The sequence below is a fragment of the Croceibacter sp. genome, assembly GCF_002716225.1.
Lineage (GTDB): Bacteria > Bacteroidota > Bacteroidia > Flavobacteriales > Flavobacteriaceae > Croceibacter > Croceibacter atlanticus.
The window spans coordinates 1-115,343 of the sequence record NZ_PAZX01000005.1; the positions used below are offsets into that span (position 1 = coordinate 1).

Genomic DNA, 115,343 nt, shown 5'->3' on the forward strand with positions numbered 1-115,343 from the left:
TTTTTTGTTTTAGTTTATTTACACTGTCTGTGTTAGCTCAAACTAAAGCTAGTGGTGAGGTTTTTGACTCTAACGGAGAACCTGTCCCTTTTGCTAATGTAATTTTAGAAGGTTCAACTGTTGGTACAATTACCAATGAGGAAGGCCGCTTTTATGTAGAGTCTGATAATAATTACGACGCATTAACAGTTAGTTTTGTGGGGTTTGAAACTCAGCGATTTGTTCTTGAAAAACGCAGTAATTACAACTTGAAAATAACACTTAAAGAAGAAGAAAACTCTTTGAGTGAAGTTATTATTTATCAAGGTAAAACTTCTAAAAAGAATAATCCTGCAATAGATATTCTCAAGAAAATTTGGGAAAACAGAAGAGAAAATGGTGTAAAGAAATTTAAACAATACCAATACGATAAGTACGAAAAGCTAGAATTTGATTTAAACACTATAGATAGTACACTTATTGAGAGCCGTATTTTTAATGGTATGGAGTTTATTTTTGAAGAAACAGACACCAATAGCATTACTGGAAAAACTTACCTACCTATTTTTATAAACGAAGAGTCCTCTAAAATTTTTGGAGATAATACCCTTAATGAAGAGAAAAAAGATCTTTTAGGAAATAAAAACTCAGGATTTAGTAACAACCAAAACCTAATTGCTTTTATAAAAGATCTTTATGCAGATTATGATGTTTATGATAATTATATAAAATTTTTCGATAAAAGTTTTACGAGTCCATTATCAAAAACAGGAGTTAATGTATATAATTATGTGCTTTCAGATAGCGCATATATAGATAACAAATGGTGTTATAATATTGTATATTATCCTAGACGTAAAAATGAATTAACCTTTAAAGGTGATTTTTGGGTAAATGATTCTACTTGGGCGATTAAGGATATTAATTTAAGAGTATCAAAAAGTGCTAATATAAACTGGGTAAAAGAGGTTTATATTGAGCAAGAGTTTGATGTTTTAAATGATTCAACATTCCTTATTACAAGAGACTACTTTATGTCAGACTTTTCTTTTAGAAAGAAAGAAGAGGCTAGAGGTATTTATGGTAAACGAACAACCTTATATGATAATTATAAGTTCGATATAAAGAAACCAAAAGACTTTTATGATAATGAGGTAGACCCTTTTAATGAAGCTATTTACAATAGGGATGATGCCTTTTGGCATAACAAGCGTCAAGAAGCACTTAATAAAGATGAAAAGGGTGTATATAAAATGTTAGATACCTTAAAAACTGTAAAAGCATTTAAAAGACTTTATGATATAGGAACTATACTAGCAACAGGATATATAGATTATGATGGTTGGGATTATGGTCCTGTATTTTCAACATTTGGATATAACACTGTTGAAGGCTTACGGGTACGTTTTGGCGGTAGAACTTATGGAACACTTAATGACCTTTGGCGTTTTCAAGGTTACGGTGCTTATGGCTTTAAGGACAACCAATTTAAATATGGTGTTTCTGGAAAAGTACTTTTAGATAGAAAATCTAGGCTTATCCTATCTGCTGGTAATAGGCGAGATATAGAGCAATTAGGTGCTAGCTTGACCAACAGTACAGATGTGCTAGGGAGAAGTTTGGCATCATCATCTTTAATTACAGTTGGTAGTAATGATAGGTTAAGTTCTATTAATCTTACCAATGTTGCCATAGAGTTTGAACCAAAAAAGAATTTTAGCTTCAGGACAGATTTTACATATAAAACTTTAAAATCTGCATCACCTACGTTTAGTTTGGATTACTTTATAGATGAAGCAAGAACACAGATAGCCTCAGAATTACAACAAGCAGAGATTTCTACAAAGCTATCTTATACGCCAGGAAGAAAAACTACAGGTTACGGAGTGGAGCGCACGCTTATTAATGAAGGTGAATATGCTAATGTATTTTTGAACTATACTTTAGGTGTAAAAAATTTAATTGATAGTGACTTTGATTACCAAAAAGTACAATTATATTATAGACAACCATGGAAAATAGGTGGTTTAGGAAGAATGACCACGACATTAGAAGCAGGAAAAACATACGGAGAAGTACCATTAGCTCTTTTAAGTGTTGTGCCAGGTAACCAAACCTTATTTTCAATTTTTAATTCCTTTCCGCTATTAAACTTTTATGAGTTTGTAACAGATACATATACATCATTTCATTTAGAACATAATTTTAATGGAAGGTTCTTTTCTAGAATTCCATTGATTAGAGATTTAAACTTGAGAGAGATTGTAGGAGTCAGAGGTGTATACGGAACACTATCTGATGAAAATAGAGCATTAGATGCTTCAGGTATATTTTTACAAGCACCAGACCTAGAACCTTACTATGAATACAGTTTCGGAGTAGGCAATATTTTTAGAATATTTAGGTTAGATTTTCATTTTAGAGGGAACTATTTTGATAATACAGATGCCAGAAGTTTTGGTGTTACAGGAGCCTTTGGGTTTAGTTTTTAAAATTTTATTTACAAAAAAATATATAATAAATTAGTATGTATTTTCAAGTTTAAGTAACATTAAGCAATGCTGGTAGGTTCTTTAAAGTGAGGTTTAACTGAGGTTTAAAAATACAGATATAATCTCTTAGTATAAAAAAAAAGCCAGCTATTTAGCTGGCTTTCATTAGTATTGAGCTTGGTAAATTAATTACTCTACAATTAATCGTTTAGTAGTAGTCTTACCATTATCAGTTTTAATTTGCACTAAGTAAGCACCTGTTGCTAAGTTAGAAACATTAACCGTATTGTTAGCTTGAGATAGTGTTGTTTTTAAAACAGATCTTCCTAACATATCAAATAATTTCACATCTAAATTTTTAGAATTAGAGAAACTAAAGTTTACAGTTGTATTAGAAGGATTAGGGTACATGATGATATCATTAGTTAATGTTACATCATTTGTTGTCAACACTTCGTCAATGCCACAATATTCAATAGCCCAATAATCAAGTGTACCATCATCCCCAATAAATGAATCTGAAATAGTTAATGTCCAGGTTCCTTGAGTACTTTCATTATTAAAAGCAGAAAGGGCATCTTGTGGTCTTACAGTACCATTTACTGTTGGTGTTCCAGAACATGAATTTACATTACCAGCATCATCAAATGTTGCTAAAATATCATCTTCTTCTCCACAAGCACCACTAATTAATACTACTGTTGTACCTGAAGGGCTTTCGAGTTCTAAAGTAAGGTCTGAAACATATGTGTGCTTTAAATCTATTAAAACATTAATATCAGAGATAGGTAAATCATCATCTATTGTTATAGAACTTGTTACTGAAACTATTGAGCTTGTTAGTGTTGCAGATGTATTTTCTTCACTATTACATGTTGAAACACCAGTTGTAAATTGATTTGAGTTTGTAAACTCAGCTTCACCGCAATCATTAAATGGTTTTACTCTCCAATAATAGTTAGTTGATTCATTTAAGACTATAGAAGAATTGTACATTGTTGTTTCAACTGTAGCTGTTTCAATAATATTTGTAAAAGTTTCGTTTGTAGAAACTTCAATAGTATAAGATTCTGAAGCACCTGTTGAATCTTCAGACCACATATATTGTGGAGAAGTACTTTGGTTCTCGCTGTTATTTGCAGGAGCACTTAAGCTTGGTGTGTCAAAGTTTGTACCTATAAGTGAAATTGTAGCATCTTGAGTTTTAGATAAGCTACCAGAATCACCTTGATATGTAATTACATAATCTCCAGAAGAAGCATTCTCAAAACCACTTATTGTCATTGTTACAGTTTCTGTAGTCGTACTAGAAGTCTCTGGTGAAAATGTAGCAGAAGCTCCTGTAGGTAATCCTGTTGCAGAGTATGTTACAGTTTCTGTAAACGATGATGAAGGTGTGTAAGTAAATGTAAGAGTTTCTGAACCAGCATTAGAACAAGCGTCTTTTTCTACCTCATTTGCAGTTAAAAAGAATGTAGCTTCAACAGATTCCTCAATAGTTATAGCACTATCATTAACATCTAAAAACACATTATCTGCTGCCTTTACCATAAGTCTTCCAGTAGTAGTTAAAGTTGGCGGCACAGTAATGTCTTCATCACCATCATTTAGGGTGTTTAAAGCTAAAACAACAGTATCAGAAAAATCACCTGCTGCAGAAAACAGGATGTTTACAATTTGACAATTTACTGATGTGCCATCTGTTCCTGCAACATTCCATGAGATGGTTTCTGTTTCTCCTTGTATCCAAGTTGTTGCATTGTTTTGAGAAGAAACTTCAAAAGGACCAGCTAAAATATCAGTAGATAAGGTCATCAAATCATCTGCCGTTTGCCCTGCATACATGACATTATCTCTTACAGTTAATGCAAATTCAAAATCTCTTTGGTTGCTAGGGATTACTTCCCAAGTAGGAGTAAGGTTGTTGTCTAAAATATCACTTAATTGAGGAAAAAACCTAAAAGGTTCTACAGTACCTCTTCTAGATCTAAACATAGGTCCAGCTGTAGCTAAAGCTATAGGAAGTAATGGTGATTGCATGTCTTCATTGTCATTTTGTTCCCAAGTGTAAGTTAATATATCATCTGAATCTGGATCTTCACCAACACCGGTAAGTTGAAATGCAGTGTTAATAGGAATTGTATAATCTGCGCCAGCATCTGCTGTTGGTGCATTGTTAATTGTAGATGTTTCTATTATATCAGGACAAAATGAGCTTACCCCAGATTGTATATTAGCACTTATATCTCTTATGTTTACGTAGTTAAAATAATCATCAGATTGATCTTGAACATTTTGACCAAGGCAAATCCCAGCATACCCCATTATTGTAGAGCCACTTCCTGGTTCTACTTCAGTATTATTACCAGATTTTAAACACGTTAGTGTTCCATTGTNGGTGTGGTATCCTCCAATTTGGTGTCCCATTTCATGTGCTACGTAATCAATATAAAAAGGATCGCCTGTTGGGTTTGGAAGACCTGTATAACCACTACCTTTATTTCCTGAATTACAAACACACCCTATACATCCAGCATTACCACCACCAGAAGTATTAAAATTATGACCTATATCATAATTCTCGTCACCAATTACCATATCTATTACCTCTTGAGTTTTGTCATTATACTCACCATCCCATGGATCTGTCTCNGGATCTAAATAAATGATTAGGTCTGTATTTGGTATCAACTCAAATGTAATTCCCATTTCTTTTTCATAAACACTATTTACTCGGCTCATAGCAACCACCATTTCGGATAGTACATTAGCTTTCTGTGTAGCTTCATCACCAGTGCCTGCAAAAAGTTGAGCATATTCTCCAGTACAAGATAATGCTAGCTCAAACACTCTAATTTTAGTGTCGTTTGTAGCTCTTAACGTGTTAGAAGGGAAAGAACCTCTATCTACTTCTACAAAAGAATTGTCTGTCTCACAAGAAAATTCTCCTACAGACAAGTTTACCAAATGGTCTCTTTTATAAACCATATAGACAGACTTGTCTTTTGTATAAGGGTCAATGTAAACTGTAGATTGTCCAGGTCTTGAAATACTAGCATGTAAACCGCTATTAGTAACACTAAAACGCATATAGTTACCAGGATTGTCTAAAGACTGAGCAACATAACTTCTTATGTTTGGATATTTAGCTTGTAGCTCTGGATGTAATGTTTGAGTATCTAAAACTCCAAATCTTTCAAAATTTCCTCCAGTTGTAGGAACACTAATAATATGATTAGATTTTCCGAAAAACTCACCTCGTTTAGGCGCGTTATATAATTTGCTTTTTAAGTTTTCAATATCTAAATTGAAAAGCTCAAAAGTTGTTGGCATATGATCATTTCTAAAGCCAACTTCTTGTTGTGTAATTTGTCTAGTCGATCTAGACCAATCGTTCCCGTTTTGAGCGTGCAATCCTGACAAGAATAAGCAGGCTAACACAGAGAAAAGTAAGGTAGTTTTCAAGTTCATAATACTATTGATTTTTTAATAACTATCAATGATATTAATTATCTGATTAACATAATAATAATTTAATATTATTTAATATAATACAACTAAACTTACTGATGAAAGGTAAAATACTTCGTTGAGAGATTGATTTTTTGAGGAATCAAATTTTAAAGACGAGCTTCATTCTTTCCATACTCATTCTTATAAATTTTCACAATTAACAAGAAAAGAGAGATTAATAATGGTCCAAAAATTAAACCAATAAATCCGAAAAGTGGTACACCTACAACTACTCCAAATAATGTAATTAATGGGTGTACATTAGAAAGCTTTTGTAACATATATAAACGTATAAAATTATCTGTAGCACCCACGACTACCATACCGTAAATAAATATAGCTATAGCTTGCCAATGCATACCTTGTGCATAAAGTAAAATTGTGACAGGTATGATACCAATTGCTGTACCAATAAAAGGAATCATAGATCCTATGGTAGTTATAACAAACCAAAAGAAAGGATCTGGTACACCAAATATTAAAAACCCAATAAGAGCTATAATACCTTGGCAAATTGCAACTAATGGAATACCAATTGCATTTGCTCTTACCAAATCACTACTTTCCTTACCAATAAGAATTAAATTATCGTGACCAATTGGTATATATTCATCTAAAGCTTCTCTTAGTTGGCTACGGTTGGTAAGCATATAATACAACATAAAATATAATATACCTATTGCAATAAAAGCATCAAAAGTACCGCCAGCTAAATTCTTTAGATTATCTCCAACCCAACTTGCTATTTTTCCAGTATCTATTTGTGAGCTTAGGTCATAACCAACGCTTAACTCCCATTTGTCAACTTGTGTTTTTACAGCTTCAATAACACGTTCAGAATTATCTACAGCTTTACCAATCTTTGAGGTTAGCATAATGATAATTANACTAATTGGGACTAAGATCCCTACAAATGAACCAAGCATTAATAAACCGCTTGCTAGGTTTTCGTTCCAACCTTTACGTAATAAGATTACCATCCATTTTCTTAATAGGACATAAAAGGTAATAGCACCTAAAACGCCACCTAGATAAGGTATAATCTCTCTAAAAATTAAGATGAGTAAGAAGAGAATGACAATAATAACAAATAGTTGTCTTACAAGTGTTGGAGAAAGTTTTTTCATGGGTTGTTAGGATGCAAAAAGTTGAGACATATCTTTAAAGGCTTTAAATTCTAATGCATTGCCACAAGGATCATAAAAAAACATAGTCGCCTGTTCACCAGTTTTTCCTTCAAACCTAATATAGGGCTCAATTACAAAATCAATATGTTTACTCTTTAGGTCTTTTGAAAATTTTTGAAATACAGCCCAATGTAACACAACGCCAAAATGGGGTATAGGTACATCCTTACCATCAACAGGATTAGTATTGCTTGATTCAGATTTAGATTGTTCTTTATAATGAATAACTAATTGGTGCCCAAAGAAATTAAAATCTACCCAATGGTCTGAGCTTCTTCCTTCCTGGCAACCTAAAACGTCTCTATAAAACTCACGCGCTTTCTGAAGGTTGTGTACTGGTATTGCTAAGTGAAAAGGGTTAATTTTAGACATTTAATACTGTTTGGTTAGTTATTTCTTAATGCTTTAATAAGTTCTTTTTTAGACATGTTTGATCGACCATCTATACCTACTTTTTTGGCTTGCTTGTATAATTCGTCTTTTGTCCTATCCTCATAAGTATCTGCTTTACCACCTTTTTTACCAGAATCTGGTGTATTGGCAATTCGTGCAGATTTTTCTTTACTATAGCCTTTGTCTCTTAGTGCTTCATATTGCTCCTCATTCTTAACACNAGGTATATCNTTCTTCTTTGCCATTTTNATTTTAAAGATAAGTGCTTCAAAATAAAAAATATTTAAAAATAACTTAAAACCAATATGTCTTTAGCAATTAAGCACCTTAGTCATTTTCTGGAGCGGTTTTCTCTGAGTCTTCTAATAAATCTTGCAGCTCTTTAAATTCTTGATCTGTAAAATCTCTATANTCTCCAACTGGAATATCTAGAGTTACATTCATAATTCTAATACGTTTAAGGGTTAGTACCTCGTAACCCAAATACTCACACATACGTCTAATTTGTCTGTTAAGACCTTGAGTCAACACAATTTTAAACATATAATCAGTAATTTTTTCTACTTCGCATTCACGTGTTACAGTATCTAAAATAGGAATTCCAGATTTCATTCTATTTACAAAATCNTCAGAAATAACACGATCTACAGTAACAATGTATTCTTTTTCGTGGTGGTTTCTTGCTCTTAATATTTTGTTTACAATATCTCCATCATTGGTTAAGAAAATAAGACCTTCACTAGGTTTGTCTAATCGTCCTATTGGGAATATACGGCTAGGATAATTAATGTAATCTATAATATTATCTTTNTCTACGTGTGTATCTGTGGTACAAACAATACCAACGGGTTTATTAAAAACTAANTACACAGGTTTTTCTTCTTCTTGTCCAACAAGCTTTCCATTAACGCGTACTTTATCTTTTGCAGGATCTATCTTTTGGCCCATTTCTGGACGTTGGCCATTTACGGTAACATAGCCTGCTTCAATAAGCTTATCTGCTTTTCTGCGAGAGCAAAAGCCAATTGTTGTAAAGTATTTATTAATTCTAATTGGTTCCATNAAATGTTTAGTAATTAGTCTTCTNNTGTAAGTGTAAATTGTTGTCCTGCTTGGGTAAAGGTAAACTCCTTGTAANTNCCTTCTTCNANTTTATCAAACATAATTTTAATACCTGCNCCAGAAAACTCGAATTGNGTTTNTGATNNTGCNGTTAAAGGAAAAGCACCTTGNCCTNTTGCTTGGGCTTTAAGTGAATTACCGTCTGAAGATATAGTAATTTTAAGAGGAAAACTCGGTGAGCTAAATGTTCCTTCATANTGTGATAATANTTCTGAAGAGATATTGAATTCTGAAAAATCTGGCAACTCAACGTCTTTATTGTAAGCTATATTTAACACTGTAACTAAAACATCATTTAAATTAAGTGCTAAGCCATTAGATAAAATTGAAACTGCAATTTTAGAAGTAGGGAAATAATATAGCTCAGATTTAAAACCGTCTATAGAGCCGCCATGGCCAAAACCAGAATCTTCATAAAAAGGAACTTTAAATAAACCGTGACCAAAATGATCTATAGTAGTTTTCATTTGATCTAATGATGTACTTGTAATAAGTTTCTCTGNAGTTAAAAGTGAGTTTATAAAAANAGTTAAGTCTGAAACTGTAGAAACTATTGCNCCAGCACCGCTAGGAATACTTAAATGAGAATCNTCTAATTTACTCCAAGATGAAACATATTGAAATGATGAGGCTTCATTATTTNCTATTTCTATTNCCTTACCATAATACGTNTTTTTTAAACCNAAAGGTTCTGCNATCCTAGACTGTAAACTTTTTGCATAGTCTTGGCCTTCAATTTCTTCAATTATATAACTTAAAAGTACATAGTTGGTGTTGCTATATTCAGACTTATCGTTTGGATAAAAAGCAGGTTCTAAATTATAAATTAACTCTAATAAATCTTCGTGAGAAGTTTCATTATACATNANATANGGAAANGCAGGACTNGTNGTNAAATTNTAAATNCCACTTCTNTGATTTANNAGNTCTTTTATNGTNATNTCTTCNGAATNTTNAATTTNAGGAAAATANGNAGANAGNTTNGTGTCTANTGATAATTTNCCNGCTTCNATAAGNTGANAAATNATAGTNGCNGTAAANGTTTTACTNATAGAGCCAATCCTAAANTTNGTNTCTANATTATTTTTAANNCTATCTNTTACAGAAGCATANCCNATGGCATTACTGTAAAGAGTNTTCNCNATNTTTTGNNACNTTNACAGCACCCATAAANTTGTTNTGNTTATCTAATAANTTNAAATAGGCATCTGCTNTTGCANTNTTAAANTTNTCTTGNGCNNANAAAGANATNNTTATNCANATAAANAGNNTANAGCTAATTAAGANTTTCATGATGNTTNNNTTAANAACGTGNTANTGCNATAANNNTTACAANTGCCACTTTNTGATTATNGNTTTGGCNACAGTTTCNTCTTNTATGCCTAATATAACATTTTGCCCAGAAGNATCATAATTGTTATACCANGTTAAAAGCATNNNTATNCTTGCNGGATAACNNTCTTNCCATTCTTTANATGNTTCNANATCTAANATNCGATCTGTAGCTNTTNNNAGGAACNGCAATAATNTTATCATCTTCTTCGCCTTCATCTACAATTCTTANNACAGCNATNGGNATAACNCTTAANANNGTNCCNGTTNNCTTAGTNTCTGANANNACNATAATGTCTAGAGGATCACCNTCACCACCTTTNGNNNTNTCNCTTAATGTGCNAGGTATNAAACCATAATTACCNANGTATGGTAAAAANTTAATNANCCTNTCTTTNCCNTNAATTTGNTCTACNTTAAACTCNAGNNNTTNTTTATTGTANTCAATTTTTTTNGTNGTACCTGCAGGAATTTCNATAACTGCANTTATNNANCCTTNTGAAGTATAGGTNTCAANNTTGCTGAGGTCTTNNTTTTTACANCCAAAAAACNACANGTAGCTANNCAAANGCANGNNANTTTNAATANTNTNNTANAGNTNNNTGGCATAAAATATAAGTTTAGCTATTNACNGGTCTTTTNTGNTTCCAGCGTTTATGNGTCCATAANTAATNCTCTGGTTTTTCTCGTATTTGGTCTTCTANANAATTNAANTANGCNTCTGTNATTTTATAATTCTCAACNNTTNNNGGTTCTGTNGTNATNGTTTTAAANGTAGCTTCATAATGNCCNCNTTTNACNTTTTCNATATGNANNTATGNAACAGNNANNTCTAAGCGTTTGGCNAAAACNTCAGANCCNACAAATACAGGTGTATTTATNCCCATAAATTCTCTCCAATAATCTGTTTTNCCNCCTTTNGGNGCTTGGTCTGCAATCATNCCATAACTNGCTAANNNNCCTTTAGCCTTNTTNCGCATCATNGTTTTAGGTGTNTCTAANGTNGTNATNATGGTAGAGTCATANCTNCTTCTTATNTCNTTAACTAGNTTATCAAAATACGGNTTCTTNATTTTNTTNTAAATNCCNTANGTCTTGTANTTAAAGTTGTAAAANGCTGCAGAAAGTATCCANTCNTAACTNGCATAGTGNGCACACATNATNATANTTCCTTTNTTNANGTTTTCTAACTCTCTTANGGCTTCANGNTTGGTNTANACAAAACGCTTTTTTAATTCTTTNTCTGAGATNGAAAGNGTTTTAATCATCTCTAAAAACATATCGCACATATGTTTNTAAAACCCTTTTCTAATNTTAGCTATTTCAGAATTNGTCTTNTNAGGAAAAACNCNTTTAAGNTTNGAGTCTACAACANNTCGTCTGTATCTTATNATGTAATACACAATAAAATAACAACAGTCTGAAACTCTATAAAANAACCAAAACGGAAGTTTGGANAACCCNAAAAGTAANGGGTAAATAAGTATAAAGGCTAGTCTTTGCATGTTAAAGATTTCGGCAAAAATAATGTATTTTTGAGTCTTAAATTACATATTTATGGGCGATATAGCCATAGTTACTATTATTATCATTGCAGCAAATGCATTAGTGTCTTATAAAGGCTTTAATGATTTTGANTTTTTCGAATCATACAAATTTAATATTGGTGCTATTAAGAGAGGCGAGAAGGTAAGAATGATTACTTCTGGGTTTTTGCACGCCAACGTGCCGCATCTTATTTTTAATATGATAACGTTATATTTTTTTGCCAATGTTGTAATTAATAGGNTAGGGACTTTTTCNTTTGTAATCATTTACCTCGTAAGTCTTGCTTTAGGTAGCTTATTGTCATACTATTTTCATAAGGATGAATACCATTATAGTGCTGTTGGCGCAAGTGGTGCAGTGTCTGGTGTAATTTATGCTTCTATATTATTATATCCAGAGATGAGCCTGTATTTCTTCTTTATTCCAATTCCTATTCCAGCTTATATTTTTGGTATTGGGTATTTACTATATTCTATTTATGGAATGAAAAAACAAGTAGGGAATATTGGTCATGATGCTCACTTTGGCGGCGCAGTAGGTGGTTATATCATGACATTAGCATTTGCGCCATGGGTTTTAAGCCAAAACTTATTAATGGTTGTGTTGCTAGCATTACCTATAGTTGTGCTTTACCTACTTCATCGNACAGGTAAAATATAGATTNTTTTATTTAAGTGCAGTTTAGTTGAGACTCTTGTAAGCTATAAATTGGTTCAGGTTTTTAACTTTGGTATCTTTATTGTAATTAACCAAAGAAAACAAAAACTATGAAACAGCTAACAGTATTATTAGCCTTAATTTTTACCACAACTATGATGACAGCACAACAAAATCCACAACCTACAATTTCTGTAAAAGGAGAAGGTGTAATTAATGTTGTACCAGATCACGTCATAGTAAAGGTTAGGGTAGAAGAAGAAGGAACATCTGCAGTTGATGTTAAAACNAAAACAGATGCNTCTGTAGATAATGTCATTAAATTTTTGAGAAAGCTNAAGATTGAAGATAAGAACATACAAACCAACTTTGTACGTTTAGATAAAAGCTACAACTACAACACCAAAGAATATAAGTATTCTTCAAACCAATCTATTAGTATAAAGATTGAAGACTTAGAGCAATACGATGCAACAATGAGTGGCTTATTGCAGTCTGGTATTAATAGAATAGATGGAATTGAATTTGGNGCAAAGAACTTAGAAAGCTTGCAGGTAGAAGCTCGTAAAAAAGCAATGCTTAATGCAAAAGATAAAGCAGAGCAGTATGCTAGTACATTAAACCAAACAATTGGTAAGGCAATAAGTATTTCTGAACAGGGAACAGCTAATCCTATAGTTCCTAAAGTAAGAATGATGGCTATGGAGTCTGACTTTGCNGGAAGTGAACCTCAAGAAACTTTAGCTAAAGGAGAAATTGCAATTAAGATTGATGTTAATGTAGTTTTTGCACTTAACTAATATTTAAATTGTCGCAAATAAAAACGCCTAAGTTTAAAACTTAGGCGTTTTTTTATTTTGATAACTATCAATCGTAAGTGNTTAATTTAAAAGCTCTGCCATTTTATCTTCAAGGTCTTTGCCTCTTAAATTTTTTGCGATAATTACGCCNTTTTCATCTAATATAAATGTAGCTGGAATAGATCTTACACCGTATTGTTGTGCTATTGGTTCTTGCCAAAACTGTAAGTTAGAAACATGTTGCCAAGTAAGGTTNTCATCTTCAATAGCTTTTAACCAACGCTCTTTTTGAGTGCTTTTATCTAAAGAGATTCCAACAATATTTAAACCTTTATTGTGATATTTTTCATACACTCTTACAACATTAGGATTTTCAATTCTACAAGGTTTACACCAAGATGCCCAGAAATCTAATATNGTAACTTTGCCCAACGCATCTTTTAAAGAAAGCGTTTCTCCATTTGGAGTAGGACCAGAAAAATCTGGAGCTTTTGCACCTATATCTGTAGCGCTACGAGCAGATAACATTTTAGACAAATTCTTACCAAGGCTAGAGGTTTTAACTTCATCAGAAAGCTCATCGAACATCTCCTTAGCTTCAATACTCGAAATAGTTTTAAGGTTAGTTAAATCTGTAAGTGCCAAAACAGCAACTAAAGATGTTTTGTGTTCTTTAGCTACGTTTATTTTATAAAGCTTGTCATTTTCTATAATCTCTTCACGTTCCATTTTAATAGAAGAGATTGTAGCAGTATCTCCTTGAGACATAGCTTCTCTTGCTTTTTGAGTGCCTTCAGAAATACGTTTATTAGTCTCTGTTAAATGATTTAGGTAATCTTTGAAGACTTTATTTTGAGCACCACCTTTAATTACAGATTGGCGTAAACTGTCTTTATAAACAGTCATACTTATAGCTTCGTTTTCTGCTATAAATGGTAAGTTTANGCTAATACCTTCAATATTTAAGAAAGCAAGGTATTGTCTNTCTGTGTCTTGAGGGTCTAATTTAAATTTACCTTCAGCAATTACTGCAGAGTCAATTTTTGTAGTAGCATTATTTTCTTCTAAGTGGCTTATGTAAACTTTTTTGCCATTAAACGACTCATCTATAGTACCATTAACGGCATAGCCTGTATCTTTTTTACAGCTAAAGCATAATGCTATGGTTGCAATAAGTAGTATCTTTTTCATTTTGTGTAATTTTGNAAACAAAAATAAGGAGAAGACATCTATTTACAGAAGATTTACGTAAATCTTTATTTTTAAATGAATGTAGTTATAAACATTTGGTGTAATGCCAAGGGAATTAGAATATGAAACAGCAACTAGAAGAGTTTCCATTAGATATTAAGGTGAGCTTTCACAAAGTTATAGAGCAATACAAGTCTGAGATTGGCTCTGTAACNAGCAGTATTGCTAAAGCTAATATGGAGAATATACTTAAGTATGCCTCTTCATTCCCTAAGCTTACAGAAGGTATTAATGACTTAGAAGAGCTTACAAAACACCAAGCTGCTATTAAAATCCTATTGGATGATCTTTTTCCGTCTATCTTAACAGATAATGAGATTAAGGCTGCATCAATCCCATTTCACGATATTATCTTTAATGCTTCAAAACGTTTTAAAAGTATAATTAATAACGCAGGAGAAGACTTTCAGTTAGATGCAAGGAACTTTGATGAGAACTTATATTACATCTATGCCTGTATCATAATTATAAAGCAGTATTACAAATATCCTATTGATTTTTCTAGACCGCTTTATTATGATATACCCGATGAAGATGGATTAATGAGGCATTATCGCATCGCGATGAATGCAGATTTTATAGATATTGAACCAACAGATCGCTCTATAGATATTTCTAAAGATGATATAGAACTTCTTATTCAGAACTATAATGATATAGATCTTTGGAAATCTAAATTNCCTCCNAANAGCTGGATTTTAAAAGGCTTTACAATTGTAAACCTTACNGATGTNACTATAGATGATGAAATTTCTAATCTAAAAACTACACTTCTAAGTCGTGAAAATAATTCAGACGAAGAGATGCAACGTTTTCAAAGTATCTTTAGATCTATTTTCGGACTAAGAGATTTAAGAGCNGGATTTACAGCTTTTAATAAAACAGATGAAACCNTATCNTATTTAGAAGGCAAGTCTGCAAGAAGTTATATANTAGATTCAAAGAGTAATCAAGATTGTGGTACTGTACTTTGTGAGAGTTCATATAAAAACTTAGTAGAAGATAAGTCTTACTTTACAATTGTAGATGTAGATAAATATGCAGANGCAACCGATCATAANNTACTNTCTAAAAACCTTCTAAAAAACAATATAAAGAGCTGTATTTTGGCTCCTATTGCTAAAAATGGNGANCTNTTAGGNATATTAGAANTAGTGTCTGATAANCCATATGAGCTAAATAGCATTAATGCAATTAAGTTAGAAGACATCTTACCATATATTGTTACTGCGGTAGAGCGTAACAAAAGAGATTATGAAAANAGAATAAAAGCTGTTATACAAAANGAATGCACATCTATACATCCTAGCGTNCATTGGGTTTTTGAACAAGAAGCAAAACGATTTATTGAAGATTTAGATGATGATGGTATTGCATCTTTTAGAGATATAGCTTTTGAAGATGTGTATCCATTATACGGCCAAATTGATATNGTNGGATCTTCTGATGCTCGAAATGATGGCATTCAACGCGATTTAGATGAACAACTNAATGCAGTATTAGATATTTTAGAACTTGCGTGTTCTGAAGAAGAGCTGCCTATTTATGAGCAATTAAAATATAAGATTATAGAGGTTAAAGATGAATTGTCAGATTCTTTAAATGCCTCTACAGAGCAAAATATTTCTAATATGTTTAAGCACGAAATAAAACCNTTGTTTAANCATCTTTCTAAACGCTCTAAGTCCTGTAAAGCTGCAATTTTANAATATAGAACATCAATTAATCCAGATACAGGTTTATTTTATCATCATCGTAAGGATTATGATCTTACTGTGGAGCGTATAAATAAGAACTTAGCAAGATATATAGATAATAAGCAGTTAGATGCTCAAAAAATTTANCCTCATTATTTTGAACGCTATAAAACAGATGGTGTAGATCATAATATTTATATAGGAAACTCAATGACTCAAAAGAATAAGCCTTTTGATGAGCTTTACCTATCTAATCTNAGATTGTGGCAGCTAAGCACTATGTGTGAGATGGAAAACAGATTTTACCGTATACAGGAAAGTATGCCGTTACAGTTAGATGCTGCATCATTAATATTGGTATTCAGCAGTACGCTTTCCATACGATATAGGATGGATGAGAAGAAATTTGATATAGATGGTGCTTATAATGCACGCTATGAGATTATCAAAAAACGTATAGATAAAGCCTTTGTGAAAAACACAGAAGAGCGTGTAACTCAAAAAGGTAAAATAGCAATAGTATACACTCAAGATGCAGANCAAAGAGAATACCTAAGCTATATTAAATTTTTACAGCGTAAAAANTACCTTGGAGATCAAGTTGAAATCCTAGAATTAGAAGANGTNCAAGGTGTTGTTGGTTTAAAAGCTATACGAGTAAATGTTCTCTATACATCTTCAGATGATGAGTCTGACAATAAGAGCACAATAACCTATGAGGAGTTAATGCAACAGCTAGATTAACTAGATTAATACAGTCTATATAGACCAGAATGCAATAACAAAACTTATCACAGAAACAATAATACCTGTCATAAATATAGTATAGGTTAGTCTTAAAAGCCTATACTTTCTATTAAGAACAACACCCAATAAATACAAATCTTTTGTAAGAGACTCATAAACGTAATTTTTATCGTTTATAATCTCATTCATTGCCCATTGGTATTGGTCGTANGCCATTTTGTGAAANTTTCCAAAGAATAAAATGTTCACCTCTCGTTTCTTCACTTGTTCTTTTGTNAACTCTCCACTAGTGACATTNGGNCTTGTNGACATAATAGATAGTATGATTGAAGCTACACTAAATAAAACTAAAATAAGTGTAGGGATCATAAGNTGTCTGTTAGTAACAGAATCTAATTTTGGAATTATGTTAGCAAGTGCTAAAGATATAATTATAGCATTTACAGAAAGTAATATGTTGGCTTTAGTNTCTGCAATATCACTTAGTTTTATATGGTTTCTTAGCGTTACTCTGTAAAGTGTTTGTATGCTTCGTTCAGGGCTTTCATTTTTGTATTTTGCCTTAAGCTGTGCTTTAGTTTCTTCTTTCCTTATTTTTTTAGCCTTCTTCTTTTTAGACTCTAATAAGTCTAGAAGGTTTTGGTCTTTTTGCTCCTTCCAGTTTTTAAGCGCATAATCTGTATGAAACTTATGCTGCTCTGTAAACATTTTTATGTTTTCATTAATCCACTCTGTAGGCGTGTAATTGGCAATACCTTGTAATTGTAGTTCTTGTCTTAAAAACTCGCTGGTTTCTTCAAAATAATCTTTAGCAAAGTGAGAAGCATCTGCATCCTTTAAAATAGACTCTAAATTATCTGAAGTTTCAAAGTCGAATTTAGTAGCTAAAATGAGTTTTTTAACTTTTTCAATAAGTTCACTGTCTGCATTATTTTCTTTTAAAAATTCTTCTGCAAACCTAGCGCTCTCTTCTTCATGACCATCTACTTTAACCACATAACCAGTATCATGCAGCCAAGCTGAAAGTAAAAGAGCTTCTTTGTCTTTAACATGAATTTCAGAGTGTTCAATAATTTCTTTTGTACTTTTAACGACTCTTAAAGTATGATTGTAGTTGTGATACAAAAAGGTATTAGGAAGTTTTTCCTTAAATAATTTAAGGACAAATTCATCGGCTTTTTGAACAAGTTCAGATGGTTTTTCAGCGACTTCAGACATAATTATAAGATAATTTATTGCCTGCAAATTACAAAAAAAAAAGAACGATAAAATTTATATGAAATACAATAAACTTCTCTGCCTAGCACTAGTGTTTACAATACTTTTAGGTTGTGCGCCATTTCAAACTACTTATAAAGAAGACGAGAAAACAAGCAATTGGGATTATCCTACACAAAAAGAAAAGGATAAATCCTTTTTTCTTATTGGAGATGCNGGTTATAGCCAGCCAGGCGGAACCTCTTTAGGCTTATTGGCATTTAAAACCTTTNTAGACTCTGTAAAATCTAAAGATAATTATGCAGTATTCTTAGGAGATAATATTTATCCTGCAGGAATGCCTCCTAAAGGAGANAAACTAAGATCNCAATCAGAATACAGGTTAGATGCCCAATTAGATGCTGTTGAAAATTTTGATGGTAAAGTTATTTTCCTTCCAGGAAATCACGATTGGTATAATGAAGGATTAGAAGGATTAGAGCGTCAAGAAAAATACTTTGAAGAACGCCTAAAAGACAAAAAAGTATTTCACCCTACAGATGGTTGTGCTTTTGAAAGTTTTGAGATAGGAGATAACATACAGCTGCTAGTTTTAGATTCTCAATGGTATTTAGAAGATTGGGATAAGCATCCTACAATTAATGATAAGTGTCCTCAACTTAAATCTAGAGAAGCTGTGCTTTTAGAAATNGAAGGTGAGCTTAAAAAGAATAACGACAAAACTATAATCTTTGCCTTACACCATCCATTATATACNAATGGTGTTCACGGTGGCCAATATGCACCAGTAAAGCANTTGTATCCTAGCCAGAAAAAAATACCGTTACCAATATTGGGTTCTTTAGCTATGCAAATAAGAACTAGTGGTGGTGTGTCTAAACAAGATAGACAAAATGATAAGTATAAAGGATTGGTAAAGCGTTTAGCTACGCTTGCTCAAGATAACGANCGCGTNATTTTCGCATCTGGTCACGAACATAGTTTACAGTATATTATTAATGAAAATATTAAGCAAATAGTTTCAGGGTCTGGATCAAAGGCTTCTTATGCAGTATTAAGTAACGACGGATTGTTTTCTCATCCAGGACAAGGNTTTGTTGTTCTAGATGTTTTTAAGGACGGTTCTTCTTGGGCTAGTTTTTATGGCAGTGAAAAAGGTAAACCAGTATTACTGTATCAGAAAGAAGTTCATGAAGCTCCTAAAGATTTTGACGTATCAACACTGCCAGACACATTTAACCCAGTAACAAAAGCCTCTGTTTATAGGAGTGAAGATACAGATAGGTCTGACACGTATGAAAGTATNTGGGGAGATCGTTACAGAGATGTTTATGGCGCNAACATAGATGTGCAAACTGTAAATTTAGATACACTTTATGGTGGGATGACTGTTGATAGAAAAGGTGGTGGTCACCAAACACGTTCTTTACGTTTAAAAACTAAAGACGGAAGAGATTTTAATATGCGTGCNCTTAGGAAGAGTGCGGTACAGTTTTTACAAACCACGGCATTTAAAAACAGCTATATAGAAGAAGACTTTAAGAATACAATTGCAGAAGATATTTTATATGATTTTTATACGGCTGCACATCCNTATGGGTTTATGGCAATACCAACATTGTCTGATGCAATAGGACTTTATCATACAAATCCAAAATTGTTTTATGTGCCTAAGCAAAAAGCTCTCGGTAAATACAATAATGAATATGGAGATGAAATCTATATGATTGTTGAACGTCCTGAAGAGAATCACGCCGATGTAGAAAGTTTTGGAAAGCCTAACGATATAGAGAGTACAGCAGATGTTTACGAACGTTTGCGTAGAGATGAAAAATATAAGATAGANGAGCCTGCTTACATTAAGGCAAGAATTTTTGATATGCTAGTTGGAGATTGGGACAGGCACCAAGACCAATGGCGTTGGAGTGAGTTTGAAAAAGAAGATGGTACACATGTGTTCCAACCTATTCCTAGAGATAGAGATCAAGTATTTTCAAATTTTGATGGCGCATTCTTTTCAACATTAAGAGGCTTAATAGGCTTTACAAATCAATTTGCTGAGTACGGAGAAAATGTAGATAATGTAAAGTGGTTTAACTCTGCGGCTGTAGGTTTAGACCGTTCTTTAATTCAAAATAAAGGAAAAGAAGAGTGGCTTGCACAAGCAAGATATATTAAAGAAAATATTACAGATGAGGTTATTGAAGAGGCTTTTTCTAAAATGCCTNTAGAAGCACAAGAGCTTACTAANGAAAGTCTTGTTNAAAAGATGAAGGGCAGAAGAGATAACATTGTAAATATTACAGAACGTTATTACAACTATGTATCTCAATTAGCTATCATTACTGCTACAGATAAAGATGACTATATAGATATTACACGTTTAGAAGATGGTAAAACTCGTGTTAAGATTACCCGTAACAAAGATGGTGAGAGAGCAGATGTTGTAAGTGATAAAACATACAGCAAAGACGAAACAAAAGAATTGTGGATTTATGGTTTAGATGATGATGATGTCTTTACGGTTACCGGAGATGGAAACAGACCAATTTTTACCAGAATAATTGGAGGTCAGAATAATGACATTTATGATATTCAAGAAGGTAAACGTATTAAAGTTTATGATTATAAGTCTAAGCCTAATACAGTAAAAGAAAAAGGTGGCGCTAATTTTAGCTTCTCAGATAATTACGAAGTAAACAACTATAACAAGGATAAGAAGATTGTAAGACAAAATGTACTGTTACCAGGATTCGGGTTTAATCCAGATGATGGGTTTAGGTTAGGCTTACAAAATATTTATACCATAAACTCTTTTAGAAGAAATCCATTCACGCAACAGCATACTATATCTGGAGGCTTTTATTTTGCAACAAGTGGTTTTGATGTAAAGTATACTGGTGAGTTTGCAAATGTGTTAGGAAACTTCAACCTTTTTGTTGGAGGAGAGTTTACTAGTGAGAATTTCTCTGAAAACTTCTTTGGCTTCGGAAACGAAACTGTAAATAATGACGATGATCTTTCAATGGATTATAACCGTGTGAAAATTGGTAAATTAATTGGTAAAGTTGGAGCCATAAAAAGAGGAGATTTTGGTAGTACATTAAAATATACTGCCTCAATTGAAGGTATTGAAATTGAAGATACTGCAAACAGATTTGTAACAGACCAGTTTATACCTGCAGGTGCTAGTTTTTATGATAGAGAGTTTTTCTTAGGAGCAGAAGCAATGTTTCGTTATGAGAGTTATGACAACACATTAAACCCAACAAGAGGTATGAAGTTTGAATTGTCNGGAGGTGGTAAGTATAGCTTAGAAGATGAAAATGCCTATGCATATATAAAACCTTACCTAGGCTTTTTTAATGCGCTTACAAACAATCGTAAATTAGTATTGAAGACAAAAGCACAAGGACANGTAAACTTAGGTGATGAGTTTGAGTTTTATCAAGCAGCACATTCTGGAGGAAACACTGGAAACAGAGCGTATAGAACACAGCGTTTTTCTGGTGAATCTGCACTTACTTTTGGTGGAGATTTACGTTATAGCTTTGACCAATTTAAAACTAGCTTCTTGCCATTTCAAATTGGGNTNTTTACTGGTATAGATACTGGTAGAGTATGGTTTGATGGTGAGGATAGTGACAAGTGGCACTCAAGTTATGGTGGTGGTTTCTGGGTAAATAGCGCAGATGCCATTAACGGTACATTTAACCTNTTTACAGGAGAAGATGGACTAAGATTTTCGTTTGGNTTNGGATTTAAATTTTAAGCTACTCTAAAGTGAATTCATAAAGATTACCGCCAGTTTTTTTACGGCGTTCATCTGTTATATAAAGGGTGTTATCTTCTTTAAAGGTAACACCTTCTTTTTGGCTTGTATGTTCTAAATCTATTGTTTTAATTNTNCCATTAAAGAAATCGTCGCCTTTAAAANCTGTGATCACAAATANTTTATTNTAAGTTAACAGCACAAGTGTTTTATTATCCTTGCTAATAGTAGCACTAGTTATAAAACAATCTTCTGGATCATTACANGTAGAATAAGATGCAATGAGNTTAGCTTTAAAATCTCCTTTTTTAGCTGGCACTTTATATACTTTAGTAACGCCATTAAAATCTTTAGATCGGTTTTTCGTGAAGATGTAAAAGTAGTCACCAAGCTTAATAAAGGCTTCAGCATCAAAATTACGTTCAGTTTTCTTAGGAGGAAATTCCTTCTGGTCTTCAAAATAAAACTCTGTTTGTTGGGCTTCAAGATGTGTATCTTCTGCAGTACTTATTCCGGACACTGTGTATATTGATAGAGTTTTACGATCGTTCTTATTGTTTCCAAAGTTTCCAATATATAAAGCACCAGAAGCATCTGTAGCTAAATCTTCCCAATCTATATTTTCAGCATTATCTAAAACTATTTCTCGCTCTATACTACCGTTAGTATTATAACCAAATAGCACATTAGTATTTCCAGAATCGTTAATCATCCAGATGAGGTTACTGCCTTCAATAACAGATACGCCACTAACCTCGATCATCAAGTCTGAAAGATGATGTAGCTTTTTGAGTTTGCCATACTCTTGAGCGTAGGTTTGTTGTGAAAGTATTGCGATAAATAATATATAAAGCAGTCTCATAATTTAAGGTATAAAAAAACCGAAGTATGTAAAANACTTCGGTTTGTAATTAAGTCTAAAACNGTTACTCTTTGTTTGAAATAGTTAATGTTTCAGATCTAAATTTATTTTTTCCAAAGTCCAAAGTTCTAATTGGGAAAGGAATGTTAATATCGTTAGCATCATAAAGCCTTTTAATTTCTAGGATGGCTTTGTTTTGCGCAACAAGNTTGTCNCTNTTCTTAGTAACATCTACCCAGAATCTNAAGACANAGTTAATTGAGCTGTCTCCAAATTCTTGATAAAAGAATTCTACTTCTTCACCAGGTTTTTGAGGGAACACTTTTTCAATTAATTCAATAGTCATATCTCTTACACTATCTAAATCACTTTCATAACCAACACCACAATTTACAAAGACACGAGATCTTGGTGTTTGTGANAAGTTCTTAAAAGGTTCATCGATAATTTTTGAGTTAGGAATCATAACTAAATTATTGTCTGATCCTTTAACTATTATACTTCGTAAGTTAATATCTACAACAGATCCNGCAAAGCCATTAGTCTCAACCCAATCTCCTAATTGTATATTTGGTAAAAAACTAAGGATGACACCCGAAAAGGTATTGTTTAATGTGCCTTGTAAGGCTAAACCAATTGCTAAACCTACAACACCAGCACCAGCTAAAACAGAAGTAAGCACTTTATCTAAGTTTAATAAGCCTAGCGCAAAGAAAAACCCAANAAGAATTACNAGAGCTTTTATAACACGNACGGTCATAGAGCGTATAGAGTCTTGTTTTACGCGCTTTAANATTACTTTATTAAAAAGCTTACCAATATACTTNCTGGCAATTATAAATAAAATAAAAACTACTATAGCTAATACAATATTTGGTAGGTTGGTTATAAAAGAATCTAACCAACGCCCAAGTTTTCCTAAGATTAACTCTCCGGCATTGTTCCAGCTAAAAGGTTCATTATTAACTATGGCCTCTTCGGCAGTTTTGGTGGTGTCGTCTTGTAGAAATATCATAATTATGCTGTTGGGTGTGTGTCGTTAGTTTTCATTCGCCAAGCATCTAACATCCAACTTGTCTTNTCTAACTCACCTATGTAAGCACCTAGTAAATCTATGGTACCNTCATCACCATTGTCGTCTGCAACATTTACAGTTTTACGCATTTGCTTAATAATCTTACCGTGGTCATCAAGTAAAATATCTATCATTTTGGTATCAGACAATTTACTTTCAGATTCCTTTAAATTACTATGCTTTAAATAGTCGGAATAGTTACTTACTGGTTGATACCTAAGCGTTAAGATNCGCTCAGCAATTTCGTCAACTTTCATTTTAGCATCATCATACATCACTTCAAACTTTTCGTGAAGATNAAAGAAATTTTTTCCAACAATATTCCAGTGAAAATTTCTNAGTTTTTGATAGTATAAATGATAATCGGCTAACAGAATGTTAAGCTCGTTAACTGTATTCTGTGTTTTCTCTTTATCAAGATTGAGATAGTTCATAGTTTTTATTTATTGTTCTGTATTGTTTCTATTCAAAAATACAATGATAAATAGGGAATAGCAACTATTGAATTTGGTTTAATATAACTTTAACGTCTAAGGAATTATCTTCTAATTTAAACAAAAAAATAATACAAATGGCTTTTGTTCTTAGCTATACACTGCTACTGCCATTTGAAATTATATATTTGTACTCTTAATTTTTTTAAGAATCAATTTTTAAGATTATTTACATATTTCTATGAAATCTATTTCTCATATCTGTTGTATTGGTGCTGGNTATGTTGGAGGACCAACAATGTCTGTTATTGCACAAAAATGTCCACATATAACAGTAACTGTTGTTGATATTAATGAAAAGCGTATTGCTGCTTGGAATGATNAAAATTTTGATAATCTTCCTATATATGAGCCAGGCTTAGCAGATGTTGTNAAAGAGGCTAGAGGTAGAAATTTATTTTTTACTACAGAAGTNGATGCTGCTATTGATAAAGCAGATATGATTTTTATTTCTGTAAATACACCTACCAAAACTTATGGTAAGGGTAAAGGTATGGCTGCAGATTTAAAGTATATTGAACTTTGTGCAAGGCAAATTGCAAGAGTTTCTACTACAGATAAAATANTTGTTGAAAAATCTACACTACCAGTAAGAACNGCTGAAACNCTTACTAGTATTTTGCATAATACCGGTAATGGTGTTCACTTCGAAATATTATCTAACCCAGAGTTTTTAGCAGAAGGTACTGCCGTACAAGATTTATTAAATCCAGATAGAATTTTAATTGGTGGTGATACTACTCCAGAAGGTCAAGAAGCAAAAGATGCATTAACTAGCGTCTACGCCAATTGGATAGATAGAGATCGTATTTTACAGACCAACGTTTGGTCTTCAGAACTTTCTAAACTAACTGCAAATGCCTTTTTAGCACAGCGTGTATCTTCCATAAATTCAATTAGTGAGTTGTGTGAAGAAACAGGAGCAGATGTTAATGAGGTNGCNAGAGCTATTGGTACAGATAGTAGAGTAGGTTCTAAATTNCTAAAAGCATCAGTTGGTTTTGGAGGTTCTTGTTTTCAGAAAGACATCTTAAACCTTGTTTATATTGCAAAATCTTATGGTTTAGATAAGGTTGCAGATTATTGGGAACAGGTAATTATTATGAACGACCATCAAAAAAAGCGTTTTGCAGAGAAGATGATTGNTTCTATGTATAATACTGTTGCAGGNAAAAAAATTGTNCTTTTTGGTTGGGCTTTTAAAAAGGATACTAATGATACAAGGGAATCTGCTGCAATATATGTAACAGATTATCTTTTAGATGAGCAGGCAGAAATAATTGTTTATGATCCTAAAGTTAAAGAAGAACAAATTTACGCAGATCTAGATTATCTTAACACAAGATCTGAAGAAGAAAATAGAAGACTAGTTACTGTTGTTAGTTCTCCAGAAGAAGCTACAAAAGATGCGCACGCNGTAGCTGTATTAACAGAATGGGATGAGTTTACAACTTACAACTGGGAAACTATTTACAACAATATGCTTAAACCAGCTTTCTTATTTGATGGGCGTAAAATATTAGACTCTTCTGCAATGAAAGAAATAGGGTTTAAACATTTTGCGATAGGCGAATAGTTTTAAAATTCACTTAAATTTTTTCNCAGACCAAGACTACTTTATCAGATTGGTTTTGCGTTGTGAAAAATAAATAGGTTGTNCCACCATCTTTAATTTGAAGCGCAGATTTTAGCTGCGATACTGTAAGCGGAAAATTACGCGTTGTAATATTAGCTTTTGTGTTTTTAAAAACTCGCTTCAATGATTTNTTGTGAAANGGAAGAGTTTCAAGAATTTTAAATCGCCTTCCNGAGAAANCTATCAATCGTTNAGANGTGTATAAGTGGCTNTTTTGATGAAGTTTAAAAAGGGCGTATTGTTCACTTATGGTGTTAAATAACCCAGATTTCATAAGTGCAGAATTTGGTTCATAAAGATAGCTCAAGGCTTTACTGTAATTAACTCGCGCTAATGACTCATAGGTTAGCTTGGCCTTAAATTCTTCTTTATAATCAGCTTTAAAATTTACTGTTATAATCTCTGTAGGTGAGCTGTGTTCTTGATCTATAATCCAGAGTAACTCTTTTACATCATTGTTAANAGCTACAATATGTATTTCTGAGACAAACTTAAGCTCTCTTAATCCTGCAGTTATATCTAAAAGTGGTGAGGTTTTTAAAAGAATACGCTTCCCTTTTTCNAGTAATACATCTANATGTTTAGGGATGTTTGGTTCGCAATCACTTAGTTTAAATACTTTACCNCCAGTATCGTCACGCCTAGAAGGGTCACTGTAAATCCAATCAAATTTAGTTGATTCNTGTTTAAGAATACTTATGCCATCACCTACTTTANATGTTATATTATGAGCTCCTAAAACGTTACTGTTATGAGCGGCTAATGCACTTAGGCTTTCATTGAGTTCACAATGTGTTACAGTATCAAAAACTTTCGAGAAATAATAATCATCTATTCCCAAACCTCCAGTAATATCAATNATGGTTTTTCCGGAAATTAAAGATGCTTTATAACGTGCCGTTTTAGAAGACGAGGTTTGCTCTATGTTAACTTTTGGAGGAAATAAAATGCCTTCTGTATTATACCATAAAGGAAGCTTGTCTTTGCTTTTTAATAAACCTGTATGCTGCTGTGCCAGTTCTTGAGCCGTTATGTTTTTAAATGGNCTACCCTTTAAAACAATATTTGCTGCAGATAAAGAGGCGTTGTCTTTTAAATAATTAACAACTTCAGCATTTAATAAGGCTAAATTTATATAAGACAATACTAAAGGTTTCTGGTAAGGTTTCTAACAATTTTATACTCACCCAAAGATTCTTTTGCAATTACTTTTAAGGCTGTATAAGCTGGTACAGCTACTACCATTCCTAGTACTCCAAACACCAAACCTGCTATAAGTATAACTAAGAATATTTCAAGAGGATGTGAGCGTACACTCTTACCAAAAATTAATGGCTGAAATATAAAGTTATCTAGTATTTGACACGCAATATACAACGACCCAACTTTAATTAATTTAGGTAGAATTATAGCTGAAAAATTAGATCCTAAATTGCTTGAGATAACAAACATCATCATTAAAACTCCAGCAATAGTTGGTCCTAAATACGGGATTAAATTAAGGAAAGCACAGATAAATGCAATTGCAATAGCGTTATCTATACCAAAGGACATAAGTATAATGGCATATAATAGAAACAATATCGTTATTTGAAACGTTAATCCTACAAAGTATCTAGAAAGTAATATCTTAATAGTATGAAACACGCGTTTAAAACGATCTTCATCTCCTCTGTTAGAAAATGCCAAAACACTGTTTAATAGTAGTTTGCTGTCCTTTAATAAGAAGAAGGAAATAAAAATAATTGAGAACAACCCAATTAATCCTGAGCCTAAACTACCAAAGACATTATTTAAAAACTTAGGGACAGATGTGATTTCAAAATTCTTGACAAAATCAGACTGTTTAAAGCCTTCAACAATGTTTATTTGATTTACCCCTAAGAACTCATTAATTTGTCGGTTTAAGTCATTTAAATCTGTTCTAAACGCATCTATGTCTATTTGGCTAAGATTTTGGCTCTGCTCCACAATTATGGGAACAAATAACAAGATAAGACCAATAAATATGCTGAGGAATATGACGAGTACAATGATAACTGCCACAAGGTTTGGCAATTTTAATTTGTGCCTCATAAATAAGACTGCTGGTCTTCCTATTAATGAAAGGACAGCGGCAATACCTATATAAATAATAACCGATTGTATTTCCCACAAAAAGAAAAGTAGTATTAAGATACCAAGAATAATACCTAAGGCCTTTAATATCCCGTAAGAAATAGTTTTGTAAGTCATTGCGTACAAAGATATTTTAAAATTAAAGCTTTGGTGTTAAGGTTTTGGTAATTTGAAATAATGCAATACCAGTTGCCTGCGCAACATTCATACTACTGTTTTTACCAAACATGGTTATATGTGTAGCAAAATCACAATGCTTAAGAAGTTGCTCAGAAACACCTTTACGTTCAGAACCTATAATTAAAATAAGTTTGCTTTCTGATGATAATGGTATAGCATCGATAGGTTTGCTGGAGTCTGTTATTTCTAGAGCTATTGTTGTATATCCATCAGATTTTAGAGAGGTTATATAGCTACTAATGTCATCAATACGTTCAGAAGGCACAGTTGTATTGGTAGTTCTAGCGGTTCGTTTAAAGCGGGAACTATTCATGTCAATATCACAGCGATATTGTACAATTTTGGTTATTCCAAAAGCATCTGCTAGCCTAAAAATACTTCCAAGATTTGCAGGACTTGTAAGTTGATCTAAAACAAGAACAATAGGAAATTGTGTGTTCGGAAATTCGGTTTGGTGATGTGTAAGTTGGCTCAATGTTCAAAAGCGTATTTAATAATATTGGCGCCCATTTGTAATGCTTTAAGCCTAACAGACTCTGGGTCGTTATGTATTTCAGGATTTTCCCAACCATCGCCAAGGTCACTTTCAAACGTAAATAAAAGTACCAATCTGTCTTCGTGATATATTCCAAACGCTTGCGGCCTTAAGCCATCATGTTCGTGAATTTTTGGCAAGCCATTAGGAAATGGATATGCTATTGAAAAAATAGGATGATTTGCTGGTAACTCTTGCAACTCCTTATTTGGAAATACCTTTACCAACTCTTTACGTATAAACTCGTTCATACCGTAATTATCGTCTATATGCAGGAAGCCTCCACTTATAAGATAGTTTCTTAAGTTGTCTGCATCTTCTTCAGAAAAGTAAACATTACCATGTCCTGTCATATGAAGGAAAGGGTATTGAAAAATATCAATACTGCCAGTATCTACCACATTGGGTTTTTCGGAGATAGATGTGTTTATCTGTGCATTGCAAAACGCAATGAGATTAGGCAATCCTGTTGGGTTTCCGTACCAATCTCCACCGCCACCATATTTTAGGGTAGCAATGTCTTGTGCATTACAAAACCCAAGTGTGAGTAGGGCAATAAGTGTAAGTTTTAGGCATTTCATCGTCTAAAAGTAACAAAGAAATTAGTTATGAAAAAGATATTGTTCACAATACTTTTGGCAATAGGTATTGTTCTCGCATTTCAGTTTACAACTACAGAAGTTTCAGAAGAAAATCCGACGTCCAACACGCGTACAGACCAAGTTATATTATTGGAGCTATTTACATCTCAGGGCTGTTCGAGCTGTCCTTCAGCAGATAGGTTATTAGATAAAACTTTAGCAAATCATAAGAATGTAATAGGGTTGTCTTATCACGTAGATTATTGGAATTATATAGGTTGGAAAGATCCGTTTAGTTCTAAAGTTTACTCTAACTACCAACGTGCCTATGGAAGCAAGTTTAAGTCTTCTTCAATTTACACGCCTCAATTGGTTGTTAATGGTAGTTCACATTTTACAGGAAGTGATGCTTTAAAATTAAATAGAAAACTTAATGAGGAAAGTAATTATGTTTCAAATGCCATCACATTTAAATCTGTTGAAAGCGTAAATGGCAGTATTAATTTGTCATTAGAAACTGAGGCTCTAGCAGAATTATTAACGGTTGTGTTAGTAATTAAAGAACGTGAAACTAAAATACCAAGAGGAGAAAACCGTGATAGAACGCTATTAAACACAAATATCGTGGTGGCAAGAGAAGTAATCTCTAATTCTAAAAATGCTTCAGTAGCCTTAAAGATCCCTGAAATTGTTACTGAAGAAGATGAGGTGATGTTAATTGCTTTTTCTCAAGATAAAGACCTGCGTGTTAATGCAGCTTCACAATACGAGCTTTAATCGGTAAACTTTAGGTTGGCTATGGTTGTTGCAACAATTCCTGCAGTCTCTGTGCGTAACCTTGTGTTTCCTAAAGTTACGGGCAACCAATTATAATCTAACGCTTGCTGTATTTCTTCTAAAGAAAAATCGCCTTCTGGACCTATAAGAATTGTAAGACGGTTTGAAGTAATTTCATTTTGCATTGGCAATCGTTTCTTATCGTCTTCGCAGTGTGCTACAAACTTTTGGCCTTCAAAATTCTGGCCAATGACTTCTGAAAATGGAGTAAGTGCATTTAATTTTGGTAGGTGAAACTGTAAAGATTGCTTCATTGCACTTTGTAAGACACGCTCAAATCTATCAGTCTTAATAGTCTTTCGTTCGCTATGGTCACAAAGAATTGGCGTTATTTCTGAAATGCCTATTTCGGTAGCTTTCTCTAAGAACCATTCCATACGATCGTTCATTTTAGTAGGCGCTATTAAAACGTGTAAATACAGTTGTTGTGGTTCCTGATATTTTTTCTCTGTAATTACACCAACACATTTATTATGGTTATCACTAATGATTTCTACAGTAAACAACCATCCTTTGCCATTGGTTACATGTAGAGTATCTCCAGCTTTTTTGCGCAGAACTTTTACAATGTGTTTACTTTCATCTCTTTCAAAATGAACGTTTATGCTTTTGTTATCTATATGTTCTTGATAAAATAGCTGCATTATATGGCTAATCTCGCTTTTGCAACCACTGTAATGTCTGCAAAATCTTGTTTTAAATATTTATGATATCCAGTAATGGCTATCATTCCGGCATTATCTGTGGTATATTCAAACTTCGGAACATACGTTGTCCAACCTAACGTATGTTCTGCTTGCTTTAGGGCATCTCTAATGCCAGAATTTGCAGAAACACCACCACCAATTGCAACTTGTGTAATACCAGTGTCTTTAACAGCTTTTTTAAGCTTAGCCATTAATATGCTAATGATGGTAAATTGTATAGAGGCACAAATATCTGCTAGGTTCTCTTCAATAAAATTTGGGTTTTCTTTTACCTTCTTTTGTATAAAATAGAGAATGGCAGTTTTTAGGCCACTAAAGCTAAAGTCTAATCCACCAACTTTGGGTTTCGAAAAAGGGAATGCTTTAGGATTGCCCTGTTTTGCAAGTTTGTCTATTTCTGGACCTGCAGGATATTTTAAACCAAGAAGTTTTCCACTTTTATCAAAAGCTTCGCCTACAGCATCATCAAGTGTTTGGCCTATAACATCCATATCAAAATAATCATTAACCTTTACAATTTGAGTATGACCTCCACTTATGGTCATGGCCAAAAAAGGAAATGTTGGTAAGGTATAGCCATCTTCTTCTATAAAATGCGCTAAAATATGACCTTGCATATGGTTAACATCTAATAGCGGAATATTTAATCCCATTGCTAAAGACTTTGCGAATGAGACACCTACCAAAAGTGACCCCATTAAACCAGGACCTTTGGTAAACGCAATACCGTGCAAATCTTCTTTTGTTATTCCTGCTTGTTCTAAAGCTTGATGAACAACAGGAACAATATGTTGTTGGTGTGCTCTAGAAGCAAGTTCTGGTACAACACCACCATATTTAATATGTATTTGCTGTGTGGCTACAACGTTGCTTAAAATCTCTCCGTTGCAAATCACAGCTGCTGCAGTATCGTCACAAGACGACTCAATGCCAAGAATGTATATTTTTTGTGAACTCATTAAAGAATTAGGGCATAAAAATTGTATAATTTTGAGCAAAGTTACAATATAAGCTCGCCTATTAAAAAGTTTTGGAACATACTAAAGAAAACCATAGTAGCCATCTTGCTGCTTTTTATCATTTTGGTGGTTTTATTTTCCATTCCTTGGGTACAAACTACTGTGGCTAAAAAGCTGGCAAACAGTATTAATGATACGTATAACACCAATATACAAATAGATAAAGTAAGCATTACATATTTTGGTGATGTTAAATTAGAAAAAGCGTTTGTCGAGGATCATCATCAAGATACTTTAATTTATGTGAATGAATTAAAAACATCGATTCTAAGCTTATCGGGNCTTTTNGACAATCATTCTACGTTAGGAAATTCATCAATAGATAGTTTAACCTTTAGAATGAAACGTTATAAGGGTGAAGAGTTAGATAATTTTGCAGTGTTTCTTCAAAAATTTGAACCAGAACAACCTAAACCAAGTTCAGATTTTTACCTTTCTGTAAGCCATATAGATGTAACAAACAGTAAATACAGCTTTGAGGATGAAAATATTTCAGATCCTAGAGCCTTATTTTTAAATGATGTNGATATAAATGCAGATAATCTTGTTGTAAATAATAAGAACGTAAGTGTTAGTATTAACACATTGGACTTTCTAGAAGAACGAGGCTTAACTATTAAAAACCTTAATGGAGACTTTACATATTCTCCGACCCAAATGGGTTTTGAAGAACTGAGAATTGTTACAGAAGACTCAGATATAAAAGGCACACTTTATTTTAACTATACTATTGAAGATCTTTCAGACTTTGTAAATAAAGTTAAATGGGATTTCACCTTGGAGGAAAGCGTCATAAATACAAACGATCTAAAGCCATTTTATAATGAGTTTGGAAATAACGTTCAGTTTGTAATGGCTTCCAATATGCAAGGAACCCTAAATGACTTCGAGCTTACAAATCTTGAGTTACAAGGAATGAACCGTAGNGAGATTTACGGTGATATAAGAATAAGAGATGCTGTAACCAATCCTGAAGATTTAATTATTAATGGTACGTTAAGCAACCTTTCAACAAATTACTATGACCTTGTNTCTCTATTGCCAAATATTCTAANACCTAATTTACCAGAGAGTNTAAAAGAACTAGGAAACGTAAGGCTAACAGGTACGGCAAGAGTAACACCAACAACAGTAACAACTAAAGCAGATTTATTTTCTCAACTAGGAACAGCTAAAGTTGATATTGACCTTGCCAGGCTTAACGATTCTGAAAATGCCACTTATAAAGGAAACTTAAACTTTAAAGATTTTAATGTAGGGCGTTTGGCAAAGACCACTAATTTAGGAACAACCACATTTAATCTAGATGTAGATGGTAAAGGCTTTACTACAGAAAGTTTAAATACCAATGTAAAGGGAACCATTACAAAGCTAAAGTTTAATAATTACACCTATAAAAATATAAAGGTTTTAGGAACGTTAAGAAACCCTGTTTTTAATGGAAACTTACTTATTGATGATCCTAATCTTCAAATGGAGTTTAATGGTTTGGCAGATGTTTCAAAAGATATAAATATTTATGATTTTGAAGCTTCTGTAAGAAATGCAGANCTTAATGCACTAAACTTTGTACGCAGAGACAGTATTTCCAATTTTCAGGGTGATGTCTTTATGAGGATGAAGGGTACAACCATTAACGACGCCTTTGGAACCATCTCACTATCTAATGCTACCTACGAAAATCAGAATGATATTTATGCATTCGAAGATTTAAGNATTCAATCCAGTTTTGATAATGGTGTAAGAACAATAGANATNAACTCTCCAGATGTTATAAACGGAAAAGTGGTAGGAGTTTTTGCTGTTGAAGAGGTGCCAGCTTTGTTTGAAAATGCGGTAGGTAGTTTGTATACCAACTATAAGCCAAATACCATAACGACTAATCAATTCTTNGAATTCGATTTTGATATTTACAACAAAATTGTTGAGGTNTTTTATCCTGAAATAAATTTTGGNCCAGAAACCTTTATTCGTGGTNGAGTNGAGAGTGATGAAAGTGAATTTAAGCTCACCTTNAGGTCTCCTTTAATTGAAGCATTTGGTAACCGAGTAGAAAAAGTAAACATTCAAGTAGATAATAAAAACCCGTTATTTAATACCTATGTCGAAGCAGATAGCATAAGCACAGACTATTACAATGTATCAGAATTCAATTTAATTAATGTAACCTTAAAGGACACGTTATTTATACGCTCCGAAATTGTTGGCGGTAAATCTAATGATGATGCATTTAACCTAAANTTATACCATACCATAAATGAAAATGGAAACTCTGTTNTGGGTATTCAAAAATCTGATGTTAAGTTTAAAGAGAANGTTTGGTATTTAAATGCCCAAGAAAATAAATCGAATAAAATAATCTTTGAGAATAACTTTAAAGANCTCAAAATAGANTCTTTAGTATTAAGTCATCAAAGTGAAGAAATAAGGCTTGCAGGACAAATGCGAGANAGTACCTATAAAGATTTCAATATTGCGTTTAAAGATGTAGATCTAGGTAAAATCACACCAGATATAGACAGCTTAGCACTAGCCGGAAATGTAAATGGTACCTTAAACTTTAAAGAAGAAGATGGCGCGTATTATCCAAAATCAGAATTAACAATTGATGCACTTTCTATTAATAAAGGAAAGCTAGGCGATTTATCCATAGATATTGATGGTAACGAAGATTTNTCNCAATATGCTATAAATGCCTTGTTGCGGGATGATGGTTTCGATTCCTTTTCTGCAGTGGGAACTATAGATGTTGTAGGAGAAGAACCTACCATAAATATGGATGTAGAGATGAAACAGCTAGACATCTCTGTATTCAGCCCATTAGGAGGTATTGTTATTAGTGATTTAAGAGGTATAGCAGATGGAAGGGCAAAAGTTACGGGTAATTATAAAAATCCAGATATAGACGGTAAAATTATATTAGATAAAGGTGGCTTGCTTGTGCCATATCTAAATACAGATTTCGATTTTAAAGAGAAAGCAATAATTACGCTTACCAAACAGCAATTTAAATTTAATCAAGTAAAAATTGAAGATACTGAGTATAAAACTCAAGGACAATTAAATGGTATTATCTCTCATAAAAGTTTTAGTGANTGGTATTTAGANTTGGGTATACGAGGTAACCANTTGTTGGTCTTAAATACAGATTATCAGGAAGATGCATTATACTATGGTACAGCATTTATAGATGGTGAAGCTACCATCGTAGGGCCAACAGATGAGTTGGTGATAGATGTTATTGCAGAAACAGAACCTGGTACAATATTTAAAATACCATTAAGTGATACAGAAAGTATAGGAGACAACTCATTTATTCACTTTTTAAGTCCAGAAGAAAAAGAAGCACGCTTAGCAGGAGAAGAAGTTATTTTTGAAGAGGTAAAAGGACTCTCTATAAACTTTGATTTAGATATAGATAAAGATGCTGAAGTTGAAATTGTTGTAGACCAAGTTAGTGGTAGCACATTAAAAGGAAAAGGTGCAGGAACACTACTCATTGAAATAGACACCAATGGTAAGTTTAATATGTGGGGAGATTTTGTTGCCTATGAAGGNGTTTATAATTTTAAATATGGCGGATTNGTACAAAAGCAATTCGAGGTGGTTTCAGGAGGAAGTATAAACTGGGATGGTAGNCCTANTAGAGCTCAGTTAGATGTGCAAGCAGTGTATAAAGTACAGGCAAACCCTTCAATAATTCTCGAAAATCCTTCTATAAACAGAAAGATTCCGGTTGAGGTGGTTATTTCGCTTAATGGAGAAATTGTTCANCCAGACATTAGTTTTGATATTAATTATCCAAACGTTAGCTCAGTTGTAAGATCAGAGTTAGATTATTTAATAGATGATAGAGCAAGTAGAGANNTGCAAGCCTTGTCTNTAGTAACGCAAGGAACTTTTTATAGTGAATTTGCATTAGGTAATAATATTGTATCAGGAACACTGGCAGAGCGTGCTTCTAGTTTGGTGAATGATGCTTTTTCAGATGAAAATGGTAAATTTCAAGTAGGCTTAAATTACACCACTGGAGATCGTACACCAGACCAAGAAACTGCAGACAGGTTTGGACTTACNATNACAACACAAATTTCTAATAGAGTATTAATAAATGGTCAGGTTGGGGTNCCAATTGGNGGTGTTAGTGAAAGTGTGGTGGTAGGTGATGTGGAAATAGAATTTCTGTTAAATGAAGAAGGGACCTTAAGAGCAAGCATCTTTAATAGAGAAAATAATATTCAATACATTGGTGAAGAATTAGGGTACACNCAAGGTGCAGGCTTATCTTATAATGTCGATTTNAATACATTTAAAGAATTGATTGATAAAATAACAAATAGACAGGTTAGGATAGATGCAGACATACAGACAGAAAAGCAACCTGAAACCTTAGCGCCAGATTATATTAAGTTTCCTGGAGGCGATGGTGGTAATTAAACCACTTTTTTCCAGAAAGTCCATATGATCCAACCGCAAAGAATAACAACTGCTAAACTTATGCAGGCGTAAATNAAATCACCATANATAAAGAANCCTGTNGTAAACAAAAGGTTATAAACGCCAATTATACTNGCAAAAAAAGCAACGATCTTATAACCGAAGTTATGAAATTTTGAGTCGCCTTTAAATACAGTGTCTTCATAATGTGCTATAGTNTTTGCGTTACTAGGTTTGGTTAGTAAAGAAACTGCAACCCACGCAATAGTAGTTACAACTACTCCAAAAACAAGTTGCCAATGCGAGGCAAGTTCAACAATTGGGGTTTCTAATTTTCCATTAATAAAAAAGAATACAGCTATAAGAAATGAAACTGCCATAGCGGTTATTTCACTAAATGGATTAATACGATACCAAAACCATCTCATAATAAAAAGTAAACCTGTGCCGGCACCTATCTGTAATAAGAGGTTAAAGGCGTCTCTTGCTTCTTCTAAAATTAAAGCAAGGAAGCCTGCTAACACCATCATAATTACTGTAGAAATACGTCCTACAAGCACTTGTTCTTTCCCAGATGCTTTTGGTTTTACAAAGCGTGCATAAAAATCATTAACAACGTAAGAACTTCCCCAATTTAAATGCGTAGAAATTGTACTCATAAAAGCAGCTATTAAAGAAGTAATGACCAATCCTAATAATCCTGCAGGTAAATACGTAAGCATCGCAGGATAAGATAAATCGTCTTTTACATAAGAGCTGCTAAGATTTGGAAATGCCGCCTGTAAACTTTCTAGATTGGGAAAAACAATTAAAGATGCTAATCCAATTATAATCCAAGGCCAAGGTCTAAGGGCATAATGCGCAATATTAAAAAATAACGTTGCACCAGTAGCATGCTTTTCATCTTTTGCGGCAAGCATACGTTGGGCAATATAACCACCGCCACCTGGTTCTGCACCTGGATACCAAACACTCCACCATTGTACAGCAAGTGGTATAATTAGTAGTGGAATAACAATGTCGAGATTCGTGAAATCTGGGAACAGGGATGTCTTGGTAGAAACAACAGGATGAGATAATAAAGCATCTAAGCCACCAATTTCTGGCATATTAACGATATAAACAGTAGCCCAAATACTACCTACCATAGCAATAATAAATTGTATGAAATCGGTAAGTAATACACCTCGCAATCCGCCTAGCATGGAATATAATACTGTGATGATAGATGCGACAATTAACGTTTCGCTTTCAGAAAAGCCAAACATGACATGACCTATTTTTATGGCAGCAAGACAAACATTGGCCATAATAACAATATTGAAAAATACACCGAGATAAATAGCTCTAAACCCACGTAAAAAAGCAGCAGACTTTCCCGAGTATCTAAGTTCGTAAAACTCGAGATCTGTTGTTATACCACTTCGGCGCCACAATCGTGCATAAAAGAAAACGGTGAGCATACCTGTTAATAGGAAACTCCACCATATCCAGTTACCATAAACTCCATCTTGCCTAATAACTCCAGCTACAAAGTTTGGTGTGTCTGCAGCAAAGGTTGTAGCTACCATAGATACCCCTAATAGCCACCAAGGCATATTACGCCCAGATAGAAAGAAACTCTTGGCATCTTTTCCACTTTGCCTAGCAACGGCAATACCAATGGTTAAACTAATTATAAAGAAGCCGATGATTAATGCCCAGTCAATTGCAGATAGAATCATAAAAATATATACTTTTCAAAAGCTAAAGTAGTTATTTTTTTAAGCTGAGGCACAACAGGAAGAATTAAAGACTCATATACATTAAAATTTAAGAACTTTGTAAAATGAATAGTAATCTTGAAGCAAATTTTGTAGTGGCAGTTAAAGCTTCTGTTTTGGCTGGTAAGGAAATTATGAAAGTGTATCAGCAGGAGTTTGAAGTTTCTAAAAAGTCTGATAATTCCCCAATTACAGAGGCTGATAATAAAGCTAATGATTGTATTAATAAACTTTTAAAGCAAACTGAAATACCAATTATTTCAGAAGAGAACGAAGATATTTCATTTGAGATTAGAAAACATTGGACAAAGTGCTGGATTGTTGATCCTTTAGACGGTACAAAAGAATTTGTAAATAGAAATGGAGAATTTACGGTAAACATTGCTTTAGTAAATAGAGGCGTGCCTACCTTCGGTGTCATATATTGGCCAGTTAAACAACTATTATACGTTGGTGATGTAAGTCAAAATCTTGCATTTAGATTACAGTTAACAAACCATCAATTTTCTAATAGATTATTAAAAGATGTAAGGGAATTGTCACCGAAGAGAGGCCATAAATCGTTAAAGGTGTTGGTAAGTAGGTCGCATGCAAGCAATGAAACAAAAAAATATATAGACAACTTGCAAAAGACAGGGCAACCTATCGAATTAAAATCTATTGGGAGTTCTCTTAAATTTTGTCAAATCGCCGAGGGAAACGCACATCTTTATCCTAGATTTGCACCAACCATGGAATGGGATACTGCTGCAGGACATGCTGTTTGCAACGCTGTAAATATCAAAGTAATGCAAGTAAATTCAACAAATGAATTAGAGTATAATAAAGAGAATCTTTATAATCCTAATTTTATTGTAACATCTAAACAATAGTATTTTGAGTAAAAAACAAATTTTAATTACAGGAGGCGCAGGCTTTATAGGGTCTCACGTTGTTAGGAGGTTTGTTAAAAATTACCCTAACTACCACATTTATAATCTTGATGCCTTAACCTACGCGGGCAACCTCGAAAACATCAAAGATATAGAAGAGTCCTCTAATTATACCTTTGTGAAAGGTGATATAACAGATGAGCCTTTTATTAATTCGCTATTTGAGAAACATCAATTTGATGGTGTTATACATCTTGCTGCAGAGTCACACGTAGACCGATCTATAACAGACCCATTAGCATTTGTGAAAACCAATGTTATAGGGACAATGACGCTCTTGAACGCTGCTAAAACAATCTGGAAAGATGATTTTGAAGGAAAATGTTTTTATCATGTAAGTACAGATGAGGTGTATGGTGCATTAGGAGATACTGGATTATTTACAGAAGACACAGCCTATGATCCTAACTCACCATATTCAGCATCAAAAGCTAGTTCAGATCATTTTGTAAGAGCATACGGAGAGACCTATGGCTTGCCTTATGTCATTTCAAATTGCTCAAATAATTATGGGTCGTATCATTTTCCAGAAAAGTTAATCCCATTATTTATCAATAATATTATTCAGGAAAAGCCTTTGCCTGTTTATGGCGATGGTAATTATACAAGAGATTGGTTGTTTGTTGAAGATCATGCAGTTGCAATTGATTTGGTATTCCATAAAGGTAAGAACCATGAGACGTATAATATTGGAGGTTTTAACGAATGGAAAAATATTGACCTTGTAAGATTACTATGCCAACAGATGGATGAAAAATTAGGGCGTGATAAAGGAACTTCAGAAAAGCTTATCACTTTTGTGAAAGATAGACCAGGTCACGATTTAAGATATGCCATTGATGCTTCGAAAATCAACGAAGAATTAGGTTGGGAGCCAAGTGTAACATTTGAGCAAGGCTTAGCCAAAACAATAGATTGGTATTTAGATAATGAAAAATGGCTTAAAAATGTAACGTCAGGTAATTACCAAAACTATTATAAAGAACAATACGGATAATTTTAGTGTATGATAATTAATAAAACGCCACTTAAAGACTGTTACAGTATCGAGCCGAGAGTATTTCATGATGAACGAGGTTATTTTTATGAGCAATTTAATGAGCAGATATTTCAAGCCGAAACTAAATTGAATGTAAAGTTTGTTCAGGATAATGTATCTGAATCAAAATTTGGAGTAATTAGAGGGTTGCATTATCAACAAGGAATACATTCGCAAGCTAAATTAGTGACTGTTTTGGAAGGCGAAGTTTTAGATGTGGCTATAGACTTAAGAAAAAACTCGCCAAGCTTTGGCAAGCAGTTCTCTATGATTTTATCTTCAGAAAATAAAAAACAATTATTTGTGCCAAAAGGCTTCGCTCATGGCTTTTCTGTATTAAGTAAAACAGCACGTTTTTTTTATAAATGTGATGAATATTATAATAAAGAGAGTGAAACAGGGATTAAATATAATGACGAAACTTTAAATATAGATTGGCAACTAAAGGATGGTGAAATTATAGTTAATGATAAAGATAAACACTTGCCTGGTTTCAAAAGCGCAATTTATTTTTAATGAAGTCTTCCAAAGCAAATACAATTTTAGTAACAGGAGCTAATGGTCAATTAGGAACCTGTATTAAAGCAATATCTAATAACTATCCCTTATATAACTTTGTATTTGCAGACAGTTCCAGTTTAGATATTACAAACAGAAATCAAGTATTGCAGTATATGTCAAATTCACAATTTGAATATATCATAAATTGCGCAGCTTACACTGCAGTTGATCTGGCCGAAGATCACAAAGAAAAAGCCTTTGAGATTAATGTTAAAGGTGTGGAGAACCTTACTATTGCCTGTAAGCGTTATTCCTGTACACTATTTCATGTGTCGACAGATTTCGTGTTTGATGGAAAAAAAAATGCACCATACCTAGAGGGAGATAATACGCACCCTTTAAATTATTATGGAGCGTCAAAATTAAACGGCGAACAAGTTATTCAACAAGCATTAAGTAAATATGTTATAATTAGGACGTCTTGGTTATTCTCAGAATTTGGAAATAATTTTGTGAAAACAATGGTGAGATTAGGGCAAGAAAAAAAAGAATTAAGCATTGTGGCAGATCAATACGGATCACCGACCTATGCAATAGATTTAGCGCATATTCTGCTTAAGTTTATAGCATCATCTTCAACAAGGTATGGACTGTATCATTTTTCAAACCATGGAGCAACCACGTGGTATAATTTTGCAGCAGAAATCTTTAAGTTACAAAATCAAGATATACGCTTACATAAAACAACATCTAAGCAATTTGCAAGCAGAGCAATACGTCCCAAATACAGTGTTCTGGAAACTAAAAAGGTTAAGGAAACATTAAATGTTGAAATTAGGAATTGGCAAAGTGCTTTAAAAGAGATGATTAGCAAACTTTAAGAAAGCGCTAAAACTAGTAATTGAATGCCTAAATATAGTTTTAAGTCACATAACTATCTTATTTTTGCAATCAATTAAAAATTTAGAAGTTAAGCCCCAACATCTAAATTAATAACCACCAAGTTACCTGCTATATGGCAAAAACAAAACACTTAATAGTCTTCGGAACACGTCCTGAAGCTATTAAAATGGCACCTTTAGTAAAAGAATTTCTTAAGAATAATTTACATTTTGAGACTAAAGTTTGTGTGACAGCACAACATAGAGAAATGCTGGATCAGGTTTTAGATTTTTTTGAAATCACACCAGATTTCGATTTAGACTTAATGAAACCCAATCAAAACTTATATAATCTTACAGCTGAAATTATTGTGCAGCTAAAAGAGGTTCTAGAGGAGTTTAAGCCCGATTATGTGTATGTACACGGAGACACAAGTACAACTATGGCCACAAGTATTGCAGCATTTTATTCTGGTGCAAAAGTCTGTCATGTAGAAGCAGGCTTAAGAACGCATAACAAATGGTCTCCGTTTCCAGAAGAGATTAACAGACAAGTAACGGGCAGAATTGCAGATATTCATTTTGCACCAACTGAAACGTCTAAGGCAAATTTACTGTTAGAAAATATAAATAAGGAGTCTGTAGTAATAACAGGAAACACCGTTATTGATGCCCTAATGGAAAGTGTGGAGAAAGTAACAGAAAAGCCTTCAAAAACAATTCAAGACTTAGAAAAAACCTTAGGAAAGAAAGATATTATTTTAGTGACTGGACATAGACGTGAAAATCATGGCGATGGTTTTGAGAAGATTTGTAAGGCATTAAAAACGATAGCGATTCAAAAGCCAGAGCTACTAATTGTATATCCGGTACATTTAAATCCTAAAGTAAAAGAGCCAGTAAACAGAATATTAGGTGAAATAAGTAATATTATGTTAATAGACCCGTTGGCATATCAAGACTTTATTTGGATGATGAATCGCTCAAAATTAATTATTACAGATAGCGGCGGCGTACAAGAGGAAGCGCCAAGTTTAGGAAAGCCAGTTTTAGTTATGCGGGATACAACAGAACGTCCTGAAGCAGTCGATGCTGGTACCGTGATCTTAGTAGGTACAAATACCGAGCTAATTGTATCAGAAACCTTAGATTTGCTAAATAATACAGAACGTTTTAAGCATATGAGTACACTACATAATCCTTATGGAGATGGCAAGGCTTGTGAGCGTATAGTAAACCATATTCAATCTTTAGAATCATGAAACCAGAAGTCGTAATGATTGGGTTAGGCTATATAGGTCTACCTACAGCAGCACTTATAGCATCTAATAAAGTTAATGTATTTGGGGTAGATATTAACCCAAATGTAGTAGAGACAATCAATAGAGGAGAGATTCATATTGTAGAACCAGAATTAGATAGTGCAGTGGCTAGTGCTGTAAAAAATGGGTTTTTAAAAGCAGGTCTTAAAGCACAGGAAGCCAATACTTATTTAATTGTAGTGCCTACTCCATTTAAAGACAAGAATGAGCCAGATATCTCTTTTGTCGAGGCTGCTACAAAAGGTATTTTACCATTGTTAAAGGAGAATGACTTATATATAATAGAATCAACATCGCCAGTAGGGACTACGGAAAAAATGATGGATTATATATATGCAGAACGTCCGGAACTTGAAGGGAAACTGCACATCGCATATTGTCCTGAACGTGTGTTGCCTGGAAATGTCATGCATGAGTTGGTACATAATGATCGCGTCATTGGAGGTGTAAATATAGAAAGTACAGAGCGTGCTTTGGCATTTTATAAAAACTATGTAAAAGGTGAACTTCACGCGACAAATGCACGTACCGCAGAAATGTGCAAATTAGTAGAAAATTCGTCTAGAGATGTGCAAATCGCTTTTGCTAATGAATTGTCTTTAATATGTCACAAAGCAGGCATAAACGTTTGGGAATTAATTAAACTGGCAAATAAACATCCTAGGGTAAATATTTTACAACCAGGAAGTGGAGTAGGAGGGCACTGTATTGCAGTAGATCCTTATTTTATTGTTGCAGATTTTCCAATGGAATCTCAAATTATAGGTAAAGCTCGAGAAATAAATAACTACAAATCATTTTGGTGTGCAGAGCAAGTAAAAAATGCTAAACTGCAATTTCAATTGGACCATGGTAAAAAGCCTAAAATTGCGTTAATGGGCTTGGCGTTTAAGCCAAATATAGATGACTTAAGAGAGTCTCCAGCTAAATATATTGCTCAAAAAGTATTACAAGATGCCCAAGATGAAGAATACTACATTGTGGAGCCAAACATTCAAGAGCACAAAGTATTTAAATTAACAGAGTATAATACAGCAGTAGAGAATGCAGATATAATTGTGTTTTTAGTAGCCCATAATCAATTTAAAAATTTAGGAAGCTTACACAATAAGGTAGTTTTAGATTTTTGTGGAGTTCTTGAAAAATAACATATAATGAAATTAACGAACCAACAAAAAGAAAAACTTAAGGGAGCAAAAATCCTTATAACTGGCGGTGCTGGTTTTATAGGATCAAATTTATGCGAATTCTTTTTGAAACAAAATGCTATAGTGACGTGTTTAGATAATTTTGCGACAGGGCATAAACACAATATAGCACATCTAATGTCTCATGAAAACTTCACATTAATAGAAGGTGATATTAGAGATGTAGAAACATGTCAAAACGCTGCGAAAGGTCAAGATTATATTCTACACCAAGCAGCTTTAGGCTCAGTACCAAGATCTATAAATGATCCGATTACGTCTAACGATGTGAATGTTGGTGGATTCTTAAATATGTTGATTGCTGCAAGAGATCAAAAGGTGAAACGTTTTACATATGCAGCAAGTTCATCAACGTATGGTGATTCTGTATCATTACCTAAAATAGAAGAAGAAATAGGGCAGCCATTATCACCATATGCCATTACAAAATATGTAAATGAGTTATATGCAGCTAATTTTAAAATAACCTATGATTTAGATACTATTGGTTTACGTTATTTTAATGTGTTTGGCAGGAAACAAGATCCAAAGGGTGCATATGCAGCAGTGATTCCTAAGTTTGTCATTCAATTTATGAATCATGAAAGCCCAACCATTAACGGAGACGGTACATTTTCTAGAGATTTTACATATATAGATAATGTCATTCAAATGAATATGTTAACCATTACAACAGATAAAGAAGACGCATTAAATAAGGTGTACAATACGGCTGTAGGAGACAGAACAACCATTAAAGATGTAGCAACACTTCTAAGATCACAATTATCAAATTTTGACACTAAAATAAAAGAAGTAGAAATATTAAATGGGCCAATTAGAAAAGGTGATGTACCACATTCATTGGCCTCTATAGATAAAGCAAAAAGATTATTAGACTACAAACCAACTCACGAATTTAATGAAGGATTGAAGGAAGCTGTAGACTGGTATTGGAATAATTTAAATAAATAATCATGGCAAAAATAAAAATTGCTATCATAGGCTTAGGGTACGTAGGATTACCATTAGCAAGATTATTTGGAACGAAATATCCAGTGATTGGGTTCGATATAAATCAAAATCGTGTAGCAAAACTAAATGAGGGTCATGATGATACACTTGAGGTTGAAGATGATATTTTACAGGAAGTACTTGTTCAAGATGTGGGTACATTAAATAATAAAGGAAAAGGACTTTTGTGTTCTTCTAATGTTAATTATATTGAGGATTGTAATGTGTTTATTGTAACAGTACCAACACCTGTAGATAAAAACAACAGACCAATCTTAATACCTTTATTTAAGGCTAGTGAGACCATAGGTAAGGTGTTAAAGAAACACGATATCGTTATTTATGAATCTACAGTATATCCTGGCGCCACAGAAGAAGAATGCGTGCCAGTGTTAGAACGTACTAGCAATCTTAAATTTAACGAAGACTTCTTTGTAGGATATTCACCAGAGAGAATTAATCCAGGTGATAAAGAGCACACAGTCGAAAAAATATTAAAAGTAACGTCAGGTTCAACACCCGAGATAGGAAAAAAAGTAGATGCACTCTATGCTGAAGTGATTACTGCGGGAACGCACCTAGCACCTTCAATTAAAGTAGCGGAAGCTGCTAAAGTGATTGAAAACTCACAACGTGATATTAATATTGCATTTGTAAATGAGCTGGCTAAGATTTTTAATATGATGGATATTAACACCCATGATGTTCTTGAAGCAGCAGGTACAAAATGGAATTTCTTACCTTTCAAACCAGGCTTAGTAGGAGGACATTGTATAGGGGTAGATCCGTATTATCTGGCACAAAAAGCACAAGAACTAGGCTATCATCCAGAGATTATATTAGCAGGCCGTCGTATGAACGACAGTATGGGGCAGTATGTGGCAAGTGAAGTGGTGAAGTTGATGCTAAAACATGATTTAAAAATAAAGAATGCTAAAATTTTAGTGTTAGGAATTACGTTTAAAGAAAATTGCCCTGATGTAAGAAACACAAAAGTGGTTGATGTGGTTAAACATTTAAAAGACTATGGAACTAACGTAACTATTTACGATCCTTGGGCAAATCCAGAAGAAGTACAACACGAATATAATATAAAATGTCATGCTGAACTCGATTCAGCATCTCATAAAGCCTACGATGCGATCGTACTCACAGTTGCACATAATCAATTTATAGATTTAAATTTAGATGATTATAAATCAAATAACGCTGTTGTATACGATGTTAAAGGTATTTTAGGTGGAAAATCAGATAATAAACTATAATATGAAAGGTATAATACTAGCAGGTGGTTCAGGCACACGGTTACATCCATTAACTATAGCGGTAAGTAAACAATTATTGCCAATTTACGACAAGCCAATGATCTATTACCCGCTATCTGTTTTGATGTTAGCTGGTATAAAAGAAGTTTTAATTATTTCTACACCTCATGATTTACCTAATTTTAAAAAATTATTAGGAGATGGTAGTAATTTTGGAATTACATTAGAATATGCTGAACAACCTTCACCAGATGGCTTAGCACAGGCTTTTATTATAGGTGAGGAATTTGTAGGTCAAGACGATGTTTGCTTAGTTTTAGGAGATAATATTTTTTACGGAGCAGGATTACAAAAAATATTATTTGATGCAGTTAAAACTGTTAAGAATGAGCAAAAGGCTGTTGTGTTTGGAAATTATGTAAACGACCCAGAAAGGTATGGCGTAGCAGAATTTGATGAAGAAAAAAATGTGGTTAGTATAGAGGAAAAACCAAAACAACCTAAATCTAATTATGCAGTTGTAGGTTTATATTTCTACCCCAATTCTGTTATAAATATTGCTAAAGAAGTAAAACCATCTGATAGGGGAGAATTAGAAATCACCTCAGTGAATCAAGCTTTTTTAATGCAAAAAGATCTTAAAATGCAAATACTTAGTCGTGGTTTCGCTTGGCTAGATACAGGTACTCATGAAGCATTAACAGAAGCTACAGAATTTGTAAAGGCTGTTGAGAAAAGAACAGGCCTCAAGATAGCTTGTTTAGAAGAAATTGCATTAACGTATAAATGGATAACTCCAAAAAGTATTAAAGAAAGGGTAGAAAACTTAAAAGGAGAATACTACTCTTACTTGAAAAAAATATGTCTTTAAGATTAAAAACAGCTTCGGGTATTGGTTGGACCTCTATACAACAATTAAGTATTGCTATTATTAGATTTATTATACAAATTATACTAGCACGAATAATAGCACCAGAGCAATTCGGTTTTATTGGAATGATAGTCATTTTTTACGCAATTGGAATGACGTTAATAGATTCAGGATTAGCACAATCTTTACTAAGAACCGTAGATCCTGATGATGATGACTACTCATCTGTTTTTTACATGAATATAGGCACGGCAACTACAATATACATAGCCTTATATTTTTTGGCACCTTACATTTCGTTCTTCTATGATGAACCTATTTTGAAACTTTTAATTAGAATTTATAGCTTTATAATCATACTTAATGCGCTTTACATTGTTCAAGTAACTCGACTTTCAAAGGCACTAGACTTCAGAAGTCAAACCTTAATTGAAGTTCCGTCTATTATAATCTCTGGTTTGGTAGGAATAATTATGGGGTATTTGGGTTATGGTGTTTGGGCATTAGTTTGGATGCAAATTATTCAAAGTACATTAACTTGTATTCAATATTGGATAAGAGGCAATTGGTACCCGTTATTTAGGTTTAGAAAGGAAAAGTGGAAAGTGCATTTTAATTTTGGTTATAAACTTTTGTTGTCGGGTCTATTGGATAGTACTTATAATAATGTTTATACATTAATCATAGGAAAGTTGTATGCACCTGCACAAGTTGGCTATTACACTAGAGCGATAACTTTACGCAATACACCTTTAATAATTATTACTAGCTCTATTAATAAGGTTTTGTATCCAGTACTTTCTGAGATTAGGAATGAACCTAAAAGATTACTTTTAGTCTATAGAAAAATATTAAAAACAATTTTATTAGTTATGTCATTCACTATGGGTATAGGTATAGTTTTTGCTAAACCTTTAATAGTTTTATTATTGACAGATAAATGGATCGCTGCTGTACCTTATTTTCAATTACTCTGTATTGGAGGTATCATCTTTCCATTACACGTATATTATCTAAATTCTTTAAAGGTTACTGGACGAAGTGACTTATTTTTAAAAGCAGAGATCACCAAAAAAATACTAGGAGTTGTTATATTAATTTTTACTGTACCTTATGGCATAATAGCAATTATAATTGGACAAGTCTTATCAAGTTTTCTAAGCTTATTCGTAAATCAATTTTTCGCTAGAAAAGTTTTGGATTACCCTTTCTGGATTCAAAATAAAGATGCGTTTCGAATTATATTACCTTCATTCACTATAATTGCATCTATTTACTTTTTAATAAATTATCTTGATGATTTTACTAGTTTTTTTGTTATAGTGTTCTTGTTTATTATTTATTCATTTCTCTTTTTAACACTTCATTGGACTATTAATAAAGAGAGTTTTGATGAGATATTTTACCTAATAAAAAAAATAAAGACTAAAAAATGATAAACGTAACGAAAACATTTTTTCCTCCATTAGAACAATATGAAAAACAGCTCAGAAGAATTTGGAAAAATGAGTGGATGACTAATCGTGGGGAACTAGCTCTTGAATTAGAAAGTAAAATTAAGATGGATTCTGATATTGAAAACATGACTTTGATGACTAATGGAACATTGCCATTACAAATAGCATTAAAGGTTTTGGGGAATCAAGGAGAAATAATAACAACACCTTTTAGTTATATCGCAACTACATCGGCCATAGTTTGGGAAAATTGCACACCTGTTTTTGTAGACATTCATGCAGATTATCTAACAATAGATGAGACTAAGATAGAAGCTGCAATTACGAATAAAACTACTGCCATACTTGCAACTCATGTTTTTGGAAATCCTTGTCATGTGGAAGCCATTGATGATATTGCCAAAAAACATAATTTAAAAGTGATTTATGATGCAGCACATTGTTTTGGGGTAAAGTATAAAGGAAAATCAATTTTTCAATATGGAGATGTTAGTACATGTAGTTTTCATGCCACAAAATTATTTCATACAGGAGAAGGTGGTGCCATATTTTGTAAGGATAATGATTTAATGCATAAATTGTTTTATAGTCATAATTTTGGGCATAATGGTCCCTCAAAATTTCACGGACTCGGAATTAATGCGAAAATTTCTGAGCTCCAAGCGGCAATGGGCTTGGCTGTTTTTCCATATATGGATGAGATAATCAATTCTCGAAAGCTAATAGTTGAGAATTATAATAATTATTTGGACTTTAATAAAGTTGTCCCATTGAAAATTCGTGAAGGAACAAATTGGAACTTTAGTTATTATCCAATAATTTTCGAATCAGAAAAAAAACTGCTAAAGATTCAACACTTACTAAATAAGAACAATATCTTTCCAAGAAGATATTTTAATCCTTCTCTTAACACTCTTAGGTATTTAGATGATTGTAGCATGCCTATTTCTGAAGAAATAAGTTCTCGTATTCTTTGCCTACCACTTTACAAGGGTCTGGAATTAAAAAGTGTAAATCAAATTTCAAAACTAATTATAGAGAATGTTTAAAAAAATTTTAATTATTACCGACAATCTTGACATTTCTAAGAAATTAAAGAAAATTATTAGAGCTAAAAACATAGAAGATTTATTCTATTATTCCGTAAGCCCTTTTTCAAAAAAAAATGAATTTTCAAATGCTCTAGATTGTACTGTTAGTTCTTTTGACATGAGAATGGAAGGTGATGTTTTGGAAATAATTAATAGTTATGATTTGGTTTTATCCATTCATTGTAAGCAGATTTTTCCCGAAAAACTTTTAAAATCAGTCCGTTGCATAAACATACATCCAGGTTACAATCCAATTAACCGAGGCTGGTATCCACAGGTATTTTCAATTATTCAGAATTTACCGGTTGGTGCAACTATTCATGAAATTGATACCGAGATTGATCATGGAAATATAATAGCTAGAGAGTTTGTTGAAAAAAAGAACACAGATACTTCTTTAACACTCTACCTGAGGATTGTAGAAAAGGAACTTCAATTGTTTGACAAAAATATCATAGACATTATAAATGACAACTATAAAACCAGTGTACCTGAGTGCGAAGGAAATCTTTTTTTGAAAAAAGATTTCAATAAGCTAAAGGAAATAGATTTAAATGAAAAGTCTACCGCTTGGACGTTAATTAATAAATTAAGAGCACTTACTCACGGGAATTATAATAACGCCTATTTTATAAATCCTGAAACGGGCAAGAAGATATATGTATCAATCAGTTTGAAAGAAGTTTGATTCAAAACCAAATTATAGTAAAAGGATTTTTGAAATACGTTCTTAATTAATATTTAATCATGAAAAACATCACTGTAAGTGTTATAATGACCACATATAAACATGAAGATTACATAGAAAGTGCCATAAATGGAATTCTAATGCAAGTTTGTAATTTTAATTTTGAGCTGATTATTGCTGATGACCACTCTCCAGATGCTACACAAGAAATAGTACAAAAAATAATAAAAAAACACCCGAAGGGATATCTCATAAAATACCAGAGACATAAAAAAAATAAAGGCTTAATATCCAACTTTAAATGGTGTCTTGAACAAAGTAATGCAAAATACATAGCACTTTGCGAAGGTGATGATTATTGGATTAGTAGTGATAAGCTTCAGAAACAAATTAATGTTTTAGACAAAAATCCTGATATTAATATTTGCTCGCATCCTTCATTATGCTTATATGGGACAACAATAAAAAATATAGGTTATGGTTTTCACGGTAAGAGAAGTAGAATAATTAGAGCTGATAAGGTAATTAAGAATTATGCTAGTACGGCTCCATTTCAATCCATAGTTTTTAGGAGAGGACAGATAGATGAATTCTCAAGTCTAACTGACGGTCTTTTAGGAGTACATTCAACTGTACAAATATTTTATGCAATTCCTAACGGTTTATATTATTTGTCTGAAATTATGTCTGTTTATAGAGTTGAATCATCAAGCTCTATTTCTAAGGAGTTATTTAAAAGTGATGATAAATATCTTGCAAGACAATTTCAAAACTGGTGTGGTTTAGATAAATTGAACAGAGCCAGCAATTTTAAATTTGACAAAGAATTTAAATGTAGTAAAAAATATAGAGCTTTAGATATTTTACAAACAGGTAAATTGAAACCTTATGAAATTTATAAAATCATTGTGAAATTAAATTTATATTTCCTGCCTTTCAGACTCTTTAAAAGCTTAGTTATAAATACAATACTAAAATTAAAACGGAAAATAGTCTAGATACAATAAAATTAAAGAACGAGGTGACAAATTGACAGAAGGCGGAAAAATATTGATGGTTTATATTTAAAACCTTACCTGTTATTTAACCAGAAGATTAATTAATTAATCTTATTTTTTTTAATCATCGTTAAAACCCAAAGAAAATAGTTATGAGTATTCAGCAAAGAATAAAGAAAAAAATTAGGGAAGTAAAACAAAATTTATTTGAGAATGTAAAGTATACCTTTTTTAATAATATAATTTTAGTAGGTGGTTATTCACATTCAATTAATTTTGGAGATGCTCTTAATGTGTTTTTAGTTGAGAGTTTGTCCAAGAAAAAAGTAATACACTCAAAATATATACGCAGTAATTATAAAGAATTACCTAGATATCAAGTTATAGGTAGTGTGCTTCAATGGTCAAGAGACAATGATGTGGTTTGGGGCTCAGGTTTAATTAAAAAATCTTCTTTAGTACCTGCTCATAAATTAGACATAAGGGCAGTAAGAGGTCCAAATACACTATCAATACTGGAACATAATCAAATCGTATCGAAAGAAGCAGACATAGCTTTTGGTGACCCTGCATTGCTTCTACCTATGCTATATGATAATAAGATTGATAAAAAATACAAAATAGGTATTATACCGCATTATGTTGATAATATGAATCCTTGGCTGAATAAAGTGGCTTCAGAGGAACTTAAAGTTATTGATATTGAATGCGGCACTAAATGGAAATCTTTTGTTAATGATGTATTGTCATGTGATATGATTTTGAGCACTTCCCTACATGGTCTTGTCATTGCTGATGCTTATCGCATTCCTTCTCTTTGGATTGGTTTAAGTGATAAATTAGAAGGCGGCAATTTTAAATTTGATGATTACTATATGAGTATTGGAGAGAAAAATATTAACCGTATTGTTATTAATTTAGAAACAAAAGTTAAAGACCTTATACCTTTGGTAACCTTAAAAAAACAATTTAATGGACAAGAACAATTAATAGTTAGTTGTCCATTCATAGACGAATCTGTAAAAAGTGAGCTTCTAAGTAAAATAGGCAAATAAGAGATGATTAAAACTTACTAAATATTATTTTTATGAAAATTGTCATGTTTCTCCAGAGGCTTCATATGGGAGGCGTTGAAAAATATATTATGGATTTGTGTGAACATGCAGATTCTGATAATCATGATATTACAATCGTTGTTCTTACAAAAGTATATAGTAAAAGTAAAAGAGAACAGTTAGAAAGGAAAGGGATATCTGTTTTTGAATTAGGTGCAAAAAATGGAAGAGATTTAAAAATTATATTTAAGTTTAGATCTTTTATTAAAAAGTTTAAACCAGACATAATACATTTTAATACTTTACCATTGCTAGGTTTTGTTCCTCTATGTTTTGGGTCATTTAAAACTGTATATACTATTCACCAAATGACAGATTTACAAATCTTTGAAAAAATTTACAAGCCTTTTTTGACTGGGGTAATTGCAGTTTCTAGTACCGTACTTAGTGTGTTTAAAGATGATAAACAATATTTTAAAAATAGCAAGTGGACTCAAATTAATAATGGTATTAATTTAGAAATAAGAAGTGTCTCAAAATTTGACAATGATGTAGTGTCGCTTATTATGGTTGGTAGAATTACAAAAGATAAGCAAGTTATTGAAGCAATTGAAATAATACATCATTTAAAAACTTTCTCTAATAAGTGTTATAAGTTATCTATAGTAGGGAAAGCTGAAAAGGAAGATCATTACATAAATGAAATAAAAGAAAAAATAATTGAATTAGGATTAACAGATAGTGTGATTTTTGAGGGTTGGCAAAATGATGTAGCACCCTTCTTTGAGAAAAGCCAAGGTGTATTAATATTGTCGGAGAGAGAATCTTTATGCTATAGTGGCCTGGAAGCACTTGCTAATGGAGTTCCTATTTTTAGTTATAAGGTAGATGGCGGCTTGCATGATTATCATAAAGACGGCATAACAGGAATTGTTGATTCTTCCTGTAACCCTTTAAACTTAGCAAAGAGAATACATGAAGTTTTTAGTTCCCAAATTAAATGGAAAAAATATACTGAAAATTTTGATGATGTACTTAAGGACTATAACGTTGAAACAATGGCAAAAAAAACCTTTAGTTTTTATAAGAGCCTTTGTGCAAATTAGAATAAATAAAATGAAGAACATCTTAATAATTACAAATATACCAGCACCATATAGGCAAAAGATGTTTAATAGCATGTCAAATATCTTTACTCTATTGGGGCTATCGCTTAAAGTATTATATATGGCTAAAAAAGAGCCAAATAGAAAATGGAAAATTAAGCAGGAAACTTATCAATATCATTATAAATTTTATTGGGGTTTGCACCCAATAATTGGAAACATGTTTGCTCATTTTAATCCAGGATTGCTGTTACGTCTAATATTCAAGCGTGATTATCAGGCAGTAATACTAGGAGGTATGGCCAGTCCTACTCATTGGCTTGTACCATTCTTTGTGAAACGTAATGCAAAGAAATTTATGTGGGTAGAATCAAATTTGACCTCAGTGAAACGAACAAAAGGCCTATCTTATAGGCTTAAGAATTTATTGCTTTCAAAACAAGATGGTTTTGTAATTACAGGAAACCCTCAAAAAGAATATATAAGATATTTTCTTCCTGAGATTGGAGAAAGATTTTTTTTTATACTACCTAATATTATCGACGAATCCCTATTCTATCATGGAATCCGTAAAATTAGAAAAGATAAACATCAAATCTTAGAAGAAGCAGGAGTTAGTGAGGATTGTCAAATGTGGATACTGCCAGGTCAATTCATAGAAAAGAAAGGTATTTTAGAGTTTTTAGATCTACTTAGCATCTCTGACATATCAAATGTGAAATTATTCTTATTAGGTGATGGAATCTTAAGACCACAAATTTCAAAAAGAATACAAAATTTTAATATACCAGTTGAGATCATAGGTTTTGTACAACAAGAGGTAATGCTTAGATATTATGCAGCTGCCGATTTATTCATTTTACCTAGTTTAAGTGATCCTTCACCTCTTTCACCGATTGAGGCAATAGCATCAGGATTGCCTATATTAGTTTCTAGCAAAATAGGTAATTGTGATGATGTTTTGGATGAAGGGCAAAATGGCTGGAGCTATGATCCTATCACTGAAAAAGATAAAGGTGCAAAAATTTTAAAAAAGTTAGCGGAATCTACGGTCAATCAACGTAATATTATGGGTGTATATTCTTCAAATATTTACAAAGAAAGATTCGATACAGACAAACTTATAACTGACTTTTCAGAGAAGCTTAAGAAATTCGTGTAGATTATGAGGTTTTTGTTAGTTATTTTATGCTGCATTGTTACAATAAATTTTAACAATTATATTAACCTAGGTGAATTTTATTTTTACTTACTAATCGCTATTGTTTCTTTAGATATATTTTTGATAAAGACCATAAAACTAATTCACGTTTGGAATGGAGCATTTCTTTTCATTATCGTATCAGAAGTCTTTTCATACTATCCTTTTTTTGGCTTAAATCAATTGGAAGCATTAAAGTATTTGATAATTGCTAATAATATAATATACCTTGGCTACATTTCAAAAAGGACACCGTCCTTTTCTACGAGGCATAGTGTGAAAATATACGACCATAGATCTAGTAAGTTGGCTGATTTTATGTTAATTGGATTAGTTGCATTTTATGTTTTTTTCAAATTTAAAGGTGCTGTTGCATCATTCACATTAGGAAGAGATATAGCTTTTGGTTCAGGCGGCAGTTTTTTTTTAAGTTCAGTTCTAAGTTCTTTAGGATTAGTATTACCTGCTATTATTGCCTATTATTATTTATATGTAAAAAATAAAAGTTTAGTCTATCCTCTATTGATTTCTGCTCCAATTATCATAATCTTATTTCTAGCTGGAAATAGATTTCCTTTATTATTTTCTGCTCTTGGTTTAGTCTTAGTTATACAAGGTAAAATATTGGGTCAATCATCATTTAAGAAAATGTCAATTTTAATAATATCTTTTATTTTACTTTTTTCAGCTTCATTATTAATGCGCTCAATAAGATCTTCTTCTTCTAAAAGCAATGAGATTGTTTTGCTTTCCAAAACTCACAATGTATCTCTGCCAGAGAGAGTAAGTAATTTTATGAGTCCAGAAGGTGTAATAGATATGACAGGTCTTTTAATTGAACATTTCAAGACACGGCAACATCAATTGGGTAAATCAAGTAGTTTTTTATTATATTTTTGGGTACCCAGACAACTGTGGCCAGACAAACCCCAAATGTTGGGATTTTGGTTTATTAGAGAATATACAGCTAATCTAAGTGCTGGTCATAGTTCCGCACTTGGATTTACTGGAGATTTATATGTTGATTTTGGTAAGTACTCTCTCTTGTTTGTTTTTCTTTTAGGTAGAGTTTTGAAAATTGGAGAGGCAATACAATCTATGTTGTTTAAAACTAAGGGCTATAATATTATAATTGGAGCCATGATTTTTCCGTATGTATTCTTTTTTGTGAGATCACCGGTAACGGCAACAATGAATTTTATTGGGATATTATTTTTTTGCTTTATTTTGAAAAAAATAATTTTTTCCAATTCAAAAGTGATAACCTCTAATCAGAAATAACTAATAAATTGAAAATATTCATTGACGCAACCAACATAAAAGCAGGAGGAGGATTAACACACTTAAAAAACCTTGTTGAAAATCATAAAGAAGATACCATTTCTTTGGTTGGAGGTGATTGGTTAGCTCAAATAGAACCTCAGCCCAATCTTAAAAAACTAATTTTTGCTTCAAACTTTAAGTCAATATTAAAGCAAGAAATATTTAAGCGTTTTAAATTAGAGTCTGTACTAAAAGAAAGCGACATTGCGTTTATTCCTGGAGGCACGTTTTCCTCAAAAAAAACACCGTACGTAAGCATGTCTCAAAATATGCTTGTATTTGAAGATGAAGAGCGAAATAGATTTCCAAAGTCGTTGACTTGGATGAGATATAAAGTTTTGGAAAGGCTACAGGTAAGATCCTTTAAAAACTCAAAAGGTATAATTTACATATCAAATTATGCTAAAGATTATATTGAAAATAAATACCCAAGCCTTAAAGAAAAACCATCAACAGTTATTTATCATGGTATTTCTACTGATTTTAGGCAAAAACCTAAAATTCAAAAACCTATAAATACCTATTCAAAAGAAAACCCATTTATCATAACCTATATTTCTATAGTTAATTTTTATAAGCACCAATGGAATATAATTGAAGCGGTAAAAACCTTAGTAGAACAAGGATATCCAATCAAATTAGAACTTATTGGACCAATGTATGAGCCAGTTAGGCAAAATCTTGAAGAGTCCTTAATTGGTACTGACAATTTTGTAGAGTATAAGGGTAAAGTACCTTATGAAGAAATTTCAAATTCATATAAATCTGCAGATTTATTTGTATTTGCTTCGACTTGTGAGAATATGCCAAATATTTTGGTTGAAGCTATGTCTGCCGGCTTACCTATTTTATGCTCAAATTATGGGCCAATGCCTGAAGTGCTAAAAGATGCAGGTGAGTATATGAATCCGCTTAATGTTGACGATATTTGCAAAAATTTAAAGTTACTATTGGATTCTACTGAAATACGACAAAAGATTTCTGAAAAAGCTTATATATATTCACAAGATTTTTCTTGGAACACAACAGCAAATCAAACTTTTAACTTTATTAAGAGCTTAGCATAATGAAACAAATCATCCAATCCTTTAAAACAGGAGAAACTATATTAGAAGATGTACCTGCACCATTGGTAAAACGTGGGCAGGTGCTTATAAAAACAACTAAAAGTTTAGTGTCTCTTGGTACAGAGCGTATGTTAGTTGAGTTTGGGAAATCTAATTTAATTTCTAAAGCTAGACAGCAGCCCGATAAGGTTAAGATGGTTTTAGATAAAATTAAAACTGATGGCTTATTGCCAACTTTAGAGACAGTTTTTAACAAATTAGGAGAGCCTTTGCCGTTAGGTTACTGTAATGTAGGTCAAGTAATTGCAGTTGGAGATGATGTTGCAGAGTTTCAAGTAGGAGATAGAGTAGCATCTAATGGTCAGCACGCTGAGTTTGTCTCTATACCTAAAAATTTAGTAGCAAAAATTCCAGATTCAATTACAGATGAAGAAGCTGCTTTTACTGTTATAGGAAGTATTGGTTTACAGGGAATACGCTTAGTAGAACCAACACTAGGTGAAACTATAGTTGTAACAGGATTAGGCTTAATTGGTTTAATGACGGCTCAGTTATTAAAAGCAAATGGTTGTAATGTTATTGGGATAGATTTTGACCAATCTAAACTAGATATAGCTGAAACATTTGGAATTCAAACGATAAATCCTGCTTCTGGAGATGATCCAGTTAAAACGGTAAATGAACTTACTAATGGAATTGGAGCAGATGGCGTTATTATTACGGCATCTACAAAAAGTAATGATGTGATTTCCCAAGCTGCGCAAATGTCAAGAAAGCGTGGTCGTATAGTTTTAGTAGGAGTTATAGGATTAGATATTAGCAGAGCAGACTTCTATGAAAAAGAATTAACATTTAAGGTATCTTGTTCTTACGGTCCAGGAAGATATGACGACACCTACGAGCAACAAGGCCAAGATTATCCATTACCTTTTGTGAGATGGACAGAAAAACGAAATTTTGAAGCGATACTCAATGCAATTTCAACACAGGCTATAGATGTAAAATCTCTAATTACCGAAATTGTAGATTTAGAAAATTATAAAGAAATTTATGGTGAAATTGGCAACTCTAAAGCCATTGCATCTATCTTGAACTATAAAGGTTCAGAGTATTCAAATACAGTTTCAATTACAAAGCCTGAAAGCAAAACAAATACTTCAGCAAATAAAGGTATAGCAATTATAGGTGCAGGTAATTTTACTAAAATGACAATGTTGCCTGCCTTTAAAGGACTAAATGCTCAATTAGAAACTATAATAAGTTCAGGTGGTGTATCAGGAACGGCATTAGCAAAAAAGTTCTCTATTTCTAAAAGTTCCACAAATTATGATGATGTTTTACAAGACAAATCAATAAATTCTGTTGTAATAACCACAAGGCACAACTTGCATGCACCAATGGTTATTAAAGGATTAAAAGCAGGTAAAAATGTTTTTGTTGAAAAGCCTTTGGCATTAAATAACGAAGAACTTGAAAACATAGTAGATGCATACAAATCATCTAATAATACACTAACAGTTGGTTTTAACAGGCGTTTTTCTCCATTTGCAACTAAGATGAAAGTTGTATTAGGTCAATCTGAAACCCCTATAAATGTCATAGCAACTATGAATGCTGGTATGATACCTTCAAATGTATGGGTACACGATTTAGCCGTTGGTGGCGGTCGTATTATAGGCGAAGCTTGTCATTTTATAGATCTAATAACGTATTTAACAGGAAGTAAAGTTATGTCTGTTTGTATGAATGCAATGGGTACAGATCCAGAAGCGTCTACAGATAACGCAACCTTATTACTTAAATATGAAAATGGTTCAACAGGTGTAATTAACTATTTTGCAAATGGTAGCAAATCTTACGCTAAAGAACGTGTAGAGGTTTATTCTCAAGAAAGAACACTTGTTTTAGATAATTGGAGAGTTTTAAAAGGGTATGGATTTAAAGGCTTTAAGAAAATGAAATCTAAAATGGATAAAGGCCATAAAGCTCAATTCTCATTATTAACAGACCAAATTAATAATGGAGGCAAAGCTATAATCCCGTTTGAAGAATTAATAAATACCACCAAAGCATCTTTTGCAGCAATTGAAAGTTTAAAAAATAACAGTTGGATAAATGTGGAGTAAAATCAAAAAAGGTCGTTTAGCCTTAGATTTTATTCAAAATATGGGTTGGCGTTATATAGCGTTTAGGATTAAGTATTTAATTGAAATAAAATCAGGACGATTAAAAGCTAAATTTCCTACACAGCCTACTTTTAAGACATTTATATTATTAACAGAATGGCGTAATAATACGCCTCAATTTTTCTTTCAAGGAAAAAATATTAAGGGGTTAACACCCGAGCCTACTCAAATTCTAAAAGATAATTTTGAAAAAATTAAATCTGGAAAGGTTCAATTTTTTAGCCACACGTGGTTAGATCTAGGCGCAGATTTTAATTGGATAACAAATCCAGAAACTAATTTTAAATATGATATAGCTAAGCATTGGTCCGAGATTGAAAGCTTATCTAAAGAATCTGGAGATATAAAATATGTTTGGGAAAAAGCGAGATTTAGTTATGTATACCATGTTATTCGATATGATTTTCATTACCAAGATGACCAAGCTGAGTTTGTGCTTTCAGAAATTGAAGACTTCATTACTAAAAATCCATTAAACCAAGGCCCAAACTATGTTTGTAGCCAAGAGATTAGTTTAAGAGTTTTAAATTGGACGTTTGCACTGTACTATTACAAAGATTCTGAAGCCTTAACAGAAGAGCGTTTTAAAACAATACTCAACAGTATATACTGGCAATTACATCATGTATATAACAATATAAACTTCTCAAGGATAGCGGTTCGTAATAATCATGCGATTACAGAAACATTAATGCTTTACCTCTCTAATTTAATGTTTCCTTTTATGGAAGACACAAAATTATGGAGTGAAAAAGGAAAATCTTGGTTTGAAGAAGAAGTAGATTATCAAATTTATGATGATGGTACATTCTTACAATTTTCAATGAACTACCATCGTGTTGTGGTACAATTATTAACTTGGGGAATACGTCTTTCAGAATTACATAACAATACATTTAAGCCTGTTGTATATGAGAAAGCTCAAAAGTCATTAAATTTTTTAGAAGCGTGTATGGATCCAGTTTCGGGACAACTGCCTAACTACGGATCTAATGATGGAGCTTTATTTTTCCCTTTAACAAATGATGATTATAGAGTTTATAAATCTCAATTAGATGATCTTAGAGCTGTATTGCAACACACAACAGCTTACAACACATTAAGTAGATTCTGGTACGGTGTAACAGATATTAAACCTGTAGCTTCACAATGGAACGAGCTAGAGAGTTTTAAGGAAAGTGGTTATTATATTATTCAAGAAGATACTACAAAAACCTTTATAAGGTGTGGTAGTTATAAAGACAGACCATTTCAGTCTGATAATCTTCATATAGATATTTGGCATAATGGTATTAATTATTTGTGGGATTCAGGAAGCTATAAATATAATACAGATACGCAAACTCTAAATTATTATGTAGGGATACAATCTCACAATACAGTGTCTATTTCAGAAGAAAACCAGATGCTTAAACAAGGTCGATTTATTTGGAACTTTTGGGTAAATAGAGCAGAAGCAACAGTGTCAAAAGATCAAAATTCAAAACAGTTTAAAGGTAGTATTAATGCGTTTAGGCAGTTAGGTGGTATAAAGCATACGCGTACTGTTGAAAAGTTAAATGATAAGCTTATTTGGAATGTGTTAGACAGCTTTGATGATAATGCCAAGGGAAGACAAAAACAAGCGTTTTGGCAAATAAACCCCGAAGTATATGATAAAGTTGAAGTGTCTGCAAAAGATGCGAATAATAATAAGCTAAACGCTATTGTAGATGATGTTTTTGTCTCAAATTATTATGGTCAGAAAATAGCATCTAAAAGAATTACCTTTACAACATCTACACAAGAGATAACTACAGTTATAAATCTTAGAAATTAAAAGTTTGAAAATACTTCTATTACATCAATATTTCTTAGAAAAAAACGAAGGCGGCGGCTCACGTTTTAATGAAATGACAAAGGTTTGGAGTGATCAGAATCATAAAATAACGGTACTGTCTGGTATGGTTAATTATAATACAGGACTTAAGCCGGAACGTTATAAGGGTAAGTATTTTTATGAAGATAAAAATTTTTACAATAATGTAGATGTTATTAGAAGTCATGTATCTGAAGCCTATAACGTTAATTTCTTAGGGAGACTTTGGGGATACTTTTCTTTTGTTTTCTCTGCAACCTATGCTGGCTTGTTTAAAGTAAAAGGTAAACACGATGTGATTTTAGTAACCTCACCACCATTATTTGTTGGGATAACAGCGTTTATCTTATCAAGGTTTAAACGTATTCCGTTTGTGTTTGAAGTAAGAGATTTATGGCCAGAATCAGCTATTGATACAGGTGTGCTACAAAACAAGTTAATTATTAAGCTTGCGTATTGGTTTGAAAATTTTATTTATAAGAAAGCGAGTTTAATTAACGTATTAACACCTGCGTTTCGTGATAAGTTAATAGAAAAAGGCGTACCGAAGGAGAAAATTTGTTTTATACCAAATGCAGCAGATTTTTCTTTAGCAGAAGCAGTCCAAAATAAGTTTGATGCTCAGAAATTTAAAGAAGATCTTGGGTTTAAAGATAAATTTGTAATTACATATGTCGGTGCACACGGTGTTGCAAATCATTTAATTCAATTGGTTGAGGCAGCTGATAAACTTAGCGATACTCAAGTTGTTTTTCAACTCATAGGATCTGGTATGCAGAAAAAAATGCTTCAAGAAGAGGTAAAGAAAAAGAACTTAGATAATGTGATTTTTAGAGATCCTGTTCCAAAATCTGAAGTGTTTAAGTTCATATTAGCTTCAGACATGGGTGCCTCAGTTCTTAAAAATGTAGATACATTTAAAACGATATATTCCAATAAGACGTTTGATTATATGTCTTGTAAAAAACCTATACTATTAGCTATAGATGGTGTTTCAAGAACATTAGTAGAAAGTGCAAATTGTGGTGTTTATGTAGAACCTGAGAATATAGAGTCTATAGTAAATGCTATAAAGAGAATTCTAAATGAAAATGAATTAGAACTAATGGGGCTAAACGGGTATAATTATGCATTACAGCATTTTGATAGAAAACGTTTAGCTGAAAACTATATTGGTTACTTAAATTCTATATCTAAAAAATAGATAATTGTGAAATTTAAAAGTATTAACATATACGGAGCTAGTGGTCATGCAAAGGTGGTTATAGATATAATTACTTCTAACGATAATACTAATGTTGGGCATGTATTTGATGATAATGATAAACTTAAGAGTATTTCCAATTATACGATACAATCACCATCTAATTCTGAGTTAATGATTAAAAACCCTATTGTAATAGCAATAGGTAATAACAAAATCAGAAAAGAAATAGTAGAAAATAAACAAGTGCAAGTTGCAGAGGCAATTAGTCATATCTCGGCCATTATATCTAAGTTAACGTCTATAGGTAAGGGAACTGTAATAATGCCCAATGCTGTTATTAATGCAGATGCTATTATCGGAACGCATTGCATTATAAATACTGCAGCTGTAGTAGAACATGATGTAGTAATTGAAAATTATACTCATATTTCGCCAAATGCAACGGTTACTGGCGGTGTGAAAATAGGAGAAGGTACACACGTGGGAGCTGGTGCAGTAATACTACCAAATTTAACTATTGGCAAATGGGTTACTATTGGCGCAGGAGCTGTAGTAACCAAAAATGTCCCAGATTATAGCACTGTGATAGGAAATCCAGCAAAACCATTAATAAAACAAAACCCCTAACAACTGTTAGAGGTTTTGTTAATTAAAAGAGGTGAGTCTTTAAACCACACGAACATCTATAGCATTTAACCCTTTTTTGCCGTCTTTAAGATCAAAAGCCACGTGATCGCCTTCACTAATACGGTCTATTAAACCTGAAACGTGAACAAAATACTCTTCGCTAGTTTCAGAATCTGTAATAAATCCAAAACCTTTGGTATCGTTAAAAAATTTTACTGTGCCGTTTTTCATTTTAAAAATAATAATAGTTAACACATAAATTTAAAATAAATCTTAAAGAAAAGTCTTACAAGTAAGTTAAATAAATATAATGAAAGTGGTGCGTGTTAGAGATTTACACATTAACATGTGTTATAACTAAGCGTTAAATCCTTACTAAAGTGAAACTCATATTTGGGGCGTGCTGTTTATTCATTTAAATTAGATGTTAAACAATAATTAACGAACTAAAATTTTTAAACATGCCATATATAACAAACAAACGCGAAAAAGAAACAGTAGATATATTTTATGAAGATTACGGCGAAGGACAACCTGTAATATTAATCCACGGTTGGCCTCTAAGTAGCAAAGCTTGGGAACAACAACGTTGGAAGATTATTGAAGAAGGTTTCCGTTGTATATCTTATGACCGTCGTGGTTTCGGAAGATCGTCTGCGCCTTGGGACAGTTATGATTACTCTACACTAGCATCAGACTTAGCTGAGTTAATTAATCAATTAGATTTAAAAGATGCAGTACTTGTAGGTTTTTCTATGGGTGGCGGAGAGGTTGTAAGATACCTTACAGACTTTGGTTCAGATAAAATTTCGAAAGCAGCATTAATAAGTTCTATCATTCCGTTGGTAAAGCAAAAAGACGACAATCCAGATGGTGTTCCAGAAGAAGATATTCAAGGAATTTTAGACGCTCTGCAAAGCAACCGTGTAGCATTCTTGAACGATTTTCATAAAAACTTCTACAACTATGAAGATAATAAAGACACTGTGAAACTTCAAAACTTAGGCTATGATTTCAACATAGCAAGCAGTGCGTCTCCTAGAGCAACCATACAAGCAGCAATTGCTTGGGCAGACACAGATTTTAGATCAGAACTTAAAAATGTAACTGTACCTACGTTAATTGTTCACGGTGATGCAGATAATATAGTTCCTATTGAAACTGCTGGTAATCAAGCTGCAAAAGGTATTAAGGATAATACGTTTAAAGTTATAAAAGATGGTCCTCATGGGTTAAATCTTACACATGCTAATGAGTTAAATACATATCTTATTAATTTTTTAAAGTCATAAGGTAAATGCTTAACAAACTAAAAGTCAGACATAAGTCTGGCTTTTTTTATGTCTTTATTTAAAATAATTTAATAGCCAAAAGGACCTAAAACGAATAAAATGCTGTAATTTCGCGCCCTTATTTACGGCTAGAATTAAGATAACGCATCATGAAAAAAATCATCAATTTATTCGATTTTTCACAGAAGGTAAATTATAAGACAGAAATTCTTTCAGGCTTAACGGTTGCAATGGCACTAGTTCCAGAAGCAATAGCGTTTGCCCTTATTGCAGGACTGTCTCCTCTAACCGGTCTATACGCTGCTTTTGTTCTTGGGTTAATAACCTCAATTTTTGGAGGAAGACCTGGAATGATATCTGGTGCAACAGGTGCAGTAGCAGTGGTTATTGTATCCTTGGTGCAATCTCATGGTGTTGAGTATGTTTTTGCTACAGTAGTTTTGGCAGGTCTTATACAAGTACTTGCAGGCGTTTTTAAATTAGGTAAACTAATGCGATTAGTACCGCATCCTGTAATTTTTGGATTTGTAAATGGTTTAGCCATAATCATATTTATGTCTCAGCTTACGCAGTTTAAAGATGCTGGTGGAGATTGGCTTACAGGAACATCTTTATATGTGTTACTTGGATTGGTACTACTTACAATGCTAATTATTTGGGGGCTTCCAAAGCTAAGTAAAGCTATTCCTGCTGCACTTGTAGCTATTTTGGTAGTCTTTGGTTTAGTGGTGGTGTTTGGTTTAGATACGCGCACTATTGGTGATATTGCATCAATTGAAGGTGGTTTTCCGCCGTTTCACTTACCTGCAGTTCCCTTCAATATAGAAACTTTAGCTATTATATTTCCATATGCTGCTGTAGTTGCTGGTGTTGGACTTATTGAAAGTCTATTAACACTAAATATCGTTGATGAAATTACAGAAACTCGTGGTAGTGGTAATAAAGAAGCCGTAGCGCAAGGTGCTGCAAATATATTATCTGGTGTATTCTCAGGTATGGGTGGTTGTGCTATGATTGGACAAAGTTTAATTAACATTTCTAATGGTGCAAGGGCAAGATTGTCTGGAATTGTAGCGTCTGTGATGCTGCTTATATTTATTATGTTTGGCGCTGGTCTTATAGAGCGTTTGCCAATGGCAGCACTTACAGGACTTATGATTATGGTATCTATAGGAACTTTTGAATGGGCCAGTTTAAGAACATTTAGACGTATGCCAAAATCAGATATTTTCGTGATGGTATTAGTAACCTTAGTTACTGTGTTTTTACACAACCTAGCACTTGCTGTTGTTATTGGTGTTATTATTTCTGCACTAGTGTTTGCTTGGGATAATGCAAAGCGTATTAGAGCTAGAAAGCACATTGCTAATGATGGTACAAAACATTATGAAATCTATGGACCTCTGTTCTTCGGAAGCGTTCAAGCCTTTAATGATAAGTTTGACATTCTTAATGATCCTGAGCAAATTGTAATAGATTTTGCAGAGAGTAGAGTTGTAGATATGTCGGCTATTGAAGCTTTAAATAAAATTACAGAGCGTTATCAAAAGGTAGGGAAAAAGGTACATCTTAAGCATCTTAGCGAAGATTGTAGAACACTTCTTGCAAACGCAGAAGATCTTATTGAAGTGAATGTGTTAGAAGATCCTACGTATAAAGTCCTTACAGATAAGGTCTAAGTTTACTATTGGCTTACATATGCTTTTAAGCGCTCATTTATAAAATACTGCCAGCCTCCAATACAACTTTCACGTTTAAATTCTAGAATGTCTTGAGGAAAGTCTTCTAGTGTTTTTGCAGTTACTGTAAGCTTGCAACCTGTTATGGTGGGCGTAATATTAAAGGTTACGGTTGAGTCGCCTTGGTGTTCTTTGTAGTTCCATTGGTAAACTATGGTGTTTGGCTTATCCACTAAGACAATTGTCCATTGGTGTGTAAAACGCCTATTCTCATGTTCAATTAAAAAAGTGGTACTAAACTCTTCTTCAGCTTTAAAATCTTGTATCTGTTCAAAAAACCAAGATCTCATAAGTTTTGGGGTAGTAATAATTTCCCATAGCTTTTCCGTAGGGATATTAAATTCCTGTGTGGTGATAATTGGTGGGTCTTGAGTTGTCATAGTGAAGGTTTACATATGGTTACCAAAAAAGATAGCGTTCATCAATAGTTTGTTTGTTCCGTACCAAAATGCTCTAAAATTGGTGTTGTCTGTAAAAAGTATGACGTGACCACTACCTAATCTATTGTGTTTAAATGGGACAGTTTCTGCTAAAGCATCTAAATTTTTATCATTAATATAACCGCTTAATAAAGGCGATTTGGTGTATTGTAACGGATTGTTGTAGCTGTCTTTATCGGCTTCAATAAAAATAGTGCTGTTTCTAAATAATGGAATTGTAGTGTTCTTGTACCCAAAATTTATAGGATGACTTCTGTCTTGTTTAGCTTCAAAGATAGCACCGCCAATTCCTTTTGCTCCAAAGTAATTGTTACGGTCTTCAAATGAAATATTGCTTGCAGTATCTTCTACTCGTTTAAACTTAAGAGACATAAATTTTTCAGAATTAAAGAAGCGAGCCGCATTTTTAAATCCTATTAACGTACCACCATCCTTAACCCAATCTTTAAGGTGTTGTGCATCTTTAGGAGTTAATGCTCGACCCCAAGAATTTGGTAAAATAATATCGGTATAGTTACTTAAATCATAGCGGTTAAAATTTTTCACATCTAATTTTGTGATGTTCATAGCGTAGCGCGTATCAAACAAATGCCAAATCTCGCCAGCATCATAAGGAGTAATGCCTTCACCTACAAGTAAGGCAACCTTAGTTTTAGAAATCGGCTTAAATTGTCTACTGCCTAAATCTATTCCTTCAGTTAATCCTGTAGGTACACCTGTTATGGTAAGGTGACTTTTCTTAGAAACATCTGAAAGGAATGTGAAGAGTGCTGTTGAATTTAATTCTTGATTTTGAACTGGAATAAAAATGGAACCATAATCATAGTCTTTGCCATTTAGACTAAATGGTTTCATAGCAACTTTTGCCCTTAGGTCCTTATCTAATAGTTGCTGAAGCGCTTTTGGTGCATAGTAATGATGCCACTGCATAAGATAGCCATAGTTACTTTTTGTAACTACACCTTTTGGCATTTCTAAACTATCTATTTTACGCCCCAAACGAGAGGTTGAAGCTTCTTCAATAAAATCTAAATTAAAAGCTAACGGAAATGTCCAAGCAGAAATATCATAAAACAAGCTGTCTTGAAATGTTGTACGCGTTTCAAACATAGCTTCAAGCAAGAGTTGTTGTCGCTGATTTTTAGGGACTACATAACTATGTGCTTTTTTAAAGGTTTTGCCATCCTCAGAAAAGTTTTCTTTAAGTTCATAAACATCAATGTTATGACGTTTTAATATTTCAGCCAAATGATAGGCAGATGCAGCATCTTTTTCATTCCCGAAAACATAAGAACCCTTAGTAGATTTTGATCTAGCAGTTTTGTAAAAATCACGTTGGTAATCTAAAAGTTCAGTTCTCATGCCAACAGCAGCATCTAAAGTAGATAAGGCTGCAGTAAATTGGTTTCTTATTGTAAAAGGAAACGTTAGGACACCATTATCTGTCTCTTGTGCATGCCCTCTAGAACTTGCTTGTTCAAACAATATACCTATACTACCATTTATGTCTGGAAATGTAGAGCCTTTTCCATAATAAAAGTCATCATAATCCTCTTCGGTATAATATAAAGAACCAATATTATCTAATGCTTTAGCATGATAATTACCAATATTCTTAGTGAGCTCTTGGTTTAATGCTGGCGTGAGTGGATGTGTCCTGCTAGGGATACCTGGTTGAAAGAAAAATGATGAATTACTTCCCATCTCGTGATGGTCTGTAAGTATATTAGGATGCCATTTATGAAATGTAGCAATGCGTGCTCTAGATTCTGGAAGTTGTACGGGTAACCAATCTCTATTCATATCAAACCAATAGTGATTGGTACGTCCGCCAGGCCAAACTTCATCATATTCTCTATCTTGAGGGTCTGTATTTATATGTTTGCTTTTATTGGTATTTGCCCAATACGCAAAACGCTGTAAACCGTCTGGATTTAAACTAGGATCAAAAAGTATAACAGTATGTTTAAGAAGCTCATTAATCTTAGGGCCTTGTGCTGCAGCTAAATAGTAGGCGGCAACTAAAGCTGCATTACTACCACTTGGCTCATTACCATGAATTGAAAATCCTTGATACACCACTACAGGCAATTCATTAGTGTTTAGGCGCTCCGAAGCTATTTCAGTTAATGCTAAATGGTCTTGTCTTATAGTTTCTAAACGATTATGATTTTCTGGTGAAGTAATGGTTAATAAAAGAAGTGGTCTGTCTTCATAGGTGAGACCTTGTTGCTCAATATGAATCCTATCTGAAGCTTTTGCCAAGACCTTCATATAAGACACAAGCTTATCATGACTTACATGCCAAGTGCCAGGTACATAGCCTAAAACGTCTTCTGGTGTAGGTATTGCCGTATTGTATGTAACGTCTTCAGGTAAGTAATAATCTAATGAAAGTTGATCCTTTTGGGCTTGTAGAGTAATTGATGTAAATAATACTAATAGTAGGATTGAGCGCATATAATAGGTTTATGAACTTTAAAGATAAAAAAAACCGCCTCTGTAGCAGAAGCGGTTTTTTAATATTTTATAGCCTTTTGCAATTAAGCAATATCATCAAAGCTAACGTCTGTAAAATTCTTTACTGTAGACTCTGAATTTGAAGTGGTTTCAACAACCTCTGTATCTTCTTCGTAATCCTTTTTAAAATCACTTTGGTGACGCTCGCTTATTACTTCTTCACCTTTTTCACGTACAATATAGTCTGTCATATCTTCTAAGTTCTCACGGAACCCATCAAAATCTTCTTTGTACAAGTAAATTTTGTGTTTTTTGTAGTGAAATGAGCCATCGTCATTTGTGAATTTTTTACTCTCTGTAATAGTCAAGTAATAATCGTCTGCTTTTGTAGATCTTACGTCAAAAAAATAAGTGCGTCTTCCTGCTCTTAATACTTTAGAATAAATGTCTTCATGGTCATTCTTTCCGAAATCGCTCATAGTATAGTATGGATTGTTTTATTTGTCTCAAAAATCTTAAAAAAAAGCTAACGTGCAAAAAAAAACTTAGATTTCTTTTTCGCTTAGTTGTTTCTCATAAAGCTCCTTGTAGTAGCCATCTTTGTTAATTAGCTCACTGTGAGAGCCTTGTTGCTGTACTTTGCCGTCTTCTAAGACTATAATTTGGTCTGCATTTTTTGCTGAAGATACTCTGTGGCTTACTATAATTGTAGTCTTATCTTTAGATATATCGTATAAGTTAGATAAAATTGCTTCTTCGGTTTCTGTATCTACCGCAGAAAGGCAGTCATCAAACAATAAAATTTTAGGATCCTGTATAATAGCTCTTGCTATAGAGACACGTTGCTTTTGGCCACCAGAAAGAGTAATACCACGTTCACCCAAAACAGTATCATAGCCATTACTAAAGCCTACAATATTTTTGTGTACACTCGCATTTTTAGCAGCTTGCATTACTTCCTTATCTGTAGCTTCGGCTTTACCAAATTTTATATTCTCTTTAATAGATTCACTAAATAGAAATGCATCTTGTGGTACATACCCTATAGATTTACGTAAACTATTAAGGTTAAGCTGTCTTATATCTGTTCCGTCTATGGTTAAAACACCGCTTGTTACATCATATAGTCTTCCTATAAGTTCAAGTAGAGTAGATTTTCCTGATCCGGTTTTACCAATTATTGCTAGTGTCTCATTTGGACTAACATTAAAGGAAATATTTTTTAATGCTTCAATCCCAGTATCATCATAAACAAAGGATACATTTTTAAACGCAATGGCACCTGTAATTGTTGAAGGTGCTTCATTAAGATTTTTAATTTCAGGTTCTTCAACTAAAAACTCATTAATACGTTTTTGTGAAGCTTCTGCTTGTTGTATCATACTAGTTACCCAACCAATTACAGCCACAGGCCATGTTAGCATATTTACATATAGAAGAAACTGAACTAAGATTCCAAAATTTTCTATAGTACCATTAATAAGCATACGGCCACCAATATAAATCACTAATATGTTACTTACACCAATTAGTAATACCATAAGCGGAAAAAAGAAGGCTTGTACCTTTACGAGGTTTATATTCTTCTCTTTACTGTCATTTGCTAAAGTTGTAAAACCTGTATTGGTTTGCGCCTCTAATCCATAAGACTTAATCACAGAAATACCACTAAAACTTTCTTGTGTAAAAGTGTTTAGTTTGGATAGGTATTGTTGCACCACAGTACTGCGCTTATGAATTGCTTTACTTAATTTGTAAATAGCAAAAGATAAGACAGGTAGTGGTATTATAGTATATAAGGTAAGCGTAGGAGAGAGATAAATCATATAAGGAATAGCCACTAAAAACATCCCGAATGTAGATACGCTATACATATAAGCAGGACCTGCATACATTCTTACTTTAGAGACGTCTTCACTTATTCTATTCATTAAGTCTCCAGTCCTGTTTTTCTTATAAAAGTTTAAGGATAGGTTTTGGTATTGTCTAAAAACTTCATTTTTCAAATCATACTCTATATGCCTAGACACAACAATGATTGTTTGTCTCATAAAAAATGTGAAAAGAGCAGATAATAATGCTACGCCAATAACTAAAAGAATATTGATTAAGAGCGCATCATAATAGGTTGAGTCTGATGAAAAGCCACCATTTATACGCTGTTCAATAACATTAGAAATATTACCGATAAATCTTGGGACTAATACAGCAAAGACTTTAGCTACCAAAGTAATTATAAGGCCTAAAATAAGCTGCCATTTGTACTTGTAAAAATACTTGTTAAGGTGTTGAAGTTCTTTCATGAAAGGATTTGAAACGAATTCAGAATGAGAATATTGTAAATTAACACATCAAATAAAGCTATACATTGAAATATTCATTATTTTTGCGTGCTATTTTTTTAAATACAATAATTTAATATCTATATATGACTCACGATATCATCTCTGCTAGCGACCTAAAAAAAGTCGCACCAGTATTTGGACAACTTTCTTTTGACGATCACGAACAAATCGTGTTCTGTAATGACAAAGATACGGGTTTAAAAGCAATAATCGGGATACATAGTACGGTACTTGGTCCTGCATTAGGAGGAACTAGAATGTGGAATTACGAAAGCGAATGGGATGCCCTAAACGATGTACTAAGGCTATCTCGTGGTATGACATTTAAGAGTGCTATTACAGGCCTTAATTTAGGTGGAGGTAAAGCGGTTATCATTGGCGATGCTAAAACTCAGAAAACACCAGAACTTATGAAAAGTTTTGGAGAGTACGTTCACTCTTTAAGTGGTAAGTATATTACTGCAGAAGATGTTGGTATGGAAACAGCCGATATGGATTTAGTAAGAGAAGTAACACCTTATGTAACTGGAATTTCAGAAAGTAAAGGTGGAGCTGGTAATCCTTCTCCTATAACTGCATATGGAGTATTCATGGGAATGAAAGCTGCTGCAAAGTATAAATTTGGAGATGATAACCTAGAAGGTAAGCGCGTGCTTGTTCAAGGTATTGGTCATGTTGGAGAATCTTTAGTAGAGCACATTACCAATGAAGGTGCAGAAGTAATTATAAGTGACATTAACCAAGAACGCTTGGAGTATGTAAGAGATACTTATGGTGCTTCAATTTATGGTGGTTCAGATATTTATAGTGAAGACGTAGATATTTACGCACCTTGTGCTTTAGGAGCAACTGTTAATGATGAAACTATTCATAAAATAAAAGCTAAGGTAATTGCAGGTGCAGCAAACAACCAACTTGAAGATGAAAATAAGCACGGTAAGATATTACAAGATCGCGGTATTGTCTATGCTCCAGATTTCTTAATTAATGCTGGTGGTATTATTAACGTGTATGCAGAACTAGAAGGGTACGATAAAAAAGAAATTATTCGTAAGACAGAAAACATTTTTAATACAACATTAGAAATACTTAACTCTGCAGATGTTAATAAGATAACTACCCATACAGCTGCATTGCAAATAGCACAACAAAGAATTGCGACTAGAAAAATGGAAAACGAAGGGTAAAATCTTCTAAAAATACATAATTTTGCAGGGCGAAATTCACTAAGGATTTCGCCCTTTTATTTATTAATGCTCTTTTGAATTATTATGCTTACAAGACGTCACATTCGGGTAAAAGTTATGCAATCCTTATATGCATACGAGCAGTCTGAAAATCAAAATTTAAATGCTGAAGAAAAGTTCCTGAAGAAAAGTATGGAGGATATGTACGACCTCTTCCTTCTTATGTTGAACTTAATGATTGAAACCCGAAACCACGCAGAATCCTATTTAGAAAAAACCTCTAAAATGCACTTGGCGACAGAGGAAGAGAAAACACCAAACAGAAAGTTTATTAATAATGAACTTTTAAAGCGATTAGATGCTAGTGAGTATTTTAACAATCTTATTACAGACAGAAAACTTACCAACTGGTCAAGAGATGATGAGTATAAAACCATTATTTGGGAGTCTCTAAGAAATAGTCAGATTTATCAAAACTATATTGAGTCTGATAAGCAGTCTTTTAAAGAAGATAGAAATTTTGTTGCAGAGTTTTTTAGTGAAATCATAGCGCCTAATGAAAAGCTATACGATTACCTAGAAGATCATAAACTTACTTGGTTAGATGATTTACCAATTGTAAACACAACCATTTATAAGCTTATAGAAAAAGCTAAAAAAGACGATGTAGCCTTTGGTATCCCAAGATTGTTTAGAAATACAGAAGATAGAGATTTTGCAGTGGAGCTTATGCAGAAAACCATTCTTAATGATGGTGAATACACATCAGAAATTTCTAAAAAAACACCAAATTGGGATAAAGAACGTATAGCAGAGTTAGATGCTGTTCTTATGAAAATGGCAATATGCGAGTTTGTTAAATTTCCATCGATACCAGTAAAAGTTACAATAAATGAATATCTGGAAATTGCTAAAGAATATAGTACTCCAAAGAGTAGCATATTTATAAACGGAATTTTAGATAAAATAAGTAAAGAGTTTAAAGCAGATGGAAAATTGAATAAAATGGGACGCGGTTTAATGTAGTCTGATATTTTTAGTATTTTTACATCTTAAACAAACTTAATTTAATCATTAAAAGAATACCTAATTATGAAAAAAGGAATTTTAGTAATGTTTGCAGCAGCAGCAATGGTGTTTACATCTTGTAAAGAAAATGCAGCAGACAAAGTAAACGAAGAGAACGTTGCAGCAGCAGCAGAGCGTGATGCACAAGCAGGAGATTTTCCAGTTATGGAATTTTCTAAAACTGAGCACGACTTTGGTACTATAAACGAAGGTGATGTGGTAGAGCATGAGTTTACATTTACTAACACAGGAAAAGCACCATTAGTAGTAACAAACGCTAAAGGTAGCTGTGGTTGTACTGTACCAACTTGGTCTAAAGAGCCTATTGCTCCAGGTGCAGAAGGTAAAATGTTAGTAAAGTTTAACTCTAACGGAAAGCCTAACCAGCAAGTTAAGACAGTTAACATTACTGCTAACACAGAAGCAGGTAAAGAATTAATTAAAATTAAAGCGTTTGTAACGCCTAAGAAAAAAGCAGCTGGTACTCCAGAAGCTAAATAATTATAAATGGGAGATTTAGGAAGTTTTTTGCCAATATTGGCAATGTTCGCTGTAGTGTATTTCTTTATGATTGCACCACAGATGAAAAGACAAAAGAAAGAAAAGGCATTTGCTAAAGAATTAAAAAAAGGAGACCGTATTGTTACTAAAAGTGGTATGCACGGTAAGATTCTAGATTTTAGTGATAAGCTAGGTGCTGTAGTCATAGAAACCGGTGCAGGTAAAATAACTTTTGACCGCTCTGCAATTTCAATGGAAGCAAGCCAAAAGCTTAATGCGCCGCCAGCAGAGAAAAAATAAATCTCTATTATTCTATTTAGTTAGAATATGAAACATAAAAAAAGAGCCTTCAAATTTTGAAGGCTCTTTTTGTATTTAAGAAGCTTAGGTTTTAATCTTCACCTAAGAAAGGATATCTGTAATCTTTAGGAGCAACAAAAGTTTCCTTAATTAACCTTGGAGATACCCAACGTAATAAGTTAAGCTTACTACCAGCTTTATCATTAGTACCACTTGCTCTAGCACCACCAAATGGTTGTTGCCCAACTACAGCACCAGTACACTTGTCGTTTATATAGAAATTACCTGCGCAGTTTTGTAATGCTTTAGTAGCGTGTGCTGCAGCATGTCTATCTGTAGAGAATATAGATCCTGTTAAAGCGTAGATAGATGTTTCATCAACTAACTTTAAAGTGTCATCAAACTCTTCATCTTCGTATACATAAATGGTAACAACAGGTCCAAATAATTCTGTTTGCATTGTTGTATACTTAGGGTTGTCTGTTACAATTACTGTAGGTTCAACAAACCAACCTTTACTCTTGTCGTAGTTTCCGCCAACAATTATCTCTGCATCTTTATCTTCTTTAGCTTTATCTATATAACTAGCTAGTTTATCAAAAGAGCCTTCGTGTATAACCGCAGTTACAAAGTTCCCCATATCTTCCGGAGATCCCATTTTAAATGATTTTACATCTTCAACAAGATATTTTTTTACATCTGCCCATAAACTCTTAGGGATATAACATCTTGAACAAGCACTACATTTCTGACCCTGAAATTCGAATGCACCTCTTGCAATTGCTGTTGCAAGTTGTTTAGCATCTGCAGATTTGTGAGCCATGATGAAATCTTTTCCACCAGTTTCTCCCACAATTCTTGGGTAAGTTTTATAAGTATGTATATTGTTTCCAATTGTTTTCCATAAATCTTGAAAAACATTAGTACTTCCTGTAAAGTGTAGGCCTGTAAAATCTGGGTGACTTATTGCAACATCAGAAATCATAACAGGATCTCCCATTACCATATTAATAACACCATCTGGTACGCCAGCCTCCTTAAATACTTCCATCACAACTTGTGCAGAGTATACTTGGCTATCACTTGGTTTCCAAAGAGCTACATTACCCATTAATGCTGCACTTGCAGGAAGGTTTCCGGCAATAGCAGTAAAGTTAAATGGTGTAATTGCATATACAAAACCTTCTAATGGTCTGTACTCAACACGATTCCAAGCCTCAGATGTAGATTCTGGTTGATCGTCAAAAATCTGTGTCATATATTCTACGTTAAATCGTAGAAAGTCAATCAACTCACAAGCTGAATCTATTTCTGCTTGAAATATTGTTTTAGACTGCGCAAGCATTGTAGCGGCATTTATTTTTGCTCTATATGGTCCTGCAATAAGCTCGGCTGCTCTTAAAAATACAGCTGCACGTTGTTCCCAAGGAAGATCTGCCCATTCTTGACGAGCTTTTAAAGAACCTTCAATAGCTTCTTCAACGTTTTCCCTTGTTGCTTTGTGATAGGTACCTAATGTATGTTTATGGTCGTGAGGCGGATGCATAGTAGCAGTATCTCCAGTTTTAACCTCTTTTCCGTTTATATAACAAGGTACTTCAATAGTACTGTTGTATAACTCTTTGTAGGTGTTTAAAACCTCTTCACGCTCTGGCGATCCAGGAGCATAACTCTTAATTGGTTCATTTACCGCTGGCGGCACATGAAAAAATCCTTTTCCCATAATAATATATCTATTTTATTGGTTATTCTTTATCTCTTACAAATGTAAGGATTTGAACTTGTTTACTATAGAAACACTAGTGTTTAACAAGAATTTACAGGTCTAAAAGTTGAGAGCAGGAAATCATTTATTAATTTTACATAAAAATACGACTATGGGATTCTTCGATAAATTTAAAAGCTCAAGAGATATTGCAAAAGAAGAGATTAAGGAAGTACCTTGGAAACTACTTTCTGATGTTTCTCAATTGGATGAAATACTAGAGGAATCTAAATCGAAACCTGTAGGCATTTTTAAGCATTCTACACGTTGTGGTATTAGTAAAATGGTTCTTAAAGGATTTGAGCGTGAGTATGATTTAGATGATGAGAAAGCAAGCATCTATATGTTAGACTTGTTAAACTACAGATCTATCTCTAATGAAATTGCTGCTAAATTTCGGGTGTTTCACGAGTCACCACAATTTATTGTACTTGAAAACGGACAAACTAAGAGTCACGCTTCACACCAAAGTATTTCTGTAGATCAACTAAAATAAATTTAACAATCTTTGTCTAACAGCTCAACTGAAACATCTTCAGTCTCTATTTTAGAAAGAAGTTGTAATTGGTTGTTTTTAAATAAAGAATCTATAGTAGTAATAGAGTAGTCTTTAGTTTTTGGTTTGTAATTTTTGTAGTCTACAAATCTAAGACCATTAACAGTCCTTGCATTATATGCTTCTCTAAATCTAATACCACCACCATTAACCTCATAGGTATACGCTAAATAGTCTATAGTAAAACGTTTTTTATTTATCCAATACATATAAACGTCTTGGTAGTCTGTACCTCCACCATCTTGATTAAACCAAACTTTAATTTTGTAATACTCTGTATCTTTTAAACTAGTTTCTTCTACCAACTTTTTATTAACTGAAGCATCATTTAAGCCATATGGTAAGTGTGCGAAGTAATGAACTGAGTTAATACCGTCACTAATTTTTGCTATAAGAGTATCGTGAACTTTATCTGGTTTACCATCTTTTAAACGCATTAAACCATCATTATCTAGCATGTCATGTGTGATTTGCCCTGTAGAGTCTGTAGCAAAACGCTCTAGCATGAATTTGTTGCATTGTCTTGTGCTTTTATACACTTTGTCCCTAAAGTTAAATGTAATCTGTGCACTCTTATAAAGCTCACCTCCAGAAACTTTTATTGTTTTATCTATTATTTCTTGAGCGGTATAAATTGGTTCGTTATTACATGAAGTTATAATAAGAGCTAATACACAAAGGAGTAGAGAAGTGCGCATGATATGGTATAGAGTTTTTACAAAGAACGTAAATGCGACTAAAACCAATTGTTAAGCCTAGTATAAATCTCTAAAGATTTTTGCTTCTTCTTTCTTTGTATCGTTCTCTAAACGTTCTGTTTTTAGTTTGGCTTAGTTTGTTTTTATTCTTTCTGTTATTGGCTAATATGATTAGGAATAAAAATGCAAGACAAACAAATACTAAGATGAGTTGAGTAAGTGGCGATAAGTTTTCAAAAAAATCTAACATAGATTAAAAGTACAACCTAAGAACTATAAATTAAAATGATGTTGTTTAAATTATCTATTTCTTGTGTCACTTTCAATAATACCGTCACGAAGTCTTATAACACGATGCGCATGTTCTGCAATATCTTCTTCGTGAGTTACTAAGATTACTGTGTTTCCAGCTTTATGTATATCATCAAAGAGTGCCATGATTTCTACAGAAGTTTTAGAATCTAAGTTTCCTGTAGGCTCATCTGCAAGTATAATAGAGGGTTTGTTAACTAACGCTCTACCAACAGCAACACGTTGGCGTTGCCCTCCAGAAAGTTGGTTAGGCTTATGGTCCATACGGTCTGCTAAACCTACATCTGTAAGAACCTCACTAGCGCGTTCATTTCGTTCAGATTTTGTGGCGCCTGCATAAACCATTGGCAATGCCACATTGTCTAAAGCAGTGGTTCTTGGTAAGAGATTAAAGGTTTGAAATACAAAGCCAATTTCTTTATTTCTTATATCTGCAAGCTCATCATCTGTCATTTGGCTTACATCTTTTCCGTTAAGTGTATAAGAACCATCTGTAGGAGTGTCTAAACAGCCTAAAAGATTCATAAGTGTAGATTTTCCAGAACCAGATGGTCCCATGAACGCTACATATTCACCTTTCGTTATGTCTAGGTCTATGCCTTTTAAAACGTGAACAGTTTCTTGACCTAATTGAAAATCTCTAATAATATTCCTAATCTCTATGACGTTGGACATGCTTTAGTTTTTTTAATAGGACGCTAGCCTATAAAATTTGTTACAATAGGATGTAAGTAAATTTACAGCTTTCAATAATCATACTGTATATTTGTACTTCTGCATAATGCAAAACTATTTTAGCTACTATGGATTCTTCAATACTTTATCCACTTAAATTTAAACCACTTTATAAATATAGAATTTGGGGTGGTGAAAAATTAAGAACTACATTAAATAAAAATTTTGAGGAATCTAATATTGGCGAATCCTGGGAGATTTCTGATGTTAAGAATAATCAAACTTTAGTAAAAGATGGAAGCCTAAAAGGAATGAGCCTTCAAGAACTTGCTGAAACCTTTACTACAGAGTTTATGGGAACTCATGTATATAAAACTTTTGGAACGAACTTTCCTTTACTTTTAAAATATATAGACGCAAAAAAACCATTGTCTATACAGGTGCACCCTAATAATGAGCTTGCTGAAAACCGTCATGATTCTTCTGGGAAAAATGAGATGTGGTACATTATGGATGCCGAGGATGATGCTGAAATAATAGTGGGTTTTAGTAAAGTAGTAACAAAAGAAGAGTATCAAGACGCTCTAAAATCATCTAGCATAACTAAAATCTTAAATAAAGAATCTGTCACTAGAGGCGATGTATTTAATATTCCTACTGGTCGAGTTCACGCAATTGGCGCAGGTGTATTGTTAGCTGAAATTCAACAGACATCTGATGTTACCTATAGAATTTATGACTACGATAGAGTAGATGCTAAAACTGGAGAGCTAAGAGAATTACATACCGAGCAAGCTTTGGATGCTATTGATTTTGATGTAAAAGACTCTTATAAAACGAGCTATTCAATTAAAGAAAATGCATCTTCTAAATTAATACATACGCCATACTTTAAAACCAACATCTTAGCAATGAATGGAAATCTAAAGAGAGATTTCTCTAATTTAGACTCCTTTGTAATACTTATGAGTGTTGAAGGTTCTTTTATAGTTACTTACAAAGAATATAACTATTCTATAAAATTTGGTGAGACCTTATTAATTCCTGCTTGCATTACAGATATAGAGATAGACGGAAAAGGAAAGCTATTAGAGGTTAACCTTTAAGAAGCATTTACTAAGGCTTCAATTTTTGTAATCATTTCTTTAGCATTTGTTGCGTTAGGATCTAGAGACAATGCTTTTTTATAATTTTTTAATGCCATTTGATAATTTCCTTCTTCTAAATATGCTTCACCTAAACTATCAAAAGGATTAGATGACTCAGGAAACTCTTCAGTATTAAGGGTGAATATTTTAATGGCACCTTGAGTATCTCCACTTCTAAGCACTCTATATCCTAAACTATTTAATGAATTTTCATCTGAAAAGTCATAAACTTCAGGTTTGTTTTTTTTTAATTCTTTATAATAAGTCACACCATCGTTTACATTAGTATTAATGCTATCTTCTATAGCATAAGTGATAGATTTTTTTCCAAAAGGCTTAAGATCATCTACCAAACCTAAAACAACATTATCTAACACATTAGATGCCTTTGCGCCACTAGTATTGGTTGTAACTACAACACCCATATTATATTTAGGATATACATAAACAAAAGTGTTAAAGCCAAAAGCACCACCATGATGTTCATAATAAATACCGTGGATAGGATGATTTTCTACAGGCCAGAAATAGGCCATATACTCAGCGTCACTAAAGGTGTAAACTTTTTCGTGACTTTTTTGAGCTAATACGTTTGTACTATCTAATTGAAACTCGATATAATTTAAAATATCTGGCACAGTAGATTTAACGCCACCTTCTGCACCCCAAAGATTTTTACCTAATGGTAAAAATGGCATTTTTGTACGTTTATCATTATAACCTTGAGCTAAATTTAAAGAGTCTAGCTTAGTTAACTTAAGCTTACTGTTATTCATATTAAGATTATCAAATAAAACATCTTTCAACAAATTATCATAAGACTTATGATTTACTTGCTCTAAAATATGACCTGTAAGATTAGCGCCAAGATTAGAGTAACTGTAAATATGACCAGGCAACGTATCTAATTTTATCTCGTGTAGATAATTGAAGAAATCGTCTTGGGAATACCCCATTTCAATAGCATTAAACTTAAAAGCAGTACTATCATTAATTGTCTGCATAATTTCAGCAATGCCTTTATTGTTGCTAGGTAATCTTGAGGTATGAGATAATAAATCTCTTATCCTAATAGGAGTACCGTTGTACTCTAGGTTTGGATAATCTTCATCTAAAAACGTTCTTATATAATCATCTAAAGAAAGTTTACCCTCTAAAACTGCTTGAGCTACTAAAGCACCAGTCATTGTTTTAGTAACAGAAGCTATCTCATAAAGTGTTGAGTCGTTTGGAGTATTGCCAGTATTTGGATCTAGCTCACCATAATGAGAAGTATATTTATTACCATCTTTAAAAATGCCTATTGATATAGCAGTAACAGATTCACCCTTCAGAAATCGAGAAGCATTAGTATTCATAGATTTTTGAACAGCAGTAGCATTTTCATTCTTAGAAGTAGTTTTAGGCTTGTTTTTACAGCTAAATATAAAAAGTGTCATTAATGCTAAAAGGAAAGATGAAGATTTCATAGGTTGGATTTTGGTTGTAATTAATAGACGTGCCCAATTTAAATATGTTACACATATCTTTAAATGAGGTATTTAACTATTACTAAAAAAACACTTACTTTAGCAATTGTAAAACTTAGTAAATTTTGAATACACTCTCTATAGTTGTACCAGCTTACAACGAATCTGCCACCATAGATATAATTTTAAACGTTCTTGTTAATGTATCTCTTCCGGAAGGCTTAGATAGAGAAATTGTAATTGTGAATGATTTTTCTACAGATGATACTTCTATTAAGATACAAGAATTTATAGAGAACAATCCGCAGACAAAATTTCAATTCTTCAGCCAACCTAAAAATATGGGGAAAGGTGCAGCGCTTCATAAAGGAATTGAAATGGCTAATGGTGATTTTATCATTATACAAGATGCAGATTTAGAGTACGATCCAGAAGAGTATAATAAATTACTTAAGCCTATATTAAATGGTAATGCAGATGTTGTATACGGTTCTAGATTTATGGGTGGTAATCCGCATAGAATCTTATTCTTTTGGCATACAATAGGTAATAAATTTCTCACATTTTTAAGCAATATGTTTACCAATCTTAACTTAACAGATATGGAAACTTGCTATAAACTCTTTAGAGCAGATATGCTCAAATCTTTAACACTGAAAGAAAGACGATTTGGATTTGAGCCTGAGGTTACCGCTAAAATCTCTAGAATTCCTAAGGTTAGGATTTATGAGGTTGGAATTTCCTATTACGGAAGAACTTATGAAGAAGGTAAAAAGATAAATTGGAAGGATGGTATAAGAGCATTGTGGTGCATTTTGAAGTATAATATTTGGGCTAGGTAGTTACACCCTTATTACAAAATGCTCCTTAGCTTGCTCTTTTCTTAAAAATACAAATCCCCACTTAAACGTATCTATAGTAACTGTAACGCTTTCATGATTTTTAATAAGCTCCCAAGCCTTTGTCATATCTTTATTAAGATAAATATCATCAAAAATAAATACAGTGTCGTTGTGGCTTAGCTGTAAAAGTGCTTCAAAATAACGTAGTGTAGCATTTTTGGTATGGTTGCCGTCAATAAAAACTAAATCAAATGTGGATTGTAGGTTTGGTAACACTGAATCAAAGTCCCCATTTATTATCTCGATGTTCTCAAAGTTAAAGCTGTTAAAATTGTCTTTTGCTAGTTTGGCAGTTTCTGGGCAACCTTCAATAGTTAATACAGATGTATTTTCATTTCCTGCTGCAATAGCAACAGAACCTAAGCCAACTGATGTGCCTAACTCCAACGCTTTTAAAATATTAAGATACCTAACTATCCTGTTTAAAAGTTTGGCGCGTTTTAATTTTGTACCTGCAAACTTTCCTATTTTAGAAACCTTACGCTCTGAAGATTTAAATATGCGAGATCCTGAACCTAAATCTGAAACGCTTATAGTTGCCTTATTCTTTCGAATACGCTTTTTGTAAGACTTTATAATTTCATAAGCTGTATGCTGTTGGCGTTTATAAAAGCATTGTGTTACTAATTGATACACAAATGGTGAATGAACGCCGTGCTGATTTCTAGATGTTCTTAGAAACTTTAAGTAAGATTTAGATTGGTGTATCATAAAAACGCTAGTCTATTCCCAATAAATTTAAAACTTTAAGTCCAAAGATAAAGGCACTTTCTTTATTACCATTTATATTGCTAGTAACGTAATCTACCCGAAAAAAACGAAATTTCCCGAAACCAACATTATCAAACCCAACAGAGTATTCTGTATAAGGTTTATTTTGAGTTGTATTTAGTGTGTGTGCGCCTAGTACCAAGCTAAAGCCTAATGTGTTTACTAAAGGTATTTTATTTAAAATATAGCCTTTAAAATCGTGCTCTAAGTGACCTTCAAAATATGTATCATTAGTGCTTAAAGCATAATATGGTAATAGGTTAAAATTATTAAGATATGTATTACTGGTACCTATTCTTGTTTGGTTACCATTAAAATGTTTAAAATCTAAATAACTAATAGCTTCACCATTTAAAAATGTACCTGTTCTTAGGTTATATCCAAATCTACCTTTATTTCCAATATTAAAAGCTTGTGCAAGTCTGGCTTTAAGATGATGAAAATTATAATCACTTACAGTAGCTCCATAACCACCTTCGTAGCCAAGAAACAAAACGGGATATTTGTCTGGTCTAGTATTGTATTTGCCATCAGGATAGCTGTAGTATTTCTGTCCAAAAACTAGTTGGGCATTAAGGCTTGCTTTTACAATATTATGTTCAACAAATGGAGCGGAATTTTCATTTAAAGGTTGTAATGGATTGTTGCTTGTAAATTGCTCATCTTCTCTTGGATAAAATGTTTGGTCTGTAGTATTAAATAGAGGTATTCTACGTTCATAACTAGCGCCTCCATAAAATCTTAATCCATTAATTAATTCTTGAGAATAACCAATTTGTGCATATTGCCTTTCATATATTTTTAAATAATTGCGTTCAAAGAAAAGACTAGCAAAATCATTTACTATAAGTTTAATAGGCTCTTCGGAGTTTATCTGTTGTGTCTCTGTTCCTGCTTCAAGTGAAAGAATAGGTCTCGATGTATTATTAAATTTTTGTTGATATCCTGCTTTTAACCTAAGTTTCTCATCTGATGTACCATAATTACCAGTTGTATACAAACGCCAATATTTTCGATTAAATTCCTCTTGATTTTTTTGAAAGCTAGCAGTGAGTGAGCCATTCCAACCTTGTACTGTATTGTAGTGTATATTTGTTATTGGAGCACTTATATCAAAATCATATTTTTTGAACGAATTCTTATAGTGATATCCAAAAAGTACATCTGAAATTTTAAAACGGTTTTCTGCTCGATCTACAGAGTCTAAATAGGTTTTTGAACCGCGTATTTCTTGTATGCTGTCTTTTTTAATGTAATCTGTTAGTTCTTCATCTGTAAGCGGTACTGGTCTTACACCTTTCCAGAAAATCGAATCCTTTTTGTTAGCTTCAGATTCATATGTTAATATTTCACTACCAAATGTTTTAGAATCAAATTGAGGTGAAAAATCATAATTACTATAAACAGCGGTAAACCTTCCATTTCCTTTAACACCAAAAAAAGCAAAACTAAAATCGACTACTTGAGACGTTCTTAACCAAAGCGAATCAATAGTGGAATATTTAAAATTTTGTGTAAACACAAGGGTTTCAATAAAAGGAATTTGAATTGCTTTTCCTGTAATATTTAATGCTGTACCATAAATTTCATAAGTATCTTCAGAAATATAAATTAACCCAGAAAATACAGGATCATTTTGGCGTTTTGGGATAACTTCTATTTTATTAATTAAATGCCCTAAATCGTCATAAAATACACCAACTAGCTTGTAATCGTAATAGTTAAAAGCATAGTCTGCAATTGGTGAAATTACTTGGGTGTTAAGATTTATAGTATTGTTATAAAAAGAAATATTACTTTCTTGAGCAGTGTTTAAACTAAATCCATTGTCATCTCCACTTACAATAGATGCCACAATATTTTCCTTAAAATTATCTGGAGCTTTATATTTAATTTCACTAATGGTTTCACTTAAGTAAATAACGCCTTGTCTTGTAGAGTCTAAGCCACCATTAAAATCACCAATTTCCTGACCAAGTATTTTTTCTGGAGCATCTTCAATTCGCCATAAGCCTCTGGAATAAAAATCGGCAGTAAATTCATCTGTTTTAGCAAGGTTTGTTTTCCTGTTTGCTATAGCCTCACGAATAATCCTATAGGCAGGATTTTCGCCAGAGTTTAAAACAACTTCATCTAAACTTGTAGTTTCTTCCTGTAATGTAGCATTTAAAATATATGGCAGTTTAGAAACTTGTACTGTTTTCTTTTCTGGAGTATATCCTATAAATTGAAAACTTATGGTATATGTACCAAGAGCATCTATATTTAATTCATAATTACCATCTTTATTGGTAGTTGTGCCTGTACTGGAGTTATCGATATAAATATTTACAAAAGGAAGTGGCTCGCCGCTGGCATCTGTAACTTTACCAATAATCTGAGAAGAAGCTACCGTGTATAGCAATAAAAATAAAAAAGAGGTATATAGTTTCATAGTACAGATTATAAGTCACGAAAATAGCATAAATAGACTTAAAAATTAATAGACATTAACACAAGTGCTAATGTACTATTGTGCTTAATTATCATTAATTTTATCAAAAAAAGTAAGCAGATGAAGATTTTAAAATCAATTTTAACAGGAATAGGAGTAATAGCAGTAATTGGTGTAAGTATACAAGCTGTTCAAGATGCGCCTACAGCTCCTAAGAATGAAAATACAGAAGTAAAAGTTGTAAATGATTATAATGTATACGCTCTACCACTTCCAGATAATTTAAATTTTGCGGGAGAACCTGTTCCGGTTCAAAATCCAGATATTAAGGAGCGTATGGATAGAGAACTTTTAGTAAATACCTATTGGCAGTCTAACGGTCTTTTACTTTTTAAAAGAGCTAATAAATACTTTCCTATAATAGAACCAATATTAAAAGAAGAAGGTGTGCCAGAAGATTTAAAGTACTTGGCAGTGATAGAAAGTGGATTAACACAGGCTGTTTCTCCTGCTAGAGCAACAGGGTTCTGGCAAATTTTAAAAGAAACAGGTAAAGAATACGGTTTAGAAGTAAATGATAATGTAGATGAACGTTACCATATAGAAAAATCTACAAGAGCTGCCTGTAAATATTTAAAAGCATCTAAAGAACGTTTTGGATCTTGGACACTTGCAGCTGCAGCATATAATGCAGGTAATTATGGTGTTTCTAGAGAAATGGAGCGTCAAAATGTAGATGGTTATTATGACTTATTACTTGGTGAAGAAACGGGACGTTACGTTTTTAGAATTTTAGCATTGAAAGAAATTTTAAGCAACCCAGGAAAATATGGTTTCAATTTTCAAGAAAAAGATCTTTACACAGAAGTGCCTACGTACAAAGTTTCAGTAGATACTGCAGTTTCAGACTTTACAAAATTTGCTGAAGGTTTTGGTATAAACTACAAAATCTTAAAGATTCACAATCCTTGGCTTAGAGAGAAGCATTTAAATAACTCTTCTCGCAAACAATACTCTATAGATATTCCAGAAGAAGGATACTATACAACGCCTTAACTATATGCAATACATACAAGATAACATTTGGATTATTTTATTAATAGTAAATTATGCTGTGGCTTTGGTTACAGCATTTTTTGTCTTGCTGCATAACCGTAATCCTTCTAGGACGTTATCTTATTTCCTAATATTAATTGTGTTGCCGTTTGTAGGCATCTTTGTCTACTATTTTTTTGGTCAAGAGTACAGAAAGGAAAAACTGTTTGATAAGAAAAAAGTTATGAGTAACTCTATTCTTAAAAAATGGGAAAAGCGCCTTTTAGTAGATGATACAGATATTGAAGGAGAAAAAAATGATATTATAGAAAAGCAGTCTAAGCTTATAAAACTCATTCAAAACAAACCAAGAAAGCCACTTACATATAATAATAAAGTAGAACTGTTAATTAACGGTAATAACACCTTCGATGCTATTTTTGAAGCTTTAAGACAAGCTAAAGATCATATACATTTAGAGTACTATATCTTTTCTGCAGATAAGATAGGGAAACAACTTATAAATATACTTTGCGACAAGGCTAATGAAGGAGTAAGTGTTAAAGTCATGTATGATTACGTTGGTAATCAATTAAAATCTCCAAATGTAGAGCAGTTAAAAAGCTGTGGTGTAGAAATACACCCATTTATGCCGGTTTGGTTTCCTAACCTAACTAGAAAACTAAACTATAGGGATCATAGAAAAATTACGGTTATTGATGGTGTTGTAGGTTTTTTGGGAGGCGTAAATATTTCAGACGAGTATTGTAACGGGCAGAATGATGTGTATTGGAGAGATACCCATTTAAAAATTGAAGGTGATGCTGTAAAGTCCTTACAATCGCAGTTTCTATTAAATTGGAGTTTTGTGACAGATCAAGAAATAGATATAGAGGAGAAATACTTTCCATCTGTAAACTTTAAGGCAAATTTGCCAATACAGATCGTTGCTAGTGGTCCAGATTCAAGATGGCCATATATTATGGAAGCTATTTTTATGGCTATAAATAATGCTCAAAAAAGTATAAAAATTACAACGCCATATTTTATTCCTAATGATCAAATTCTTACGGCTTTAAAAACAGCGAGTAGAAGTGGAGTAGATGTGCAGATAATAATTCCTAAAGAAGGCGATTCTTTTGCAGCTAAATATGCAACCTATTCTTATATAGAAGAACTTTTAGAATCTGGAATTAGAGTATTCTGTTATTGCAAAGGTATGGTGCATGCCAAAACCATTGTAATCGACGAGCAATTAAGCAGTATAGGAACAAGTAATATGGACTATAGAAGCTTTAATATAAACTTTGAGATAAATGCATTACTCTTTAATGATGACTTTGGTAAGCAAATGACAGAGATGTTTGAGAGAGACTTGGAAGATACAGAAGAGTTAAATCTTGAGCAGTGGCGTGACAGAGCACTTTCAGAAAAACTTAAAGAATCATTTAATCGTCTTTGGGCTCCACTCTTATAATAATGTAGATAGGAGTAAAGTAGCGCACACCCATAATATTACAGAAAGAATACCTCCAACAATTAAGAAGTGCTTAAACTTATAAATACCTAATCCGTAAATTAGTGTGTTTGTTTGGTAACCAACGGGCGTGAAAAAACTAAAATTAGCAGCAAACATAATAGCAAGAATAAAAGGTTTTAGAGATAAGCCTAAGCCATTGGCAACAGAAATTGCAATAGGTAACATGATAATTGCTGTGGCATTATTGGAGATTGTACCACTTAATAACATAGTGACAAGAAAAATAAGGCCAAGTACAAATACATCGCCTTTCCCAACCATTATAGCTATAAGGTTTTCAGAAATCCACATATCTGCACCACTATTGCTCATAGCAACACCAAGCGGAATCATGCCTGCTAGAAGAAAGATAATCTGCCAGTCAATTTTTTTATAGGTATTATTTAAGTCAAGACATTTTGTTCCCAGCATTAGTGCAACACCAGTAATAGCACTAGCTAAAATTGTAAGAACACCAGATGCAGCTAAGCCCACAACTAATAAGAAAATTATAAATGCTGTTATTCTTTTTTGTTTTGAAGCGCTGTTTACAAAATCATGTCTATCTATAACAGCAACATTTTCAATAGTATCTATCTCAGAAAGCGATTTGTCTGATGTTTCAATAAGTATACGGTCGCCTGGTTTTAAATTTATATCATTAAAGTCCTTTCTTATAAGGCGCTCCTTTGTATTTCTTAAGTTTTTACGTTTTTTAATAGCTATTGGCGTTGCGCCTCTAAGTGAATAATTTCTTAGGTCTGTTAGCGTTTTTCCCAATAAAATTGAACCAGGTAATAACAAAAGCTCTGCATAGGTTGTTTTAGGTTTTTTTAGTTCTGCTTTGTCTTGGTTGTCTTCGTTTGTTTTTTCTGTGGTTTTTAATTTGCTATCGTGGATTATAAATTCCTCTTGTTCAGATAATTTTACAAGATTTTCAAAATCGCACATCACAATTAATTTGTCTTCTTCTCTTAGTGATATATACCTTCCAGGTTCATTTATAACATTGTCTTCTCGTATTAATTTTAAGACAGAAAGATCTTTATCACCATAAAAGATAGTGTCCTCAATACGTTTGCCTATCAATTTAGAATCTGGAGCAATTTCAACAGTTGCCACTAGAGAATCTAGACCGTATTCGGAGTCTATTTCTTCAGGTTTTGTTTTCGGCAAAAACTTTGAAGCAAACACCATATACACAATACCTATCACTAAAAAACATAAACCATAAATAGCAAACTCAAAAAAGCCCAAGCGTTCTGCGCCATATTCTTGAGCTAAACTATTTACAATTAAGTTTGTTGAGGTTCCCATTAGGGTGCAGCTACCACCTAAAATTCCTGCAAAAGAAATTGGCATGAGTAGTTTTCCAGATGGTATTTTAAAACGTTCGGATAGCTGGAACACAATCTTAATAAAGATTATAACTACTGCTGTTGTACTTATAAATGCCGAAATTCCAGCAGTAACCACCATAAATATTGGGGCTATTAAAATTAACGGTAGTATGCTAAGTTTTTTTAGGCCTTCGCTTAGCCATTTTATAACGCCATTTTCTTCTAAACCAATGGCAACTATCATTAAGCATAGTACTGTAATGGTGGCAGAGTTAGAAAAGCCACTAATAGCTTCTTCTGGAGAAACGAGTTGTAACAGTGTAAGAGAGGCAATTAAGAAAAACGCAATTTTATCTACAGTAAAGTATTCTGTTACAAATAATACTATAGTAATAAATATGATGCTGAATACTAAGATAATGTCTAACTCCACTAAACCCCTTATTTAAATACCTATTAAAAATACGTGGTATCTCAATTAGTTGTTAGGTCATTATAATAAATTTATGATTTAACTAATAAGTAGTATTAGCTTAATAAGGAAATGGATTACTTTAAAGGTTAATACCCATAAAGTGGTTGGTCTTGTTTTTTAGCTTCTTCAGAAAGTAATAAAGACAAACCTTGCGAGATTGTGTTGTAGTTTAGGTTATAAGATTCTGAATAACTAATATGAAGCGGATGAAATACAGTTCTCTTAATGTCGATTATCTTTTTATCAGATCCTAAATAAAAAGAAGTAGGAAAGCCCAAAGAGTGTTTCATCTTCTTTACAATATTGTCATTGGAGTTTTCCAGCTCGTCTACATATAAAATATCTACATGTTTGTTATATTTTTTTGAAGACTTTCTAACATTAGTTTTCTTATCCCAAAATAGGACAACAAAATCTATGTCTTTCTTATATTTTTTGGCAAGTTCATTTATTGCAGGAATTTCGCCTTCTGTAGGGACACACCAAGAGGCGTATGTAACTAAAAACATAGGCTTCTTATAATCATCAAAGCAATCTATACTTTTAGCAAGACAGTCTACCTTAAAATTATCTAGATAAGTACCTCGTAAATGATGTTTAACAAGAGAGTCAAACATAAACTCTGCACGCTCGTAATCTTTAGCTTCGTAGGCTTTGTTTATTTTCTTGTTGTATTTGGTGAGGTGAGTAGCAATAGCTTCAGAAAATAAATTGTTTCTAGTCTGAGAAGCGGCAATAAAATGTGAGCATAAAATTATCAATACATAAAGTAATGCTCTGTTCATATACTAGGTTTTATAGCATAAAACTATGATATATAAACATCTTAACAAAATTTTAAAATAAGAAACGCAATAATTAGATGCGTTTCATTTGCTGTTTCATCATTTTAAGTTGTTCAGCAAGCATACCATGTTTGTCTAGTTTCTTAGCTTCTGTCATTAACAGTTGTGCTTCTCGCTTACGGCGTTTAGTCATAGCTATTCCTGCAAGATTTAATTTTGCCATAGCTAAATCTTGATCCATAGATAAACCAAGTTTTATTGCTTTCTTAAAATACTTTTCTGCTTTTGTAATATTAGTTTGAGAAATCATTAACCCATGTAGGTAATGAAAATAACCTTGTTGTTTCTTTACAAGAGCAGCTTCAGGATTCTTTATTTTATCTAGCCATTTTTTAGCGCCAGGAAAATCTTGCTTACGTAACCTTAAAAATGCTAGCAGAATCATTTCATTTTTAAAATATAAGAACACAAAAATACCAGCAAGTAAGATTAATAGTATACCATTACCAATATTGCCTTCAACCATTTGCCAAATTGCCCAAGCTACAATTGCAGCTGCTATAACGAGTTTAATGTTTTTATTGAACATTGCTTATATTTAAATTTTAAGATTGCAAAGATAACATTTCATATCTTTTATTAAGGCTGATGCTTACAAATACAATGCTCTTTTTAACAAGATTTCTTATTGAAAACCTTAAATTTGAATAGAATTTTATACTCGTGTAAAAAAGTTTAAAAAAATGATATTGAGGCTTGCTGAAGCGAAATAAAATTGTATATTTGCACGCAGTTTTGAAAAGAGATAATTCCTAACGGAAGTTTAAAGATAAAGATTATACTACGATGAAAAGAACGTTTCAACCATCTAAGAGAAAAAGAAAGAACAAACACGGTTTCAGAGAGCGTATGGCTTCTGTAAATGGTAGAAAAGTTCTTGCTAGAAGAAGAGCAAAAGGACGTAAGAAACTATCAGTATCATCTGAGATGAGACACAAACACTAAGGTATTATGCCTTTAGTTTAAAAATATCAAGGCGTTGCTTTTTTAAAGTAACGCCTTTTTTTATACCCAATAGTCTGGTAAGAAAGCTTAAATTTATACCACCTTATAAATCAATACAATGCCAAAGAACACAAGCCTTAAAAGTATACTTATCATAGGATCTGGACCTATTATTATTGGACAAGCCTGTGAGTTTGATTATTCAGGAACGCAAGCCCTACGCTCTTTAAGAGAAGACGGCATAGAGACCATTCTTATAAACTCTAATCCTGCAACCATCATGACCGATCCGTCTATGGCCGATCATGTGTATCTGAAACCATTAACAACAAAATCTATCATTCAGATTTTAAAAGAACACCCTCAAATTGATGCTGTGTTGCCTACAATGGGTGGACAAACTGCTTTAAATTTATGTATTGAAGCAGACGAAAAAGGAATTTGGGAAGACTTTGATGTAAAAATTATTGGTGTAAATATAGACGCTATTAATATCACTGAAGACCGTGAGAAGTTTAGAGAGTTAATGATAGACATTGGCGTGCCAATGGCGCCTCAAAAAACAGCGACGTCTTACCTTCAAGGAAAAGAAATAGCACAAGAATTTGGTTTTCCATTAATTATTAGATCATCATTTACCTTAGGTGGTGCAGGCGCTTCTTTTGTATACAAAGAAGAAGATTTTGATGAAATGTTAACGCGTGGTCTAGAGGCATCTCCAATTCATGAGGTGATGATAGACAAGGCTTTAATAGGCTGGAAAGAATATGAACTAGAGCTTTTAAGAGATCATAATAACAACGTTGTTATTATTTGTACTATTGAAAATATGGATGCTATCGGTATCCATACTGGAGACTCGATTACTGTAGCGCCAGCAATGACCTTAAGTGATAAAACTTTCCAGAAAATGCGTGATATGGCTATACATATGATGCGTAGTATTGGAGATTTTGCAGGAGGTTGTAATGTACAATTTGCAGTAAGTCCAGATGAAAATGAAGACATTATAGCAATTGAGATAAATCCTCGTGTATCACGTTCATCTGCGTTAGCATCTAAAGCAACAGGATACCCAATTGCAAAAATTGCTGCAAAATTAGCTATTGGTTATCATTTAGATGAATTAGATAACCAAATTACCAAAACAACATCTGCATTATTTGAACCGACATTAGATTATGTGATTGTGAAAATTCCACGTTGGAATTTTGATAAGTTCGAAGGATCAGACCGTACACTTGGTCTTCAGATGAAGTCTGTTGGTGAGGTTATGGGAATAGGACGTTCTTTTCAAGAAGCGTTACATAAAGCCACTCAATCTCTAGAAATTAAAAGAAACGGATTAGGTGCAGATGGTAAAGGTTATAAAGATTATGATCAGATTATACAGAAACTTACCTATGCAAGTTGGGATCGTGTTTTTGTAATTTATGATGCAATACAATTAGGAATTCCGTTAAGCAGAATTCAAGAAATTACTAAGATAGATATGTGGTTCCTTAAACAATATGAGGAGTTATATTTCTTAGAAAAGGAAATTTCTACATATAAAATTGATACGCTACCTAAAGAACTACTTTTAGAAGCAAAGCAAAAAGGATATGGAGACCGTCAAATAGCACATATGTTAGGTTGCTTGGAAAGTCAAGTATACAACAAGCGTGATGAGTTAAATATCAATAGAGTTTACAAATTAGTTGATACTTGTGCTGCAGAGTTTAAAGCACAAACACCATATTATTACTCTACGTTTGAGGCGCCAATTGAAAAAGCAGATGGTACCGTTTATGTAGATAATGAAAGTGTAGTAAGCGATAAAAAGAAAATTATAGTTCTTGGTTCTGGACCAAACAGAATTGGGCAAGGTATTGAGTTTGATTATTGTTGTGTACACGGTGTTCTTGCTGCAAGCGAGTGCGGTTATGAAACCATAATGATAAACTGTAACCCAGAAACTGTTTCAACAGATTTTGATATAGCAGATAAACTGTATTTTGAACCTGTATTTTGGGAGCATATTTATGACATTATTCGTCATGAAAAGCCAGAAGGAGTTATTGTGCAACTAGGTGGTCAGACTGCGTTGAAGCTAGCTGAGAAACTAGACCGCTACGGAATAAAAATAATGGGAACTACTTATCAAGCCTTAGACTTGGCAGAAGATAGAGGAAGCTTCTCTAAATTATTACAAGAAAATAATATCCCTTATCCAGAATTTGATGTTGCAGAGACAGCAGATGAGGCTTTAGCAGTAGCAGATAAATTAGATTTTCCAATCTTGGTAAGACCATCTTATGTACTTGGAGGACAAGGCATGAAGATTGTAATTAACAAACAAGAATTAGAGGAGCACGTAGTTGATTTGCTTAGAAAAATACCTAACAATAAATTACTTTTAGACCATTATTTAGACGGTGCCATAGAAGCAGAAGCAGATGCTATTTGTGATGGTGAGAATGTATACATTATTGGAATAATGGAACATATTGAACCTTGTGGTATTCACTCTGGAGATTCTAACGCAACACTACCACCTTTTAATTTAGGAGATTTGGTATTAGAGCAAATAAAGGATCACACTAAGAAAATTGCTTTAGCATTAAATACAGTAGGTTTAATAAACATTCAGTTTGCTGTAAAAGAAGATAAGGTTTATATTATTGAAGCAAATCCTAGAGCATCTCGTACTGTTCCTTTTATTGCAAAGGCATATGGAGAGCCATACGTAAACTATGCAACTAAAGTTATGTTGGGAGCTAAAAAGGTGACAGACTTTGATTTTAAACCTCACTTAGAAGGTTATGCCATAAAGCAACCTGTATTCTCTTTTAATAAATTTCATAACGTGAACAAGCAATTGGGACCAGAAATGAAGAGTACAGGAGAAAGCATCTTATTTATTGATAGTTTAAGAGATGATCAATTTTATGACCTATATTCTAGAAGAAAGATGTATTTGAGTAAATAAATCTAATTATTGTATGAAAAGTGTTAAAATTTAATTAATTTTATATCCGTACAATATATTATTTAAGCTTATGAAAAAATATCTACTTATTCTTTTAGTTTTTGCTGCATTTCAAATTTCAGCGCAAACTACTTATACTATTCAATGGAATACATCTGTTGGAGATAATGCATCTCTAACTGTTGAGTTAGGTGATACGGTAGAGTGGGATTGGAATGGAGGTTTTCACGATGTAGTCTCAGACGCAGGATCTCAACAATCTTTTCAAAGCCAGCAAACTAGTGATAGTAATTTTGTGTTTAGTGTTTTGTTTGATGAATTAGGAACTAACGATTATCGTTGTACTATTCACCCTTCAAGTATGAACGGAACAATAACCGTTGTTGAAACTTTAAGCACACAAGATAAATTTAGATTAAACCTTAATTCTTATCCTAATCCGGTTCAAGATGAGTTAACAATAACATCTTTATTAAAGATTTCTAAAATTGAGGTGTTCTCAATGTTAGGTAAAAAGGTGTTAACTACTCAAGCAGGTAGTGTAAATATGACCAACATTAAAATGGGAGGTTTACAAAATGGTCTTTATTTCGTGAATGTAACTTCAGAAAGTGGAGAAACTTCTGTACTTAGAGTTATGAAGAAATAAATTTTTAATACGCAATTGAAGAAACGCCCAAGCAAATTGCTTGGGCGTTTTTTTATCGTCTAAAGTGAGGTGATTCAGATAGTTTAACATCTGTAATAAAATATTTAGAATCTCCCCAAAAGAATATAGTGCCAAAGCGTTCTATATAGGTTAGCTCTACGTATTCTCCTTGAAAATCTTTAAGATTTGCTATAACCTCTTCTTCTTGATCTAATACACTGAAAGAAAATATTTGAGCGCCACTTATACCTTGGCTTATCTCACCTTCCCAAGTTTTAATAATGACTCCTTTATTGCTAAACTTTATAAGTTCACCAGCACGAGTACCTTCACTATAAGGCACAAAGTATAAAAATGCATACCACAAAATTGCAATAGCCAAAATGCCTCCAATTATAATTCCTAATAGTTTTTTCATCTGTTTTAATTTCAGTGTTATTATAATTTAATCCTCGTCACTGTCTTCTGCTCTGCTCAATAATTTGGCATCAATAGCTTTGCTTGCTTTAGCGCCTAATTTTTTTAGCTTTTCAACACGCTTAATTAAATTACCTCTTCCGGTAAGTTTTTTCATTGCACCTTCATAGCTGTTCTGTACCGTACCAATTTGCTTTCCTACCTTAATTAATTCATCTGTCAAGTTTGTAAAACTATCATATAGAGCACCAGCTTGTGTTGCAATTTCAATAGCATTTTGTTTTTGCCTATCATTTTGCCATAGGTTATCAACCAACCTTAATGCAGCTAATAATGTTGAAGGTGTTACAATTATAACCTGCTTATCAAAAGCAATTTCATACAAATTAGGCTCATTTGCAGATGCTATTGCAAATGCAGGCTCAATAGGAATAAACATAAATATAGTGTCTGGACTTTCATCTATAAGGTATTGGTAATTTTTAGCACTTAATTGTTCAACATGACGTTTAATTGAAGCTATATGTGATTTTAAATGCCTGCGTTTATCATCTTCATCTTCAGAGGAAACAAAGCGTTCAAAGTCTGTTAAGGATACTTTGCTGTCAATAATCATTTTTTTACCATCTGGTAAATGTATTAGCACGTCAGTTTGTAATCGTCTGCCTTCAGGGTTGTCATGACTATCTTGTAATGTATATTCTCTATCTTTTTCGAGACCAGACTTTTCTAAAATACGGGTAAGAATTAATTCTCCCCAATTACCTTGCATTTTACTATCACCCTTAAGTGCTTTTGTGAGATTGTCTGCATCTTTACTCATTTGTTGATTAAGTTCGGACAGACCTTTAATTTGTTCCTTTAGTTCGCTATGTCTTCCGTATTGTTCTTTGTTACTGTCTTCTACACGCTTTTCAAATTTTTCAATTTTTTCCTGAAGCGGTTTTAAGATGATATCTATATTGGTTTTGTTTTGCTCGGTGAATTTTGTCGATTTCTCATCTAGTATTTTATTGGCAAGGTTTTCAAATTCTTTGGTGAATTTTTCTTGAAGTTGCTCCATCTCACCTTTTTGCTCTTTGGTTTTACGTTCAAGAGTCTCATACTCAACTTTCATTACCTGCATAGTAGCATTAAGTTGTTCTTTTTCAGAACGTATTGTTTGCTTTTCAACTTCTGTACGCCCTAAACTTTCCTCAACACGTTCTAATTGGTGTTCTGTTTGGTTTATGCGTTCCTGTAAAGCGCTAGTTTCAGACTTATTTTTTAAGCGCGCAAAAAGATTACCCAAATACGCTCCAGAAAGTGCAGAAATTAATCCGACTAAGAGAAATACAAAAAAGTTTTGATCCATTATAAATATAACTTGTGTTCTGTGTAAAGTTAGCAAGTAAATTACAGACTTAATTTGAATTAATGATGAATTGTTTTGATGTTTCATTGAAGCTTATAAGATCTTCTGGAAACAATGTGTTTAAGTGTTTATTAGTAATGTGATATTCTGGAGTCTCAAAGCTAACCTTGCCGTCTTTTACTAATAAAAGCTTATCACAAAGCGGTAACGCTAAATTTATTTCGTGAGTAGCAAAGACAATACAAGTACCTGTTGTTTTAGCCAGTTTACTTAATAATTGAAGTACATATGCTTTATGATACATGTCTAAGTGAGATGTGGGCTCATCTAAAATAATAAGTTTGGTATCTTGGGCAAGTGCTCTTGCTATTAAAACATTTTGTAATTGGCCATCACTTAACTCATAGCAAAATTTATCTGCTAACTCTTCAATACCTACCAACTGCATAGCTTTTTTTATAGCAGCCTTGTCTTCATTTGAAAGTTTACCAATCCAATTGGTATAGGGTTGTCTTCCTAGAGCAATTAATTCTTTAACTGTTAGGTTTTTTGAGATAGGTTGATCTGTTAAAACCAAGCTTATTGCTTTTGCTATTTCTTTTGGGTTTTTATGTTGAAGCGCTGTATTATCTAAATAAATATCGCCTTTTAGAGCTGGTTGTAAGCCGCTTAATGTTCTTAATAGCGTAGATTTTCCTGAGCCATTTACACCAATAACTCCTATGAGTTCTCCTTTATTAAATGAAATTGAAATATCTGAAACAATAGTTGTCTCTGCCAGCTTAGAAAGATAGCCGACAGACAAGTTAGATGCACTTAATATTGATTTATTTTTAATCATTACACCTCTTTATTTAACTCCCAAGTATAGTGAAGAACATCTGTATCCTTTTTCCAACCCAATCGCTCATATAAATGTTGAGCCGGATTGTTAATGTCTGTTTCTAAAGTTAATCCTCGTGCCTGTTCTGTTTCGCAAAATTTCTTTGCAGTATTTAGCAATAGTTCTCCTACACCATTTTTACGATGTGTTTCTGAAACATATAAATCATTAAGAATAAAAGTACGTTGCATTTTAACAGATGAAAAACTTGGATAAAGCTGTGTAAAGCCAACAATATTTTGGTTTACAATTGCTATAAAAATTACAGAGTCTTTTAAATTAAAACGCGACATTAAAAATGCTTTTGCACCTTTAATGTCGCTGTCTTGTTTGTAGAATATGCGGTAGGCATCAAATAATTGTGCCAGTTGATTAATGTCTTCTACGTATGCTCTTCTGGTAATCATCTTTACAGTGTTAGAGAGGTAAAGATACCAAAACTAAGACTGTTTTATGCGGGTTAGTTTATTACGTTCGTCTTGAAGCATTCTTCCTAATTTCTGTTCTTTTTCCAAAGCTTTACGTCTTAATTCTTCAAGCTCATCTTCTGCAATTTTTAAATTTTGTTTTGCAACCTGTGTTTGTGAGTTACTATTTTTAAACTGCATAATAAAGAAACCTAAACCAACAACCAACAAGGCTATAATAGACCATACAATACCATTGTAAGTTCCTTTTTCTAAAGGTATTCCTAAAAATGATATAGACCCTTTTTCTTCATTTACTTTAGCCAATTCGTTTTGGGTGTTTGTAAGATCTTCTTCTAAAGAATCTATCGATGCTTTTTGAGAATTAATATTGTTCTCTAAATTTTGAATTTCTTCATTTAGTCCATTAATATGGTTCTCGGTATTTCTTTGAAGCTCGTTTAATCTTACCTTTTTAACAACCTTGTAATCTTGGTAATTATTAGACTCGTTTATAATTGATTCAAACTGGGCATCAATAGGATTTTTTTGGTCGGTTTGTATGCTGTCTTGAGCATAACTAAAGCTGACGAGGCTTAAAAGTAGTACTGTTATAAATATTCTCATTCTATTCTTCTTTTGTTAGGGTTTATAGGACAACGTGGCGCAGTTAGCCTTATTGTTGGTATTGTGCACTAAAACTATAAAGTTTTGTTAAATGAATATTGTTAATTCTCTTCATTATCTTGGCGTTCTTCACGCTTTAATTTTCGTTCTGCTCTACGTTTTTCTCGTCTTTCTTTTCTAGATAGTTTTTCAGCATTTTTATCTGCTTCTTTTGCAGTGTCTTCAAAATTTATATTTCCGTCTGTTTCTCCTTTAAATGCATTAAACCATGCATTTTCGAAAATATTAAATACAGTTGCCCAGACATTTGCTTGTGTAGCACTTAAATCTCCTTCAAAAGGCACATTTGTAGCTAGGTTGTCTGTACTAGGATTGGTAAGTATAAAGTCGAAAAAGCTTACAAAGCCTTCCCAGATAGTTTCAAAAAAGCCATCTTCTTTACCTATATATTTTGCATCTCTAATTAACGGTTTTACATATCCTTTAAGATAGCTGTCTGCTATTGCAAATTCACTATAAACATCAAAAGTCCCACTTTCAAAGTCGATACCTGCAAGTCCAGAAGTCATGGAGTTTATTGCGGGTAAATTTGCATCTTTTAAGGAAAGCGTTATATCCATATCTGGTATTTGCTTTAATAAATTTATTTTTCCTTTTAAATCTACTTTTCCTTGTCCTATTGATATCGCATTGGCAGTAACATCTGAAGGTAAGATGCGTTGTTTTTCTTTTACATTTCGCAAGTTTGTAGCACTTAGGTTAACTTGATCTAAGTATAAATCTATATTAGGCTCTGTGGCTAATTGTACAAATGCTAATTTACCATTTGTTACTTGCAATCTGTTAACATCAATTGGGACCAAATCTGTTAAGGCCTTGGTCCAATCATCTATATCTGCATCACCATCTTCACTCGTCGCTTGCTGATCTTCGAAGACATAATTTATGTGCGGATTTGTCATTTCTATTTCACTAACAATTTTACCATCTAAAATTGCATCCCATTCAATAGAGATATCGGTCTTTTCAAAGTTTAGAAACGGAACTTGTGTTACACCATCTAACTTATTTAGGTATAAACCGTGTATAACATATGCACCACGCCAAAGCGCAATATCTATATCTTCAACCTGTCCATAATACCCAGGAATATTTGCTAGTGTTTTGTTTACATAATTTTTTACAAAGTAGGGTAGTAGCAGTCTTGCTACAATTAATAAAACAATAATTGTTATAGGTAACCAAAGACGTTTTTTCTTTAAGTGTCGTCTTTTCTTCTTTTTATTTGCTTCTGTTATCATATTCATTTAGTTAAAGCAAAGGTCGTAAGTATATGAGTTAGCCTATGTTAACGTATAGATAAAAAACATTTTGGTTTTAATTAGCTAAACGTTCTAACTAAAAAGCCAGAGCAAAAGCTCTGGCTTGAAAAAAATATAATTGTAAACTATTGTCTAGTAATAGCTAAAGCGTCTTACTTTAGAGATATATTTTGCAAGTCTTATAACTTGATGGCTATAACCGTATTCATTATCATACCATACATAAATTACCACATTCTTTCCGTCTTTTGCTACGATTGTTGCATTGCTATCATAAATTGATGGAGCAGAAGATCCAACAATGTCACTACTTACAAGCTCATTATCGATAGAGTATTTAATTTGTTCAACTAAATCTCCTTCTAGCGCATATTTCTTCATTACTGCATTTAAACCATCAACAGATGTTTCTGTATTAAGCTCAAGCTTTAAGATTGCTAAAGAACCATTAGGAACAGGTACTCTAATTGCGTTAGATGTAAGTTTACCTTCGAAAACAGGAAGAGCTTTAGAAACAGCTTGTCCTGCTCCAGTTTCTGTAATTACCATGTTTAAAGCAGCAGCACGACCTCTTCGGTATTTCTTGTGCATATTATCTACTAAATTCTGGTCGTTTGTATAAGCGTGAATAGTCTCTAGGTGTCCTTGTTTAACACCAAAGCTATCTTCAATTGCTTTAAGTACAGGTGTAATAGCGTTAGTTGTACAAGATGCTGCAGAAAAAATATCTAATTCATCTGGATTGTTTTCTAACTGGTTTACACCGTGCACAATATTAGGAATACCTTTTCCTGGTGCAGTTAATAATACCTTAGATGCGCCTTTAGGAACTAAATGTCTGCTAAGTGCTTCTTTATCTCTAAATGCACCTGTATTGTCTATAATTAAAGCATCGTTTATACCGTATTCTGTATAGTCTATATCTTCTGGAGCATTAGCAGAAATAATATGTACTGTTGTGCCATTTATTATTAGTGCTTTCTTTTCTAAATCTATAGCTACCGTTCCGGCAAAATCACCGTGAACAGAGTCACTTTTTAATAAAGATGCTCTTTTTTCTAAAACATTTTGAGTAATCTCACCACGTGTTACAATTGCACGAAGTCTCATTTGACTTCCGCTTGCTGTACGTGTCATTAACTCTCTAGCTAGCAACCTACCAATACGACCAAAACCATATAGTACTACGTCTTTAGGCTCTATTTCTTTGTAAGCTTTTGCGTTAGCAAGTTTATCTGCTACAAAGGCTGTAGCATTAGTAAACTTATTATCTTCTAAATGATATTCAAATGTTAATTTACCGATATCCAATTTTGCAGGAGGTAAATCCATATCCTTAATAGCTTGTGCAATTTCTACAGAATCGAAAATAGAAATAGGTTTTTGTACAAACTCTCCAGCATATTCATGAAGATTTAATATCTCGCTTACATTGCGATCTATCAATTGGTTTCTAAATAACACAAGCTCTATAGACTTGTCGTACCAAAGGTCACTCACAATTTTAATAAACTCAACTGTGGCACGTCTTCGGTCTGCTTGAAATGCTAATTCTTTTTCGTAAACGGTATTGAAACTCATATTGAAACGATTAAGGTGTAAATTTTGGTTTTAAAAATTTGTGCAAAAGTAAAGGTTTCAAACGTTTTCGTAAAGACTTATGTCATGAAAATATTCTAAAACAGAAATTACGATCTGGCAAAAAATATAAAAGCACATTTATCATAAGACAAATGTGCTTTTATAAATCGATTAAAATATTGTTACCTGAAATTATAACGTTCTCTTTCTCCTTTAGTATTTATTAAAGTAATGATAATAGGTTCATTTGATGATTTTTCATTTATAATTCGTTCAACATCTGAAACACTATTTACAGGAGTGTTGTCAATCTCAACAAGCAACCCACCAACTAGATTATAATAAGCCATATCATTAGTTAGTGCTCTACTAATTTTTACTCCATTTTTAGCGTCAAACTTTTTTAGGTCTTGTGGATTTGCGTTGCTTACCTCTAAACCAACATCTTTAATCTGAAAGACTTCATACTTTGTAAGCGTAACATTAATATTACGTTCTTTTCCGTTTCTTAATAATTTTACAGCCACGATATCTCCAGGACGTTTAGAGCTTACGTAACCAGTGAGGTCTGCAAACTTTCTTATTTTCACATTATCAATCATTTGTATAATGTCTCCTTCTTTTAGTCCTGCTTTTTCTGCACCGCTACCAGCTTCTGTACCACCAATGTAAAATCCTTGCGTTACATCTAAACCAAGTTCTCCAGCAATGGCAGAGTTTACATTTGTTCCTCTAATACCTAAAATTGCATTTTGTACGTCTCCAAATTCCAAGATGTCTTCTACAATTTTCTTGGCATTGTTTGAAGGTACAGCAAAAGCATAACCTACATAGCTTCCGGTTTGTGATGTTATAGCAGTATTAATTCCTATTAGCTCTCCATTTACATTAACTAGAGCACCGCCAGAATTTCCTGGATTTATGGCCGCATCTGTTTGTATGAAAGATTGATAGTTACTATCTCTAACATCTAAATCTCTTGCTTTGGCACTAATAATACCAGCTGTAACAGTAGATGTTAGATTAAAGGGATTTCCAACTGCCAATGCCCATTCTCCAATTTTTACGTTGTCTGAGTCTCCAAAAGGAATATAGTCTAAGTTTTTTCCGTCAATTTTAATAAGTGCAATGTCTGCTTTTGTATCTATACCAATAACCTCTGCTTTATAGGTTTCATTATTATTTAGTGTTACATCTACCTCACTAGCACCGGCAATAACATGGTTGTTAGTTACTATATAACCATCTGGTGTAATAATAACACCAGATCCTGCACCTCTAATAGCTTTGCTTTGCTCTCCAGTTGCGTTACCAAACATATATTCTCTTAAGTTTCTAGGCTGTTTAAAAACAGCTAGATTCTTAACGTGTACCACACCGTTAACTGTATTTTCTGCAGCAGCAGTAAAATCTGCATTCATACCAAAGTTAGAGGTGTTGGTATAATTGGTAGGAATAACATTAAAGTCGTTTTGAGCGTGTTGCTCAACTATCATAGGATCTTCTTCTAAAAATACTTTATAGGCGCCAAGCGTTAAGGCTCCACCTAAAATAGAAACGACTAATAAACTTGCAATTTTCTTCATAAGTTTTAAAATTTAGTGTTCATATTATATACTCTTCCTGTAAAGTAATGTTGCAAAATTTACAGCGTAAATTCATAACTTCTTTTCAGCATCAATATTGTATATTTGTGGCTGTTTTAAAGCAAATATGACTGTAGAATTCTACAAATATCAAGGAACAGGAAATGATTTTGTCATTATAGATAATAGACGTTATAATCTTTCCAAAAATGATACCAAAACGATTAAGTTATTATGTGATCGTAGGTTTGGTATTGGTGCAGATGGTCTCATTTTTCTCGAAAACTCTGGAATAGAAGGTGAAGATTTTAAAATGGTTTATTTTAATTCTGATGGAAATGAAAGCACAATGTGCGGTAATGGTGGCAGATGTCTAGTGAGCTTTGCGCACTACCTAAATATCTTTGAAAAGGAAACTTTATTTTCTGCAATTGATGGTCAACATGAAGCTTCAATTTCAAATGGTGTAGTTTCATTAAAAATGCAGGATGTCTCCAATATTGAAACTTTAGAGAATGCGTTGTATTTAAATACAGGATCACCTCATTATGTTACCTTAACTAGTGATATTTTAAATAAAAACATTAAAGTAGATGGTGCAGCAATTAGATATAACGATAGGTTTAAGAAAGAAGGTACTAACGTAAATTTTGTTGAGCCTATTACAGCTAATTTATATAGAGTTAGAACATATGAGCGTGGTGTTGAAGATGAGACACTTTCTTGCGGTACAGGAGTTACAGCAGTTGCTATTGCAATGCATGCGTCAAGTAAAACTGACAAAAATTCAGTTGACTTAAAAGTTCAAGGTGGCAGTTTAAATGTAGCTTTTAATGAAAATAATGGCACATATACAAACGTATGGTTAACAGGTCCTGCAGACCAGGTATTTAAAGGCGAAGTCTCATGGTAACACTCTCTGGCACTAATATAGATTTAAGAGCTTTAGAGCCAGAAGATTTAGATTTCATTTATTATATAGAAAATAATGAAACGTTTTGGGAACTAAGCACCACACAAACACCTTATTCTAAATTTTTAATTAGACAATATCTTGAAAACGCACACCGCGACATATACGAGGTAAAGCAATTGCGTTTAGCAATTTGTGGAAAAGATGAAGCTTTATTAGGTCTTATTGACTTGTTTGATTTTGATCCAGTACATAAGCGTGCAGGCATCGGAATTTTAATTGCGGAGAAAGAAGATAGAGGTAAAGGCTATGGTAAAGAAGCTCTAAAACTTTTAATTTCGTATGCATTTACACACTTAAACCTTCATCAACTTTATGCTAATATTTCTACAGAAAATATAAACTCACAGCATTTGTTCGAAACTTGTGGATTTGAGAAAATTGGTGTTAAGAAAGACTGGACTTTTGTTTCAGGAACCTATAAGGATGAATTATTATATCAGATAATACAAAATAATGTACATTAAAAAACTCTTGGCTATAACGGCTTTACTAGGTATTGTAATACTTTCAATATTTAGTTACAATATATATACTGCTGTATTTTCAGCAAACACTTCTTTTTCAAAAGATACTCACACTGTATATGTAAAAACTGGTTCTACGTATAAAGATGTAAGATCTCAATTACAACCGGTTCTAAAAGATATTGAAAGCTTTGATGCTATTGCTAAACGTAAAGGTTATATAAGTAATGTAAAGGCAGGTAAATATGTGCTTACATCTGGTATGAACAATAATGAAATTGTAAATACTCTTAGAATCCAGAATAAACCTGTAAAATTAAGATTCAACAATCAAGAGCGTATTGAAAACTTAGCAGGAAGAATAGCATCACAAATTGAGGCAGATAGTCTTTCATTATTAAAAGCAATGAAAGACAAAGCCTTTTTAGAAGAGCATAACTTTACTCAAGAGTCTGCTTTAGGCATGTATATTCCTAACCAATATGAATTTTTCTGGAATACTACAGCAGAAGACTTTAGGGCAAGAATGTTAAGAGAATACAGAAACTTTTGGAATGAAACCCGCACCAAAAAGGCAGAGGCAATTGGTCTTACACCGCAACAGGTAACTGTAATAGCTTCAATTGTACAGAAGGAAACTGCTAAAGTAGATGAAAGGCCTACGGTTGCTGGTGTTTATCTTAATAGGTATAAAAACGGATGGAAATTAGATGCAGATCCTACTGTAATTTATGCAGTTAAAAAATCTAACAATTCTTGGGATACTGTTATTAAGAGAGTACTATATAAAGATCTAGAAATTGAATCTCCATACAATACTTATAAAAATAAAGCGTTACCACCTGGTCCTATAGCTATGCCAGATATAACATCTATAGATGCTGTGCTTAATTATGAAAAGCACGACTATTTTTATTTTGTTGCTAATGTGCAAAATATAGGATACCATAAATTTGCAAAAACATTAATGCAGCATAATCGCAATAAACAGGAGTATGTAAGGTGGATAAATAAGCAAGGGATAAACAGATAGTGTATTCCTAAAAATAACGAATTTTATAAGAAATATTCTTAAAAATTAGTCCGTTTTTAAATTATTCATAATTTTTTGCAAATTTAATAGATTAATTAGCAGATGAATTATCTTAAAAAGGAATTCATTCTCATAAAATTGTAATAAAGTCTGTTAAAAACACAAAACTTAACCTATTGTTTTTTAGTTAGTTAAGTTGTGTCGTATATTTGCACCCGATTTCAAAAGCACGCAGTTTTTAGTGTTTGCTTAAGAAAACAAAACTTATGAAGAAAAGGAAGTTACTAAGATTAAGTGCGATTCCAATTATAGGCGCAACGATCCTGTTTAGTTTTTCAACTGAAGAGGCATCATTCGATTATAATTACTCTACCAAAGGTTTAGACCTTTTTTACACAGTGCCAAACCTTTCTGATATGGTTAAGGGTGCTTCTAACCTTAACGTTTATCCAGAATTAGGTAAGGGTTATTTAGGCTTTAAAGAAGCTTTAGCATTTAAAGAATCTAGAGGAGACTATTCTATTATAAATCAATTTGGTTATTTAGGGAAATACCAGTTTAACAAGAACACGTTAAAAATGGTAGGTGTTTATGATACCAATGAGTTTATGAATAATCCTGAGTTACAAGAAAAAGCATTCTTAGCGTATACATCTCGCAATAAATGGGTGTTACGAAGAGATATAAAGCGTAGTGTTGGTAAAGTTATTAATGGCGTTAAGATAACAGAGTCTGGAATTCTTGCTGCCGCACATTTATCTGGTCCAGGAAGCGTTAAAAAATACTTACGTAGTGGTGGTGCAACAGGATTTAGTGATGCATTTGGAACTACGATAGATTATTATATGAAGAAATTTGGTGGTTATGATATGTCTTTTGTCAAGCAAGACAAAATGGCCAAAGTTAACTAGTACATACCATTTTTTTGAACAATAAAAATAGTCGGTCTCTTATGGAGATCGACTTTTGTGTTTTTCCACTCTGCTGCTGTCTTCGTCAATATCATCTCTGTGGTTAATGTAATATCACAAGCCACACAAATTCTTGTATTTGGATGTAATGAATTCACCAAAGTTTCAAGCATTTTATTATTTCTATAAGGTGTTTCAATAAAAATTTGAGCTTGATCTTTTAAGGCACTCATACGTTCCAGAGCTTTTATAGCACTTTGTCGCTCTTTATCATCTATTGGTAAATACCCGTTAAAAGTAAAGTTTTGCCCATTCATACCACTACTCATCATAGCGAGTAGGATAGAAGAAGGTCCTACTAAAGGCACAACTTTTACACCTATCTGGTGTGCTATTTTTACAACCTCTGCGCCAGGATCTGCTATACCAGGACAACCAGCTTCACTTAAAAGCCCAATGTTATGTCCTTCTTTACACGGATTTAAAAAGCTAGGTATGTCTTCAGCATTTGTAAACTTGTTTATAAGCTCAAACTTTAATGAAGGTTGAGATTTTTTTGGAGCAATAGCCTTTATGAACCTACGAGCAGTTTTCTCATTTTCAGCAATAAAATAATCTAAAGTTCCTACTGTTCTTTTAATAGACATAGGTAAAACTTCTAGATGTGGTTGGTCCATTCCTAAACGCGTAGGAATTAAGTAAATAATACCAGGATATTTATAGGTATGGGACATTAAAATATGTTTTAATATTTGATTAGTTTTTTTACTGAATGTTTACCAGTTGGCGATATAATCCTTACAATATACAAACCTTCTGCTAAGTTTGAAACCTGAATCGCTTCATCTTTATTAACGCGTTTTTGAAGAACCTGTTGTCCACTTATATTGAAAATTTCAACTTGTGCATAATCTTCTAATAGAGAAATATTAAACGAGGATTGCGTTGGGTTAGGAGTAATAGTTATAGCAGGTGTATCATTTTGAGAATGAACACCTAAGGCTATGTTGTCTACAATTTTATATATTGATCCTCCAATGTCTGCCACAAATAACATATTGGTGTCATTTGTGCCAAAACCTACAAAAGAACTACCATTTGTAGGAGTTGTGAAGTTGACATTTTGTGATGAGTCTATACTTGCTAATTCACCACTACAAAAATCTGCAAAAATGTATACACCAGTTAGATTTGAAAAATCTGGACCTCTGTAAACTCTTCCTCCAGTTACAGAACAACGCCCATTTGTTTGTGTATAATCTATTATTGGTGGAGTGTGAGGAGAGAAACTGTTTAAACAGTCTGAAGTATCATCATAAGTAGAGTTACCTTCAAAACAACGCCAACCATAATTCACTGCTGCAGGATTTTGTGTTACTTTATTAATCTCTTCAATTTCATTTTGCCCAACATCACCAATCCAAAAGTCACCGTTTGCACTATCAAACGAAATTCTAAAAGGGTTTCTTAAGCCGTAAGCCCAAATTTCACCTAATGTTTGGTTATCGCCATCGTTTACAAAAGGGTTGTTGTTTGGAATATAAGGAGCAGCAATATCTACATTTAATCTTAAAATTTTTCCTAATAGCGTATTTAAACTTTGTGCTCGTTCACCAGGATCACCGCCACTTCCGCCATCACCGCTAGCAATATAGAGCATACCATCTGGACCAAAGGTAAGATCACCTCCGTTATGATTAGCAAATGGCTGGTTATAGGTTAGTAGTTGTAATTCTGTATTTTCATCTGCTAAATTTGGATTATCTGCACTTACACTAAATCTAGAAATTACTGTATTGCCAGACGTATTGGTATAGTTTACATAAAAGTAACCATTGGTAGTATAATTAGGATGAAAAGCTAACCCAAGTAAGCCTCTTTCACCATTAGTTGTTACTAAGTTTGTAATGTCTAAAAAAGGTGTGGGTTCTACAGAACCATTTGCATTAACTATAGATATTGTTCCGGGTTTCTCTGGAATAAATAAACGTGAGTCTCCAACATTTTCTATACCTAAAGGTTGGTTTAATCCTGAAGCAAATAATTGTGTGTCGATTTCAGAATTTTGCGCTTGCAGAAAAAAGAAAGAATGTAGGATAAATACTAATGTGATAGGTAGGTGTGTTTTCATAGCATATGTATTTACTACTAATATACTATAAATGCACTAAAATTTTAAGTAAGCTTCTTTGCAATTACCTCGCAAGCTTCGTCTAACATATTGTAAACGTGGTCAAAACCTTGGTCACCTCCATAGTAAGGATCTGGAACATCAACATTTTCACCAGGAAAAATTGAATTTAAAATAAGATGAACTTTGTCTTTATCAGCTTCATTTCTAGCCAGTGCTATAATGTTATTATAGTTTGAGTTATCCATGGCATAGATATAATCATAGGTGTCAAAGTCTGAAGTTTTAAATTGCCTACCGCGTTGGTCTGTAATGTCTAAACCGTTTTTCTTAGCAACTTCTATAGAGCGTTTATCTGGTAAACTGCCTATATGGTAATCGCTTGTTCCTGCAGATTCAACTGTTACATCTTTACCTTGAGTTTTATGCTTTAAAATGCCTTCTGCCAATGGTGAGCGGCAAATATTACCAAGGCATACCATGATAATTTTAGTCATAATAACTTATACTGCTAATTTCTTATCTAAATCTTCGACAAATTTTCTAAACTGCTTGTCTGTAGCTGCAAGGTTATTAACAGTTTTGCAAGCGTGTAAGACAGTGGCGTGATCTCTTTTTCCAATTTGTGATCCAATACTGGCTAAAGATGCTTTTGTAAGTTTTTTAGCAAAAAACATGGCCAATTGTCTAGCTTGTACAATATGACGTTTACGTGTTTTAGATCGTAAGGTTTCAACATCCATTTGGAAATAATCACCAACAACTTTTTGTATGTAGTCTATTGAAACTTCTCGCTTGGTATTCTTAACATAATTGTCAACTATACTTTTTGCTAGCTCTAAGGTGATATCTTTCTTGTTAAAAGAAGAATGTGCAATAAGAGAAATAATTGCGCCTTCTAGTTCTCTAATATTAGTTTTAATATTGTTTGCTAAAAACTCAACGATATCTTCTGGCATCTCTACACCATCACGATAAAGTTTACTTTTAATTATAGCAATGCGAGTTTCAAAATCTGGGTGCTGCAACTCTGCAGATAGTCCCCATTTAAAACGAGATAGTAAGCGTTGCTCAATATCTTGCATGTCCACAGGAGCTTTATCACTTGTTAAGATAACCTGCTTACCATTTTGGTGTAGGTGATTAAAGATGTGGAAGAATACATCTTGCGTACCTGCTTTACCAGATAATAATTGGATATCATCAACAATTAATACATCTATGATCTGATAGAAATGGATAAAATCATTTCTATTATTTTTCTTTACAGATTCAATATACTGCTGTGTAAATTTTTCAGCAGAAATATAAAGTACTGTTTTTTCTGGATATTTATCTTTAATCTCAACACCAATGGCGTGTGCCAAGTGTGTTTTTCCTAATCCAACACCACCAAAAATAAGTAATGGGTTAAATGATGTGCCACCAGGTTTGTTGGCTACAGCCATACCGGCAGAACGTGCCAACCTGTTAGAATCTCCTTCTAGGAAGCTCTCAAAATTATAGTTAGGGTTAAGTTGAGACTCTATCTTTACATTACGAATACCAGGAATTATAAACGGATTTTTTAATTCTGGACTTTTCGATTTTGTAGGAACATCAACTTGTTGGGATTGCATCTGTGCTCTTTGAGAACTAGGAATACTTTCTGTAAACGGTTGCTTATTGCCGTAAGTGTTTTCCATACGTATAACGTACACCAACTTAGCGGTATCACCTAATTCTTTATTAAGTGCAACTTTTAAAAGTTTTACGTAATGTTCTTCAAGCCATTCATAGAAAAATTTTGACGGAACTTGGATGCTCAAAGCATTGTCTGTCAACTTTACTGCCTTAATTGGCTCGAACCATGTCTTGTAAGCTTGAGGTGTAATGTTATCCTTTATGAAGGACAAGCAATTTCCCCAGATGGTTTCGGCAGTTTTCTGCATAGTTAGATTAATCGTTTTTTAACAAAATATTAAGAGGCTATTCTTGAAGAAAAAATAAACTGTGTGGTTCACAGTTTGCTTTTTTCGAGCAACAAATATGTGAACAAAAAAGAGAATAAAAAAATTGAATAAGGGTTGATTGCTAACTATTTTTTTCTCATATTCTGTTACTTTGCAAAGTACAAATTATAATCAAAAAGATTACCCAATTGACTCAAAAAAAACACGTTTCAAAAGTTAAAGTTAGGTATGCAGAAACAGATCAAATGGGAGTTGTTCATCACTCTAACTATCCTATTTACTGTGAATTAGCGCGTACTGAGTGGCTTGAAACCTTTGGTGTATCTTATAGAGAAATGGAAGAAAATGGTATCATGTTACCTTTATCTAATCTCAATGTAGACTATAAGAAACCAGCAAAGTATAATGATGAATTGTTCATTATCACCTCATTAAAAAAATTGGTAGGTGCACGTATAGAATTTGCTTATAGAATTGAAGATTCTAATAAGCAGTTGGTAGCTCAAGTTTTTACAACTTTAGTATTTGTTGATATGAAAACTGGACGACCAACAAGATGCCCTGAAGATCTTTTTAAATTATTGAGTTAATCTTCTAGCTCTTTAATTTTTACTCCATAAATACCATCGAAAACAGTATGAATGGTTTCTGCTTCTTTTTCTCGTACAGAAATTGTTATAGCACAACGCATTTCCATTACTTGATTGGTAACGTTTAAGTTTCGTTCTTTAATAACCCGCATAACCTTGTTTAAATCTGCATATTCACAACTTACCTCATAATCTATGTTAATAGTTTTGGTCACTATTGTGCATGCTTCTAAAGCCATTTGCGCTCCAGTTCGATATGCATTTATTAAACCGCTTACGCCTAATTTAGTACCTCCAAAATACCTAACTACAACAACTAAACAATTGGTAACTTGAAAAGATTGTAATTGGCCATAAATTGGCATACCTGCAGAGTTACTGGGTTCTCCATCATCATTGGCGCGCCAGTGCTTATAAGTTTTTCCTAACTGATAAGCATAACACCAATGTCTTGCTTTATGATGTTCTTGCTTTAGGTTTTGAATAGCTTCTTGTACTTGCTCTTCAGTTTTTACAGGGATGGCATACCCATAAAACTTACTGTTTCTATCCTTAAATAAAACAGGTTCATTTCCTTTTAATATGGTTTTATAAATATCTTCTTCCATAGCATTAAATAGTTGAAGCTACTAAGATGATACTTATTATTGCCAATGCAACACCTAGCCAATTTTTAGGGATAAGTTTTTCTTTAAATATGACTATTCCTAATATGGTTGAAAACATTACAATGGCTACATTATTTATTGTAAATACTGTAGAGCTTTCTAAACCATTTCCTCTTAAAGCTTGTATGAGAAAATATATAGAAAAATAATTTGGTACGCCAAGTGCAACACCTGCAATGATATTTTTAAAAGTAATTTTAAGCGTTCCTTTTACGGCTTGAAACCCTAAAACAAAAAGGCCTGTAATAAATGCCATTAAAAATAACACGCTTGAAAATAAAGGCACATCATCTTGTGCAACATATTCGTTTTCTAAGAATTTTATTGATGTATCTATAATACCACTTCCTAAAAAAACAAGCACTGGAAATACTAGGTTTTTTGCTTTAATGGAAATACCATCCTTAGATTTTATAGACGAGAAGTAAACAGCAGAAAGTGCTAGTAAAATACCGAGTATTTTTAAAACACTTGTGCCTTCATTATAATACAGAATGCCAAATATTATTGGCGCAATTACACTCATCTTACTGGCAACAGAGACTACAGAAAGGCCACTTTTTTGAGTGGTAACTGCCATTAAATTAAAGACAATTATAAACAGAACCCCTAATCCTATAGCACCATAAAACCAATCGTATTCTGGGATTTTAGAAATTGAAACCTTACCACTATAACCAATTAAACCACAAGAGCCAGCAACAATGTAGTTCATTACAATAGCTTGTACGGTATTTACTTTGTAAACATCAAATAGTTTGAAAATGACATACAGTAAGCTGCTTGCCAGGATGCTAAGAAAAAGGTAAATCAAAATAAATTCTTGTTAATGGTAAACAAATCTACAACATCTTCTGTCTTAGGGTTTATGTTCCAAACCTTAAAACCTAAAGCTTTTGCAGCGTCTGTATTTTCCTTGGTATCATCAATAAATAACGTTTCTTCAGCTATAATATCTTCTTCTTTTAAAATATGCTTAAAACAAGAAGCGTCTGGCTTTCTTAGATGAAGTTCCTGTGAAAGATAAAAAGCATCAAAACACATCTTGAAATCTAAATAATGTGGAACTTTAGCTTTAATCCAATCTATGTGAAGATCATTAGTGTTACTAAGTAATATTAATTTGAAGTTTTTTACACTTGCTAGCTCCTTTATGAAGTTTAGCCTATGTTGTGGAAAATCTAACAACATACTATTCCACGCTTGTTTTACGTCTTGAGGCTTGATAGTTGTTGGTGCATTTTCAACATAAAAGCTTGTGAATTCTTTAGTGGTAACAGCACCAATTTCATAGTCTTTATTAAATTGTAGCATTTTTGCTGTAGGCTCACCATACCCCAATTTCTTAAACTTATCATAGGGCTTAAGCTTGTCTAAATTTATAAAGACATCTCCAAAATCGAAGAGTAGGTTTTTAATCATGAATTAGTATAAATTGTTAGCGTATCGTTTTGTAGTGTTTCTTTATGAGTAATACTTCCCGTAATTAAAGGTGCTTTTGTTCCTTCGTTAAACATTACATCTCCTTTAAATACTCTGGCTTCATCCCAAAGATTCGCGTTTATAAAATGCTGTAGCGTTTGTGCGCCACCTTCAACAATTATACTTTGCAAATTATTAGTATGGCAGTACTCACAGATATGTTGTGGTAGGTTGTTAAAATTACTAGTGTTTTCTGTAAATACTACCGTTTCAGCTTTATTATTAAATACAGAAAGTGATTTGTCTAGTACATTTTTTCTATCGATAACCAATCGAGTAGGATTAGGGCCACTCCAATCTCTAGTGGTTAAACTAGGGTTATCATCTTTTACAGTTTTTGTTCCCACAAGTATAGCTTGTTCTTCTGCGCGCCATTTATGAACAAGTTGCCTAGATACTAAGTTTGTTATCCATACTGGTTGTTGTTTATGTTTTGTTTTAGGGGCTAAAAATGCATCATTACTTTCTGCCCATTTTAAAATTATATATGGTCTTTTAGAATTGTGAAACGTAAAGAAGCGTTTGTTTAATTCCTGGCATTCATCCTCTAAAACGCCAACAGTAATTTTACAGCCAGCATCTAATAATTTTTTTATGCCTTGCCCTTTTACTTTTGCAAAGGGATCTACAGTTCCAATTACAACATTAGGAATATTATTGGCAATAATTAAATCTGCACAAGGTGGTGTTTTGCCATAATGCGAGCAAGGTTCTAAACTAACATAAATGGTAGATTTTTTTAAAAGCGATTTGTCTTTTACGGCATTTATTGCATTAACCTCTGCATGCGCAAGGCCAGCTTTTTGATGCCATCCTTCTCCAATAATCTTATTATCATATACTATAACACTACCAACCATTGGGTTAGGATAGGTAGTGCCTAATCCTTTTTTTGCAAGTTGTAAACAACGTTTTATATAGGTTTTATGAGAATTCAAAATAGGTATTTAAGTATCTTTGGTCACACAAATTTAAGATTAATAACGCTATGCCAACTCCAACTATAAGAGAAATAAATATTGAAGATAATCCTCACGTTGCAAAGTGTGTAAGAGATGTTCTTATTGAATTTGGAGTTCCAAAAGTTGGTACTGCGTATGAAGATGCTTCTTTAGATTGTATGTATGAAACTTATAATCATCCAAAAATGGTTTACCTGGTTTTAGAGGAAAATTCTCAAATTATTGGAAGCGCAGGTATTGCTAAACTTGATAATCACAATGGAAATATATGCGAGTTGCAAAAAATGTATTTTGCTCCTGAAGCTAGAGGAAGAGGTTTAGGTACTAAGATGATCACAAAGTGCTTAGAGTATGCGAAAGACTTTGGTTTTGTAGCCTGTTATTTAGAAACAATGCCATACATGGATGCTGCCAGAGCTCTCTATGCCAAAAACGGATTTGAGATTATAGACAAACCTTTAGGGAATACAGGTCATTATTCTTGTACGGTATATATGCTTAAAAACCTAAAAAAACTAATCTTCTAATAAATCTGGTCTTAATTCTTGAGTGCGTTTTACTGCTTGGTCTTCTCGCCACTCTTCAATTTTTGGTGTATTGCCACTGGTAAGTAATTCTGGGACTTTCCATCCTTTATAGTCTGCTGGTCTTGTATAAATTGGAGGCGCTAACAATCCATCTTGAAAGCTATCTGTAAGAGCACTGGTTTCATTACCTAATACACCAGGTAATAGTCTTATTACGGCATCACATAGTATTAGCGCACCAAGCTCTCCACCGCTTAATACATAATCTCCAATAGAAATTTCCCTAGTTATAAAGTGATCTCTTACGCGTTGGTCTACTCCTTTATAGTGACCACAAAGAATAATAATATTTTTTTGAAGTGATATTTGGTTGGCAATACCTTGTTTAAGTGTTTCACCATCTGGAGTCATATAAATAACTTCATCATAATCACGTTCAGATTTTAAATGGGTTATGCATTTATCTATAGGTTCAATCATCATAACCATACCAGCACCACCACCAAATTGGTAATCGTCTATTTGCCTGTAATTATCTGTTACATAATCACGTAAATCGTGAAAATGTATTTCTACATGACCTTTTTCGATAGCGCGTTTTAGGATTGAAGCTTCAAACGGACTTTTTAAAATATCTGGAACAACACTTATAATATCAATTCGCATAACAAGATTCTCTTTGTTTAAAGTGCAAATTTACAGCTTTATTACTCTATTAAGGTTGTTATCACTTGAGTTTCGGAATGCAAAGTTTTATGTACGGGACATTTGTCTGCAATTTGAAGTAGCCTTTTAATTTGT

Annotated in this window: 97 protein-coding genes and 3 pseudogenes (1 of these 100 running past the window's edge); 49 read left to right on the forward strand and 51 right to left on the reverse strand. The window is 33.0% G+C overall.

The features are described from left to right. The coding region (locus tag CL818_RS01990) for a DUF5686 and carboxypeptidase-like regulatory domain-containing protein (protein WP_353743974.1) at nt 1-2,471 on the forward strand (2,471 nt) is incomplete at its 5' end. A 189-nt stretch (nt 2,472-2,660) separates the two neighbouring features. Here the strand turns inward: CL818_RS01990 and CL818_RS01995 are convergent. From CL818_RS01995 to CL818_RS02025, 8 genes and pseudogenes are all read right to left on the reverse strand, one after another. Further along, a complete protein-coding gene (locus CL818_RS01995; protein WP_286971305.1) occupies nt 2,661-5,942 on the reverse strand; it encodes a reprolysin-like metallopeptidase in 3,282 nt (1,093 codons plus the stop codon). Nucleotides 5,943-6,091: 149 nt separating this feature from the next. Further along, on the reverse strand, nt 6,092-7,111 hold the full coding sequence (locus CL818_RS02000; protein ID WP_286971307.1) for an AI-2E family transporter: 1,020 nt from the start codon (nt 7,109-7,111) through the stop codon (nt 6,092-6,094). Nucleotides 7,112-7,117: 6 nt separating this feature from the next. Continuing rightward, nucleotides 7,118-7,543, reverse strand: coding sequence for a VOC family protein (locus CL818_RS02005; protein ID WP_013188390.1), 426 nt, complete (start codon nt 7,541-7,543; stop codon nt 7,118-7,120). Between the two features lie 14 nt (nt 7,544-7,557). After that, nucleotides 7,558-7,809 (reverse strand): DUF7218 family protein, encoded by a 252-nt coding sequence (locus CL818_RS02010; RefSeq protein WP_286971312.1) that lies wholly within the window; start codon nt 7,807-7,809, stop codon nt 7,558-7,560. Nucleotides 7,810-7,891: 82 nt separating this feature from the next. Next, nucleotides 7,892-8,626, reverse strand: coding sequence for a 23S rRNA pseudouridine(2604) synthase RluF (rluF, locus tag CL818_RS02015; protein ID WP_286971314.1), 735 nt, complete (start codon nt 8,624-8,626; stop codon nt 7,892-7,894). Nucleotides 8,627-8,640: 14 nt separating this feature from the next. Continuing rightward, nucleotides 8,641-9,852, reverse strand: a pseudogene (locus CL818_RS02020) (serine hydrolase domain-containing protein). Nucleotides 9,853-10,157: 305 nt separating this feature from the next. Further along, nucleotides 10,158-10,586 (reverse strand): annotated as a pseudogene (locus tag CL818_RS13525) (inorganic diphosphatase). A gap of 52 nt (nt 10,587-10,638) precedes the next feature. Further along, nucleotides 10,639-11,523: pseudogene (locus tag CL818_RS02025) on the reverse strand (lysophospholipid acyltransferase family protein). A gap of 52 nt (nt 11,524-11,575) precedes the next feature. On the opposite strand from CL818_RS02025, the gene CL818_RS02030 reads away from it, so the two are divergent. Both CL818_RS02030 and CL818_RS02035 read left to right on the forward strand, forming a co-directional pair. Next, nucleotides 11,576-12,226 (forward strand): rhomboid family intramembrane serine protease, encoded by a 651-nt coding sequence (locus CL818_RS02030; RefSeq protein ID WP_286971316.1) that lies wholly within the window; start codon nt 11,576-11,578, stop codon nt 12,224-12,226. A gap of 155 nt (nt 12,227-12,381) precedes the next feature. Then, nucleotides 12,382-13,023, forward strand: a complete 642-nt coding sequence (locus CL818_RS02035) for an SIMPL domain-containing protein (protein ID WP_502692199.1) — start codon at nt 12,382-12,384, stop codon at nt 13,021-13,023. A gap of 81 nt (nt 13,024-13,104) precedes the next feature. Here CL818_RS02035 and CL818_RS02040 read toward each other — a convergent pair whose 3' ends face one another. Continuing rightward, entirely contained in the window at nt 13,105-14,214 is a 1,110-nt protein-coding gene (locus tag CL818_RS02040; protein WP_286971319.1) for a TlpA disulfide reductase family protein, read from the reverse strand. A 2,516-nt stretch (nt 14,215-16,730) separates the two neighbouring features. Further along, nucleotides 16,731-17,936 (reverse strand): Pycsar system effector family protein, encoded by a 1,206-nt coding sequence (locus tag CL818_RS02050; RefSeq protein ID WP_286971323.1) that lies wholly within the window; start codon nt 17,934-17,936, stop codon nt 16,731-16,733. Nucleotides 17,937-17,994: 58 nt separating this feature from the next. On the opposite strand from CL818_RS02050, the gene CL818_RS02055 reads away from it, so the two are divergent. After that, nucleotides 17,995-21,708 (forward strand): metallophosphoesterase, encoded by a 3,714-nt coding sequence (locus CL818_RS02055; protein WP_286971325.1) that lies wholly within the window; start codon nt 17,995-17,997, stop codon nt 21,706-21,708. A 926-nt stretch (nt 21,709-22,634) separates the two neighbouring features. Here CL818_RS02055 and CL818_RS02060 read toward each other — a convergent pair. Together CL818_RS02060 and CL818_RS02065 are read right to left on the reverse strand one after the other, a co-directional pair. Beyond that, nucleotides 22,635-23,585, reverse strand: coding sequence for a mechanosensitive ion channel family protein (locus CL818_RS02060; protein WP_286971327.1), 951 nt, complete (start codon nt 23,583-23,585; stop codon nt 22,635-22,637). Between the two features lie 2 nt (nt 23,586-23,587). Continuing rightward, nucleotides 23,588-24,079, reverse strand: a complete 492-nt coding sequence (locus tag CL818_RS02065; RefSeq protein WP_286971329.1) for a Dps family protein — start codon at nt 24,077-24,079, stop codon at nt 23,588-23,590. A gap of 241 nt (nt 24,080-24,320) precedes the next feature. Between CL818_RS02065 and CL818_RS02070 the strand changes: the two genes are divergently transcribed. Then, complete coding sequence (locus CL818_RS02070; protein ID WP_286971331.1) at nt 24,321-25,715, forward strand: nucleotide sugar dehydrogenase; 1,395 nt, start codon at nt 24,321-24,323, stop codon at nt 25,713-25,715. A 13-nt stretch (nt 25,716-25,728) separates the two neighbouring features. Here the strand turns inward: CL818_RS02070 and CL818_RS02075 are convergent, their stop codons facing one another. From CL818_RS02075 to CL818_RS02090, 4 genes are read right to left on the reverse strand one after another with little or no spacing between them, the layout of a single operon-like run. Further along, entirely contained in the window at nt 25,729-26,919 is a 1,191-nt protein-coding gene (locus tag CL818_RS02075; RefSeq protein WP_286971333.1) for a class I SAM-dependent methyltransferase, read from the reverse strand. Nucleotides 26,920-26,921: 2 nt separating this feature from the next. Continuing rightward, a complete protein-coding gene (locus CL818_RS02080) occupies nt 26,922-28,010 on the reverse strand; it encodes an AI-2E family transporter (RefSeq protein WP_013188372.1) in 1,089 nt (362 codons plus the stop codon). A 22-nt stretch (nt 28,011-28,032) separates the two neighbouring features. Further along, nucleotides 28,033-28,548, reverse strand: a complete 516-nt coding sequence (locus CL818_RS02085) for a TrmH family RNA methyltransferase (protein ID WP_272974074.1) — start codon at nt 28,546-28,548, stop codon at nt 28,033-28,035. Beyond that, nucleotides 28,545-29,189 carry a DUF4159 domain-containing protein gene (locus CL818_RS02090; protein WP_272974073.1) on the reverse strand — a complete coding sequence of 215 codons (645 nt, stop codon included), beginning with the start codon at nt 29,187-29,189 and terminating at the stop codon, nt 28,545-28,547. Before CL818_RS02090 ends, CL818_RS02085 begins: the two co-directional genes overlap by 4 nt. Nucleotides 29,190-29,216: 27 nt before the next feature. Here CL818_RS02090 and CL818_RS02095 point away from each other — a divergent pair, with 27 nt between their 5' ends. Further along, nucleotides 29,217-29,966: a DUF1223 domain-containing protein gene (locus CL818_RS02095; RefSeq protein WP_013188369.1), complete on the forward strand. Its 750-nt coding sequence runs from the start codon at nt 29,217-29,219 to the stop codon at nt 29,964-29,966. On the opposite strand, the gene CL818_RS02100 is transcribed toward CL818_RS02095, so the two are convergent. Beyond that, on the reverse strand, nt 29,963-30,670 hold the full coding sequence (locus CL818_RS02100; RefSeq protein WP_272974071.1) for a 16S rRNA (uracil(1498)-N(3))-methyltransferase: 708 nt from the start codon (nt 30,668-30,670) through the stop codon (nt 29,963-29,965). The genes CL818_RS02095 and CL818_RS02100 overlap by 4 nt on opposite strands. Next, nucleotides 30,670-31,692, reverse strand: a complete 1,023-nt coding sequence (tsaD, locus tag CL818_RS02105) for a tRNA (adenosine(37)-N6)-threonylcarbamoyltransferase complex transferase subunit TsaD (protein ID WP_272974070.1) — start codon at nt 31,690-31,692, stop codon at nt 30,670-30,672. The genes CL818_RS02100 and tsaD overlap by 1 nt, the downstream gene beginning before the upstream one ends. Nucleotides 31,693-34,539: 2,847 nt before the next feature. On the opposite strand from tsaD, the gene CL818_RS13560 reads away from it, so the two are divergent. Beyond that, nucleotides 34,540-36,189 (forward strand): translocation/assembly module TamB domain-containing protein, encoded by a 1,650-nt coding sequence (locus tag CL818_RS13560; RefSeq protein ID WP_502692200.1) that lies wholly within the window; start codon nt 34,540-34,542, stop codon nt 36,187-36,189. Here the strand turns inward: CL818_RS13560 and CL818_RS02115 are convergent. Continuing rightward, nucleotides 36,186-37,913 carry a sodium:solute symporter family protein gene (locus tag CL818_RS02115; protein WP_286971337.1) on the reverse strand — a complete coding sequence of 576 codons (1,728 nt, stop codon included), beginning with the start codon at nt 37,911-37,913 and terminating at the stop codon, nt 36,186-36,188. The genes CL818_RS13560 and CL818_RS02115 overlap by 4 nt on opposite strands. Nucleotides 37,914-38,017: 104 nt before the next feature. Here CL818_RS02115 and cysQ point away from each other — a divergent pair, with 104 nt between their 5' ends. The 22 genes from cysQ (at nt 38,018) to CL818_RS02225 (ending at nt 62,828) form a co-directional block, all read left to right on the forward strand. Beyond that, nucleotides 38,018-38,824, forward strand: coding sequence for a 3'(2'),5'-bisphosphate nucleotidase CysQ (gene cysQ / locus CL818_RS02120; protein WP_272974067.1), 807 nt, complete (start codon nt 38,018-38,020; stop codon nt 38,822-38,824). Nucleotides 38,825-38,828: 4 nt separating this feature from the next. After that, nucleotides 38,829-39,881: a dTDP-glucose 4,6-dehydratase gene (gene rfbB / locus CL818_RS02125; RefSeq protein WP_272974066.1), complete on the forward strand. Its 1,053-nt coding sequence runs from the start codon at nt 38,829-38,831 to the stop codon at nt 39,879-39,881. Nucleotides 39,882-39,890: 9 nt separating this feature from the next. Beyond that, nucleotides 39,891-40,439: a dTDP-4-dehydrorhamnose 3,5-epimerase gene (gene rfbC / locus CL818_RS02130; protein ID WP_272974065.1), complete on the forward strand. Its 549-nt coding sequence runs from the start codon at nt 39,891-39,893 to the stop codon at nt 40,437-40,439. Beyond that, entirely contained in the window at nt 40,439-41,305 is an 867-nt protein-coding gene (gene rfbD, locus CL818_RS02135) for a dTDP-4-dehydrorhamnose reductase (protein WP_272974064.1), read from the forward strand. Before rfbC ends, rfbD begins: the two co-directional genes overlap by 1 nt. A 134-nt stretch (nt 41,306-41,439) precedes the next feature. Further along, nucleotides 41,440-42,567: a non-hydrolyzing UDP-N-acetylglucosamine 2-epimerase gene (gene wecB / locus CL818_RS02140; RefSeq protein ID WP_272974063.1), complete on the forward strand. Its 1,128-nt coding sequence runs from the start codon at nt 41,440-41,442 to the stop codon at nt 42,565-42,567. Further along, nucleotides 42,564-43,775: a UDP-N-acetyl-D-mannosamine dehydrogenase gene (gene wecC / locus CL818_RS02145; protein ID WP_286971341.1), complete on the forward strand. Its 1,212-nt coding sequence runs from the start codon at nt 42,564-42,566 to the stop codon at nt 43,773-43,775. Before wecB ends, wecC begins: the two co-directional genes overlap by 4 nt. Nucleotides 43,776-43,781: 6 nt before the next feature. Then, nucleotides 43,782-44,789 carry an SDR family oxidoreductase gene (locus tag CL818_RS02150; protein ID WP_272974061.1) on the forward strand — a complete coding sequence of 336 codons (1,008 nt, stop codon included), beginning with the start codon at nt 43,782-43,784 and terminating at the stop codon, nt 44,787-44,789. Nucleotides 44,790-44,791: 2 nt separating this feature from the next. Further along, complete coding sequence (locus CL818_RS02155; RefSeq protein WP_272974060.1) at nt 44,792-46,093, forward strand: nucleotide sugar dehydrogenase; 1,302 nt, start codon at nt 44,792-44,794, stop codon at nt 46,091-46,093. 1 nt (nt 46,094) lies between these two features. After that, entirely contained in the window at nt 46,095-46,964 is an 870-nt protein-coding gene (rfbA, locus tag CL818_RS02160) for a glucose-1-phosphate thymidylyltransferase RfbA (protein WP_272974059.1), read from the forward strand. Continuing rightward, nucleotides 46,955-48,400 carry a lipopolysaccharide biosynthesis protein gene (locus CL818_RS02165; protein ID WP_272974058.1) on the forward strand — a complete coding sequence of 482 codons (1,446 nt, stop codon included), beginning with the start codon at nt 46,955-46,957 and terminating at the stop codon, nt 48,398-48,400. The genes rfbA and CL818_RS02165 overlap by 10 nt, the downstream gene beginning before the upstream one ends. After that, entirely contained in the window at nt 48,397-49,470 is a 1,074-nt protein-coding gene (locus CL818_RS02170) for a DegT/DnrJ/EryC1/StrS family aminotransferase (protein WP_272974057.1), read from the forward strand. Before CL818_RS02165 ends, CL818_RS02170 begins: the two co-directional genes overlap by 4 nt. After that, nucleotides 49,463-50,200 carry a dTDP-4-amino-4,6-dideoxyglucose formyltransferase gene (locus CL818_RS02175; RefSeq protein WP_272974056.1) on the forward strand — a complete coding sequence of 246 codons (738 nt, stop codon included), beginning with the start codon at nt 49,463-49,465 and terminating at the stop codon, nt 50,198-50,200. Before CL818_RS02170 ends, CL818_RS02175 begins: the two co-directional genes overlap by 8 nt. Nucleotides 50,201-50,259: 59 nt before the next feature. Beyond that, a complete protein-coding gene (locus CL818_RS02180) occupies nt 50,260-51,198 on the forward strand; it encodes a glycosyltransferase family 2 protein (RefSeq protein WP_272974055.1) in 939 nt (312 codons plus the stop codon). Nucleotides 51,199-51,350: 152 nt separating this feature from the next. Then, nucleotides 51,351-52,253, forward strand: coding sequence for a polysaccharide pyruvyl transferase family protein (locus tag CL818_RS02185; RefSeq protein ID WP_272974054.1), 903 nt, complete (start codon nt 51,351-51,353; stop codon nt 52,251-52,253). Between the two features lie 32 nt (nt 52,254-52,285). Further along, nucleotides 52,286-53,359, forward strand: coding sequence for a glycosyltransferase family 4 protein (locus tag CL818_RS02190; RefSeq protein ID WP_272974053.1), 1,074 nt, complete (start codon nt 52,286-52,288; stop codon nt 53,357-53,359). A 121-nt stretch (nt 53,360-53,480) separates the two neighbouring features. Next, the gene (locus CL818_RS02195) at nt 53,481-54,521 is read left to right on the forward strand and encodes a glycosyltransferase family 4 protein (protein WP_272974052.1); all 1,041 of its coding nucleotides are present in this window, start codon (nt 53,481-53,483) and stop codon (nt 54,519-54,521) included. A 3-nt stretch (nt 54,522-54,524) separates the two neighbouring features. After that, nucleotides 54,525-55,841: an oligosaccharide repeat unit polymerase gene (locus tag CL818_RS02200; protein WP_272974051.1), complete on the forward strand. Its 1,317-nt coding sequence runs from the start codon at nt 54,525-54,527 to the stop codon at nt 55,839-55,841. A gap of 8 nt (nt 55,842-55,849) precedes the next feature. After that, nucleotides 55,850-56,950, forward strand: coding sequence for a glycosyltransferase family 4 protein (locus CL818_RS02205; protein WP_272974050.1), 1,101 nt, complete (start codon nt 55,850-55,852; stop codon nt 56,948-56,950). After that, on the forward strand, nt 56,950-59,076 hold the full coding sequence (locus tag CL818_RS02210) for a bi-domain-containing oxidoreductase (protein ID WP_272974049.1): 2,127 nt from the start codon (nt 56,950-56,952) through the stop codon (nt 59,074-59,076). The genes CL818_RS02205 and CL818_RS02210 overlap by 1 nt, the downstream gene beginning before the upstream one ends. Continuing rightward, nucleotides 59,066-60,955: an alginate lyase family protein gene (locus tag CL818_RS02215; RefSeq protein WP_272974048.1), complete on the forward strand. Its 1,890-nt coding sequence runs from the start codon at nt 59,066-59,068 to the stop codon at nt 60,953-60,955. The genes CL818_RS02210 and CL818_RS02215 overlap by 11 nt, the downstream gene beginning before the upstream one ends. 4 nt (nt 60,956-60,959) lie before the next feature. Further along, nucleotides 60,960-62,198, forward strand: a complete 1,239-nt coding sequence (locus CL818_RS02220; protein ID WP_272974047.1) for a glycosyltransferase family 4 protein — start codon at nt 60,960-60,962, stop codon at nt 62,196-62,198. Nucleotides 62,199-62,204: 6 nt separating this feature from the next. Next, nucleotides 62,205-62,828 (forward strand): acetyltransferase, encoded by a 624-nt coding sequence (locus CL818_RS02225; RefSeq protein ID WP_272974046.1) that lies wholly within the window; start codon nt 62,205-62,207, stop codon nt 62,826-62,828. A 39-nt stretch (nt 62,829-62,867) separates the two neighbouring features. Here the strand turns inward: CL818_RS02225 and CL818_RS02230 are convergent, their stop codons facing one another. Beyond that, nucleotides 62,868-63,059 (reverse strand): cold-shock protein, encoded by a 192-nt coding sequence (locus CL818_RS02230; RefSeq protein WP_219360033.1) that lies wholly within the window; start codon nt 63,057-63,059, stop codon nt 62,868-62,870. A gap of 230 nt (nt 63,060-63,289) precedes the next feature. Here CL818_RS02230 and CL818_RS02235 point away from each other — a divergent pair, with 230 nt between their 5' ends. Further along, nucleotides 63,290-64,120 carry an alpha/beta fold hydrolase gene (locus tag CL818_RS02235; RefSeq protein WP_286971346.1) on the forward strand — a complete coding sequence of 277 codons (831 nt, stop codon included), beginning with the start codon at nt 63,290-63,292 and terminating at the stop codon, nt 64,118-64,120. Between the two features lie 149 nt (nt 64,121-64,269). Beyond that, on the forward strand, nt 64,270-65,799 hold the full coding sequence (locus tag CL818_RS02240; protein WP_272974044.1) for a SulP family inorganic anion transporter: 1,530 nt from the start codon (nt 64,270-64,272) through the stop codon (nt 65,797-65,799). Between the two features lie 5 nt (nt 65,800-65,804). Here CL818_RS02240 and CL818_RS02245 read toward each other — a convergent pair whose 3' ends face one another. The 4 genes from CL818_RS02245 to CL818_RS02260 form a co-directional block, all read right to left on the reverse strand. Beyond that, nucleotides 65,805-66,239, reverse strand: a complete 435-nt coding sequence (locus CL818_RS02245; protein ID WP_272974043.1) for an SRPBCC family protein — start codon at nt 66,237-66,239, stop codon at nt 65,805-65,807. 9 nt (nt 66,240-66,248) lie between these two features. Then, nucleotides 66,249-68,759, reverse strand: a complete 2,511-nt coding sequence (locus CL818_RS02250) for a M14 family zinc carboxypeptidase (protein WP_272974042.1) — start codon at nt 68,757-68,759, stop codon at nt 66,249-66,251. A gap of 83 nt (nt 68,760-68,842) precedes the next feature. After that, nucleotides 68,843-69,238 (reverse strand): PUR family DNA/RNA-binding protein, encoded by a 396-nt coding sequence (locus tag CL818_RS02255; RefSeq protein WP_013188327.1) that lies wholly within the window; start codon nt 69,236-69,238, stop codon nt 68,843-68,845. Nucleotides 69,239-69,304: 66 nt separating this feature from the next. Further along, entirely contained in the window at nt 69,305-71,062 is a 1,758-nt protein-coding gene (locus tag CL818_RS02260) for an ABC transporter ATP-binding protein (protein ID WP_272974041.1), read from the reverse strand. Nucleotides 71,063-71,187: 125 nt separating this feature from the next. On the opposite strand from CL818_RS02260, the gene CL818_RS02265 reads away from it, so the two are divergent. From CL818_RS02265 to yajC, 4 genes are all read left to right on the forward strand, one after another. Beyond that, nucleotides 71,188-72,291, forward strand: a complete 1,104-nt coding sequence (locus CL818_RS02265) for a Glu/Leu/Phe/Val family dehydrogenase (protein ID WP_219360039.1) — start codon at nt 71,188-71,190, stop codon at nt 72,289-72,291. Between the two features lie 117 nt (nt 72,292-72,408). Then, nucleotides 72,409-73,317, forward strand: a complete 909-nt coding sequence (gene nusB, locus CL818_RS02270; protein WP_257895143.1) for a transcription antitermination factor NusB — start codon at nt 72,409-72,411, stop codon at nt 73,315-73,317. Between the two features lie 66 nt (nt 73,318-73,383). Beyond that, the gene (locus CL818_RS02275; protein WP_013188323.1) at nt 73,384-73,860 is read left to right on the forward strand and encodes a DUF1573 domain-containing protein; all 477 of its coding nucleotides are present in this window, start codon (nt 73,384-73,386) and stop codon (nt 73,858-73,860) included. A gap of 6 nt (nt 73,861-73,866) precedes the next feature. After that, entirely contained in the window at nt 73,867-74,160 is a 294-nt protein-coding gene (gene yajC, locus CL818_RS02280; RefSeq protein ID WP_013188322.1) for a preprotein translocase subunit YajC, read from the forward strand. 91 nt (nt 74,161-74,251) lie between these two features. Here yajC and pruA read toward each other — a convergent pair whose 3' ends face one another. Further along, nucleotides 74,252-75,883, reverse strand: a complete 1,632-nt coding sequence (gene pruA / locus CL818_RS02285) for an L-glutamate gamma-semialdehyde dehydrogenase (protein WP_272974039.1) — start codon at nt 75,881-75,883, stop codon at nt 74,252-74,254. Nucleotides 75,884-76,037: 154 nt separating this feature from the next. Between pruA and ytxJ the strand changes: the two genes are divergently transcribed. Next, a complete protein-coding gene (ytxJ, locus tag CL818_RS02290; RefSeq protein WP_272974038.1) occupies nt 76,038-76,421 on the forward strand; it encodes a bacillithiol system redox-active protein YtxJ in 384 nt (127 codons plus the stop codon). 2 nt (nt 76,422-76,423) lie between these two features. On the opposite strand, the gene CL818_RS02295 is transcribed toward ytxJ, so the two are convergent. After that, nucleotides 76,424-77,179: a DUF6503 family protein gene (locus CL818_RS02295; protein ID WP_272974037.1), complete on the reverse strand. Its 756-nt coding sequence runs from the start codon at nt 77,177-77,179 to the stop codon at nt 76,424-76,426. Between the two features lie 300 nt (nt 77,180-77,479). Then, nucleotides 77,480-78,166, reverse strand: a complete 687-nt coding sequence (locus CL818_RS02300; RefSeq protein WP_272974036.1) for an ABC transporter ATP-binding protein — start codon at nt 78,164-78,166, stop codon at nt 77,480-77,482. Between the two features lie 128 nt (nt 78,167-78,294). Between CL818_RS02300 and CL818_RS02305 the strand changes: the two genes are divergently transcribed. Continuing rightward, on the forward strand, nt 78,295-79,272 hold the full coding sequence (locus tag CL818_RS02305) for a type I phosphomannose isomerase catalytic subunit (protein WP_272974035.1): 978 nt from the start codon (nt 78,295-78,297) through the stop codon (nt 79,270-79,272). On the opposite strand, the gene CL818_RS02310 is transcribed toward CL818_RS02305, so the two are convergent. Beyond that, nucleotides 79,269-80,783: a serine hydrolase domain-containing protein gene (locus tag CL818_RS02310; RefSeq protein WP_272974034.1), complete on the reverse strand. Its 1,515-nt coding sequence runs from the start codon at nt 80,781-80,783 to the stop codon at nt 79,269-79,271. The two genes, CL818_RS02305 and CL818_RS02310, sit on opposite strands and share 4 nt — an antisense overlap. 125 nt (nt 80,784-80,908) lie before the next feature. Between CL818_RS02310 and CL818_RS02315 the strand changes: the two genes are divergently transcribed. Beyond that, nucleotides 80,909-81,625, forward strand: a complete 717-nt coding sequence (locus CL818_RS02315) for a glycosyltransferase family 2 protein (protein WP_272974033.1) — start codon at nt 80,909-80,911, stop codon at nt 81,623-81,625. Here the strand turns inward: CL818_RS02315 and CL818_RS02320 are convergent, their stop codons facing one another. Together CL818_RS02320 and CL818_RS02325 are read right to left on the reverse strand one after the other, a co-directional pair. Beyond that, the gene (locus tag CL818_RS02320) at nt 81,626-82,396 is read right to left on the reverse strand and encodes an O-methyltransferase (RefSeq protein WP_272974032.1); all 771 of its coding nucleotides are present in this window, start codon (nt 82,394-82,396) and stop codon (nt 81,626-81,628) included. It abuts the gene before it with no gap. A gap of 7 nt (nt 82,397-82,403) precedes the next feature. Further along, the gene (locus CL818_RS02325; RefSeq protein WP_272974031.1) at nt 82,404-84,890 is read right to left on the reverse strand and encodes a DUF5686 and carboxypeptidase regulatory-like domain-containing protein; all 2,487 of its coding nucleotides are present in this window, start codon (nt 84,888-84,890) and stop codon (nt 82,404-82,406) included. A 120-nt stretch (nt 84,891-85,010) separates the two neighbouring features. Here CL818_RS02325 and CL818_RS02330 point away from each other — a divergent pair, with 120 nt between their 5' ends. Continuing rightward, the gene (locus CL818_RS02330) at nt 85,011-85,946 is read left to right on the forward strand and encodes a lytic transglycosylase domain-containing protein (RefSeq protein ID WP_272974030.1); all 936 of its coding nucleotides are present in this window, start codon (nt 85,011-85,013) and stop codon (nt 85,944-85,946) included. Nucleotides 85,947-85,950: 4 nt separating this feature from the next. Further along, nucleotides 85,951-87,402 carry a cardiolipin synthase gene (gene cls / locus CL818_RS02335; RefSeq protein WP_272974029.1) on the forward strand — a complete coding sequence of 484 codons (1,452 nt, stop codon included), beginning with the start codon at nt 85,951-85,953 and terminating at the stop codon, nt 87,400-87,402. On the opposite strand, the gene CL818_RS02340 is transcribed toward cls, so the two are convergent. The 3 genes from CL818_RS02340 to CL818_RS02350 form a co-directional block, all read right to left on the reverse strand. Further along, nucleotides 87,397-89,217 carry an SLC13 family permease gene (locus tag CL818_RS02340; RefSeq protein ID WP_272974028.1) on the reverse strand — a complete coding sequence of 607 codons (1,821 nt, stop codon included), beginning with the start codon at nt 89,215-89,217 and terminating at the stop codon, nt 87,397-87,399. The two genes, cls and CL818_RS02340, sit on opposite strands and share 6 nt — an antisense overlap. 128 nt (nt 89,218-89,345) lie before the next feature. After that, nucleotides 89,346-90,044 carry a TlpA family protein disulfide reductase gene (locus CL818_RS02345; RefSeq protein ID WP_013188307.1) on the reverse strand — a complete coding sequence of 233 codons (699 nt, stop codon included), beginning with the start codon at nt 90,042-90,044 and terminating at the stop codon, nt 89,346-89,348. A gap of 73 nt (nt 90,045-90,117) precedes the next feature. Beyond that, entirely contained in the window at nt 90,118-90,633 is a 516-nt protein-coding gene (locus tag CL818_RS02350; RefSeq protein WP_013188306.1) for a membrane protein, read from the reverse strand. A gap of 257 nt (nt 90,634-90,890) precedes the next feature. Between CL818_RS02350 and rpmH the strand changes: the two genes are divergently transcribed. The 3 genes from rpmH (at nt 90,891) to CL818_RS02365 (ending at nt 94,669) form a co-directional block, all read left to right on the forward strand. Then, nucleotides 90,891-91,049 carry a 50S ribosomal protein L34 gene (rpmH, locus tag CL818_RS02355; protein ID WP_013188305.1) on the forward strand — a complete coding sequence of 53 codons (159 nt, stop codon included), beginning with the start codon at nt 90,891-90,893 and terminating at the stop codon, nt 91,047-91,049. A gap of 118 nt (nt 91,050-91,167) precedes the next feature. After that, nucleotides 91,168-94,020 (forward strand): carbamoyl-phosphate synthase large subunit, encoded by a 2,853-nt coding sequence (carB, locus tag CL818_RS02360; protein WP_013188304.1) that lies wholly within the window; start codon nt 91,168-91,170, stop codon nt 94,018-94,020. A 70-nt stretch (nt 94,021-94,090) separates the two neighbouring features. After that, entirely contained in the window at nt 94,091-94,669 is a 579-nt protein-coding gene (locus tag CL818_RS02365) for a T9SS type A sorting domain-containing protein (RefSeq protein ID WP_272974025.1), read from the forward strand. Between the two features lie 52 nt (nt 94,670-94,721). Here CL818_RS02365 and CL818_RS02370 read toward each other — a convergent pair whose 3' ends face one another. The 8 genes from CL818_RS02370 to CL818_RS02405 form a co-directional block, all read right to left on the reverse strand. Further along, nucleotides 94,722-95,087, reverse strand: coding sequence for a hypothetical protein (locus tag CL818_RS02370; RefSeq protein ID WP_013188302.1), 366 nt, complete (start codon nt 95,085-95,087; stop codon nt 94,722-94,724). Between the two features lie 27 nt (nt 95,088-95,114). Then, nucleotides 95,115-96,527 (reverse strand): DNA recombination protein RmuC, encoded by a 1,413-nt coding sequence (locus CL818_RS02375; RefSeq protein WP_272974024.1) that lies wholly within the window; start codon nt 96,525-96,527, stop codon nt 95,115-95,117. Next, nucleotides 96,490-97,281, reverse strand: a complete 792-nt coding sequence (locus CL818_RS02380) for an ABC transporter ATP-binding protein (RefSeq protein ID WP_272974023.1) — start codon at nt 97,279-97,281, stop codon at nt 96,490-96,492. The genes CL818_RS02375 and CL818_RS02380 overlap by 38 nt, the downstream gene beginning before the upstream one ends. Next, the gene (locus tag CL818_RS02385; protein WP_272974022.1) at nt 97,281-97,730 is read right to left on the reverse strand and encodes a GNAT family N-acetyltransferase; all 450 of its coding nucleotides are present in this window, start codon (nt 97,728-97,730) and stop codon (nt 97,281-97,283) included. The genes CL818_RS02380 and CL818_RS02385 overlap by 1 nt, the downstream gene beginning before the upstream one ends. A gap of 33 nt (nt 97,731-97,763) precedes the next feature. After that, nucleotides 97,764-98,357 (reverse strand): hypothetical protein, encoded by a 594-nt coding sequence (locus CL818_RS02390; protein WP_013188298.1) that lies wholly within the window; start codon nt 98,355-98,357, stop codon nt 97,764-97,766. A gap of 101 nt (nt 98,358-98,458) precedes the next feature. Continuing rightward, nucleotides 98,459-99,664 (reverse strand): DUF748 domain-containing protein, encoded by a 1,206-nt coding sequence (locus CL818_RS02395; protein ID WP_272974021.1) that lies wholly within the window; start codon nt 99,662-99,664, stop codon nt 98,459-98,461. 147 nt (nt 99,665-99,811) lie between these two features. After that, entirely contained in the window at nt 99,812-101,260 is a 1,449-nt protein-coding gene (locus CL818_RS02400; protein ID WP_013188296.1) for a glyceraldehyde-3-phosphate dehydrogenase, read from the reverse strand. 182 nt (nt 101,261-101,442) lie between these two features. Continuing rightward, on the reverse strand, nt 101,443-102,846 hold the full coding sequence (locus CL818_RS02405; RefSeq protein WP_272974020.1) for a S1C family serine protease: 1,404 nt from the start codon (nt 102,844-102,846) through the stop codon (nt 101,443-101,445). A gap of 127 nt (nt 102,847-102,973) precedes the next feature. Here CL818_RS02405 and dapF point away from each other — a divergent pair, with 127 nt between their 5' ends. From dapF to CL818_RS02425, 4 genes are all read left to right on the forward strand, one after another. Next, the gene (dapF, locus tag CL818_RS02410) at nt 102,974-103,759 is read left to right on the forward strand and encodes a diaminopimelate epimerase (RefSeq protein WP_272974019.1); all 786 of its coding nucleotides are present in this window, start codon (nt 102,974-102,976) and stop codon (nt 103,757-103,759) included. Continuing rightward, nucleotides 103,753-104,286 carry a GNAT family N-acetyltransferase gene (locus tag CL818_RS02415; RefSeq protein ID WP_272974018.1) on the forward strand — a complete coding sequence of 178 codons (534 nt, stop codon included), beginning with the start codon at nt 103,753-103,755 and terminating at the stop codon, nt 104,284-104,286. The genes dapF and CL818_RS02415 overlap by 7 nt, the downstream gene beginning before the upstream one ends. Beyond that, nucleotides 104,276-105,319 carry an endolytic transglycosylase MltG gene (mltG, locus tag CL818_RS02420; protein ID WP_272974017.1) on the forward strand — a complete coding sequence of 348 codons (1,044 nt, stop codon included), beginning with the start codon at nt 104,276-104,278 and terminating at the stop codon, nt 105,317-105,319. The genes CL818_RS02415 and mltG overlap by 11 nt, the downstream gene beginning before the upstream one ends. A 266-nt stretch (nt 105,320-105,585) precedes the next feature. Beyond that, nucleotides 105,586-106,230 carry a hypothetical protein gene (locus tag CL818_RS02425; protein WP_013188291.1) on the forward strand — a complete coding sequence of 215 codons (645 nt, stop codon included), beginning with the start codon at nt 105,586-105,588 and terminating at the stop codon, nt 106,228-106,230. Here CL818_RS02425 and CL818_RS02430 read toward each other — a convergent pair. Genes CL818_RS02430 through dnaA form a run of 4 tightly spaced genes read right to left on the reverse strand, consistent with a single transcriptional unit; the run spans nt 106,227 to nt 110,292 of the window. Then, complete coding sequence (locus CL818_RS02430; RefSeq protein ID WP_272974016.1) at nt 106,227-106,964, reverse strand: SAM-dependent methyltransferase; 738 nt, start codon at nt 106,962-106,964, stop codon at nt 106,227-106,229. The two genes, CL818_RS02425 and CL818_RS02430, sit on opposite strands and share 4 nt — an antisense overlap. An 11-nt stretch (nt 106,965-106,975) precedes the next feature. Then, nucleotides 106,976-108,361 carry a PQQ-dependent sugar dehydrogenase gene (locus CL818_RS02435; protein ID WP_272974015.1) on the reverse strand — a complete coding sequence of 462 codons (1,386 nt, stop codon included), beginning with the start codon at nt 108,359-108,361 and terminating at the stop codon, nt 106,976-106,978. Between the two features lie 44 nt (nt 108,362-108,405). Continuing rightward, nucleotides 108,406-108,858, reverse strand: coding sequence for a low molecular weight protein-tyrosine-phosphatase (locus CL818_RS02440; RefSeq protein ID WP_272974014.1), 453 nt, complete (start codon nt 108,856-108,858; stop codon nt 108,406-108,408). Between the two features lie 6 nt (nt 108,859-108,864). Further along, nucleotides 108,865-110,292: a chromosomal replication initiator protein DnaA gene (gene dnaA, locus CL818_RS02445; RefSeq protein ID WP_013188287.1), complete on the reverse strand. Its 1,428-nt coding sequence runs from the start codon at nt 110,290-110,292 to the stop codon at nt 108,865-108,867. 209 nt (nt 110,293-110,501) lie between these two features. Between dnaA and CL818_RS02450 the strand changes: the two genes are divergently transcribed. Then, nucleotides 110,502-110,903 carry an acyl-CoA thioesterase gene (locus CL818_RS02450; RefSeq protein ID WP_283642063.1) on the forward strand — a complete coding sequence of 134 codons (402 nt, stop codon included), beginning with the start codon at nt 110,502-110,504 and terminating at the stop codon, nt 110,901-110,903. Here CL818_RS02450 and CL818_RS02455 read toward each other — a convergent pair. From CL818_RS02455 to ribD, 4 genes are read right to left on the reverse strand one after another with little or no spacing between them, the layout of a single operon-like run. Next, nucleotides 110,900-111,511, reverse strand: coding sequence for an IMPACT family protein (locus tag CL818_RS02455; protein WP_272974012.1), 612 nt, complete (start codon nt 111,509-111,511; stop codon nt 110,900-110,902). The genes CL818_RS02450 and CL818_RS02455 overlap by 4 nt on opposite strands. Before the next feature lie 4 nt (nt 111,512-111,515). Beyond that, nucleotides 111,516-112,385, reverse strand: coding sequence for a DMT family transporter (locus CL818_RS02460; RefSeq protein ID WP_272974011.1), 870 nt, complete (start codon nt 112,383-112,385; stop codon nt 111,516-111,518). Continuing rightward, nucleotides 112,382-112,993 carry an HAD family hydrolase gene (locus CL818_RS02465; RefSeq protein WP_272974010.1) on the reverse strand — a complete coding sequence of 204 codons (612 nt, stop codon included), beginning with the start codon at nt 112,991-112,993 and terminating at the stop codon, nt 112,382-112,384. The genes CL818_RS02460 and CL818_RS02465 overlap by 4 nt, the downstream gene beginning before the upstream one ends. Next, nucleotides 112,990-113,991 carry a bifunctional diaminohydroxyphosphoribosylaminopyrimidine deaminase/5-amino-6-(5-phosphoribosylamino)uracil reductase RibD gene (gene ribD, locus CL818_RS02470; RefSeq protein WP_286971386.1) on the reverse strand — a complete coding sequence of 334 codons (1,002 nt, stop codon included), beginning with the start codon at nt 113,989-113,991 and terminating at the stop codon, nt 112,990-112,992. Before ribD ends, CL818_RS02465 begins: the two co-directional genes overlap by 4 nt. A gap of 50 nt (nt 113,992-114,041) precedes the next feature. Between ribD and CL818_RS02475 the strand changes: the two genes are divergently transcribed. Further along, complete coding sequence (locus CL818_RS02475; protein WP_272974008.1) at nt 114,042-114,542, forward strand: GNAT family N-acetyltransferase; 501 nt, start codon at nt 114,042-114,044, stop codon at nt 114,540-114,542. Here CL818_RS02475 and trmD read toward each other — a convergent pair. Both trmD and CL818_RS02485 read right to left on the reverse strand, forming a co-directional pair. Beyond that, nucleotides 114,531-115,208, reverse strand: coding sequence for a tRNA (guanosine(37)-N1)-methyltransferase TrmD (gene trmD / locus CL818_RS02480; protein ID WP_272974007.1), 678 nt, complete (start codon nt 115,206-115,208; stop codon nt 114,531-114,533). The two genes, CL818_RS02475 and trmD, sit on opposite strands and share 12 nt — an antisense overlap. Nucleotides 115,209-115,249: 41 nt before the next feature. Continuing rightward, nucleotides 115,250-115,343 carry the 3' portion of a bifunctional alpha/beta hydrolase/OsmC family protein gene (locus CL818_RS02485; RefSeq protein WP_272974006.1) on the reverse strand. It continues 1,124 nt past the right edge of the window, so only the last 94 of its 1,218 coding nucleotides appear in the window; its start codon lies beyond the right edge, outside the window — the gene reads right to left on this strand; its stop codon occupies nt 115,250-115,252.

What these genes read in the sequence shown, in the direction of transcription:
- CL818_RS02005 (WP_013188390.1), bottom strand. Translation starts at nt 7,543, where the DNA reads ATGTCTAAAATTAACCCTTTTCACTTAGCAATACCAGTACACAACCTT.
- CL818_RS02080 (WP_013188372.1), bottom strand. Translation starts at nt 28,010, where the DNA reads ATGACTTACAAAACTATTTCTTACGGGATATTAAAGGCCTTAGGTATT.
- CL818_RS02090 (WP_272974073.1), bottom strand. Translation starts at nt 29,189, where the DNA reads ATGAAATGCCTAAAACTTACACTTATTGCCCTACTCACACTTGGGTTT.
- CL818_RS02095 (WP_013188369.1), top strand. Translation starts at nt 29,217, where the DNA reads ATGAAAAAGATATTGTTCACAATACTTTTGGCAATAGGTATTGTTCTC.
- CL818_RS02100 (WP_272974071.1), bottom strand. Translation starts at nt 30,670, where the DNA reads ATGCAGCTATTTTATCAAGAACATATAGATAACAAAAGCATAAACGTT.
- tsaD (WP_272974070.1), bottom strand. Translation starts at nt 31,692, where the DNA reads ATGAGTTCACAAAAAATATACATTCTTGGCATTGAGTCGTCTTGTGAC.
- cysQ (WP_272974067.1), top strand. Translation starts at nt 38,018, where the DNA reads ATGAATAGTAATCTTGAAGCAAATTTTGTAGTGGCAGTTAAAGCTTCT.
- rfbC (WP_272974065.1), top strand. Translation starts at nt 39,891, where the DNA reads ATGATAATTAATAAAACGCCACTTAAAGACTGTTACAGTATCGAGCCG.
- rfbD (WP_272974064.1), top strand. Translation starts at nt 40,439, where the DNA reads ATGAAGTCTTCCAAAGCAAATACAATTTTAGTAACAGGAGCTAATGGT.
- wecB (WP_272974063.1), top strand. Translation starts at nt 41,440, where the DNA reads ATGGCAAAAACAAAACACTTAATAGTCTTCGGAACACGTCCTGAAGCT.
- wecC (WP_286971341.1), top strand. Translation starts at nt 42,564, where the DNA reads ATGAAACCAGAAGTCGTAATGATTGGGTTAGGCTATATAGGTCTACCT.
- CL818_RS02150 (WP_272974061.1), top strand. Translation starts at nt 43,782, where the DNA reads ATGAAATTAACGAACCAACAAAAAGAAAAACTTAAGGGAGCAAAAATC.
- CL818_RS02155 (WP_272974060.1), top strand. Translation starts at nt 44,792, where the DNA reads ATGGCAAAAATAAAAATTGCTATCATAGGCTTAGGGTACGTAGGATTA.
- rfbA (WP_272974059.1), top strand. Translation starts at nt 46,095, where the DNA reads ATGAAAGGTATAATACTAGCAGGTGGTTCAGGCACACGGTTACATCCA.
- CL818_RS02165 (WP_272974058.1), top strand. Translation starts at nt 46,955, where the DNA reads ATGTCTTTAAGATTAAAAACAGCTTCGGGTATTGGTTGGACCTCTATA.
- CL818_RS02170 (WP_272974057.1), top strand. Translation starts at nt 48,397, where the DNA reads ATGATAAACGTAACGAAAACATTTTTTCCTCCATTAGAACAATATGAA.
- CL818_RS02175 (WP_272974056.1), top strand. Translation starts at nt 49,463, where the DNA reads ATGTTTAAAAAAATTTTAATTATTACCGACAATCTTGACATTTCTAAG.
- CL818_RS02180 (WP_272974055.1), top strand. Translation starts at nt 50,260, where the DNA reads ATGAAAAACATCACTGTAAGTGTTATAATGACCACATATAAACATGAA.
- CL818_RS02185 (WP_272974054.1), top strand. Translation starts at nt 51,351, where the DNA reads ATGAGTATTCAGCAAAGAATAAAGAAAAAAATTAGGGAAGTAAAACAA.
- CL818_RS02190 (WP_272974053.1), top strand. Translation starts at nt 52,286, where the DNA reads ATGAAAATTGTCATGTTTCTCCAGAGGCTTCATATGGGAGGCGTTGAA.
- CL818_RS02195 (WP_272974052.1), top strand. Translation starts at nt 53,481, where the DNA reads ATGGCTAAAAAAGAGCCAAATAGAAAATGGAAAATTAAGCAGGAAACT.
- CL818_RS02200 (WP_272974051.1), top strand. Translation starts at nt 54,525, where the DNA reads ATGAGGTTTTTGTTAGTTATTTTATGCTGCATTGTTACAATAAATTTT.
- CL818_RS02210 (WP_272974049.1), top strand. Translation starts at nt 56,950, where the DNA reads ATGAAACAAATCATCCAATCCTTTAAAACAGGAGAAACTATATTAGAA.
- CL818_RS02215 (WP_272974048.1), top strand. Translation starts at nt 59,066, where the DNA reads ATGTGGAGTAAAATCAAAAAAGGTCGTTTAGCCTTAGATTTTATTCAA.
- CL818_RS02230 (WP_219360033.1), bottom strand. Translation starts at nt 63,059, where the DNA reads ATGAAAAACGGCACAGTAAAATTTTTTAACGATACCAAAGGTTTTGGA.
- CL818_RS02235 (WP_286971346.1), top strand. Translation starts at nt 63,290, where the DNA reads ATGCCATATATAACAAACAAACGCGAAAAAGAAACAGTAGATATATTT.
- CL818_RS02240 (WP_272974044.1), top strand. Translation starts at nt 64,270, where the DNA reads ATGAAAAAAATCATCAATTTATTCGATTTTTCACAGAAGGTAAATTAT.
- CL818_RS02245 (WP_272974043.1), bottom strand. Translation starts at nt 66,239, where the DNA reads ATGACAACTCAAGACCCACCAATTATCACCACACAGGAATTTAATATC.
- CL818_RS02250 (WP_272974042.1), bottom strand. Translation starts at nt 68,759, where the DNA reads ATGCGCTCAATCCTACTATTAGTATTATTTACATCAATTACTCTACAA.
- CL818_RS02255 (WP_013188327.1), bottom strand. Translation starts at nt 69,238, where the DNA reads ATGAGCGATTTCGGAAAGAATGACCATGAAGACATTTATTCTAAAGTA.
- CL818_RS02260 (WP_272974041.1), bottom strand. Translation starts at nt 71,062, where the DNA reads ATGAAAGAACTTCAACACCTTAACAAGTATTTTTACAAGTACAAATGG.
- CL818_RS02265 (WP_219360039.1), top strand. Translation starts at nt 71,188, where the DNA reads ATGACTCACGATATCATCTCTGCTAGCGACCTAAAAAAAGTCGCACCA.
- nusB (WP_257895143.1), top strand. Translation starts at nt 72,409, where the DNA reads ATGCAATCCTTATATGCATACGAGCAGTCTGAAAATCAAAATTTAAAT.
- CL818_RS02275 (WP_013188323.1), top strand. Translation starts at nt 73,384, where the DNA reads ATGAAAAAAGGAATTTTAGTAATGTTTGCAGCAGCAGCAATGGTGTTT.
- yajC (WP_013188322.1), top strand. Translation starts at nt 73,867, where the DNA reads ATGGGAGATTTAGGAAGTTTTTTGCCAATATTGGCAATGTTCGCTGTA.
- pruA (WP_272974039.1), bottom strand. Translation starts at nt 75,883, where the DNA reads ATGGGAAAAGGATTTTTTCATGTGCCGCCAGCGGTAAATGAACCAATT.
- ytxJ (WP_272974038.1), top strand. Translation starts at nt 76,038, where the DNA reads ATGGGATTCTTCGATAAATTTAAAAGCTCAAGAGATATTGCAAAAGAA.
- CL818_RS02295 (WP_272974037.1), bottom strand. Translation starts at nt 77,179, where the DNA reads ATGCGCACTTCTCTACTCCTTTGTGTATTAGCTCTTATTATAACTTCA.
- CL818_RS02300 (WP_272974036.1), bottom strand. Translation starts at nt 78,166, where the DNA reads ATGTCCAACGTCATAGAGATTAGGAATATTATTAGAGATTTTCAATTA.
- CL818_RS02305 (WP_272974035.1), top strand. Translation starts at nt 78,295, where the DNA reads ATGGATTCTTCAATACTTTATCCACTTAAATTTAAACCACTTTATAAA.
- CL818_RS02310 (WP_272974034.1), bottom strand. Translation starts at nt 80,783, where the DNA reads ATGAAATCTTCATCTTTCCTTTTAGCATTAATGACACTTTTTATATTT.
- CL818_RS02320 (WP_272974032.1), bottom strand. Translation starts at nt 82,396, where the DNA reads ATGATACACCAATCTAAATCTTACTTAAAGTTTCTAAGAACATCTAGA.
- CL818_RS02325 (WP_272974031.1), bottom strand. Translation starts at nt 84,890, where the DNA reads ATGAAACTATATACCTCTTTTTTATTTTTATTGCTATACACGGTAGCT.
- CL818_RS02330 (WP_272974030.1), top strand. Translation starts at nt 85,011, where the DNA reads ATGAAGATTTTAAAATCAATTTTAACAGGAATAGGAGTAATAGCAGTA.
- cls (WP_272974029.1), top strand. Translation starts at nt 85,951, where the DNA reads ATGCAATACATACAAGATAACATTTGGATTATTTTATTAATAGTAAAT.
- CL818_RS02345 (WP_013188307.1), bottom strand. Translation starts at nt 90,044, where the DNA reads ATGAACAGAGCATTACTTTATGTATTGATAATTTTATGCTCACATTTT.
- CL818_RS02350 (WP_013188306.1), bottom strand. Translation starts at nt 90,633, where the DNA reads ATGTTCAATAAAAACATTAAACTCGTTATAGCAGCTGCAATTGTAGCT.
- rpmH (WP_013188305.1), top strand. Translation starts at nt 90,891, where the DNA reads ATGAAAAGAACGTTTCAACCATCTAAGAGAAAAAGAAAGAACAAACAC.
- carB (WP_013188304.1), top strand. Translation starts at nt 91,168, where the DNA reads ATGCCAAAGAACACAAGCCTTAAAAGTATACTTATCATAGGATCTGGA.
- CL818_RS02365 (WP_272974025.1), top strand. Translation starts at nt 94,091, where the DNA reads ATGAAAAAATATCTACTTATTCTTTTAGTTTTTGCTGCATTTCAAATT.
- CL818_RS02370 (WP_013188302.1), bottom strand. Translation starts at nt 95,087, where the DNA reads ATGAAAAAACTATTAGGAATTATAATTGGAGGCATTTTGGCTATTGCA.
- CL818_RS02375 (WP_272974024.1), bottom strand. Translation starts at nt 96,527, where the DNA reads ATGAAACATCAAAACAATTCATCATTAATTCAAATTAAGTCTGTAATT.
- CL818_RS02380 (WP_272974023.1), bottom strand. Translation starts at nt 97,281, where the DNA reads ATGATTAAAAATAAATCAATATTAAGTGCATCTAACTTGTCTGTCGGC.
- CL818_RS02385 (WP_272974022.1), bottom strand. Translation starts at nt 97,730, where the DNA reads ATGATTACCAGAAGAGCATACGTAGAAGACATTAATCAACTGGCACAA.
- CL818_RS02390 (WP_013188298.1), bottom strand. Translation starts at nt 98,357, where the DNA reads ATGAGAATATTTATAACAGTACTACTTTTAAGCCTCGTCAGCTTTAGT.
- CL818_RS02395 (WP_272974021.1), bottom strand. Translation starts at nt 99,664, where the DNA reads ATGAATATGATAACAGAAGCAAATAAAAAGAAGAAAAGACGACACTTA.
- CL818_RS02400 (WP_013188296.1), bottom strand. Translation starts at nt 101,260, where the DNA reads ATGAGTTTCAATACCGTTTACGAAAAAGAATTAGCATTTCAAGCAGAC.
- CL818_RS02405 (WP_272974020.1), bottom strand. Translation starts at nt 102,846, where the DNA reads ATGAAGAAAATTGCAAGTTTATTAGTCGTTTCTATTTTAGGTGGAGCC.
- dapF (WP_272974019.1), top strand. Translation starts at nt 102,974, where the DNA reads ATGACTGTAGAATTCTACAAATATCAAGGAACAGGAAATGATTTTGTC.
- CL818_RS02415 (WP_272974018.1), top strand. Translation starts at nt 103,753, where the DNA reads ATGGTAACACTCTCTGGCACTAATATAGATTTAAGAGCTTTAGAGCCA.
- mltG (WP_272974017.1), top strand. Translation starts at nt 104,276, where the DNA reads ATGTACATTAAAAAACTCTTGGCTATAACGGCTTTACTAGGTATTGTA.
- CL818_RS02425 (WP_013188291.1), top strand. Translation starts at nt 105,586, where the DNA reads ATGAAGAAAAGGAAGTTACTAAGATTAAGTGCGATTCCAATTATAGGC.
- CL818_RS02430 (WP_272974016.1), bottom strand. Translation starts at nt 106,964, where the DNA reads ATGTCCCATACCTATAAATATCCTGGTATTATTTACTTAATTCCTACG.
- CL818_RS02435 (WP_272974015.1), bottom strand. Translation starts at nt 108,361, where the DNA reads ATGAAAACACACCTACCTATCACATTAGTATTTATCCTACATTCTTTC.
- CL818_RS02440 (WP_272974014.1), bottom strand. Translation starts at nt 108,858, where the DNA reads ATGACTAAAATTATCATGGTATGCCTTGGTAATATTTGCCGCTCACCA.
- dnaA (WP_013188287.1), bottom strand. Translation starts at nt 110,292, where the DNA reads ATGCAGAAAACTGCCGAAACCATCTGGGGAAATTGCTTGTCCTTCATA.
- CL818_RS02455 (WP_272974012.1), bottom strand. Translation starts at nt 111,511, where the DNA reads ATGGAAGAAGATATTTATAAAACCATATTAAAAGGAAATGAACCTGTT.
- CL818_RS02465 (WP_272974010.1), bottom strand. Translation starts at nt 112,993, where the DNA reads ATGATTAAAAACCTACTCTTCGATTTTGGAGATGTCTTTATAAATTTA.
- CL818_RS02475 (WP_272974008.1), top strand. Translation starts at nt 114,042, where the DNA reads ATGCCAACTCCAACTATAAGAGAAATAAATATTGAAGATAATCCTCAC.
- trmD (WP_272974007.1), bottom strand. Translation starts at nt 115,208, where the DNA reads ATGCGAATTGATATTATAAGTGTTGTTCCAGATATTTTAAAAAGTCCG.